The following is a 106,775-nucleotide window of genomic DNA, read 5'->3' on the forward strand; positions in this document are numbered from 1 at the left end:
ATCGTGACGATGCTCTCCTTAAGTCCTAAGCAGGCTCTTAGTCTATAAAGTGGGCATGCCCAAGCTAGCCTTTACCCCGCATCTGCGCCGCCACGCACCGCCCGCTGCCTCGATAGTGGCGGCAGACACGCCGCGTGCCGCGCTGGAATTGATATTCAGGGAGTATCCGCAGCTACGTGGCTATGTGCTGGATGAGCAAGGTAGCTTGCGCAAGCATGTGGCCCTGTTTATTGATGGCGAGCTGCGTCGCGATGCGCTGGACAGCCCCGTGGCGGATGACGCTGAAATCTATGTAATGCAAGCCCTCTCGGGAGGATGAGATGCAGGACACGCTCTTGATAGGCAGCCGCAAAGGCCTGCTGGTTTACCGCAAGGGGACGGACGGCTGGCAGTTGCTGAGCCAGCATTTTCTCGGTACGGCGGTGTCGGCGGTGCTGGCCACAGGCGGGCGCTGGTATGCGGCGCTGCAGGATGGTCACTTTGGCCCCAAGCTGCATGCCAGCGATGATGGTGGCGCCAACTGGACCGAGCTGGAAATGCCAGCCTTTGCTGCGGGGATGGAGGGGGCGCCAACGCTGGAGTTGATCTGGACGCTGGTGGCGGGCCAGGACGGTACGCTATGGGCAGGCGGCATACCGGCGGGTCTGTTCCGTTCTAGCGATGCCGGGCGTAGCTGGAGCTTGGTGGAAAGCCTGTGGCAGCGGCCTGAGCGGGCCAAATGGTTTGGTGGTGGCTATGATCACCCCGGCATCCATTCCATCCTGGTCGACCCACGAGACCCGGCATGGCTGGTGGTGGGCATCTCCTGCGGTGGCGTCTTGCGTAGCCGCGATGCGGGCAGGAGCTGGGAAAACGCCAGCACCGGCTTATGGGCAGCCTATATGCCGCCCGAGTCCAAGGAAGACCCCGATATACAGGACACCCACAGGCTGGCCCAGTGCCAGGCGGTGCCGCAAGCCATCTGGTGCCAGCATCACAACGGCCAGTTTGTCACCCAGGACGATCTGGGCAAGTGGGTGGAGATATGGCCTGCCGAGCCGCTGTCGAATTTCGGCTTTGCTGTGGCGGCCCACCCGCTTGACCCCCTGACTGCCTGGTTTGTGCCGGCGGCAGCCGACGATAGACGGATACCACTGGAAGGCGACTTCTATGTGCTGCGTACCCGCGATGGTGGGCGGCACTACGACAAGCTCAATCTGGGCTTGCCGGCCGCGCCGGCTTTCCATCTGGTCTATCGCCATGGTTTGGCGGTAGATGATCAGGGCCTGCGGCTGGCCATGGCATCCACCACCGGTTCGCTATGGCTGAGCGAGGATGCGGGCGAGAACTGGCTGCGGCTGTCGGCTGAACTGCCGCCCATAGCCTGTGTGAGTTTTGCTTGAGAGCCTGTATGCATTGTTCAAAAAATACAGGGTGAATACCTGCTGCGCAGGCACACGGGGGCCAGGGTGTGGGCCCTTGGCGGTAACTCAGACAGCGGTTCACCCTTGATAGCCCCCAACCTCCTGCATTCGCCCGTAACCGACCTGGGGTAGGGCCGGGGTACAGGCGACTACCTTACCCGATTGCCGCGGAAGCAGCCCAGTGTATAGGGGTACTCCCAGGTGGCGTGGTAGTGGTAGAGGCTGCGCTGCTGGCCGTCCCAGTCCAGGGTGTGGGTGTGACCGTGGCACTCGTCCAGGTCGGCATTGCTGAGCAGTTTGCCACCCTCGCCATAGCGGCCATAGATACCAAAGCCGTCATAGGCATAGCCGACCAGCGGCGAGTGCTCGGCAGGCTCTGCCTTCTCGGCAATGCAGGTGCTGATATTGTGATAGTGGTAGCTGCCATTGCGTTCGGGATGGCCTTGGCAACGATCCTGTACCTCGTGCGCCACCGCATCGCGGTTCTCGGCGTCGAGTCCATTGAAGATCACCACGCCGCTGGTCAGGATGCCGATGGCGCCACCGGGCAGGCAACTGCTGCTTGCTGCCAATTGAGGTAGGGCTGGCAGAGTCAGGCTGACGGTCTGGCCCTTGATGCTATTGGGGTTGCGGTCGTACTGGTAGGCCGGATCACTGTTGGCAATGGGATAGCTGCCCGTGGTGTGGCCGGGCAGCCCATTGCCACTGATGATACGGCTGCTGCCGCTGACGACGGCGCTGAAATTGCCGCTCCAGGGGACAGAGCCGATAACGGACAGCTTGGCGGTCAGGTCATAAGTGCCATCACCGCGTATCCACGGGCCAGTCTGGCTGGCACCGCCCACGCCACCGGTGGTGGTGCAGGCCCAGATGCTGCCTCGGGTGGGCTTGCTGCTGATCTTGCCATCGCCCATGGGCAGGCGGGTGACATCGACTGCGGCAGATAGCCCGGCCGAGCCGGCCGGCGTGACCGTGTGTACCTTGCGCAGGTGGCCGGGGGTATTGTTGAAGGCCGCCACGCTGTTGCCATAGCCCAGATACACCTCCAGGCCAGGCAGGCTAGAGAGGTCCAGGCCTTGACTGATATTGATGGCATTGACCGGGCCGAGTGTGAGGCCGGGTATGGCTACCGGGTAGCTGCCTTCGAAAGCCTGCCAGCCGCCGATGGCGTTACGCAGAAACCACTGTCCGCCATAAAGCGCGCCCAGCCAGACCTGAGTGGTGCTGCCTATCTCGGCCTCGTCCGGCACGATGATGGCGCTCAGATAGGTGTCGGAGACCTGGTTGGTATCAATATTGTGGGCTTGGACGGTCAACCCGGCGCTGATCAGGCAAGCCAGCAGGCGGGGCAGGGGTGTGAGCGGCATAGCAGCGTCCTCCATGATGTCGTCCCAGACTCTGCGCGCTAAATGTGGGGCAACTATGGAGAGTGTGCTGGCAGGCACACCTCACGCGGGGACTACGGGGAGGTTCAGGCGACCTGCTTACGTGCCCTGACCAGCAGGAACAGAAAGAAGGGGGCACCCACCACGCTGAGTACCGCGCCTATGGGCAGTTCGGACGGTACTACCACGGTACGGGCCAGCCAGTCGGCGACCAGCAGGCAGGCGGCACCCAGCAGCGCTGCGCCGGGCAGCAGGTGGCGGTGACCGGGGCCCAGCAGCAGCCGTGCCAGATGGGGGGCGATAAGGCCGACAAAACCCAGGGCGCCGCAGACCGAGACCGTCAGTGCGACGGTCAAGGCGCTCAGTGTCACCAGGCGGCGGCGCAGGCCGGTCAGCTCATAGCCCAGGTGCCAGGCTTCACGCTCGCCCAGCAGCAAGGCATCCAGCGCGCGGTATTCGCGCCACATCAGCGCCAGGCAGATGCCCAGCACCGGCAGCAGCCAGGCCAGCTGTGTCCAGCCTGCGCCGGCCAGGCTGCCCAGTGCCCACAGGGTGCTGCCACGCAGCGCCGTCTCATCGGCCAGATAGGTCAGCAGCGACAGGCCGCCGCCGGCCAGGGCATTGATGGCGACCCCGGCCAGCAGCAGGCGGCCGGCATCCTGCCCCCGGCCGATAGCCCAGGCCAGCCAGGTGGCCAGCAGGCTACCGGCAAAGGCGGCGGGGGCCACGGCCATGCCCGGCAGCATGACACGCGCCAGGGTAGCGGCCAGCGCGGCGCCGCTGGAGGCGCCTATCAGGCCAGGCTCAGCCAGGGGGTTGCGGAACACCGCTTGCAGCACGCAGCCTGCCATGGCGAGGGAGGCGCCTACCGCCAGCGCCAGGGCAATGCGTGGTAGCCGGACATCCAGCAGTACGCTCTGCCAGGTCTGCCGCAGATCGTCGCTGGCGCGGCCCCACAACAGGGCGGGAATCTCACTCACCGGGATGTCGATGGCACCACTGCCAGCAGCCAGCAGGGCCAGCAATGCCAGCGCCAGGGCGCCCAGGACGAGTGCCTTGGGGGCGCGCCGCGAGGGAAGGGGGAGGTAGGACATGGGGTGATGTTACCTGCCCGGCCCAATAACCGTCATGCCGGGTGTGCATCAGGCTGCTGCCCGACGCTGGCGATTGCAGATTTGCCCGTATAATCTGCCCCTTCCGCAACGCAGACAGATTCGCATCATGGAACTCGCCAAGAGCTTCGAACCCGGTGACATTGAGCGCCGCTGGTACCAAACCTGGGAACAGGCCGGCTATTTCAAGCCGAGCATGGACACCTCGGTCCCATCCTTCAGCATCCAGCTGCCGCCGCCCAATATTACCGGCACGCTGCACATGGGCCATGCCTTCAACCAGACCATCATGGATGGCCTGACCCGCTACTACCGCATGCAGGGCCACAACACCCTGTGGCTGCCGGGTACCGACCACGCCGGTATTGCCACCCAGATTGTGGTGGAACGCCAGTTGGCCGAACAGAAGGTCAGCCGCCACGATCTGGGCCGCGAAGCTTTTGTCGGCAAGATATGGGAATGGAAGGAAAAATCCGGCGGCACCATTACCAGCCAGATGCGCCGCATGGGCTGCTCGGTGGATTGGTCACGTGAATACTTCACCATGGACGGTGCGCGTTCCGAAACCGTGACCGAGGTGTTTGTCCGCTTGTTCGAGCAGGGCCTGATCTATCGCGGCAAGCGCCTGGTGAACTGGGACCCGGTGCTGGGCACCTCGGTGTCCGATCTGGAAGTCGAGAACACCGAAGAAGACGGCCATCTGTGGCATATCCGCTACCCCCTGGTGGACGGCAGCGGCCACCTGACCGTGGCGACCACCCGGCCTGAAACCATGCTGGGTGACGTAGCCCTGATGGTGCACCCGGAGGATGAGCGTTATACCGCCCTGGTGGGCAAGCGGGTGCGCCTGCCCCTGTGCGATCGCGAAATCCCGGTGATTGCCGACGAATACGTGGACAAGGAGTTCGGTACCGGCGTGGTGAAGGTGACCCCGGCACACGACCCCAATGACTATCAGGTCGGCAAGCGTCACGGTTTCCCCTTGATCAATGTGATGTCGCTGACCGCCCATATCCTGGACGAGGCGCAGCTGTTCGGCTTTGATGGCAGCGTGCAGGGCAGCATCCCGCTGCCTGCCGGCTATGCCGGCAAGGAGCGCTATGTGGCCCGCAAGGCCATCGTGGCCGACCTGGAAGCCCAGGGCCTGCTGGAGTCGGTGAAGCCGCACAAGCTGATGGTGCCCCGTGGCGACCGTACCGGTTCGGTGCTGGAACCCATGCTGACCGACCAGTGGTTCATGGCCATGACACGGGTGGGCGAGGGTGATCCGACTGGCAAGAGCATCGCCGAGAAGTCCATCGAGGCGGTAGAAAGCGGCCAGGTGCGGTTTATCCCCGAGAACTGGGTCAATACCTACAACCAGTGGATGAAGAATATCCAGGACTGGTGCATCAGCCGCCAGCTGTGGTGGGGGCATCAGATCCCTGCCTGGTATGACGAGCAAGGCAATGTCTATGTGGCCCGCAACGAGGCCGATGCTGTCCGTCAGGCTGGTGGCAAGGTGCTGCGCCGCGACGATGATGTGCTCGACACCTGGTTCAGTTCGGCCCTGGTGCCGTTCAGCACCCTGGGTTGGACCGGAGACGCCGAGCAGGATGCCGCCAACCCGGCGCTGAATGCCTTCGTACCGTCCGGCGTGCTGGTGACCGGTTATGAAATCATCTTCTTCTGGGTTGCCCGGATGATCATGATGAGTACCCATTTCATGGGCCGCGTACCGTTCAAGGATGTCTACATCCACGGCATCGTGCGTGACCATGAAGGAAAGAAGATGTCGAAGTCGGAAGGCAACGTCATCGACCCGGTAGACCTGATAGACGGCATTGCCCTGCCTGAGCTGGTGGGCAAGCGCACCACGGGTCTGCGCCGGCCCGAGAAGGCGCCGCAGATTGCCAAGGCCACCGAGAAGCTGTTCCCTGAGGGCATACCGGCCTATGGCACCGACGCATTGCGTTTCACCATGGCCAGCTATGCCACCCTGGGCCGCAATGTGAACTTCGATTTCAAGCGTGCCGAAGGCTACCGCAACTTCTGCAACAAGCTGTGGAACGCCACCCGCTTCGTGCTGATGAACGTGGAAGGCCAGGACACCGGCCAGGACGAAAGCCTGCCGCTGAGCTATAGCTTCATCGACAAGTGGATCATAGGCGAGCTGCAGAAGACCGAAATGGCGGTGAAGGAGGCGCTGGATACCTATCGCTTCGACCTGGCCGCGCAGGCTATCTACGAGTTTGTCTGGAATGCCTACTGTGACTGGTATCTGGAACTGGCCAAGGTGCAGATACAGCAAGGCGATGAAGCGCAGCAGCGCGCCACACGCCGCACCTTGGTCCGGGTATTGGAAGTGGCCTTGCGCTTGGCTCACCCCATCATCCCCTTTATTACCGAAGAGCTGTGGCAGACCGTGGCACCGTTTGCCAATGCGAAGAAGACCGAGTCGCTGATGCTGGCGGCCTGGCCGCTGGCGCAGGTCGAGAAGATAGACGAGCAGGCCAACAGCCGTATGGCCCAGTTCCAGGCCTTGACCATGGCAGCCCGGACACTGCGCAGCGAGATGAGCCTGTCGCCGTCGCAACGGGTGCCCTTGTTCCTGGAAGGAACGGCAGCCGAGCTGGCCGAATTCGGGCCTTACCTGACCTTGCTGTGTCGGCTCAGCGAGGTGCAGGTGGTGGCGCAGTTGCCGGCTGACGACGCACCGGTACAGGTGGTTGGTGGTACCCGCCTGATGCTCAAGGTCGAGATAGACCGTGAGGCCGAGAGGGCGCGTTTGAGCAAGGAAGTGGCGCGGCTGGATGGCGAAATTGCCAAGGCCAATGCCAAGCTGGCCAACCCGGCCTTTGCCGACAAGGCACCGGCGGCCGTGGTGGACCAGGAGCGCAAGCGCTTGGCCGACTTCAGCGAAACAGTGGAGAAAATGCGGGCGCAGCTGCAAAAGCTGGCCTGAGTTTGACCCCGTAGTGAGAAGCGCGCCCTTAGTGGCGCGCTTTTTTTATGGCAAGCTAGGCTTGGACCGACGCATTGTCGGGACAGCGGTAGCCGCAAATACGATGCAATCACCTATCGGAAGCGCCGCCACATGGGCGCCGCGCGGACGCAAGCAAGCTGTTTCAGCGCTTCCCTAACAAGACCGGATGCGCATCTGGCATGGGCCACGGTGCGCAGAACAGGCTCTGGAGTAAATGTCATGACGATATCCATGCAACAACTGGCCGACCGCATGGGCGGTGTCAGCCAGCGTAGTTATGAAACCCGTACCGAGGACGAGCGTGACTACGCCCGTATCGTCCATTCCGCCGCATTTCGCCGCCTGCAGGGCAAGACCCAGACGCTGGGTGTGGCGGAGAGCGATTTTCCCCGCACCCGGCTGACCCATTCGCTGGAAGTGGCACGCATAGGCAGCGGCATAGTCCAGGCCTTGCGCCGCCGGCTGGCTGGGCATGGCCCGGCTTTGGGCCTGGGTGAGGCGCAACGGGCCGATGTGGCTGCGCTCCTGCCCAGCGACCAGCAGATTCAGTGTATCTGCCTGGCGCATGATATCGGCCACCCGCCGTTTGGCCACGGTGGCGAGATGGCGCTGAATTTCCATATGCGCGAGCATGGCGGTTTCGAGGGCAATGGCCAGACCTTGCGCATACTCGGGCGGCTGGAAAGCTACAGCCAGCAGCACGGCATGAACCTGACCCGCCGTAGCCTGCTGGGGGTGCTCAAGTACCCGGCGCCCTACAGCAAGGTGGTGAATCAGCAGCCCTTGAACCCTGGCGTGGCCCTGACTGAGCTGCGGGCCGGCTTGCTGAAACCGCCCAAGTGCTACCTCGACAGCGAGGCCGACATCGTGGCTTGGTTGCTGTCGCCCTTTGCCGGTGATGATCGCGAGCGGCTGCAGTCCATCGTTGCTGGCGCCGAGGGGGAGCATGCCAAGCCCTGCCACAAGGGTTTCGATACCGCCTTGATGGAGCTGGCGGATGATATCTCCTATGGCGTGCATGATCTGGAGGATGCCACCTCGCTGGATCTGGTGCGGCCGCAGGACTGGGCGGCCAGCATGGCCAGGGCCGACAATCTGCCGGCATGGTTTGACCAGGACAGGCTGGGCAAGCTGTTCTTTGGCGAGCCTTACCAACGCAAGGAGGCCATAGGTGAGATCGTCCATCGCCTGATACTGTCCATCGTGCTGGTGGAGGATGAGGCTTTCCAGCATCCCATGCTGCGCTGGCAGGCCAGCCTGCCGCCGGCCGAGCGCTGTCTGCTGCGCAGCCTGCATGGCATGGTGGTCAGCCGCGTCATTGGTTTGCCTGGCACCCAGATGCTGGAGTTCAAGGGCCAGCGCATCGTCGGCGACCTGTTTTCTGTCTACGCCAGCGACCCCATGCGCTTCCTGCCCGAGACGGCCCGCCGCCAGCATGCCGAAGCGCTGGATGCCGAGGCGGCCATCCGGGTGGTGTGTGATCACGTGGCCAGCCTGACCGACGAGCAGGCGGCGCGGCAGTTCCAGAAACTGTTCATGCCCAAGATGGGGTCGGTGTTTGATGTGATGTGAGGCCCTGGCATAAGCACGCAAGCAGTATAGGGTGTTCGGTGCTGCGCTGACCGCCAGGAAAACCGGGGGCTGAGCATGTGGTGCGTCTCATGCCGCAACAAGCGCTCGATGTGGCACGGGCCCTGGTTTCTCCCGCACCCACAGCTTGCCTGGGTGCTTGTTATACATAGTGAGTGTTGATGTCGTTCAATAAAATCCGTTTGCCCCTGGCTGGACTAGTCAGCGCAGAGACGCTTTCGCTGCTGGGCAATCAGGTGGCTGCTGTTGCCATTCCCCTGCTGGTACTCCAGCAAACCGGTTCCGCCTTGATGACGGGCCTGGCGGGTGCGGTGGCAGTGCTGCCCATCCTGCTGGCTGCCCTGGTAGGCGGCCGTGCCATAGACCGCTTCGGACCTTGGCGCATCAGCCTGCTGGCCGATCTGCTGAGTGGCATATCGGTGCTGGCCCTGCCGCTGGCGTTTGCCTGGTACGGCCAGCTGCCTTTGGCCTGGATACTGCTGCTGGTATTCATGGGCGCCTTGTTCGATCCCAGCGGCTCGGCTGCACGCCAGACCCTGGTGCCCAGCCTGGCGCGGTTGGCGCGGCAGCCGCTGGAGCGGGTCAATGCCTTGCGGGGCGGGCTTGAGAATGGCGCGGATTTCGCCGGTCCCATGCTGGCTGTCGGGCTGGTAGGCTTGCTGGGGGCGGCCGGCGCACTGTATGTCAATGCGGCCAGCTTTTTGCTGTGTGCCTTGCTGGTGGCCTTGCTGGTGCCACGCAAACCGGTGCGGGCACGGCGTGAGCCCGATGAGTCGGCGCTTGCCGGTGTGCGGTTTATCCTGCGCCACCCCAGGCTGCGCCCCCTGGCCTTGCTGAGCATGATGGGCAATTTCGTGCTCTCGCCTTTTCTGGGCCTGTTGCTGCCCCTGCTGGCCGTACAGGTACACCACAACACCACTTTGCTGGGGCTGTGCCTGTCGGCCTTTGGCATCTGTGCCACGCTGGGGGCGTTGGCCTTTGCGCGCCTGAGCCGCTATTTCAGCCGCAGTGCCATCTTCTATGGCGGGCAGCTATGCACGGCGCTGGCCATCGTGCTGTGCGGCCTGGCCCAGGCACCAGCGGGTTTGCTGGCCGCTTCGGCGCTGGCTGGCTTGCTGCTGGGCGCCGGCAACCCCTTGCAGCAGACCCTGCTGCAGGAAGAAACCCCCAAGGCGCTGGCCGGGCAGGTTTTTACCGGCATGGCCGCCATCAGCTTTGGCGCCGGCCCGTTAGGCTTGCTGTTGCTCGGTGTGGCCGCACAGTACCTGGGTGCCGGCACGGCCACCTTGCTGGCTGGCGGCGCCTTGCTGATCAGTGCTCTGCTGGGTTGGCTGCTGGCGCCGTTGCATGGCCGCAGCCCAGTTGGCGTCATGCCGCAACAAGGATAGTGAGGTAGTCCGTGTCCCTGCCCAACAACCGCCGTCTCATGGGCGCCCTGTTGATACTGCTGTCTGCATTGTGCTTCGGGGTGATGCCCTTGTTCGGTCGCCTGGCGTATGCCGAAGGTGCGGATACCCAGGCGGTGTTGTTGCTGCGCTTTGTCATTGCCGGCGTCTTGCTGGCCGTTTTGATGCTGCTGCGCCGCGAGCGCTGGCCGCGCGGCAAGCTGGCGCTGGGCTTGCTGGCCATGGGGGCGGTGGGCTATGCCGGCCAGGCCTTCAGCTATTTCACCGCGCTCAAGTATGCCAGTGCTTCACTGACGGCCCTGTTGCTCTACACCTTTCCGGTTATCGTCACCCTGATCGCTGCGGTCTGGCTGCATGAGCCTTTGACCCGCCGCAAGGTGGCGGCCCTGCTGCTGGCTTCGGTAGGCCTGGCGCTCACGGTGGGCGATGCCTTGTCCGGCTCGCCGGTGGGTATCGCCTTTGGCCTGGGGGCGGCGCTGATCTACTCGGTCTATATCGCTGTGGGCACCAAGCTGACGCCCCAGGCGGGGGCATTGCCCAGCGCGACCGTGGTCATGCTGGGGGGCGCCCTGACTTTCCTGCTGGTGTCACTGTGGCAAGCGCCCGTCATGCCGCACAGCCCTTTGGGCTGGACGGCCATCGCTGCGATCGGGGTCATGTGTAGCGTGATAGCCGCACTGGCCTTCTTTGCTGGGCTGGCACGCGTGGGTGCCTCTGAAGCCGCCATGTTGTCTACTTTCGAGCCGGTAGTGACCGTAGTATTGGCTGCCGGCTTGCTGGGCGAACGACTGTCGGTCTCGCAGTGCTTGGGCGGTGCGGTTATCATCGCTGCCGTCCTGCTGTTGGCGAAGTCACCTGCCAGCGGTACACCACCGGAATAATTCAATGGCCTGGGCATGCGCCCAGGGTCACCTTCGAGGTAATACCCATGTTCTACAACAACGTCGTCCCGCTGGATGCTAGCAAGCATGCTGACCTGAAACTGAGTCTGGCGCAGAACTTCAATTTTGCCGCCAAGGTGCATGCCGTGCCCGTGGTCGGCGCCGAGTTCTCCTCGCTGATGCGCGACTACGCCATCGTGTTTGCTGAAACCGGTGAAAAGACCTACTCCCCTACCGTGATGCTGGGCCTGCGTGCCCAGGAGAACCTGTTTGTCGATGCCGAAGGCAACTGGGATGCGCCCTATATCCCCTTCTTCGTGCGTCGCTTCCCCTTTGTCACCGTCGAAGTCGAGAACGACGATGCCGTGCTGTGCATTGAAGAGAGCGTGGCGCGCACCATGCAGCGCGAAGAAGATGCTGCCATCTTTGTCGACGGCAAGCCCACCGATGCCATGAAGCAGTTTGCACAACTGATGTTCCAGTCGCGCGACGATGGCAAGCGCTCCGGCGACCTGGCCAACGAGCTGGGCAAGGAAGGCCTGCTGCATCAGGTGTCGGCCAGCGCCGAGCTGCCAGGCGGCCCGGTCAGCATGGACGGCATGTGGGTGGTGGACGAAACCAAGCTGCGCAATATCTCGGCCGCCAAGGCTGATGAGTGGCTGAAGAATGGCACCATGTCGCTGATCTACGCCCACCTGTTCTCGCTGGCCAATCTTGATGGCCTGGTCAATCGCCTGCAAAAGCGTACGCCTGCTGCCTGATCAGTCTGCTGAACACATGGCGACGTCCTCGGTCTATGCTGGAAGCCCGGCATGATGAGCGTCGCCATGTTGCGTTTACTGCTGCTGATCCTGGTGTGTTCCCTGCCGCTGCGGGCCGAGGTCGTGGTGCGTGCCTGCGGTGGCGAGGGGGAGTGGATACCCTCCAGCTATTTCAAGCGCGTCAACGGCAGCAAGACTGCCGAGGTGGCCGGGTATTCACCCGATGTATTGCGCGCCGCCCTGCGGGGCAGTGGTTACCGGGTCGAGTTTGCGCTGTTGCCCTGGTTGCGTTGCCAGCGCGAGGTGGAGCAGGGCCAGCGCTTCCAGTTGGCCATGGGCATGCTGCACAGCCCGGAACGGGCGCGGCTTTATCGCTTCAGCGATGCCTATCTGCGGTTTCAGCCGGGCTACTTCTATCTGCACAGGCGCTATCCGCAGGGTTTGCAGATACGCGAGCTGGATGAGCTGAACCGGTACAAGGTGTGTGGCCTGTATGGCTACAACTATGGCTTTACCCGCCTGCAGCCAGGACAGATGGACAACGGTGCGCTGGATTACCCGGCGGCCATGGCCAAGCTGGCCTTCGGGCGCTGCGAGATACTGATCGAAACACTGGAAGTGATGGCAGGCCAGCGTCGGCTTGGGCGCCTGTCCTACGATGCCGACCTGTTGCGTGGCCGACCCCTGCCGGAAACCCCGCCGGTAGTGGCCCATTTTGCCATCAGCCCGCAGATGGCGGATGCCGATGCCTTTCTGCGGATTCTCAATGCCGGACTGGCCCGCTTGCATCGTGAGCGCAAGCTGGAGGCCATACTGCGTATGCATACTTCTCCCTGATGCTGACCCTGCTTGCGGACGAGCCGCGCTTTATCCTGATAGACAAACCTGCTGGCCAGAGCTTTCACCGCGAGGACGGGCAGCGGGGCGTGCTGGAACTGCTGCGTGAGCAGACTGGCCAGGGGGAGTTGCATGCGGTGCACCGGCTGGACCAGCTGACATCGGGGCTGCTGCTGGTGGCCAAGGGTGCCGAGGCGGCGGCGGAGTTTGGCCAATTGTTTGCCCAGCGGCAGATACGCAAGTACTACCTGGCGTTGTCGGATCGTGCGCCCAGCAAGAAGCAGGGCACGCTCAGCGGGGATATGGAAAAAGGCCGCAATGGCAGCTGGCGTCTGTTGCAAAGCCGCCAGGATCCGGCGGTGACCCAGTTCTTCACCGCAGGCGTAGGCAACGGCCAGCGCGCCTTTGTGGTCCGGCCGCTGACAGGCCGCACCCACCAGATACGGGTGGCCCTCAAGGCGCTTGGCAGCCCCATACTGGGGGATGCGCGCTACGGTGGCAGCGAGGCTGATCGCGGCTATCTGCACGCCTATGCCCTGGAATTCAGCCTGGGTGAGACCCACTACCGCTATGCCTGCCCGCCGCGTGAGGGCGAGCACTGGCACAGCCCCGGTGGGCAGCTTGCCTTTGGTCGTTTTGCCGAACCGTGGTGTCTGGCTTGGCCTGGAAGCTGACTAGGGCTATTGTTGTAAACCTCCGGGTTGCCAGGCAGCCGGGGGATCAATACATAAGGAGTATGGAAATGAGTCTGTGGAACAAGCTCACCGCTGAGTTTATCGATATAGTCGAATGGACCGAGGACAGGCCTGAGGTGATGGCCCATCGTTTCGAGCGGCATCAGAATGAACTCAAGATGGGCGCAAAGCTCACGGTGCGCGAAGGCCAACTGGCCGTGGTGGTGAACGAAGGGCAACTGGGCAAGAACCAGGTGGCCGATGTGTTCACGCCCGGCATGTACACCCTTAATACCGAGAACATGCCCATACTGGCCACCCTCAAGGGTTGGAAGTACGGCTTCAATTCGCCCTTCAAGGCCGAGGTGTATTTCTTCAACACCCGCAAGTTCACCGATCTCAAGTGGGGCACGGCAGGCCCGGCCACCATGCGTGATCCGGAGTTCGGTGCGGTGCGGGTTACCGCCTTCGGCCTTTATGTGATTCGTATTGCCGATGCCAAGACCTTCCTGGTCGACATCATGGGCACCAAGGCCGAATTCACCACCGAGGATATCGAGGCCAACCTGCGCGGCAAGGTCGGCACCCGTATCAAGGAAGTGATGCCGGAGATCGGCGTGCCGGTGATAGACCTGGAAGGCAAGGTCACCCTGGTTGGCGAGAAGATACGCGAGCGTATCGCCGGCGATTTCGCCGGCATGGGCCTGGAACTGTGCGAGATACAGGTGCAGGATATCGGCCTGCCGGAAGAGGTCGAGAAAGCCATAGACCAGCAAGGCGCGATGCGTGCCATCGGCAATATGCAGCAGTTTGGTCAGTACCAGGCGGCCCAGGCCATGCGCGATGCCGCGCAGAACCCCGGCATGGCCGGCACCATGATGGGCATAGGGGTGGGTGGCATGCTCAACCAGGGCATGGGCAATCTGTTCCAGCAGCCTGCCCAGGCCGGTGGCGGCATCTCGGGCTCGGCACCCGCGCCGGCGGCACCGGTTCCGCCGCCGATACCGGGTGCGGTCAGCTTCCATGTGGCGGTGAACGGCCAGCAGGCCGGCCCGTTCGATCTGGCGGCACTGCAAGGGCAGCTGCAGGCGGGTAGTTTCAACCGCGACAGCCTGGTCTGGAAGGCCGGCATGGCAGCCTGGGGCAAGGCCGGCGAGCAGCCGGAGCTGGCAGGGCTGTTTGCCCATATGCCACCACCCATACCGCAGTAAAGTGATCTACCCGGCGCCGTGGGCGCCGGGTTTCTTTCACCACCCCGCCATCGCCATGATACGAATGCTCGGCCAGGTCCTGCTGTTGCTCTGTAGCGCGCTGCTGGCAGCTGCACCGCCACCAGCCCTGCCTGTGGTGCGTGTCGCCGCGCCCGAGGGCATGGACGCTACGGTGCAGGTGGGTGAGCTGGTCCTGCGCGAGGCCTACCGGCGCATAGGTTACGAGATGCAGCTGGACAAGCTGCCCAGCCTGCGTTCGCTGGCAGTGGTGGATGCCGGCAAGTATGACGCCGAGCTGGGGCGTATTGCCGGGATGGAGCAGCAGTACAGCAATCTGCGTATGGTCCCGACCTCCCCCCTGTCGCTTACCGTGGCGGCCCTGACACTCAAGCCCGAGATCGTGGTGCGCGATTGGGAAGACCTGCGCGGTTGGCGGGTGGCGGCGCAGCGCGGCGCCAAGGTGGTAGAAGCCAGGACGGCCGGCATGGATGTCAGTTTCGCCACCACACCCGATGCCATGGTGCGCATGCTGCTAGCGGGCAGGGTTGATGTGGTGCTGGGCAGCCCCATCAGCATGCCGGCTGTACTGGCGGGTATGCGTCGCCGTGGCGAGCTGGCGGCGGATACCCGCTTGATGGAGCGGGAGTTCTACAGCATGCCGGTTTACCACTATGTCCATACCCGCAACACCCATCTGATCGTGCCGTTGGAGCAAGCCTTGCTGGCCATGCGTAAGGACGGTTTCATCGACCGTGCGCTGCGGCAAGTCACGGCACAGCAAGTCGATGATGTGCTCGGCAAGCACAAGCCCTAACCTCAACACTTGACCCGACCTAGTCGTCAGCCTACATGACCACCAACCATTATCCTTGCACGGCCTGTGGTGCCAAGCTTGAATTCGCGCCTGGCCAGCACGCTCTCCAGTGTCCTTATTGCGGCGCGCAGAACGCCATCGCTGTAGCGGATGTAGCGGAGCAGGAAACCGCAGTAGCCGAACTCGATTACCAGGCTTATCTGGCTAAGGCAGCAGGCAATGAGCCGCAGATAGAGCGACAGACGGTGAAGTGCCCCGGCTGTGGTGCAGCATCGCAGTTGCCGGCCAATACCACGGCAGATCGCTGCCCGTTTTGCGCCGTGCCGCTGATTGCCAGCAATGCCTATGCCCAGCGCACCATACAGCCCAAGGCGGTAGCACCGTTCGAGATCAAGGAGAACCAGGCCAGGGCCAGCTTCAAGGACTGGATACATGGGCTGTGGTTCGCCCCCAATGCCCTGAAGCAGGCCTACCGCGCTGCCAGTGGCTTGAAGGGCATCTACCTGCCTTACTGGACCTATGATGCCCATACCGACACGCCCTACCGTGGCGAGCGGGGCGACTACTACTATGTGAGCGAGACCTATACCGACAATGGTGTCACCAAGACTCGGCAGGTACGCCGTACCCGCTGGTCTTCGGCTGCGGGCGAGGTGAGCGTGGGCTTTGACGATGTCACCGTGCCGGCAACCCAGTCGCTGCCCACCCAGTACCTGCATGGACTGCAACCCTGGCGCTTGGACAAGTTGCAGCCCTATCGCGAGGACTTCCTCACCGGCTTTACCGTGGAAGCCTACCAACTGGGCCTGCAACCGGGCTTTGCCGAGGCGCAGGGGCTGATGGAGCCCACCATACGGGAGGCCATCCGGCGTGATATCGGTGGTGACGAGCAGCGCATACACAATATGTCGCCGCACTACTACGACATCACTTTCAAGCACATCCTGCTGCCCATCTGGTTGTCCAGCTACCAGTATGGCGGCAAGACCTGGCGCTTTGTCGTCAATGGCCAGACTGGCGAAGTTCAGGGTGAGCGTCCCTGGTCGGCCTGGAAGATCGCCGGGGCCATCCTGCTGGCCTTGCTGCTGCTGTTTGTGGTGATCTACCTGAGTGGGGAATAGCGGTTGCCTGGTGGGTAGCGCCGGCTATCGGATTGATTGCCTGAATCAACTTCACAAGCTGCCGGGGTGGGCGTAGTGTGGTGTGAGAGCTTGTTTGCGATCTTTTCATCACACCGTTCGAGACGGATAAGGTATTGAACGCGGCGGTGAGGCGAAAAGACTTTGAACAGGCTCTAAGGGAGTGTATCGGCGCAGCAATGCTGCGGCTTACCAGGAGATTGCCATGCATGCTCATCCCACCCAGGCACAGGTGCCGGCCCTGCCCACGTTGAATTGCCAGGTATGCCTGGCCGAGATTCCCGCTTCTGAAGCCGCCAGCAGCGAAGCCACCGATTATGTGGCGGCTGTCTGCGGGCTGGAATGCTATGTACAGTGGCAGGCGCAGACGGGCGCCCTGGTGCCAGAATCTCCGGCAGCCGGCGAGGCGGCTGCCCAAGCGTAGCGTCACCCGGTTGTCTCACCCTCTGGAAACCGCCAGTCAGGGCTGGCTTGCGTCCTCTAGCAGGTATCGCAGCTCCTTGGGCAGTGGGTGGTCTGGCCAGCGCTGCTGTAGCAGCCTTGCTTGCCTGCGCGCCTCATCTTCCTTCCCCACCTCCAATAGCTGGCGGATGCTGGTAATCCAGCGTTCCGGCGTGGCGTCCGGTTTGGTCGCCGGTGGCGGCATGCTTTCCAGCATCTTGCGTAGTGCCGGGGCGGTCTGCTCCTGGCTGCGGCCAGCGGCAGGCTTGGCTGCAGCAGGTGCCGGTGCGGGCATCGCCTGCGGTGCAGGTGCCGCTGGCGCCAGGGCGGGCAGACTGCGTTTGTCCTGTCGGGACATCGCGTCGCCTGCTGGCGATTCGGCTTCCCGCGCCGATTCTGGTGCGGCCAAGGCAGCCGGGGCGGCTTGCTCGGCGCTTTCCATCAAACCCGCTTCCATCGCCGGGCGCGTCTCGGCCGGCGCTGCCTGGCGAGGCTGCGCGAGGCGGTGGCGGGCTGCTGGTGCGCTGCTGGTCACCGGCTCTTCCGGTTGTGGTGGGGTGGCTGCGGCAGTGCTTGCCGATTCCAGCTTCATTTCATCCTTGCTGCTGACCGCAGCATCGGCAGACGGGGCCGCGGGCGCCGCCACAGGGGCTGACATCTCTGCGGCCAGCATGGGCTCGTCCAGCCGGGTTTCCTCGCTGTCGCGCAGTTGCAGGCTGATACCCAGGGCCAGCATCACCGTGGCGGCCAATCCCAGGGGGACGCCCCAGTTGCGGCGGGGCCGGGCAGGGAAGGGGATGACCTTGGCACCGTCTTGTACCGCACTGCGGGCCGCAGCCAGGATGGCGCTGTCCAGTGCTGGCGGCGGCAAGGGGTGCTCCAGTGCCGCGTAGGCCTGGCTCAGTGCCTTGTCGTCATCATCGGGTTTCATGGTGTCCATCTCAGCTTACCCCCGCCAGCGTGGCTTTGAGCTTGGCCACGGCGTAGCGTAGCCGGCTCTTGGCCGTTTCCATGGGCACGCCGGTCAGTGCGGCAATGTCCTCCAGGCTCATATCGGCCTGTTCGCGCAGCAGGAATACTTCACGCTGCACGGCAGGCAACGCCCGCAAGGCGGTGTCCAGCGCCTGGCCCGCCTGCTTGCCGGCCAGGCGGCTGGCGGGCTCTTGCCGGCTGTCGGCCGCTACACGGGCCAGCGGGTCCTCGTCGTCCTCATTCAGGAAGTCGCCCAACAGGGCGGGCTCCTTCAACCGTATCCGGTCTATCAGCTTGTTGCGGGCGATGCCGAACAGCCAGGTACGGAAGCTGGCCGTGGGCCGATAATCGTGCCGGGCGTTGACCACCGCCAGCCAGGTTTCCTGAAAGACATCATCCACCCAGGCCGTGCGGGGCGACTGCCGGTGCAGAAAGCCGTACAAGCCGGCCTTGTGCAGCGCATACAGGCGCTCGAACGCCACCGCCTCGCCACCGGCGTAGGCAAGCATCAAGGCGGTATCGTCATGGGCAGGCTGCATGGCAGGCGAGTGTAGCGGAATGCCGGACTCGCCGCCTGCACTGTCCACACTGGGGTGGTAGCCTTCCACTGGCTGATCAGCCCTCTTTGGCGGTGATCTTCAAGCGGGTGTAGTAGATACCGTTGCTGCCCTTGTAACCGGAGTCGGTGCCATACATCACCCACAGTTCGCCCGAGCCATTGGTGGTCAGTGACAGCGGGTTGCTGCTATTGCTCAGCAGCTTGTTGCGATAGGGGCGGTTGACGCAATCGGTGCTGTCAGTGGCGACATTACCCAGTACCCGGGTATCGCGGCCGCTGGTTTCCTGGTTGCCCTTGTCCCAGTTCATCCGCCAGTTCTTGTTGGCATCCACCAGGGCTAGTGGTTCCTGCACGCTGGCCCCCGCCTTGAGGAAGACCGACTCCCCAGGGGCGCCAATTCCGCCGGTGCAGCTTGCGCTGCCGTTGCTGGCGAACTCTGCCTCGAAGGTCAGCTTGTAGGCCTGGTTGGGCTTGAGCTTGTCGATCTTGCGCTTCACATACATCCACAGATCAGTACTGTGGTTGTTGCCGCTCATATATATGCCCCTGACCGTAAACGGCACGGGCAAGGCACGCCAGGACGATGTCAGCTCGTAGTAGGTATCCTGGCCTTGTTCAAAATCGGCAAAGCCGGATACCCAGCCCTGTGCGCTGGTATCCAGGTTGTACTCATAGGTCAGGCTGGTGCCTGGCTGCGTGGGTTCTCCTACGCCGACCTCGGTATTGCAGGCGCTGAGCAATAGCGGCACCAGGGGGAGCCACAGGTAGTTTCTTTGGCGCATGACCATTCTTCCTCTTTCTATCGATTGTTGTTGTGCAGGCCTGCCCTGCAGGCAGCTTGCGGGCTTGCTTTGGTAGCTGTCTCGCCATCTGGTTCCCGGCATGCTGCCGCTGCCAGGAAAAAGCGTAGCCTGCCGGGCTGCCTTTGCCTACGCGCATAGTGGCTGGGTGGGGCGGTGGGCAGCCGAGCCTCACTCCTATTCGGCGACCTGTGGCTGGGCCTGTGTGTCCTGCCCTGCCAGTGTTTCTGCCAGGCTGATCAGGCGCAGGAACTCCCCGCGATAGCCGTAGCGATCCTCCCCCCGTGCGCCAGCGGCCAGTGCCTTGATCTGGCCAAAGTCAAAGTTGCCCAGATGCTTACCACCCTCGGCCAGGCGCTGGCCAAAGGCGGCCACGGCGGCGGCAAAGCGTAGGTCTTCGCTGGGATGCTGGCTGATTGCATCGCGCCGCACTGGGAAGGCCAGCAACTGGCTGTCCTCTCCGTGCGCGGCCTTGTAGCGCAGGCGCAGATAGCCCAGTTCCTGATCCTTGCCGGTCAGCAGCGGTTTGTTGATGCCATAGCGAAGCGGCTCCACCGCACCGCGCTTGCCAGCCAGGGTGATTTCATACAGGGCGGTTACCCGGTGGCCGGCACCGATTTCGCCGGCATCCACCTTGTCGTTGTTGAAATCCTCGCGCTTGAGCGCGCGGTTCTCAAAACCGATCAAGCGATACTCCTGCACGTTCTGCGGGTTGAATTCCAGCTGTATCTTGACGTCGCTTGCGACGGTGGCGAGGGTGGAGGTGAACTCGTCGACCAGCACTTTCTGTGCTTCGTTCAGGGTGTCGATGTAGCTGTAGGCCCCATCGCCGGCATCGGCAATCTGCTCCATTAACTGTTCGTTGTAATTGCCGGTGCCAAAGCCCAACGATGACAGCGATACGCCGGAGCGGCGCTTTTCTTCCACCAGGTTCTTCAGGGTTTCAAAGCGGGTGATGCCGACATTGAAGTCGCCATCGGTGGCCAGCAGGATGCGATTGATGCCGCCTTTCACAAAGCCCTGCTCGGCCATCTGGTAGGCCAGCTGGATACCGGCGGCACCAGCGGTGGCGCCGCCTGCTTGCAGGCCATCGATGGCCGCCATGATCTCGCCACGCCGTGCACCGCTGGTGGGCGGCAATACCACGCGGGTGCCGCTGGCATAGGTCACCAGTGAGACCTGATCCTGCGGCCGCAACTGGCGGGTGAACAGCTTCAGCGCCTCGCGCAGCAGGGGGAGCTTGTCGGCTGAATTCATTGAGCCCGAGACATCGACCAGGAACACCAGATTGGCCGGCGGCAGTGCCTGCTTGGCGGGGTCGGCCGCCTGTATGCCTACCCGCAGCAGCAGGCTGTTCGGGTTCCAGGGCGTGGGGGCCAGTTCGGTGCTGACGGCAAAGGGGGCCTTGCCTTGGGGCAGGGGGTAGTCGTAGGGGAAGTAGTTGACTAGCTCCTCCACCCGCACGGCATCACGCGGGGGCAGTTGGCCACCGTTGAGCAGGCGCCGCACATTGCTGTAACTGCCGGTATCGACATCAATGCTGAAGGTGGAAACAGGCGATTCCGCTGCCAGGGTAATGCCATTGCGTTGCAGTGCCTGGTAACGCTCGCGGTTCTCTGGTGCTGCCGGGACATATTGCCGTACTGCTGGGGCGGCAAGGCTGTTGCCACCCATGGGCATGCGCTTGGACAGCGAGGCTTGCGGCTTGGCCAAGCCGGTGGCCCGAGCACTATCGGTGCTGGCAAGGGGGCTCACGGCAGGCGCTGCGGGGGCTTCTGCGGCTGGCAGGGGCTGCCGTGGTGGCGGTGGGGCGACGGCTTCGGCGACCTGCACGGCGTTGTCGGCCTTCGCAGCCTTGCTCCCCTCGGCCGTGGTGGCGACTTCAGGCTGGTGGGTGGAGCAGGCGGCCAGCCAGATGCTGGCCAGCAGGGCAGTCAGATGCTTGGGTGTCATGGCGATCTCCGCGTGGGTGGAATAATGCTTGAACGGCGCCATGTGCTGAAACGGGTTAAATCCTGGCAAATTATCGGCGGGTCGCCACCGCGCTACTGGTAGCGCTTGAGCAAGGCGGCCATCCTGGCCCGGCCGGGGCCCTCGCAGGCGGCCTTGAGTCTGGCCATGGCAGCCTTATCCTGCATCAGCGGAGATTTATGCGAGATGTAGATAACCACTGGCTGCACATCGATCTCCAGCCAGTGGTAGTCACGGCTTTTTAGCCCAGCCTGCTCCAGTGCGCTGATGGAGCCGGGGCGGGACACAAACGTGGCGTCCAGCCTGTCAGCCTTCAGCATGCGCAGTCCCTGTTCCACCGACTCCAGCGGATACAGGTCGGCGTCCAGCGATTTCAGCCTGTCTAGCGCACGTGTGCCGCGGGGTACGCCTACCACCATGCCGCTCAGGCGCGAGGGGGCCAACTGCTGGTAGCGCTGGTGCTTGTAGAGGACGCCTGAGCGTATCTGCCCTATCTGGCACAACTGCGCGGCAAACTTGTCGCGTTCGGCATCGGGTATCAGCACGGCGGCCACATTCTCGCCGCTTCTCAGGCCATTGATCGCCCTGACATAGGGCAGGGTAGACAGAGTAACGGTGAGGCCTGCGCGGTCAAACAGAAAGCGCAGTATCTCGGGTGAGACACCGCGCTCGGGTTGATCGGGAAAAGTCCAGGGGAAGACCGGCACCGTGTACGCCGTCAAAGGGGCCGCCTGCGCGGGCAGGCATAGCAGCAAGGCCACGACAAGGCCGATGGGCCAGGCCAGCATTGGCCGTTTGCCTGGAGATAAGGCTGAGGTGGTTGGCCGTTGATCTACTGGCAGTCGATGCATGGGGTCTGCGTGCTTTCCTGTGGCACCAGTCATCCTGCGTGGTGCTGCTGTCGTCGGTAAGGCTTGTTTGCCTGGGTGCCAGAGGGCACTGTGTGCCTCTGTATCCCGCTTTCAGCTTAGAAGGAACTTCCAGAAACCTCGCGCTCTCAGTAATGCGAGCGATGCTGTAAAAAATTTCACCTTATATATCAGATACATGCTGCATCCAATTTTTACACGCGCCGGGTCGGACTGAGAAAACAAGACCTCTGTAAGCCCCTTGGAGCCTGTGAGGCGCCTAGCCCACTAACAACACCCTTCTGGCGTTGCTGTGCGAGCTCGCCTCTCCCACGTACTGTCTGCCGCGTGCCTTCGCCCGCACGCCTAGCCAGAACCGCTACGCTGGCGTTACGCCGGGTTTTATTAGCGGCGCTTGGTAACCGAGTAGGGGATGCTAGGGCCTCTCCTTGCTGGCTTCGCCAGCCTGTGCTGGCGGCACGGGCGCAAACCAGCCCACGGCGACCAGCAGCAGACCCACACCGAGGAAGGACACCACCCTGGCCAGGCTGCCTGCGCCGGCGAGATCCACCACGAACAGCTTGAGTACCGTCACCCCCACCAGGCAGGCCCCGGTCACCCATAGCGCGCGCCAGCTGACGCGGGTGGCAGACCACATGGCGGCCAGGGCTACGCTGGTCCATAGCAGCGATAGCGCAGCCTGGTAGCCCTGGTCGGGCCATAGCGATGCCTGGCTGAAGTTCAGCCCGCCCAGATGGTGGAAGCCTCTGGCCAGCAGGCTGTTGAGCCAGGCAAACAGCAGCAGGGCCAAACCGGCCTGGATGACTGGGCGCAGCTCGGCCAGCTTGGCCGCTGGGTAGGGGCTGCGCAGCCAGCGCAGCAGGGCCAGTGCTGCCATCCACCAGCCCAGGTCCAGCGGATTGAGTAGGGGCCACCAGGCCAGTGGCTGGGCGCTGCCGCTGCTGGCCCAGGGGGCGATCAGCAGGGCGCCGGCAGTCAGGGCTGCGATGGGCAGGGGTAAGTGCCACAGGTAGTCGCGCCGATAGCGGCGTGACGGCCAGCGGGCCTGCAGCGGGGCCAGTGTCTGACACAGCAGCGCCAGGCCGAGTGCTGCCAGGCCGCCCAGCCAGATCCAGCCCGACCCACCGCCTATGCGGCTGCTGCCATCGGCCAGCACCCACACCAACCAGGCCGTCAGCAGCCAGCCTCCCATCAGGTGGGCAAGCTGCCTGCCCAGCCTGGGCAAGGTGCGCTCACGGTAGTACAGCAAACCCATGGCCAGCCCATATGCCAGGGGCCAGGCCAGCCAGCCGCCTTGTTGCAGCGGGGTGGCCTGGCGCTGTGCCGCCAGCAGCAACACCACGGCCAATGCAGGCAATAAACCCAGGCTGGGCCAGCGCAACGCCGGCCAGGCCAGCGGGCCGGACAGCAAGGTGGCCAGCAAGGCCAGGCCGGACAAGAGGGCGAGCCAGGCTACGATCAGGTGTTGGTCGGGCATGAATTGCGCCAGGCTGACACCGCCGCCAGCCAGCAATAGCAGCAAACCCCACAGCAGCAAGACCAGGTGCGGTGTGCGGGGGCTGGCGCGATAGCATACGGCGCCAGCCAGCCAGGCGGCGATGCCTACCAGGCTGGTGGCCAGCAGGCGGCCATTCCACCAGTGTACTTCCCGCTCTATCTGCGACAGCTGTGCCAGCACGATGAGGCCTGCGGCGAAAATCAACAGGTAGCCGGTCAGCTGGCTGAGCAGGCGCTGTTGGCGATGGCCCAGCCACAGCAGGCCTGCGCCTTCCAGGGCCCAACTGGCGGCTGTCCAGCGACCGTCTAGCGCCAGCGGTATGGTCAAGGTGGCAAAGCCGGTGGCCAGTATGCAGAACGATTCGGCCAGCAGCCCCATGCCGGGGCGGCTACGCAGGCTTAGCCAGAGCGCGCCGTAGACCAGGGCCATGGTGGCTGCAGACCAGGCATTGCCATGGGCGAAATCGCTGACCAGCATGACCTGCAGGCCAAAGCCGACCAAGGGCACGCCAAACACCAGGGTGGCATCGACGGGGTCGCGCACCAGCTGGCCCAATTTGGCTTCTGCCTGCCTATGCCGGGTAAAGGCGACGGCCAGCGCCACATACAGCAGCCAGAACCCCACCAGGAAAGGCTCTGTGGTGGCGAAGTGCTCATGGGTGTAGCGCAAGGTGCCCCAGCCCGCACCGATGATGAAGGTGAACAGGAAGCCCAACAGGTTCAGTCCACGCCAGGCCCGCAGGCGGGCAACCCAGGCGATGCCGAGATTGAGTACCGCATAGTAGCTGAACAGCATGACATGACTGCCCTGGCCGGTACTGGCCAGGATGGGGGCCAGAAAGCCGCCAGCCAGCCCGATGATGGCCAGTGACTGGGCCGACTGGGTAACCGCCAGTGCAGCGGAGAAGGTGGCAAGGCCCGCCAGCAGTGCGAAGGCAGCGCCTGCGGGCAGCAACTGGTGCAGGTGTAGGGCCGCGAACACGGTCAGGAAGGCAATACCCAGGCCGCCCCCCTGCAGGGCATGGGCGAACACCGGCTTGCGCTCGCGCTGGCGCCAGCCGAAGGTGATGGCAGCCGCCGCGCCGGCCATGACGGCCAGGTAGCGGCTCTCCACCGGAAAACGTACATATTGGGCGGCGTACTTGAGCAGGAAGGCCACACCTATGATCAGCAGCAGCACACCTATCTTGACGGCCGGGTTGCCAGCCATCATCCAGGCCAGCGCGCGATCAACCACGGTGGGGCCGGTCTCTACGACTGCGGCATAAGCCGGCTCGGGGAGGGCGGCGGGTGCGGGCGCCGGTGTGGTTGCCTGGGTGACAGGCTGCACCGCTGCAGGTGCTGTTGGCTGCTCGGGTAGCGCCGGGACAGTATCGATGCGGGTCTCCGGCACCGGGCTGACAACGGTCTCCTGTGGGGCGGGTGCAGACACGGCCGATGGGGACGGCGGCGCCTCTGCTTGCAGTCTGGCCTGCAGTGCCCGTATCTGTGCGCTGTGATCGCGCTCGCGACCGAGTAACCAGCCCAGCAAGCCACCCAGCAGCCAGCCGCTGTCGTGCCATATCACGGCGCCGATGACCAACCCGACGAACAAGCCCAACCATGCCATAGATGCTCCTTGAGGTCTGTTCACCCCAGGCGACGAGGCGAAAAGACATTGAACAGGCTCTTAAGTGTGGCCTTATCTTGGTCGAGCGGAGAGTGGTGTGCAAGCAACATGGCGTCTGGGCGGGCGGCGGCATAGAATCCGCTACCGTCCGTCGCGTTTTTCCATCCCATGTTGATACGCCAGCTTGTTCCTGCCGATCTGGACCTGTTCCGGGCTTTGCGCCTGGCAGGCTTGCGCGAGTGCCCGGCGGCTTTTGCTGCCAGCCTGGAGGAGGAAGCCGAACTGCCACCGGGCCAGATGGGCGAATGGCTGCAGGCCGGCCCACACGGCTGGATACTGGGTGCTTTCGACGGAGATGCGCTGGTCGGCGTGGTAGGTTTGGGCAGGGAGCGCATGCGCAAGCTGCAGCACAAGGCCGTGGTGTGGGGCATGTATGTGGCGGCCAGCCATCGGCGTCGCGGTGTGGCGCTGGCCTTGCTGCAGTCACTCAAGCAGCAGGCTGCCGGGATGGCTGGGCTGCGGCAACTGAACCTTGGGGTGCATACCCGCAATGCGCCAGCGCTGGCGCTGTATGCAGCATTGGGTTTTACCGTTTATGGCACCGAGACCCATTGCATGCAGGTGGATGGCGCATGGCACGACGAATATCTGATGGCTTGCACACTGTGAGCCGCATGGACCAAGCAGGCGACCCCTTATGAAATTGCTATTAGCCGAAGACGATGCCGTATTGGCCGATGCCCTGCTGACCAGCCTGGCACGCCTGGGTTTTGCTGCGGAGCATGTGAGCAACGGCCTGGTGGCCGAGCAAAGGCTGCTGGCTGCCGACTACGATGCCGTGATCCTGGATCTGGGCCTGCCTGGCCAGGGTGGCCTGGCGGTGTTGCGCAAGGTGAGGGCGCAGAAGCCCGGCCTGCCCATCTTGATACTGACGGCGCTGGACGGGCTGGAAGACAGGGTGGCCGGGCTGGATGCCGGTGCAGACGACTACCTGGCCAAGCCCTTTGAGTTTGTTGAACTGGAGGCGCGTTTGCGAGCGCTGCTGCGCCGTAGCAAGGCGGCGGGCAGCCCCCGCGATGAGGCGCGGTTTGGCCGGCTACGGCTGGACCGGGCCGGGCAGCGGGCCTGGGCCGATGATCAGCCGCTGGATCTGTCGGCCCGGGAGTTGGCCGTGCTGGATGTGCTGCTGAGCAATGCCGACCGGGTGGTGACCAAGGAGCAGATTGCCGCCGAACTGAGCGGCGACGAGCTGGGTGCCAATGCCATCGAGGTTTATGTGCACCGCCTGCGCAAGAAGATAGAGCCGGCCGGCGTGGGGGTGAGGGCCGTACGGGGCCTGGGCTATCTGCTGGAAGCACGGCCGCTGTAGGCGGCTTGGTGCCATGAGCAAACCACGCAAGCTCTCGCTGCACCGGCAACTACTGATCTGGCTGCTGGCGCCGCAGTTGCTGCTGTGGCTGGCGGCGGCATTTGTGTCGTACTCGGTGGCGCTGCGCTATGCCGATGAGGTGATAGACCGCAGCTTGGTGCAATCCAGCCGCGCCTTGGCACGTCAGGTGAAACCGCTGGGCGAGGGGCTGTATATCGATTTTCCCCGCGCTGCCCGCGAGATACTGGAAGAAGACCCCAGCGACCGCCTGTATTACATGGTCAGCACGCCGCCCGGTGAATTCATCCTGGGTGAGAAGGATATCCCGCCCACCCCGCGTGAGCTGGCGCGCGAGGTGGGCAAGCCCTATTTTTACGACGGCGTCTTGCGTGGCCGTGTGGTGCGGGTGGCCGCCTTATACCTGCGCATAGGCACCGAGGAGCGGCCCCAGACCATGCTGGTGCAGGTGGCCAAGAGCACGGCGCTGCGTACCCAACTGCAGCGGGATATCCTGATTGATACCGCCCTGCCACTGGCCTTGCTGCTGGTGTTGACCAGTGTGCTGGTGTGGGCCGGTATCAGCCGTGGCCTGTCGCCCTTGCGGCATCTCCGCCGGCTGGTGGAGAAGCATTCACCGCGTGAGCTGAGTGCGCTGGAAGTGGAGAACGCCCCGGCCGAGGTGCGGGCATTGGCGCGGGCCATCAACAGCTTGCTGGAAGAGGTGCACGGCCAGGTGGCGGCGCAGCGGCGGTTTATCGCTGATGCCGCGCATCAGCTGCGTACGCCCCTGGCGGGCTTGAAGTCCCAGTCCGAACTGGTGCGCGGCGAGTTGAACCAGGCCGAGCCTGACCGCGCTGCCCTGTTGCAGCGCCTGGCGCAGATCGAGACCAGCGTGGCTCGCGCCATCCGGCTGGTCAACCAGTTGCTGGCCCTGGCCCGGGCCGAACCCGATGCGGCGTTACCATTGGCGCCGCTGGATCTGGTCCGGCTGGCCCGTGAGGTCACCATGGAGGCCGTACCCAGGGCGCTGGCAAGGCAGATAGACCTGGGGCTGGATGATGCGCCGGCCAAGCTGCTGATCAGTGGTCATGACGGTCTGCTGCGGGAACTCTTGGGCAACCTGATCGACAACGCCATCCAGTATTGCCCAGCAGGCAGCGAAATCGGCGTCAGGGTAGTGGACGAAGGTGCCCATGCCGTTCTGGCGGTTTACGACAATGGGCCCGGGATTGCCGAAGCTGAGCGTGGCCGGGTGTTCGAGCGTTTCTATCGCGGTGCCATGGAAGGGCAGGGCAAGGGCTGCGGTTTGGGCTTGGCCATCGTGCAGGAGATTGCCCGCCGCCATCATGCCCAGGTGCTGCTGCAGGACAATCTGCCCCATGGCCTGCGTGTGGTGGTTCGGTTCCGGCTGACTTAGCGCCTGTTTGGAACTCAGGCTTTTTTGTTGGGTTGTGACGGTGCTAGGCGCGTTTGCCCAGTTTGGCTTTGACGGAGACACCGGTCGGTAGCGGGAAGCGTGCTCGCAGCCAGCGACCCAGCGCGGTTTGCTGGCGTAGCTGTTCCAGCTCGGCCAGCCTGTTGCTGGTAAACGGTGGGCTGTCGGCTGGGCTGCGCAGCTCCAGCAGCCGCAGCTTGCAGCCTTGGGCCAGGGGGCGGCCCAGGGTGGCCGCCATCCACAGCAGTAGCAGATTGCCCAGGAGGGCCAGCCAATGCAAGCCGCTGCCTTGCTCCAGCCAGGGGCGCAGGATGTGGTAAAGCGGGACCGACGCTGCTGGGGCGATCAGCCAACTGGCCTTGCTGCGTTGTGCAGGGGTGGCGCTGGCCTGCAGCTGGCGGCTGTCCAGCTTGATCTGGGTGCCGGGCCAGGCCAGGGTCTTGGTGTCTGGACTGGGCCAGGGCGCTTTGCGCCACTCCAGCAGGGCTATACTGCCCAGCACGATCAGGTAGGCCGCCAGCAGGGCCAGCCAGGTCAGGCCGGCCTGTGCCTGGCCCAAGGCCAGTGTTGCCAGGCAGAAGGAGAGGGGCAGCATGAACAACAGGGCGTGCAGGCTGCTGATGATGGCTGCCCGGCTGCCGAACAGCGACAGATAGCAGACCGCCAGCCCATCCAGCAGGAAGTAAAACCCCAGGACGGCAAAGGCCGCCAAGGCCCAGCGCCAGTCGGCCTGTGCCCATACGGCCAGGCTGGCCGGCACGGCCAGCAGCCAGCCGTGCCAGGCTTTGCCTAGCAGCAGCGGCAGGGATGCCGGCGGGTGGGTCATCGCTTGACGCCGAGCACCGAGGCGGCGGCGTTGCCAGCGGCTTCATCGCCGCCGTAGCGGCTCCAGGCGGCTTGCACGGCGACCCCGGCAACCAGGCTTAGGGCAAACACCGGCCAGCCAAACGGCGTGAGCAGCAGCAGGCCCCGTGCCGCCATCATGCCTACCGCCATGGCAGTACCTGTGCCAGCGGCTACACCCAGCACGTTGCCACTCTGGCTCTTGGCCGAGCGCACGGCGAAGCCACGCCAGTCCACCGCCAGGCCATCGGCCGTGCGGCTGGTGCTGTCGTAAAAATCAAAGGCGGCCGTGGGGCCAAAGGCCAGGACGCCGCCACCCACCTTGCTGCCGGCGGCACGCAGCAGCATGCTGGATTGCGCGCGGGAGTCCGCTACACCATCGGCCAGGGCCTGCAGGCGGCGCATGTCATGGGCGCTGCTGCGCATGCTGGCAAACGACTGGGTGGCGCGCCCGCCAAAGGCCGCCGTGGGGATCTGGTGCAGCACCTGCACCGGCAGGTTGCTGACCTTGACCCGTATCTGGGCGCCGCGCCGCAACTGGCCGTTGGCACCGATGCGGTGGGCGTAGATGGTGATATTGGGGCTGAGCCGTATCGACTGCACGCCACCGGCCCGCAGCCGGGCAAAGCCTTGGGCGGCATGGCGGGCCCAGTAGGCCCGCAGGCTGCTTTCAACCACGCCATGGATATTGCCTGCGATATTTCCCGGCCCGATCAGGGAGTCTTTCAACGGGCCATACCAGGCGTTGAAGCTGGCATTGGCCTGCTCTGGCGTCATCGGCTTGTCGGGCAGGTTCTGGGTGCTGGCGACCAGCAGCACTGCCGTCTCTGGATCAGTCTGCACCAGGGTGGGCAGCAGCGCGGCCAGCACGGGCTTATCGAGGGCGAAGTCGCCGTCATAAGGCATGGCGTACTCATCGAACTGGTAGCGGCTGCAGGAGCGAGAAGCGCTGCCGTAGGCCATGCCGGGTTCGATGACTGCTTGCGGGCGCAGGGCATGTGCCTGCTTGAATACGACGGATTCGGCGTGGGTGCGGGGCTTGGTGATGAAGGGCATCGAATGGCTAAGGATATCGGTTCAGTTATATGTCATAAATTTTACCACTGAGACGCAGCTGACTGCTTGGTACCAATACCAGTGCGTGGTACCGGATTGCGGCTGCGGGCGGTAAGCGGGCTGGGGGGCGACCGATGGTGTAACAAAACTAAGATATTGCCCAGTTGGCTATGGCTAAGTGTATCCCGTACCACAGTCGGCCTTGCCCCGATGCTGTGCTGCGATCGCCTTGAAATGAGGCGCCGGCTTGGGCTTTGCGCTTTTATGGTGCAATGCAATATTGAAACTTACTGAAAACTTACAAAAATCCTTCACAAAGCTTACATGCGTAGTTATATTTCGCTCCAGTCGTGTGCATGACGCAGCCGACCTAATTCAAATAAGGAGTGAGACAGATGCAACCTCGTCGCCTGACCCTGGCATTGGCCGCCGCCTGTGTGCTTTCCCTCCCAGCCTCTGCCGGTACTGTTGAAGTGCTGCATTGGTGGACTTCCGGTGGCGAGGCCAAGTCCGCCGCTGAACTGAAGAAAATGATAGAGGCCAAGGGCCATACCTGGAAGGACTTCGCCGTGGCCGGCGGTGGTGGCGACAATGCCATGACCGTGCTGAAGACCCGCGTAGTATCGGGCAATCCACCCGTGGCTGCCCAGGTAAAGGGCCCTGCCATCCAGGAATGGGCTGCCGAAGGCGTATTGGCCAATCTGGACGGTGTATCGGCGACCGAGAAGTGGGACACCCTGCTGCCGCCCGTGGTGGCCAATGTGATGAAGTACAAGGGCCATTATGTGGCCGTGCCGGTGAACGTGCACCGCGTCAACTGGATGTGGGCCAATCCTGAAGTATTCAAGAAGGCTGGCGTGCAGCCGCCCAAGACCTGGGATGAGTTCCCCGCCGTGGCCGAGAAGCTGCAGAAGGCCGGCTTCATTCCGGTGGCCCATGGTGGCCAACCCTGGCAGGACAATACGGTATTCGAATCCATCGCCCTGGGTGTGGGTGGTGCCGACTACTACAACAAGGCTTTTGTGAAGCTGGACCCGGCGGCCATCAACAGCGCCACCACCATCAAGGCCTTCGATACCCTGCGCATGGTGCGCAAGTATATGGACAAGGACATGCCGGGCCGCGACTGGAATCTGGCGACGTCCATGGTGATCAACGGCAAGGCTGCCATGCAGTTCATGGGTGACTGGGCCAAGGGTGAGTTTGCCGCCGCCGGCAAGAAACCCGGTACCGATTATCTCTGCCTGGCTGCACCGGGTACGGCCAATGCGTTCACCTTCAATATCGACTCGTTCATCGTCTTTGCGCAGAAGAACAAGGATCTCAAGGCGACTTCCGACTTTGCCTCGACGGTGCTGTCCACGCCTTTCCAGGAAGTGTTCAACCAGAACAAGGGCTCGGTCCCGGTGCGCCTGGGGCACGACATGAGCAAGTTTGACGATTGCGCCAAGAAATCGGCGGCCGATTTCGTGGCTTCCAACAAGTCGGGCGGCCTGGTGCCTTCCTTTGCCCATCAAATGGCCCAGCCATCCGCCGCACAAGGTGCTATCCAGGATGTGGTGTCGAGTTTCATGAACTCGAACATGAGCAGCAAGGATGCCGTAACCAAGTTGCTGGCTGCCGCCAAGAAGCGCTAAGCACCGCAACGCTGGGCCTGCTTGGCAGCGCCAATCAGGCCTGGCCAGTGCTGCACCACCCGCAGCGCTGGTGTTGTGCCGGGCTGCCGTGGGCGAGCGTCTCGCTTTGCCCTGCGGCCAGACCTGTGCCTAATAAGTACAACAAGCAGTAAATAACTCGCGCCAGCGAGGAGTGAACGCTCCGGCAGGCCTGTACGGCTGCCGGAGTCCCCTACCCGCTGTCTTTCCAACCTGCACAAGGAGACGCCATGACTGCTTCCCGTCAAGGCGCACCCGGTTTTTCGATAAGCCGGCTCGCCGATGTGATCCTGCCCAAGCTGGTGCTGGCCCCTACGGTGCTGGCCTGTTTGATCGGCTTTTATGTATTCATAGGCTGGACGGCCTGGTTGTCGTTCACCGAATCCCGCCTGCTGCCACGCTATGAATGGGCTGGCTTTGTCCAGTATGTCGAGCTGTTCGGCAATGAGCGTTGGTGGGGCGCCATGCAGAACCTGGGCATCTTTGGTGGCCTGTTCATCTTGGTCAGCCTGGCCCTGGGCCTTTTGATGGCCGTGCTGCTGGATCAGAAGATCCGGTTTGAGGGCGCCATCCGTACGCTCTATCTCTACCCCATGGCGCTGAGCTTCATTGTGACCGGCACCGCCTGGAAATGGATATTGAACCCAGGCCTGGGCCTGGAAAAGATGGCGCATGACTGGGGTTTTACCGGCGTCACCTTCGATTGGATCATCAACCCCGATTTCGCCATCTACACCGTGGTCATTGCCGGTGTATGGCAATCCTCAGGCTTTGTGATGGCCTTGTTCCTGGCGGGCTTGCGTGGGGTGGACGACAGCATCATCAAGGCGGCGCAGATAGATGGTGCCTCCCTGCCAACCATTTACACCCGCATCATCATCCCCAGCCTGCGGCCGGTGTTCCTGAGCGCTTTCATGATACTGGCGCATATCGCGGTCAAGAGCTTTGACCTGGTGATGGCACTGACCGGCGGCGGCCCCGGTTTTGCCACTGATCTGCCATCCATCTTCATGTACCAGCACGGCTTTACCCGGGGCCAGCTTGGCCTGGGTGCCGCCAGCGCCATGATGATGCTGTTCACCGCTTGCGCCGTGGTCATGCCGCTGCTGTATTCCGAACTGAGGAGGGAGCGTCGTGGCTGATTACCCACAATCCCTGCAGGCGAAGCTCATACGCTTCGGCATCTATGCCGTGCTGGTGCTGATGGCTTTATGGTATCTGGCACCGCTGTACGTGATGCTGAGCACCAGCTTCAAGACACTGGATGAAATCCGCGCTGGCAACCTGCTGTCGTTGCCAGGCTCTTTCAGCCTGGATGCCTGGAGCGCTGCCTGGTCCACTGCCTGTACCGGGGTAGAGTGTGGCGGCATGAAGCGCTATTTCGCCAACAGCCTCACGATGATGATACCGGCGGTGCTTATCTCCACCCTGGTGGGGGCCTTCAATGGCTACATCCTGTCGATGTGGCGATTCAAGGGCTCGGACATGTTCTTCATGGCCTTGCTGATCGGCACCTTCCTGCCCTTCCAGGTGGTGATACTGCCCATGGCCCAGGTGCTGGGCTGGCTGGAGCTGGAGAACAGTACCGGTCGGCTGGTGCTGGTGCATGTGATCTATGGCCTGCAGTTCACCACGCTGTTCTTCCGCAACTACTACGTGACGGTGCCGGGCGAGCTGGTCAAGGCGGCGCGCATAGATGGCGCAGGTTTCTTCCGCATCTTCTTCAAGATACTGCTGCCTATCTCGGTGCCCACCATCATGGTGTGCCTGATCTGGCAGACCACGCAGATCTGGAACGACTACCTGTTCGGCGTGGTGTTCAGCTCGGGCGAGGGCCAGCCCATGACGGTGGCGCTCAACAACCTGGTGAACACCAGTACCGGCGTGAAGCAATACAACGTGGACATGGCCGCCGCCATCATCGCGGCCTTGCCTACCCTGCTGGTGTACATGGTGGGCGGCAAATATTTCGTGCGCGGGCTGACTGCCGGCGCGGTAAAGGGCTAACCGAGGACAGGCAGGCGGCGCCGGCACCATGCAGGCGCCTAACCTGACCCGCCTCGCGGAGAATCGACATGGGCGCACTCAGCATACGCAACGTCAAGAAGAGCTATGGCAACACCCACATACTCAAGGGCATAGACCTGGAGATAGAGAAGGGCCAGTTCCTGATCCTGGTCGGCCCCTCTGGCTGTGGCAAATCCACCCTGCTCAATATGATCGCCGGCCTCGACGACATCACCTCCGGCGAGATCGCCATCGGTGACCGGGTGGTCAACAAGCTGTCTCCCAAGGATCGCGACATCGCCATGGTGTTTCAGAGCTATGCGCTGTATCCCAATATGACAGTGCGCAAGAACATCGCCTTTGGCCTGGATATCCGCAAGGTACCCAAGCCCGAGCAGGAGGAAATCATTGCCCGGGTGGCCAAGACCTTGCAGATAGAACATCTGCTGGACCGCAAGCCCCTGCAGCTGTCGGGTGGTCAGCGCCAGCGCGTGGCCATGGGCCGGGCACTGGCCCGCAATCCCACCCTGTTCCTGTTTGATGAACCGCTCTCCAACCTTGATGCCAAGCTGCGGGTGGAGATGCGCTCCGAGATCAAGCTGCTGCACCAGCGCCTGGGCACGACCATTGTGTACGTGACCCACGACCAGATCGAGGCGATGACACTGGGTGATCGCATCGCCGTGATGAAGGATGGCGAAGTGCGCCAGTTCGGCTCGCCCCAGCAAATCTACGACGCCCCGGCCGATCTCTATGTGGCAGGCTTTATTGGTTCGCCATCGATGAACTTCATCCCGGTGCAACTGCGCGAGGAAGATGGTCACGCTGTGGTGGAACTGGACAATGGCCGTGCCGTGCAGGCGGTCAGACTGAGCCCCATCAGCGATAGCCAGCGGGCCTTTGTGGGCAAGCAGGTGATATTGGGTATACGGCCAGAGCAACTGACCGACCCCGAAAGCGCCCACAGCGAGCGCGGCAATCTGCAGACCCTGCAGGCTACCGTAGCCATCACCGAACCCACCGGCCCCGATACCCTGGTGACCGTCACCTTCAACGGCATCAAGACCGTGGCCCGCTGCCATCCCCGCGCAGCCGGCGCGCCCGGCCAGCAGGTGGAACTGACGCTGGACCCCACCAAGGCGCTCCTGTTCGATCCGGCCAGCGAGAAACGCCTGGCCTGATCACTACCGTGTTTTACTTAGGGTCTCACTTCGGGGGCGCATCGCAAGGTGCGCCCGTTTTTTTGGATAACCTCAGGCCTGGTAGGTCAGCAGCGCTTGCTGCGGCAGAACGGTATGCCATGCCATCCTATTCCAAGGCGGCGCCCTGGGCCTTGAGCCCGTCCATGATCTGCTGCTTGGAGCGTGCATAGGAGGTGGATCTTGCTTGGCGCTTCAGCTGTGCGATGCGCTCTGGCCCCAGCCATTTCCCTGCAACGACCAGCCCGGTGAGGGATCGCAGGCTGCTGATATCCAGGCTGGGGTCGGCTTGGACAAGGATCAGGTCAGCCAAGTACCCCTCCTTGATCTGCCCCAGTTGATGGCCCATGCCCAAAACCTCGGCCGGATGCCGGGTAGCGGTTTGGAGGGCCTCAAAGCTGCCCAGGCCGGCGTCCGTCAGCAGTTTCAGCTCCTCAATCAGCGAGATGCCGGGTACGTTGGTAAAGATGCCGGCATCGGTGCCTGCCAGCAGCTTCACGCCTTCTTCATGGAAGATTCTGGTGGCCTGCGAGTAAAAGGCATCGTGCTGCGCCCGCTCTGCTGGAGCAGTCGTGGACCATTGCTTATAGGCAGGCTGTTCCAGCGCCGAGATGAATGGATTCAGCCACGCCACGCCTGGGCGCCGCAAATACCGGCCACGGCTTTGGGCAACCAGTACCAGGTTGCGGTGCGCGATCAGCGTAGGGGTAACCGCGATGTGGCTGGCGGCTATCTCCTTGGCAAGAATGCGAGCCTTGCCCTCATCAAATTCGTCATGCAGCGCGTGCCAGACAATACTTTCCATGTGCTCGATGGAGACCAGGGGGTCTTGGAGCATCTCGCGAAAAGGGATCTGGAATGGCTTGCGATGCGGCATGCCGGGCTCGCGTAAGCCTTCGGGCGTGTGGCCCATGATAGTCATGCCCAGCCGTTGGCTTTCCTCGACTATGGCGCGATAGGCTTCCCTGGACAGGTTGGAGTAGACCTTCAGGTGGCGGTAGCCCTGCTGGTGCTGGGTATGCACTGCTGCCCGGGCTTCGGCCGCCGTGCTGACGATCTGGTGGTTGGGTTGGGTATTCGGTCCCTGTCCATTCAGTATCGGGCCGGTGGTAATCAGGCGTGGCCCTGCCAAGCAGCCGGTATCGATCGCGGTGGCGTAGGCGAGATGGAAAGGCATGCCCGAGGCATTGCGGATGGTGGTGACGCCTGCGGCCAGGTAGGCCGACAGTTCTGGTTTGTCCCAGACGTGGACATGCATGTCTGTCAGTCCAGGTAGCAGGAAGCCGCCCTTGCCATCGATGATGCGAGCGCCTGGCGGAACCGAGATGGCAGTGTCTGGTGCTACGCGGGCTATCCTGCCGGCCTGTATCAGCACCGCATGCTGTTCAAGCACCTCGCGCTTGTCAGCAGTCATGGGCAGCAACTGGATGTTCCGGATCAGCAGTGGGCGCGCCTTCGAGGCCTGGGCGGGACCTGCAGTGCATGCGCCTGCCAAGGTTGGGAGGCTGCTGAGGCTGCCGATCGATAAGACGATGAGCCAGTTGATCATGCGTAACATTGCGTCGGGTTTTCCGTGATGTTGATGCGCAGCTGGTTACCTGTTGAATTTGTTTTTGTGCGCAGATGCGGGGGGAGCTAGTACGCCCGCGCCAGCCTTTGCTCCAGCTTGCGTTGCAGCCGTTCCAGCAGGGCGCTCAAGGCCCAGTAGATGGCGGCGGCGGCCAGGTAAAGCGGCAAGGGCTGGAAGGTGGTGGAGATCAGCTCCTTGGTGGCCAGCATCAGCTCGGTGACGGCGATGACCGAAACCAGCGAGGTGTCCTTGATCAGGCTGATCAGGGTGTTGCCCATGCTGGGCAGGGCCAGCCGCAAGGCTTGGGGAGCAATGATATAGCGCAGGCTTTGGGCCCGGCCGAACCCCAGGCTGCTGGCGGCCAGCCACTGGCCCTGCGGCACACCGTTGATGGCCCCGCGCAGGCTTTCGGCCAGGTAGGCACCCGCATTGAGGCTGAGCGCCAGTACGCCGGCGGTGAGTGGCTCGAACTGTATGCCGACGCTGGGCAGGCCGTAGTAGATGACGAACACCTGCACCAGCAGCGGCGTGCCCCTGAAGGCGCTGACATAGGTATCCAGCAGGTATTGCAGCCAGCGCGGCCCCAGCAGGCGCAGGGTGGCGACGATACTGGCCAGCAGCAGGCCGCCCACCATGGCTGACAGGGCAAAGACCAGGGTCCAGCCGGTGGCCTTGAACAGGATGGGGGCGGCATCCAGCAGTAGGGTGTAAAGCTCAGTCATTGTGGTAGTGGGGTCCATTCAATGGCAGGCGGCCGCCAACCTGTCGGTTGCGGCCGCCGTGCCGTGCCAGCGCTGCTACAGCATAGTATCAACTGGCGCCCAGTGGCCGGCTGACATCGCGCTCAAAGTACTTGATCGATATCTTGCGGAAGGTGCCATCTGCCTTGATATCGGCCAGGGCCTTGTCGAGCGCTGCGCCAAACCGTGGGTTGCCCTTGAGATAGGGGATGGCACTGCCTTCAACCGAGCCGACGCCCGCGCCTCCCTTGAGTGGTAGCTTGGCCTGCTTGACCAGGTAGGGCACCAGCAGGCTGTCGTTCAAGGCGGCGTCCACCCGGCCCAAGGCCAGATCCTGCAGGTATTCGGCGGCGCTGGGGTAGGTCTTGACCTCTACGCCCTCGACAGCCTTGGCCAGGTCGGCATAGTTGCTGCCTTGGCCTACGCCCAGCTTTTTGCCTTTCAGGTCGGCCAGACTCTTGAACTGGCGCTTTTCGTCCTTGCGCACGATCAGCTGGGCGCTGGAAAGCGTGTAGGGCTGGGTGAAATCGAAAATCTCCCGCCGCTTGTCGGTGGCCGATACCTGGTTGACGATCACATCATATTTACCCGCTTGCAGGCCGGCCAGGATGCCGCTCCATTCGCTGGTGATGAACTCAGGCTTGAGCCCCAGCTTCTGCGCCAGCGCGCGGCCGATTTCCACATCGAAGCCGTCCAGCTCGCCCTTGCTGTTCTTGAAGTTGAAGGGCGGATAGGTGCCTTCCAGGGCGATTTTCAGCGTGCCGCGCTGCTTCACGGTATCGAGCAGATCGGCAGCGCCAGCGGTAGCGGCCAGGGCGACCGCCAGCAGGGTGGTAAGGAAAGTGCGCTTGTTCATATGCTGTTCTCTCTAAGAGCCTGTTTACGATTTTTTCGCCCCGTCGTTCCGGGCAGTGCCGGATAGCGGACAAGGCACAAGCCGCGCCGCGGTACGGGTACCGCAAGCGGCTTGTAACGCCGGTCGCTGCCGGTAATGCCCGGAACCCGAAGGGCTGGACTGGAAAAGGGTCATGTACTGCGTTGGACTCCTTGGTAATAACCGGTTATTGCCTGCGTCGCCCGCCTTGTACCTGACCCTTTTCCGGTCCAGCGACGGGGTGAAAAGATCGTGAACAGGCTCTTAGGGTGGCAGTGATATATCAGGGTGTTGGGGGCTTGTGGTATGCGTTGCCTGACTGTGTTGGCCAAGCATAAGGGACATCTTAAACTGTATAAAAAGTTATATAAAATGAATTTTTAATTCATTTTGTGAATATCAAATCTGACCGATGCTAGATCCCAGGTGCTGCATCGGCACCTAGCCAGAACAGCGACGTGAGCGGCCCGGGCACTGTCAGAAAGATTAGCCCAGTTTGCGAGCGCAAGATCACCTACCGCGTCGGGGGGGGGGCGGCATCTCCTCCCGGCCCCGTCACTCCTGGGGGCGGGAGGGGCAGGTGGCCCAGAGCCAGCCTGGGAACCCGGCGTCGCTGGGGATATGGGCCGCATGGCCGGCCAGCCGCAGGTAAAATACGGTTTTCGCCCCGATTGCTGCCTGCCCATGCTGTTTGTCATCTCGCCTGCCAAGACCCTCGATTACGATACCCCTGCCCATATTGCCAAGTTCACCACGCCTGCCTTTACCGAACAGTCGGCCGAGCTGATTGCCTTGCTGCGCCTTAAGACGCCGGCAGAGATTGGCAGCCTGATGGCTATCTCCGAGCCGCTGGCGGCGCTCAATGTCGCGCGCTACCAGGCCTGGCGGCCACGCTATACCGCCCACAACAGCAAGCAGGCGATACTGGCATTCATGGGTGACGTCTACGAGGGCCTGGATGCGGCCAGCCTGGATGCGGCTGACCTCGATTACGCCCAGCGGCATCTGCGCATCCTGTCTGGCTTGTATGGCGTATTGCGGCCACTGGATCGCATGCAGGCCTACCGGCTGGAGATGGGGACGCGGCTGGCCAATCCGGCGGGCAGCAATCTGTACGCCTTCTGGGGCGACCGCATTACCGAAGCCTTGAACAAGGAGCTGGCGCACGACAAGCCAGCCGTGCTGGTCAATCTGGCCAGCGACGAATATTTCAAGTCTGTCCGGCCCCGCCACCTGAAGGCCAGGCTGGTGGAGTGTGTGTTCGAGGACCGCAAGGGCGAGCAGTACAAGATCATCAGTTTCTACGCCAAGCGGGCCCGCGGCCTGATGGCGCGCTATGCGCTGACGCGCCGCATCAGCACGGTGGACGGGCTGCGTGATTTTGATGTGGAAGGCTATCGCTACGAGGCGGCACTAAGTCAGGAAGACCGGCTGGTGTTCCGCCGTGATGCGCCGCCTGCGCGTTGACGCCGTTACCAATGCAGCTCGCCGCTCCCTAGCTCCACCACCCTGCCTCCCACGTAGATGCGCTGGTCGGCTACCTGCAGGCGCAGTACATTGGGGCGTCCCATGGCGGTGCCCTGGCGTATGGTGGCATTCAGCGCTGCGCCGCCCTGGGTAGCCAGCCACCAGCCGCCCAGGTTGGCGGCGGCAGAGCCGGTGCCGGGGTCTTCGCTGATGCCGGTATCGGGCGTCCAGAAAAAGCGCGACTCGAAACCCTCGTCGGTGCGGGCAAACACATAGATCTTGGCTTTGCCGTCGGCATTGGTGCAGTAGCGGCGTATCAGTTCGCTATCGGGCCGGCAGGCCTGTACTGCGGCCACTGAGTTGAGCTGCAACATGGGCTGTTCGTTGCCACAGCTTACCCACAGGCCAGGGCCGGCGATGGCCGATGCCGGCAGGCCCAGCATGGCGGCCAGTTGGGTCGGGCTGGCCTCCAGCGGGCGGTTGACTGGCGGCATGGCTTGCAAGGTCCAGCGATCACCGTCTGCCAGGACCGGGATGATGCCTGCCTGCATCTCCAGCGTGATGGCGTCGCCTGTACCCAGCAAGGCTCTGACCACCTGGGCGCTACCCAGGGTAGGGTGGCCGGCGAAGGGCATCTCATAGCCTGGGGTAAAGATACGCACCCGGGCGGTGGCCTGGGTGGAAGGCAGAATAAAGGTGGTCTCAGACAGGTTGAACTGGCGGGCGACCAGTTGCATTTCGGCATCGGACAGGCTGCTGCCGTCCTCTATCACCGCCAGGGGATTACCGCCAAACGGGGTCTCGGCAAACACGTTCAGCAGGCGATAGCGTATTGCGGGCATCAAACACTCCTTGGCAAGGTGTCCAGGGGACAAAATAGTTCTTCACAGGCGAGAGCACGCTTGGCCGTATAATCGGGCTTCCCGAAGCGCTAACCCTCGAATAACACAATGATTCGCAAACTGATCGGTCGCGTACTTAAGCTCAAGAAGCGTCATGGCGGCGGCCGCGTGGTAATCCCCCTCAAGCGCCACGGCATACGCCGTAACCGCTTGCCTTCCTTTGCCCTCAAGACCACGGACCAGCTGCAGGCAGCCGGCTACGAGGCCTTCATCGTGGGTGGTGCCGTGCGCGATCTCTTGCTGGGCAAAGACCCCAAGGACTTCGATGTGGCCACCAATGCCACGCCGGAGGAGGTCCACAAGGTGTTCCGCCGCTCACGCATCATCGGCCGCCGGTTCCGGCTGGTACATGTACTGTTCGGCGACGAAGTGGTGGAAGTGTCCACTTTCCGGGGCAGTGGCGAATCGTTGACCGACGAAGCTGGCCGCATCATTCGCGACAACACCTGGGGTAGCCAGGAGGATGATGCCAAGCGCCGTGACTTCACCGTGAATGCGCTGTTCTACGACCCGAACCGGGAAGAGATCATCGATTACCACGGCGGCGTGGCCGATATCGAGAAAAAGCGCATGACCATGATAGGCACGCCAGCCGTGCGCTACCGCGAAGACCCGGTGCGCATGCTGCGTGCGGTACGCCTGGCTGCCAAGCTGGGTCTCAGCATTGATGCCGATACCCGCAAGCCCATACGCGAGCTGGCCTCGTTGCTGGAGAACGTGCCGTCCTCGCGGCTGTTCGACGAGATGCTCAAGCTGCTGTTCAGCGGCCAGAGCTGGGCCTGCCTGATGCAACTGCGCGACGAAGGCCTGCATCATGGCTTCTTCCCGCTGCTGGACAAGATGATGAAGGCCCCCCAGGGCGAGGCTTTTTTGCGCAACGCCCTGGAGAATACTGACCGCCGTATCCGCGAGGACAAACCGGTATCGGCAGGCTATGTGTTTGCCGCCTTGCTGTGGTTGGAAGTGCTGGATAACTGGGACAAGCGCAAGCAGGCCGGCGAGAAGGCCATGCTGGCCTTGTTCTCGGCCATTGATGAAGTCGAGGCCGTGCAGGAAGAAAAACTGGCCATTCCGCGCCGCTATGGCACGGCCATGAAGGAAATCTGGACCCTGCAGCCACGCTTTGAGCAGCGTAGCGGAATCAAGCCTTTCCGTTTGCTGGAGAACCCGCGCTTCCGTGCCGGCTATGACTTCCTGTGCCTGCGCGCCTCGGTGGGTGAGGTGGACAAGGAGCTGGCCGATTGGTGGACGACCTTTCAGCAGGCCGATAGCCAGGCCCGCGAGGCCATGCTGGTGCGTCCGCAAGCGGGCGAAGGGGCCAACAAGAAGCGTCGGCGTCGGCGCAGTGGTGGCAAGGGCGAGGCCGCGGCGGATAACGCCCAGTGAGCACGCTTGCCTATATCGGCCTGGGGGCCAACCTGGGCGACGCAGCCGCCACGCTGGAGGCTGCCATGCAGCGCCTGGGCAGCCTGCCCGGCACCCGGCTGCTGCAGCGATCCTCGTTCTACCGCAGTGCCCCGGTGGGCTATCTTGACCAGCCGGACTTCACCAACGCGGTAGCCGCCATCGAGACCGAGTTGGCGCCGCATGCGGTGCTGGATGGCCTGCTGGCCATAGAGCAGCATTTCGGCCGCCAGCGCAGCTTTCGCAACGCACCGCGTACGCTGGACATGGACCTGCTGCTGTATGGCGAGACGGTGTGCCACGACGACAGACTGACCTTGCCGCATCCGCGTATGGCGGCGCGGGGTTTTGTCATGTTGCCCCTGCTGGAGATTGCACCGACCATACAGCTACCCGGACTGGGAGACGGCGCTGCCCTGCTGGCGAAGCTGGATACCTGCGACCTGGAGAGGCTGGCATGAGTGGCAAGCGCAGCCTGATGGGCATGACGCTACTGGTATTCGGGCTCAGCTGGCTATACCCCCTTTGGCCACGTGAGCAGGCCTTGCACAGCAGCCTTACGGTGGTTGGGCTGATACTGCTGTACTGGCATGATAGGCGTGCGGCCATGACGGTCCGGGCCTATGCCTTGGTGTGCCTGTTTATTGCAGCACATTGCCTGGCGGCACGCTGGCTCTATTCGAATGTGCCGTACGACCGCTGGATGGACGCCATGTTCGGCTGGTCGCCAGGCCAGGCTTGGGGCGTGACGCGCAACCATACCGATCGTCTGATCCACCTGCTGTACGGCGTGTGCCTGACGCCCGCCCTGGTGGAGTGGCTGGCCCGGCGCTATGCCATCGCCTGGCGGCAGGCCGCGCAACTGGCGGTGTTGCTGGTGGTGGTCAGCAGCGTGGCCTATGAATGGTTTGAGTGGCTGATTGCCATTACGCTGTCACCGCAGGATGCCGAGGCCTACAACGGGCAGCAGGGTGATATGTGGGATGCACACAAGGATATGTTGCTGGCGACGATAGGGGCGCTGTGCTGGTGGCCCTTCTATCGACACCATGAGGAAACGGGGTATACCCGCAGATTGGCGCCTACAGCAGGCGGTGAGCGGGTACTTGCAGCCAGGTGATACCAGGAGAGCTGGGCATGGGTTTGGAGCGTTACCGTTATATCGTCGTGGAAGGCCCCATAGGCGTAGGCAAAACGACCTTGGCCCGCAAGCTGGCCGAGCGCCTTGAATCCAATCTCCTGCTGGAGGAGCCGGATGCCATTCCCTTCCTGCCCAAGTTCTACCAGGATATGCAGCGCTACGCGCTGCCCACCCAGTTGTCGTTTCTGTTCCAGCGGGTGGAGCAGGTGGAGAGCCTGACCCAGATAGACCTGTTCGGCGGCCAGACCGTGGCGGATTTCCTGTTCGACAAGGATCCGTTGTTCGCCGAGTTGATACTGAGCGACGATGAATTCCGGCTGTATGCCGACATCTACCGCCATCTGCGGGTGAGGGCGGCGACCCCCGATCTGGTGATCTACCTGCAGGCTGACGTCGATACCCTGATCAGCCGGGTACAAAGCCGCTCGCGTGACTACGAGGCCAAGATACCTGATGGCTATCTGCGCCGGTTGACCGAGCGCTACAGTCGTTTCTTCTATGACTATACCGAGGCGCCGGTACTGAGCGTCAATACCGAGAACCTCAACCTGGCCGGCAACAACGACGATTTCCAGCTCCTGCTGGATCGCATTGCCGGCATGCGCAGCGCACGCGAATACTTCAACAAGGCCTAGCTTGCTGTCTGCTTTTCGCCCAGGTAGTGGCGGGAAAGCAGCCATAAATAGCGGCGGGCCGGCAACCGCGCTGGGCCAAGGTTGAGTCTTGCCAGCAGTTTGGGCTATTGTTGCGCCGCATCGAAAGCGTGCGCACCTGGTGGTGTGCCATCAAGCGACCTAAATGCTTGAATCGGCAGGCTGGACAAGATGGCGTTGACAGTCGACACTAGGCAAGCAAGCGCTTGATTGCAACTTGGTGGTGCATGGCAGCAGCCCGAATGGGGTTGCAGGGTGTTGCCCTAAGCCCCTGTTTCCAAGCATGGCCGCCATTGTCATGCGCGAGGCGGCGGGCTTGGTGGAGCAGGCCCGTATGTTGCGCCGCTGCAAACCTAATATATTGCGCCCTGCCGTATCCAGGCGGGGCGAGCAGCCCAAGGACCTAAGCATATGAAGATCACCGTATCCACGCTACAGAAGCTCAAGCAGGAAGGGCAGAAGATCACCATGCTGACCTGCTACGACGCCAGCTTCGCCAGCATGATGGCCGATGCCGCAGTGGAAGTGCTGCTGGTCGGCGATTCGCTGGGCATGGTGATACAGGGCGAAAGCTCGACCCTGCCGGTCAGCCTGGAGCAGATGGCGTACCACACCCGTTGCGTGGCCAAGAATGCCAAGCAGTCGCTGGTGCTGGCTGATCTGCCGTTTGGCGCCTACCAGGCCAGCCCGCAGCAGGCCTTTGAGGCATCGGCCAAACTGATGGCGGCCGGCGCCGAGATGGTCAAGCTGGAAGGCGGCGAGTATATGGCGGAGACGGTGCAGTTTCTGGTGCAGCGGGGTATTCCGGTATGCGCCCATATCGGCCTCACCCCCCAATCGGTACATATGTTTGGCGGCTTCAAGGTGCAAGGCAAGACCGATGCGGGCGCCGAGCAGCTGAAACGCGATGCCAAGGCGCTGGAAGCGGCCGGTGCCGCCATGGTGCTGATGGAGATGGTGCCGGCAACGCTGGCCCGCGAAATCACCGAAAGCCTGCATGTGCCCACCATAGGCATAGGCGCCGGTGTCGACGTCGATGGCCAGGTGCTGGTGGTCTATGACATGCTGGGCGTCTATCCCGGCAAGAAGGCCCGCTTCGTGAAGAACTTCATGCAGGGCGTCACCAGCATCCATGGCGCCATCGAAGCCTATGTGCGCGAGGTCAAGGGCAAGACTTTCCCGGCGCCTGAGCACACGTTCTGATGGTTCCAGGGCTGGCGGCCCACGCTGCCAGCCGCTCGAGCACGCTGCCAGTCAGCTAGCCTGACATGCCCTGCGGGTGCCGGGCCTGCCCTCAACGCACTTTCTACAGTCCACCGAGATCATGCAGATATTCACTACCGTTGCTGAATTCAGGGCCTGGCGCAAAACCGCCGGCCAGGTCGCTTTCGTGCCCACCATGGGCAACCTGCACGAGGGCCATATCTCCCTTTGCCAGGCCGCCAAGGCGCGGGGGGGCAAGGTGGTGGTGTCCATCTTTGTCAACCCGCTGCAGTTTGGCCAGGGCGAAGACTTCAACACCTATCCGCGTACCTTCGAGGCAGACTGCGACAAGCTGGTCGCTGCCGGTGTGGATGCACTGTTCCATCCCACGGTGGATCAGCTCTACCCGCGTACTGAGCAGCAGTACAAGGTGGAACCGCCAGCCATACAGAATGAGCTGTGCGGCCAGTTCCGCCCTGGCCATTTTCGTGGCGTCGCCACCGTGGTGACCAAGCTGTTCAATATCGTCCAGCCCGATGCCGCCATGTTTGGCAAGAAGGACTACCAACAGCTCAAGGTGATAGAGGGCATGGTGGCCGACCTCGACATGCCTATCGAGATCGTACCGGTGGACACCGGCCGCGCCGACGATGGCCTGGCGCTGTCCTCGCGCAATGGCTATCTCACCGCCGAGGAGCGGGCTGAGGCGCCCAGGCTCTATCGCAACCTGATAGCCATCAAGACGGCGCTGGAAGCCGGTGCCACGGATTTCGTGAAGCTGACAGAAGCGGCACGGGCAGACCTGGAGAACCACGGCTGGCGCGTGGATTACGTGGAAATACGCGATCAGCAAAGACTGGAGCACGCCCGCCCCGGCGACCGCGAGATGGTGGTGCTGGGCGCCGCACGCCTGGGCAAGCCCAGGCTGATAGACAACCTCGAAGTGACCCTTGGCTGAGCCTGCCTTCACGTTAAGCCGTCTGGCTGCTGCTGATAGCGCGTGTGTGGCGGCGTTGGCTGCCGTGTTCCTGGCCAGCCGCCGCCAGGCCATGCCCTGGTTGCCGGAGCTGCATAGCGAGGCAGAAACTCAGGCCTATCTGGCCGGGCTGCCGGCGGAGCAGCATGTCTGGCTGGCGCATGATGCGGCGGGCTGCCTGGTAGGCTTTATCAGCTTCGATGCGCAATGGGTGCACCACCTGTATCTGGCACCTGCGGTGCAGGGGCAGGGCTTGGGTGCGCAGTTGTTGGCACAGGCGTTGGCCGATGGGCAAGCGCGCCAGCTTTGGTGCTTTGCAGACAACCAGCGGGCACGGCGGTTTTACCAGGGCCAAGGCTTTGTGCAGATCGATGCGACAGATGGCGCAGGCAACGAGGAGCGTACCCCTGATGTTCTGCTGCAGCACCCCGGAGGCGGGATATAGCGCTGTCGACCGAGCAGGCAGCAGCTTGGTGCGGTAGCCCAGCCCGGCGGTGTAGGGCAGATGGTCCGCAGCCGGTCGGCACGGCAAGCCTGCATACCAGGGACGGCCGGGTTGGCTGGCGGTACTTATTGATAGATGTGGCCCCCATGTGGCCGGATACTGAACAGACACCATGAATACCAGCCCTATCAAAGACTATTTTCTCGATCTGCAACAACGCATCGTGAGTGCCATGGAGGCGGCCGATGGCCAGGCCTTCCTGCGCGATGAGTGGACCCGGCCAGCCGGTGGCGGTGGTATCAGCCGCTTGCTGGAAGGGGGCGAGCTGCTGGAGCGCGGTGGCGTGGGATTCAGCCATGTGATGGGCGACAAGCTGCCGCCGTCTGCCAGCGCACACCGGCCTGAGTTGGCGGGGCGCGCCTGGGAGGCCATGGGCGTGTCGCTGGTGTTCCATCCGCTCAATCCCTATATCCCCACCGTACACATGAATGTGCGGATGTTCCGCGCCTACCAGGCCGGTGAACCCGATGTGTTCTGGTTTGGCGGCGGTATGGACCTGACGCCCTATTACGGCTTCGAGGAAGATGCTGTGCATTTCCATGCCACCTGCCGTGATGCGCTGCAGGCTTCAGGCGACGACAAATACCCGCGCTTCAAACAGTGGTGCGATGAGTATTTCTTTCTCAAGCATCGCAACGAGCCTCGGGGCATAGGCGGGGTGTTTTATGACGACTTTGCTGAGTTGGGCGAAGCGGGCAGCTTTGCCATGACGCGTGCTGTGGGCGACGCTTTCCTGACGGCCTACCTACCTATCGTCGAACGCCGCCGGCAGATGGCCTACGGCCCGCGCGAGCGTGATTGGCAGGCCTACCGGCGCGGCCGCTATGTCGAATTCAATCTGGTCTGGGACAGGGGTACGCTGTTTGGCTTGCAATCGGGGGGGCGTACCGAGTCCATCCTGATGTCGCTGCCGCCGGTGGTGAACTGGCGCTATGACTATCACCCAGAGGCCGGCAGCGCGGAGGCGGCGCTATTGAGCGATTTCCTGATCGGGCGTGACTGGCTGGCATGAGCGCCGCTTTTGAGCTTGCTCAACAAGTCTGGTGATACTGGTCAGTAAAACGACGGTGTTCTGGCTAAGCTGAGTGGAGTACGGCTTTAAGGAGATACGACCATGATGTCGCCAAGACGATGGCTGTGGGCACCCATGCTTTGCCTAGCCCTTTCGATGCTGTGTGCCCAGGCGGCTGATCTACCGCGTGTGGGCTTGGTCATGAAGTCGCTGGCCAACCCATTCTTTGTGGCCATGGCGGAGGGCGCCAAAGCCCATGCGCAGTCGCACGCGGGCAAGTACACCTTGGTGCTGACAGGTATTGAGAATGAAACCGACAAGGCCGGGCAGATACGGCTGGTCGAGAAAATGATCTCCGACAAGGTCAGCGCCATCGTGATCGCCCCTGCCGATTCGCGTGACCTGGTGCCGGTGGTGCGCAAGGCGCTGGCGGCGGGCATTCTGGTGGTCAATATCGATAACAAGTTTGATGACCGCGTGCTGGCTGAGCAGGGCATCAATATTCCGTTTGTGGGTCCGAGCAATCGCCAGGGGGCGCGTGAGGTGGGGGCGTACTTGGCACGCCAGCTGAAACCTGGCGATAAGGTCGCCATCATCGAGGGTATCTCCAGCACCACCAATGCCCAGGCGAGGACGGCGGGTTTTCGCGAGGCCATGGCGAGCGTGGGTGCAGATGTAGTGGCGGTTCGCAGCGGCCTGTGGGAAACCGCGCCAGCCCAAAAGCTGGCGGCTGATTTGCTGAAAGCCCATCCCGACCTGAAGGCCTTGCTTTGCGGTAACGACAGCATGGCGCTAGGCGCGGTTGCCGCCGTGCGTGCCAGCCAACGCCCGGTTGCCGTGGTGGGTTATGACAATATCCCGGCAGCTGCGCCATTGCTGGCTAGTGGCCAGTTGCTGGCAACTGCCGACCAGTACGCTGCCCAGCAAGCGGCATTTGGCATCGACCTTGTGCTGAAAGCCATACAGGAGAAGACCGAGCAGGCCTTGTTGCCGGCCATGGTGCAAACGCCTGTGAAACTGGTGGTCAAGTGACGTGATGCGCGCTGCAACCTATCTGCAGGCGCTATTGGCCCTGACGTGCTGGGGCTTGCTGCAGGCTGCACCGGCTGGTGAGCCGGTCAACGTCATGGTGGAACCCTACCCGCCCTTTGTGATCGAGGGCGGTGCTGTGCCTGCCGGGCCTTATGTCCAGGCCTTTAGGCAGTTGGCCGCAGCCCAAGGCGTGGCCGTGAACATGCAGCTGGTGCCCATACGCCGTGCGCTGCTTACGGCCGAAAAGACGCCGGGACATTGCGTTTTGGCGCTGAACTACGCCGCAGAAACCACCGAGGTGCTGCTCTATCTTGGCCGGGTGGCACCCATGTATGTGTGGGCCTATGCCAAGCAGGGCTGGTCGGGGAGTCTGACCCGTGTGGGCGACCTGAAGCGCTATCGGGTCGGCGCCATCGACATGGCGGAATTGAGATTGTTGCTGGAGCAGCAAGGGGTAGTCTACGAGCCCTTGCAGATCAGCGGTAAAGGGGCCCAGATGCTGGCGGCCGGTAGATTCGATGTATTGCTCAGCGATATCGGCCCCGCCCTGGAGACGGCCAACAGCGTTGCACCGCTGGAGCGGCGCCTGGTGGTGCTGCGGGCGGAGCGCTGGCTGGCCTGCCACCCCAAGACCAGCCCCGTGGTGGTGGCTAAACTCAGGCTTGCGCTGCGTGAAGGCCTGTTCGCCCAGTCGACGGAGGCCATCTGGGCTCGGCATGGTCTGTCTGATTACTATCAACAAGTGCGCCGAGAATGGCCTGGCGCCATCAAACCCTGAGTATTACGTGCTGCTTCGCATCCTTGCCATCATCACCCCGGTACTGCTGATCGTGCTGGTGGGTTACCTCTACGCCCGCCGGCACAAGCCGGATCTGGCGGCCATGAATACCCTTACCATCGAGTTGCTGGCGCCCTTGTTGGTGTTCTCGGGCCTGACCTCGCGCGATTTTGACCTGCTGGCCAACCGCTGGTTGCTGCTGGGGGGTGCGCTGGTGGTGTTTGGCTCGGGGGCCCTGGCCTGGCTGGTGGCCCGCTGGCGGCGTTGGGATGCGCGCACCTTTGTGCCGCCCATGATGTTCGGCAATACCGCCAATATGGGCCTGCCGCTGGCTGTGCTGGCATTTGGGCCGGCGGCCTTGCCACCGGCGGTGGCCCTGTTTGTCATGACCAATATGCTGCACTTCACGGTGGGTACCCGCATGGTCAACCCGGCTGCCTCGCTGGGGGCCATGTTGCGCAGTCCCATGATACTGGCCTCGTTGGCGGGCATAGCCTGCAACCTGGCGGGCCTGCACCTGCCGGAGTGGTTGTCGCTGCCTATCAAGCTGCTGGGTGAGGCGGCCATCCCGCTGATGCTGTTTGCCCTGGGTGCTCGTATGCTCGATATCAGCCTGGCAGGTTGGCGGGTAGGCATAGTCGGGGCGGCGTTGGGGCCGCTGGCCGGCCTGGCCATGGCCTGGCTGGCGGCGCAGTTGCTGCCTTTGCAGGGTATGGCGGTGAGCCAGCTCTATGTGTATGCGGCACTGCCACCGGCCGTCATGAACTTCATGATTGCCGAGCGCTACCAGCAGGAGCCGGACAAGGTCGCCTCCATCGTGCTGCTGGGCAATGTGGCCAGCCTGCTGTTCGTCCCCCTGGGTCTGGCGCTGGCGTTGGCGTAATGGCTAGGGCAACTTGTCCATACATTGCCGTAATCCCGGATTGTGCCCATGTTGTCGCGGCTTGGTCACTACATGAGGGGTGATGTCGCGCTTTCGTAATAATCTGTCGATGTGTTGAAAATATTTGACAGTTATATTGACGTAAGTTGTTGATTAAAAACAATTCGTGCGGCGCACAAAACCATTGCGCCGGCCGCCCTCGCTCCGCTAGAATCGTTCAAGCCTGTCAGAACCACACTTGGTTCGGCAGGCTTTGTTTTCGAAGCGCTTGGACGGCTGTTTCCGCCATCCTCTCCGCAGTTGCCTCCCCATGCCGCGACACCCGCGCGGCACACGCCGCCCGGCAGAGTGACCCTCGCCGGGCCGGCCGCAACGCCACACCAGCGTGTTTCCACGCCGGCCGGAACCAAGCGCCACTCCCCAAAAAAAGGGGCCGCGTCAGCATGTTGCCGCCACAAGCGGCTCGCATGAACGAATGCCGCCCCGCTCGCGTACGGGTAATACGATATGGATGACAGACAGCGCCGCCTTGACGGCACGCTCTACCGACCCAGCTTCGAGCAGGATTCCTGCGGCTTTGGCTTGATCGCCAACATGGACGACAAACCATCGCACTGGCTGGTTTCGACCGCGATTTCCTCGCTGGCCAACCTCACTCATCGTGGCGCGGTCGCGGCGGATGGCAAATCGGGTGATGGCTGTGGCCTGCTGTTCCGCAAGCCTGACAGCTTCCTGCGTACCGTGGCCAAGGAGAAGGGCCTGGAACTGCGTAGCCATTACGCCGCCGGCCTGGTATTCCATAGTGCCGATCTGGAGCTGGGCAAGCAGTCGCTGGCCACCCTGAAGGCGCAGCTGGAAGAGCAGGGCCTGGAAGTGGCCGGCTTCCGTACCGTGCCGACCGATACCCGTGCCTGTGGGGCCTATGCGCTCAAGACCTTGCCGGCCATTGCCCAGGTCTTCGTCAATTGCCCGCCGCATATGGATGCCGCCAGCTTTGAGCGCCGCCTCTATATCGGCCGTCGCCTGGCCGAGAAGGCCAATGGCGGCGACAGCAGCTTCTATGTGCCGACGCTGTCAGCGCACACCATTTCGTACAAGGGCCTGGTGACGCCCGAAAACCTGCCGGTGTTCTTCCCCGATCTGCAGGACGAACGCTTCACCGCCTCGCTGGCGGTGTTCCACCAGCGTTTCAGCACCAATACCTGGCCGCAGTGGAAACTGGCCCAGCCTTTCCGCTATGTGGCACATAACGGCGAGATCAACACCATCTCGGGCAACCGTTCCTGGGCCCGCGCCCGCGAGGCCATCATGGCGTCGCCGCTGATTCCGGATATGGATGCCATCCGCCCCATCGTGCAGACCGATGGCTCGGACTCCATGAGCCTGGACAATATGCTCGAAGGCCTGCTGATGGGGGGCATAGATTTCTTCCGCGCACTGCGTCTGCTGGTACCGCCGGCCTGGCAGAACGTGGACAGCACCGACAAGGAGCTGCGGGCCTTCTACGAATACAACTCCATGCATATGGAGCCTTGGGATGGCCCTGCCGGCATCGTGCTGACCAATGGGCGCTACGCCGGCTGCATGCTGGACCGCAATGGCTTGCGCCCGGCCCGCTATGTGCTGACCCGCGACCGCCATTTCACCATCTCGTCCGAGATCGGGGTGTGGAACTACAAGCCCGAGGATGTGGTGAAGAAGGGCCGTGTGCGGCCCGGCCAGATCATTGCCGTGGATTTGCAGTCCGGCCAGTTGCTGTTGCCGCACGAGATCGACCAGAAGCTGAAGTCTGCCCACCCCTACCGGCGTTGGATCAAGCAATACGCCAACCGGCTGGAACTGAGCATGGACGAGGACAGCGGCCGGCCGGAGCTGTCGCGCGAGCAGCTCAATGTGTTCCAGAAGCAGTTCCAGGTGTCGTTCGAGGAACGCGATGCCGTGATACGGGTGCTGGCCGAGGATGGCCAGGAGGCTGTCGGCTCCATGGGCGACGACACCCCCATGGCGGTGCTGTCGCAACGGGTGCGTTCGCCTTATGATTTTCTGCGCCAGCAGTTTGCCCAGGTGACCAACCCGCCCATCGACCCCATACGTGAAGCGGTGGTGATGTCGCTGAACACGGTGTTCGGCTCCGAGAAGAACATCTTTGAAGAGACGGCCGACCACGCCAAGCGGATCGAAGTCAGCAGCCCGGTGCTCAGCTTCGAGAAGTTCAAGCTGCTCACCGGCCAGACCGACGAGCAGTTCCGCTCGCAGAGCTTTGACCTGAGCTACGACCCGGCCAGCACCAATCTGGCGGATGCCCTGGCTGCCCTGGCCGAGGCGGTGGTGGCGGCCTCGCGCAACGGTATTGCCATTGCCGTACTGAGCGACCGCAACCTCAGCCGTGACCGTCTTGCCATCCATGCCCTGTTTGCCACCGGCGCGGTGCATACCGCCCTGGTCAACGCCGGCCTGCGCTGCAAGACCAACCTGCTGGTGGATACTGCTACGGCGCGTGACCCGCATCATTTTGCCTGCTTGATCGGTTACGGCGCGACGGCGGTGCATCCCTATCTGGCCTATGAGGTGATCGCTGACCTGATCGCCGGAGGCCAGGTAACCGACCGCCAGTCTGAGGCCATGAGCAAGTACCGCAAGGGCATCAACAAGGGCCTGCTCAAGGTGCTGTCCAAGATGGGCATCTCCACTGTGGCGTCCTATCGCGGTGCACAGCTGTTCGAGGCCGTGGGCATCGCCGACGAGATCATTGAGCGCTGCATGCCCTTTACTGTTAGTCGTGTCGGTGGTGCGGGGTTTGCCGATTTCGAGGCCGATATGAAGGCCTTGCACAAGCTGGCGTTCAACCCCATGCGGCCGATTTCGCAAGGGGGGCTGCTCAAGTATGTGTTTGGCGAGGAATATCACGCCTACAACCCCGATGTGGTGATGCAGCTGCAAAAGGCCGTGCAGAACGGCGACTATGCCGAGTACCTGCGCTATGCCGAGCTGGTGAACACCCGGCCGGTAGCCATGCTGCGCGACCTGATGCGGCTGAAGCTGGATGGCGCCACGCCCATTCCCTTGGACGAGGTCGAACCGCTGGAGGCCATACTCAAGCGCTTCGATTCGGCCGGCATGTCGCTGGGTGCTTTGTCGCCCGAGGCGCACGAGGCCTTGGCCGAGGGCATGAACCGCCTGGGTGGGCGTTCCAATAGCGGCGAGGGCGGCGAAGACCCGGCGCGCTATGGCACGGCCAAGATGTCCAAGATCAAGCAGGTGGCGTCTGGCCGCTTTGGCGTCACCCCGCATTACCTGGTGAATGCCGAAGTGCTGCAGATCAAGGTGGCACAGGGCGCCAAGCCTGGTGAGGGTGGACAGTTGCCTGGCGACAAGGTCAGCGGCCTGATTGCCCGCCTGCGCCACGCCAAGGAAGGTATCAGCCTGATCTCGCCGCCACCGCACCACGATATCTACTCCATCGAGGATCTGGCCCAGCTGATTTTTGACCTCAAGCAGGTCAACCCCAGTGCGCTGGTGTCGGTGAAGCTGGTGGCAGAGCCTGGTGTCGGTACCGTGGCGGCCGGTGTGGCCAAGGCCTATGCCGACCTGATTACCATCTCGGGCTATGACGGTGGTACTGGCGCTTCGCCGCTGAGCTCGGTGAAGTATGCCGGGTCGCCCTGGGAGCTGGGCCTGACCGAAGCCCAGCAGGTGCTGCGCGCCAACGGCCTGCGTGGCCGGGTGCGTGTACAGACCGACGGCGGCCTCAAGACCGGCCTGGATGTGATCAAGGCCGCCATCATGGGGGCCGAGAGTTTTGGTTTTGGTACCGGTCCCATGGTGGCGCTGGGTTGCAAGTTCCTGCGTATTTGCCATCTCAACAACTGCGCGACCGGGGTGGCCACGCAGGAGATCAAGCTGCGCTCCAAGTACTTCATCGGCCTGCCCGACATGGTGGTGAACTACTTTACCTTTATCGCCCGCGAGACCCGCGAGTGGATGGCCAAGCTGGGTGTGCGGTCCATGGCAGAACTGATAGGCCGTACCGAGCTGCTGGTGTTGCTGGAGGGGGAAAGCACCCGCCAGGGCCAGTTGCGGCTGGATGTGCTGTTGAGCCAGGGTGGCATACCCGAGGATGAGCCGCGCTATTGCATCAGCGAGGGTAACCCCAGTTTCGACAAAGGCGAGCTGGCCGAGAAGATGGTCAAGGATGCCCTGGCTGCCATCAGCAGCAAGACCCCGGTCCAGCTGGAGTACGCCGTACGCAATATCAACCGCTCCATCGGTGCCCGCCTCAGTGGCGAGATTGCCCGCCAGCATGGCGCCGAGGGTTTGCCTGCGGGTTGCCTGGATATCCAGCTCAAGGGCTCGGCCGGCCAGAGCTTTGGCGTGTGGAATGCCAAGGGCCTGCACCTGACGCTGGAAGGTGATGCCAACGACTATGTGGGCAAGGGCATGAATGGCGGCCGCCTGGTGATCTACCCTCCTGCAGGCGTGATGTATCAGCCGCATGAGGGCACCATCATCGGCAATACCTGCCTGTATGGCGCAACCGGTGGCGAGCTGTTTGCCTCTGGCCTCGCTGGCGAGCGCTTTGCCGTGCGCAATTCCGGCGCACTGGCTGTCGTGGAAGGCCTGGGCGACCATGGCTGCGAATACATGACGGGCGGCTGTGTCATTGCTCTGGGCCAGACCGGGCTGAACTTTGGTGCCGGCATGACGGGCGGCTTTGCCTTCGTCTACGACCGCGACGAGAAGTTTGCCTATCGCTACAACAATGAGCTGATCGATATCCATCTGATCAACGGCGAAGCCATGGGCCAGTACCGTGCCTTCCTCAAGGAGAAGATAGAACAGCACGTTGCCCTGACCGGCTCGGTAATCGGTGCGCAGATCCTGGAGGACTTCGACGACTACGTCGATTACTTCTGGCTGGTCAAGCCCAAGGCGGCCAGGCTCGATAGCCTGCTGAAAGACTAAGTGTGAGGGGCGGGGCCGGCATGGCGGGATGATACACCGCATGCCTACCCCGCTCTGTGCAGATCAAACGATGCGCAAGCGCCTGCGGGCCGACCCCGCCAGCCTTGCCCATCCCACCTCACGAGGCATCACATGGGTGACGTATTCAAGTTCTTGAACCTGCCGCGCGATCCTGGCCAGAAGTTCGAGGCGGCGTTCCGCCGCAGCAAGTTCATCGAGATCTACGCGCCGCTGCAGAAAAGCGACGCCGCCGAACAGGCTGGCCGCTGCCTGAGCTGTGGCAATCCCTATTGCGAGTGGGAATGCCCGGTGCACAACTACATTCCCAACTGGCTCAAGCTGGTAGAGGAAGGCCGCTTGTTCGAGGCGGCCGAGCTGAGCCACAAGACCAACTCCCTGCCCGAGATCTGCGGCCGCGTCTGCCCGCAAGACCGTTTGTGTGAGGGCGCCTGCACCCTGAACCAGGGCGGCTTCGGTGCCGTCACCATAGGCTCGGTCGAGAAGTACATCACCGACGAGGCCTATAAGCAGGGCTGGCGGCCGGACATGTCGCAGGTGATCAAGACCGACAAGCGCGTCGCCATCATCGGCGCTGGCCCAGCAGGACTGGCGGCGGCCGATATGCTGGTGCGCAATGGCGTGGCACCGGTGGTGTACGACCGCTACGAGGAAATCGGCGGCCTGCTGACCTTTGGTATCCCGGAGTTCAAACTGGAGAAGGATATAGTCCGCCGTCGCCGCACCATACTGGAGGACATGGGGGTGGAGTTCCGCCTCAATACCGAGATCGGCACCGACATCGCATTCGAGAGCCTGCTGGCCGACTACGATGCCGTCTTCATGGGCATGGGTGCCTACCAGTACATGAAGGGGGGCTTCCCCGGCGAGAACCTGCTGGGCGTGATCGAGGCGCTGCCTTTTCTGGTCAACAATATCCGCCATCGCATGGCGACCCTGCCGGAGGGCGAAACCCACCTGAGCATGGAAGGCAAGCGAGTCGTGGTGCTGGGGGGCGGCGATACCGCCATGGACTGCAACCGCACCAGCATACGCCAGGGTGCCGCCAAGGTGATCTGCGCCTATCGGCGCGACGAAGCCAATATGCCGGGCTCCAAGCGTGAAGTGGCCAATGCCAAGGAAGAAGGGGTGGAGTTCCTGTGGAACCGCCAACCCGTCGAGATCGTGCGCTTGAATGGCAAGCTCGGTGTAAAGCTGGTCACTACCCAGCTGGGCGAACCCGACGCCAAGGGCCGCCGTGCGCCCGTCATCGTGCCGGGCTCGGAGGAAATCATAGAGTGCGACCATGTCATCGTCGCCTTTGGTTTCCAGGTACAACCCGAGCCCTGGTTTGAGGGTAATGGCATCCAGACTGATGAGCGTGGCCGCACCCTGGCCCGTGAGAAGCAGACCTTCAAGCACCAGACCAGCAATCCCAAGGTGTTTGCCGGCGGCGACCAGGTACGGGGCGCCGACCTGGTGGTGCGCGCGGTGTTTGAAGGCCGGCAGGCGGCGGAAGGCATGCTGGCTTATATGGGCGTGTGGTAGGCTTGATGTCGGTAGGGCAGTTGCCTAGACAACTGCCACCATCGCCTTTGTTATTGCCGACATATCGGCTTGCGATGGGCCCAGGTATGCGATGAAACAGAATCGGCACAGTCAGTATGCTGTGCCGATTCTATTTATTGCCGCAGGGAAACTGCCTGTGGGATGCGCAGGCGTGGTTTAGGGTTTGACCAGTTTTTCCAGATTGACGGCCTTGCTAGCAGGCAAGTGCTTTTGCGCTTCTTCTTCAGTGGTCGATTTGATACTTGCGCAGCGGCTGTTCGGACTCACCAGGAAGTAACTGGACTGGGATGCATTGGCGATGAACTTGAGCGATTCCTCTTTCCAGGTAGGGGAGAATCCGCCAAAGCACTTCACCGCAATGTAGTGTTCACCGGGTGTAACCAGAAATTCGGCATGCTCGCCTGAGCCAATGCCTGCGATATCTTTGCCATTGAACGCAATGGTATAGCCGTTGGCGGCCCCCACCATGGCACTGATTCGGACCACAACAACCTTTGCGGCGTTATTGCGATCAGCGACTGGGGGCAGATCGCCCAGGCGACCCGACATGGTGCCGCAACCTATGAGTGTTGCCAGCAAAGGAGTGAGTAGTAGTAACTTTTTCATCGTGCGTTGTTCTTGAGCTGAATAGGGAATTTGGCGGCGTAGTCTATCCGAAGTGATGTTAGCTACTGGCTACCATCTGTCACATAGCAGGGGGCTTTGCTGACGATGCGTGCGCAGTGCACTTGAGGCTGCATGTATAGCACGCGCGGCATTTAGTGAGGCTACCGGCCAAACCCCGCTACCCGCTGTTTCAGTTGTTCCAGCCCGTCACCGCTGCCGTAGCGCGCCACCAGATAACTATCTAGGACGGCCTGTATCTCGGCTTTGCGGTGTGGCAGCCGGGTCATGGCACGCTGGGCGAAGTCGCGGGGGCCTTCGGCCCTGGCGGGTACTAGGTCGTAGGCAGCCAGCCTGCGGCAGAAGTTGTCCCACTGCTGGCGTGCTGCATCGGGCTTGGGCGGGCGCATGCGCCAGAGTAGCCAGCCGGCGATCAGGGCGATGCATAGGCCTATGCTGCCCAGGAAGACGGCCACGAACTTGCCCGACAGCAGGTCGGTGATGCCCAACCGTTTCAGGACCTGGCGCTGGCGTTCCGGGGTATAGCCTATGACCCACTGGTTCCAGCCGTTGACCATGCTGTCCAGCGCCAGCTGTGCCCGCTTGACCAGATTGTTGTCCAGCCGCAGCAGATAGGGTAGGTCGGATTCGTTCACGGCCGATGCCAGGCCTTCTTCGATACGCGAGGGGGCCACGGCAAAGGTGGGGTCTACCCGCTGCCAGCCCTGGCCTTCGAGCCAGACCTCTGCCCAGGCGTGGGCATCGGCCTGACGGACAATCAGGTAGTCACCGTTTTCCTCGCCGCCCTGATAGCCGCCCACCACCCGGGCCGGTACGCCGGCGGCGCGCATCATGAAGACGAAGGCCCCGGCAAAGTGCTCGCAAAAGCCCTGTTTGCCGCCGTAGACAAAGTCATCAACCGCATCGCTGCCGTAGAGCGGTGGGGCCAGGGTGTATTGCAGACCCTGGCTGGTAAACAGCTGCAGCACGGCATCGACCCGTGCCTGCGCCGGCAGGCTGCGCCAGGCGGCTGCCTGCTGGCGCGCCCTGGGATTGCCTGCATCGGGCAGTACCAGGGCACGGGCCAGCATGGCCTCGTCTTCGTCCACACCGGCGCGGTACTGCAGGTAGGCAGACAGCTCCAGCCGCAAGCGCTTGCTGACCTGGCGGCGACCGACCAGTTGCAACTGGTCGGACATGCGGCCTTCGTCCGGCACCATGGCGGGCATGTCCAGGGCCAGCAGCCAGGGGCGCTGGTGGGGCTCCAGCGTGATGGCATAGCGTAGTGGCGGCTGGGTGCCGCCTTCTATGCGCGGCGAGGTGGTGGCGTTGGGTGGGCTTTGGGTCCAGGTCCTGCCGTCGTAATCGAGGAATACCGGGCCGCGCCAGTACAGCAATTCCTGGGCGGGCCGCTCGCCCTCGAAGCTCACCCGGAAGGCGACCGAGTCGTCCTTGGACATATTCGAGAAGCTGCCGGGCGACATGCTGTCGGCCAGGCCCGAGCGTATGCTGCCGCGATCCTGCGGCAAGCGCCACAGCGGCCCTTCGATACGCGGGAAGAACACGAACAGCAGGGCCATGACGGGCAGGGCCTGCAGCATCAGTACGCCGGCAAAGCGTGCCTGTTTCAATGCCACACGCCATTGGCCGGTCCAGCCACCCAGGGTGTGCCAGCCTATCAGCAGGGTGGTGATGATCAACACCATGGCGCATAGATAGGCGGCCAGTGCCATGGTCTGGTCGAACAGCAGGTTGGTCACCACCAGGAAGTAGCCCAGATAGACCAGGAGCAAGGCATCGCGGCGGCTGCGTGTCTCCAGCAGCTTGGCGCCTATCAGGGCGGCGAACAGGGCTATGCCGCCGGTACGGCCCAGCAGGGTGCGAAATTCGATGAAGACACCGACTATCAGGCCGAAGGTGATGGGCAGCAGCACCCATTTGGGCGGCATGCGCCCCTGGGTGTGGATCAGCCAGATGCGCCAGCCGAACAGGATGGCCAGGGCGCCCAGCAGCCAGCTTGGCAGGCGGCTGGCGTGCGGCAGCAGCAGGCCGGTCAGTACCGCCAGCAGTGCCAGTATCTGGGTACGGTCCAGCCGGTCCGGGTTCATGTGGCCTCCCGTATGCCGTGCAGTGCCAGTGCTGCCAGGCAGGCATCGCGATGGGCCTCACCCTGGTCTGCTGCCAGCACCTCGCCAGGCAGGCGCAAGCCATAGGCCAGGCCGGCGGCATGGGCGGCCAGGACCCAGGCGGTAAGGCGGGAAAGGCGTGCCTCGGTGTCGATCAGGCCGGATGCCGCGTCCCAGTCCAGCCAGAGGGCTTCGGCGGCCTGGCCGTGAAATTCCTTGACCATCAGCGCATCGTCACGTGCTGCAACCTTCCAGGCCACATGGCGTGGCGAGTCGCCACGCTGGAACGGTCGTAGACCGGCAAAGTCGTCCTGGCCGCGTGGGGTCAACGTGCCTTCGCCGTCTCCGGCGGCAGCAATGGGCAGGGGAGGCGGGTCGTTCTCCGGCGTCGGGTAGACCAGGGCGCGTTGGCTGAAGAAGGCATAGGACCAGGCCTGGAATACACCCAGCGGCCAGTGGGTTTCTATCCGTAGCCTGGGTGCCACCAGCCAGCCACGCTTGCTGGCCGGCAGTGGCAGCCAGACCCTCGCAGTATCACCGGGGGCGACATCGCTGGCTTCGAGCGGGCCGTCGAAGCGCAGGCCCAGGTTGTGCCGGGGTAGGCGGCTGTCGTTTTCCAGTATCACCTCAAAGCGTGCAGCCTCGCCGGCAAAACAGGGTTCAGCCCGGCCGGGCAGGAGGCTCAGGCCCAGCAGGTTGCGGAAGGTATGGAATACCGAGGCCAGTGCCATCGAGGCCAGCAGGAAGACCAGCAAATAGGCCAGCGCCAGATCGTAGTTGACGGCGCCGCCCAGCATGGCCACCAGCATGATGCAGAACACCAGGCCGCTACGGCTGAGAAAGATGTAAACGCGGTTTTGGGTCAGCCGCTGCGCCACCATGCCGTGTGGATGGCGCCGTTGCAGCCAGCGGTTCCAGCGCTGCTGCAAGGGGGCGAGCAGGCCAGCCAACCAGCTGCGGCGGGGGGTAGGGGCCGGGCGCATGGCTGGGTTCAGGGGATGGCGACAGCGGCTTGCAGCTTGGCCACCAGTTCTGGTTGCGGGCGGTTGCTGGCCCGCGCCAGCAGCCGGTGGGTGGCGACGGCGGCAAACACGGCCTGTACGTCCTCGGGTATCACCATGTCACGTCCGGCCAGCAAGGCCCAGGCGCGGGCGGCGGCCAACAGGCCCAGGGCTGCGCGGGGCGACAGGCCATTGTGGAAATCCGGGGCCTCGCGGGTGGCACGGCATAGGGCCTGTACATAGTCGACCAGGGCCGGTGCCACATGTACCCGCCGTACCGCGTGCTGGCTGTCGGCCAGCTCGGCCAGGCTGATTACCGGCTTGGCGTCGCGCAGCATCTCGCGACGGTCTTCGCCCAGCAGCATGGCGCGCTCGGCCGCCGCATCGGGGTAGCCCAGGGTGATGCGCATCAGGAAGCGATCAAGCTGGGATTCCGGCAGCGGGAAGGTACCTATCTGGCTGGACGGGTTCTGGGTGGCGATGACGAAGAAGGGGTCGGGCAGCTCGCGGGTTTCGCCGTCCAGGGTGACCTGCCGTTCCTCCATGGCCTCCAGCAGCGCCGATTGGGTCTTGGGCGTGGCCCGGTTGATCTCGTCTGCCAACACCACCTGGCTGAATACCGGGCCAGCGTGAAAGCGGAAGGCGTGGCTGTCGCGGTCGTAGATCGAGACCCCGATCAGGTCGGCCGGCAGCATGTCGCTGGTGAACTGCACGCGCTGGAAGGCCAGGCCCAGCGTCGCGGCCAGGGCATGGGCCAGTGTAGTCTTGCCGACGCCCGGCACGTCCTCAATCAGCAGGTGGCCCCGTGCCAGCAGGCAGGCCAGGGCCAGGCGGGTTTCACGTGGCTTGCCCAGGATGAAGTCATCCAGCTGTGCCAGTACGGCATGCAGCGGAGCGAGTGAGATACGGCTGGGGGTGGCGGCATTCATGATATGGATTTCCCTGGAATCGGGCTTGGACGCGTAAATGGCTTATTGGTTTATATCATCACCAGCCGTAAACTGTTACGTACGGTACGGGTTCGATTGCCGGACTGGCGGCCTGTCTGCGTCCATCCCTGCCCAGAGAGACGCCTAGCGTCCACGGGAGACATATCTTGCTCAGTTGGTTGGCCAGAAAGATGGCGGGGGATGCCCCCACCGCCTATATCACCCACCCCGAGTGTGTGCTGCACAATATGGGCAGCCACCACCCTGAATCGCCCGACCGGCTTGCAGCCATACAGGACAGGCTGATCAGCGCCGGCCTGTGGGACCATCTGCTGCATGTGGCGGCGCCGCTGGTGACCCATGAGCAACTGGCGCTGGTGCACCCGCCCCGCTATGTCGAGGCGCTGGAGCAGGTGTCGCCCCAGCATGGCATAGTCCATGTCGATCCCGATACGGCCATGAGCCCGCATACCTTGCAGGCAGCCTTCCGCGCCGCCGGGGCCGTGGTGAAGGCGACAGAGATGGTGCTGGCAGGCGAGGCCGCCAATGCCTTCTGTGCAGTCAGGCCGCCGGGCCACCATGCCGAGTCTCGGCGGGCCATGGGCTTCTGTTTCTTCAACAACCTGGGCGTGGGCGTGGCGCATGCGTTGTCGCGCGGTATGGAGCGCATCGCCGTGGCCGATTTCGACGTGCACCACGGCAATGGCACGGAGGAGCTGTTCCACGACAATCCCCGCGTCATGATGGTCTCCATCTTCCAGTCGCCGTTCTATCCCTACTGCGGCGAGCAGCCCAGCGGCCCCAATATGCACAATGTGCCGCTCAAGGCCGGCAGCAAGGGCGAAGACCTGCGGCAGGCGGTGGAGCAACAGTGGTTGCCGGCCCTGCATGCCTTCCAGCCGCAGATGTTGTTTATCTCGGCCGGCTTCGATGCACATCGCGAGGACGAGATGGCCAGCCTGGGCCTGTTGGAGCAGGACTACGCCTGGGTGACCGAACAGTTGATGGCGGTGGCCGACCGATACGCCGAGGGGCGTATCGTCTCGGTACTGGAGGGAGGCTATGATCTCTCGGCGCTGGGCCGTAGCGTGGCGGCTCACGTGAAGGCGCTGGCCAGGCTGTGACGCCACCCAGGCCCACTACGCCCTGGTTGGCCTATGCGCTGCTGACGCTGACCAGCCTGTTCTGGTCGGGCAATTTCGTGGTGGCGCGGGCGACCCATGCCGCCATCCCACCCATGACGCTCAGTTTTGGCCGCTGGCTGATTGCCCTGTTGATACTGTTGCCGTTTGCCTATCAGCGCGTCTGGGCTGACCGCGCCCGCTATGCCGAGAACTGGCGCCGCATCGTCCTGCTGGGTGCCATTGGCGTGGCCGGCTTCAATTCGCTGGCCTATGCCGGCCTGCAGTACACCAGCGCTACCAATGCGGTCTTGACCAATAGCTTCATCCCCATCCTGATCCTGCCGCTGGGGGCATTGTTCTTGGGTGAGCCCTTCAGCCGCCGGCAGGTACTGGGGGTGCTGGTCAGCTTTGTGGGCGTGATGGTGATTTTCAGCCATGGGCAGCTTGACCGCTTGCTGGCGCTGGAACTGAACCAGGGGGATGTGATCCTGCTGCTGGCCGCACTGGACTGGGCGGTCTATACCCTGCTGCTGCGCGGGCTGGACCCGCGCCTCGACCGCCTGGGGCTGTTGCTGCTACTGGTGGTGGTAGGGTTGCTCTGTATCACCCCGCTCTACGCCTGGGAGTTGCAGCAGGGCCGCACGGTGGCGATGACGGCTGGCAACCTGGCCACCTTTGTCTACGTGGGGGTGTTTCCCTCGGTGCTGGCGTATTTGTTCTACAACTACGGGGTTCAGCAGGTGGGGCCGGGCAAGGCGGGTAGCTTTATCCACCTTATGCCGGTGTTTGGCACCCTGCTGGCCATCGCCTTTCTGGGCGAGCGCTTCGAGTGGTTTCACGCTGTGGGTATAGCGGGGATAGCCGCCGGCTTGTGGCTGTCCAGCCGGCGTGGCTAGTGCGCCTGCCGCGACGACTGCATGGGCCGAATGGCTTAAGTGGATAACACACTCTAGAATCGCTCGCAGATTGCGACATAACGACGAGGAAGCACTGTGCGCCTGACCTACCCTGCCTACCTGCTCCAGCTTTGCAGCTTGATGCTGCTGTCGCTCTTGTCTGCCTGTGGTGGCGGCGCGCCGGATTCTGCCGGCCCGGTGACGCCGCAACCTGTCCCGCCGGTTTATCAGGTTCAGCTCTATGCCGATGCCACGGCGCTGGGCTCGGCCGGCCAGACCGAGGTACTGCTGACGGCCGTGGTGAAGGACAGCGCCAACAAGGTGGTCGCGGGCCAGACCGTGAGCTTCAGCAGCGATTCCGGCACACTCAAGAATATCGAGCCATTGAGCGATGATGACGGCACGGCCACGGCTGTACTTAGCACCGCCGGCAATCCGGCCAACCGCACCATTACGGTAACGGCCACCCTGGGCAACAACAGCGACCGGGTAGCGCTGGCGGTGCAGGGCACGACACTGGATGTGGGCGGCAATCTGGGGGTGGCACTCAACCAGAGCACCACGCTGGATCTGGTGCTGACCGATTCGGCCGGGCAGGGGCTGGCCAATCGGGCGGTGACCATCAGCAGCCTCAAGGGCAACACCGTGCCGGCCAGCGTGACCACGAATACCAGTGGTCGGGCCAGCGTGACCGTGATCGGCCGGGTAATCGGCAGCGATACCCTGAGCTTCAGTGCCTTGGGGGCCAGCACCACGGCTACCTTGCTCACCAGCAGCACCCAGCAGTTCAGCTTTGGCCTCAACACCAGCCAGGTGGTGGTAGGCAGCGAGGCCTTGTTGACGGCCGTCTACAGCCGTGACGGCATCGCCCAGGCCAATGTGCCGGTCAGCTTCTCGGTCTCGCGTGGGGCCATTACCGCGACAGCAACCACCAACGCGCTGGGCGAGGCGGTGGCGTTCTTCAATTCGCTGGATGCCGGCCCGGTGACGGTAACGGCGGAAGCGCCCGGCTTTAGTGGCCAGTTCAGCTTTGATGTGATTGCCACCTTGCCATCCAGGGTAACGCTGCAATCGAGCCGCAGCACACTGGCCTTTGGCGAGCAGGCCGACTTGGTGGCGACCCTGCGCGATGCGCGTGGCAACCTGGTGGCCGGCAAGGATGTGGAGTTCACCCTGACCCAGGACACCACTGGCGGTACCTTGTCGGCTGCCGTCGTCAAGGCCAACGCAGTAGGGCAGGCGACCGTGCGCTATACCGCTGGCCGGGTTGCCTCGGGCCAGAATGGCGTGACGGTGACCGCCAGGGTGAAGGAGACCCCCAGCGTCAGCGGCAGCACCTTGCTGACGGTGGCGCAGAGTGGCCTGGCCGTGGCGCTGGTGCAGGACAATCTGCTAGGGCGCGATACCGACAACAACAATATGTACCGCAAGCAGCTGACCGCCATCGTGAGCGATGCTGCGGGGAATCCGGTCGGCAACCAGGTGGTGGAGTTCCGGGTCAGACCGGTGGCGTACTACAAGGGTTCGATGGTAGTCGGGACGCAGACCTGGGTGCCCAGCTACAGCCTGACCAGTGGCGATCCCGGCACGACAGGGCTGGATACGTTCGCCTGTAACAACGAGGATCTGGATCTCGACGGTTTCCTGGATGCAGGCGAGGATGTGAACGGCAACGGCCGGCTTGACCCGATACCCGGTGAGATAGTGACCCGTACCGTGGTGACCGATGCCAATGGCCAGGCCCAGGTTTACCTCAGCTATGCTCGGGAGCGTAGCCTGTGGATGGATGTGCAGGTAGATGCCTATGTCGGCGCCGTGGGCACCGACGGGCCGCGCGCCAGCCGGGTGTTGCCCTTGATTGTGCTGGTTGACGATGTCAGTGACCTGACCATTCGCGCCCCCAATGCGGTCAGCCCGTTTGGTGTGGGGACCAGCTGTACAAGCGCCAATTGATAGGCGGCCGCGGCTGATGGTCGCGGCCATATTACCCACCGCAGACAGGAGCCAACGTGAACGACACCATACACCCCGAAGCACAGCCTTTCATGCCCAAGCAGGCCTTCAGCCGGCGCGAGTTCGTGACGACGACGCTGGCCACCGGTTTTGCCCTGGCAGTGCTGCCCGATGCCCATGCTGAGGTGATCAGCACGCCGCTGGATGGCCTGGTTGCCGGTGAGGTCAAGATACCGGTTGCGGGCGGGGACATGCCTGCTTATAGGGCCATGCCTGAAGGTGCGGGGCCTTTCCCCACCGTGCTGGTGGTGCAGGAGATATTCGGTGTGCACGAGCACATACGCGATGTGTGCCGCCGTTTTGCCAAGGCCGGCTACTTTGCAGTAGCGCCTGAGCTGTATGCCCGCCAGGGGGATGTGTCCAAGTTGCCTGATGTGAAGTCCATCGTGGATACCGTGGTGTCCAAGGTGCCGGATGCCCAGGTGATGGATGATCTGGACAAGACGGTGGCCTGGGCCAAGGGCACGGGCAAGGCGGCGACCGACAAGCTGGGCGTGACCGGCTTTTGCTGGGGTGGCCGCATCACCTGGCTGTATGCAGCCCACAACCCCAAACTCAAGGCCGGTGTGGCCTGGTATGGCCGGCTGGTGGGCGAGGCCAAGCCACCCATCTACCCCCGGCATCCGCTGGATGTGGTGGCCGAGCTAAAGGCACCGGTACTGGGGTTGTATGGCGGTGCAGACAACGGCATACCGAACGACACGGTGGAGCAGATGCGTGCCGCCCTGAAGACCGCCGGCAAGCCCAGCGAGATCGTGCTCTACCCGGATATGCCCCATGGCTTCCATGCCGACTATCGGCCTACCTACCGCAAGGAGGCGGCGGATGATGGCTGGAAGCGGCTGTTGGCGTGGTTCAAGCAGCACGGCGTGAACTGACCGGGCTGGCTTACGATAAGCGCACTGCCTGACAGTGCGCTTTTTTATTGGCCTAGGCTGAGAGCCTGTTCACGATCTTTTTGCCTCGGCGTTCCGGGCAGTGCCCGGAACCCGTTCGGGAACCCGTACGGGAACCCGAAGGGCTGGGCCGGAAAAGGGTCAGGTACAAGGCGGGCGACGCAGGCAATAACCGGTAATTACCAAGGAGTCCAACGCAGTACATGACCCTTTTCCGGTCCAGCGCCGAGGCGAAAAGATCGTGAACAGGCTCTGAGGCGATTGGTACTGCTGCGGTCGGCGTTCGTCGCATGCGTGTCGTCGTTGATCCCTGCGGCATTGCCGGGCGGGATGCCTGGCCCTAGAGTGGCATCCAGCAACCACACTGGAGTAAGCCACCGATGAACCAGCCCGCCCTGCAACTGAGCAACCTGACCAAGCGATTTGGTGAGCGTACTGCTGTCGATAACCTCAATCTCAATATCGAGGCGGGGTGCTTCTATGCCCTGCTGGGGCATAACGGTGCCGGCAAATCCACCACCTTGCGGATGATAGCGGGCCTGACCCGGCCGGATTTCGGCAATGTGCGCATCCTGGGCCAGGACATGGCCATCCATCCCGAAGCCGCCAAGCAACCCCTGGCGTTTCTGCCCGATGAGCCGCTGCTCTACGGCAAGCTACGGCCGCTGGAATATCTGGAATACGTGGCAGGCCTGTGGGCCATCCCGGCACTGCAGGCGGAAGGACGAGCCCGCGAGCTGCTGGAATGGACGGATTTATGGAAGCACCGTGGCGAATACTGCGAGGGCTTCTCGCGCGGCATGCAGCAGAAGCTGGCACTGTGCGGTGCGCTGATACACGAGCCCAAGTTGCTGCTGCTGGATGAGCCCCTGACCGGCCTGGATGTGGCCGCTGCACGCCAGGTAAAGGATTTGCTGCAGGCCAAGGTGCGCGAGGGCTGCACGGTGATACTGACCACGCATATCCTGGAAGTGGCGGAAAAACTGGCTGAGGTCATAGGCGTGATTGCCCAGGGTCGGCTGATTGCCGAGGGCACGTTGACCGAGCTGCGGGAGCGCATAGGTCGTGGCGATGCCAGCCTGGAGGATATCTTCCTGCACCTGCATGACGAGGTGGCAGCATGAATCTGCATGCCAAGCCCGGTTCGGTAGCCTGGTTGCTGAAATGGGATCTGATCCAGCTGTGGAACTGGCTGGGCACCACCAGCGAGCGGCGCATCGGCAAGCGCTATGCCTGGCTGTCCCGGCTGGTGCTCCTGCTGCTGCTGCATATGCCGGCGCTGCTGATACTGCTGTTGCCTGCGCCAGAGCGGCGCTCGGACGATGTCAAGCTGGCGATCGATATCGCCATGACCTTTCTGGCCTGCATGCTGTTTCTGTCGATGACCTTCATGGCCATCTATACCGCCGTGACGGCGCTGGGTGAGCGTAAATACACCGAGCTGGTGCTGACCAGCCCCTTGCCCGAGCGCACCCTGGGGCGCTGGTTTATTGCCAGCAACGCAATGGGTACGCTGGTGGGTTTTCCGCTGTTTGTGCTGCCCTTCGTGAATGTGCTGGTCTGCTTTGGCAAGCCCCAGGCCTTGCTGGTCTACCTGAGTATTGCCGGTTATGCCCTGACTGCCGCCAGCATAGGGGTACTGGTGGCTTTTGGCCTGCAACGCCTGCTGGGGCCGGCCCGGGCCAAGCGCTATGTGGGTTTGATCGGGATCATGCTGCTGTTGACCAGTGGTGTGGTTATCAGCCTGGGTATGAAGATGCTCAAGGCCGCCCAGCTGACGCCGCAGCCCTGGCACAAGTTTGTTGCCGGCACGGTAGCAGGCGAGTGGCTGCCCACGCTGGTGGTGGTGGTGCTGGGGCTGGCGCTCTGGCTCGGCATGGCGCGGTTTGCGGCCCGTGGCGTCAAGGTAGCGGCCGAGACCCAGGTGGTGGCTGCCGCACCGGTGAATGATAAGCCAATGCGCTTCGAGGTATCGCCCGTGCGGGCGCTGCTGAACAAGGAATGGCGCCTGATGCTGCGTTACCCCATGCTGGCCATGAATCTGGCCAACCCGGTGATGATGCTGATTTTCCCCCTCATGCATGCGCTGGAAGGCAAGGGCGCCTGGCACGAGGCGCTGGACATGACCGTGGCGTTCTCGGGCGGTATGGCGGCCATGACTGCACATTCGCTGTGCTGGGCCGCCAGTGCGCTGGATGAGTCACCCGCCCTGCTGTGGTCGGCCCCCATGCAGCGGGAGCGCTGGCGCCGCTGGCAGTTGCTGGCGGGCTTGCTGCCTACCTGGCTGGCCATGCTGCCGGTGCTGGCCATCGTGGCCTGGGTGGCGCCACTCAAGGCGGTGGGCCTGGCGGTAGTGGCTGTCGCGGCCGGTATCGGTGGCGGCCTGCTGGCGCAAAGCTTTTATCGCCCGGTGGCCAAGCATGAACGCAATATGCAATACGGCATGCGTACCCCCCAGGTGATCATCATGATGCTGTATGGTGCCGCTTGGGGGGGCGTATCGACTGCGCTGAACGGCTTTGCGCTGGGCCTGGTCCTGCTCCCCTTTGTGCTGGGCCTGCCCGCCTGGTTGCTGATGCGTATGGAAGACCGCGAATACCTGTATGACTGATACCACTTTTTTCTGGCACGACTACGAGACCTTTGGCATTGACCCCAAGCTGGACAGGCCAGCCCAGTTTGCCGGGGTCCGTACCGACCTGGAGTTGAACCCCATAGGCGAGCCGGTCGAGCTGTTCTGCCAGCCCAGCGACGACTTTCTGCCCGATCCGGTTTCGGTGCTGATTACCGGCATCACCCCGCAGCAGGCGCGCGAGCGCGGGGTGGGCGAGCCGGAGTTTGTCGGCCGTATCCATGCCGAGCTGGCGCGACCGGGCACCTGTGGGCTGGGCTACAACACCCTGCGTTTCGACGACGAGCTGACCCGCCATCTGTTCTGGCGCAATCTCTACGACCCCTATGGCCGCGAATGGCAGAACGGCGGCTCGCGCTGGGATTTGCTGGATTGTGTGCGCGCCGCCTTTGCCTTCAGGCCGGAGGGCATACACTGGCCACGCCATGAGGATGGCCGGGTATCGTTCAAGCTGGAGCAACTGACCCAGGCCAATGGTTTGGCGCACGCGGCAGCGCACGATGCACTCAGCGACGTTTACGCCACCATCGCCTTCGCCCGGCTGGTCAAGACCCAGCAACCCCGCCTGTTCGACTTCTGCTTCAAGCTGCGCAAGAAGGATGCGGTGGCGGCCGAGATCGGCCTGCTCGATGGCCATGCCTTCCTGCATGTCTCGGGCATGTATCCCACCGCCCAGGGCTGCCTGGCACCGGTGGCTGCGCTGGGATGGCACCCCAGCAACAAGAACGAACTGGCGGTGTGGGACCTGCAATACGACCCGACCGAACTGTTCGATCTCGACGCCGAGCAGATACGGACACGCATGTTCACCCGCAGTGCCGATCTGGCCGAGGGCGTAACGCGCTTGCCGGTCAAGACCATACACCTGAACAAATCGCCCGTCGTGGTGGGCAATACCCGCACCCTGACGGCCGAGCGGGCAGAGCAGCTACAGCTGGACATGAACCTGGCACAGCAGCATGCCGCTACGCTGGCGACCTTGCTGCAGCAGCATGGCAAACGCCTGGGCAATACCTTCAAGCAGGTCTACAGCCGCGATACACCGCTGGCCCGGCGCGATATCGATGCCGCACTGTATGAAGGCTTTATCGGCGATGGCGACCGGCGCCGGCTGGATAAGGCACGTCAGGCCAGCCCGCAGGATCTGGCGGGCATGGCGCTCAGTTTTGACGACGAGCGCCTCGGTGAATTGCTGTTCCGCTATCGTGCCCGCAACTGGCCCGATAGCCTGAGTGAGAACGAGCGGGCACGCTGGCAGGCACACCGCTCAGAGCGTTTGCTGGACGGTGCCCATGGCGGGCTCAGCCTGGCCGGCCTGGACGCCAAGCTGAGCGCCCTGCGGCTGGAACGGGCCGACGAGCCTGCGGCACTGGCCCTGCTGGATGCCGTGGCGGCGTTTGCCAGGGAGCAAGGGGCAGGGTTGCGGGCCTGAAGACCCGACTCCGCCCCATCGCTGCAGAGACCGCTGAGGCAGCAAGCCGCTGGTTATGTTGTGGCGACGAGGGCATCGAATAGCGCCAAGCCATGCTGGGCTGCATTGCTGCCAGCACTCGCTTGGTTGATGTGGCTCTGCCGGGCTCGGCAACGGCTTCCGCTTGGCCTTGGGCGCGCTATCATGGCGGCATCTCTTTCTGTCGAGTCCTCCATGCACAACATCCTGCTTACTGGCGTCAATGGCCAGGTTGGTTTTGAGCTCAAGCGCAGCCTGCAAGGGCTGGGTACCGTCCATGCGCCGGGGCGGGAGGGCCTGGATCTGACCCGGCCCGATGCCATCCGTGAGTTGGTGCGGGCGCTCAAGCCGACGTTGATCATCAACCCGGCGGCCTATACGGCGGTGGACAAGGCCGAGAGCGAGGCTGAGCTGGCCTATGCCATCAATGCCACCGCAGCCGGTGTGCTGGCGGAGGAGGCCAAGCGCCTGGGTGTGCCGCTGATCCATTACTCCACCGACTATGTCTACTCGGGCGAGGGCAGCCAGCCCTGGCGGGAGGATGATGCGGTAGCGCCACCCAATGTCTATGGCGCCAGCAAGCTGGCCGGCGAGGAGGCCATACGGGCCAGTGGCTGTGATCACCTGATTCTGCGCACCAGTTGGGTGTATGGGGCAAGGGGCAAGAACTTTCTGCTGACCATGCTCAAGTTCGGGCGCGAGCGTGACAGCATGAATATCGTGGCGGACCAGATTGGTGCGCCGACCTGGAGCCGCAGCATTGCCGATATCAGCGCCCATATCGTGGCGGGCCGGCCTGACTGGCAGGGTGTCAGCGGGGTGTACCACCTGGTCAATGCTGGTGTAACCAGCTGGCATGGCTTTGCCGAGGCTATCTTCAAGCTGGCGGCGCAGCGGGGCGACAAGGTGCCGACTACGCTGGCGGCCATCGCCACCGAGGCTTACCCCACGCCGGCCAAGCGACCCAAGAATTCGCGGCTGCAACTGGATAAGCTGCGTGACACGTTTGGCCTGGTGCCACCCAGTTGGGACGAGGCACTCAAGCTCTGCTTTGACACCGTAGCCTGAGCCCACGGGCGTGCTACTGACACCGGGAGTGGATATGGGCAAGCTAATTCGCCACGGCCTGTTATTGGCCCTGCTGTGCCTGGCTGGCGTGCAGGCAGCAGAGCTGGGTGCCGAGAAGCGCCAGGCCATACAGACCTTGATTGATACGCTCAACCTCAAGGCCATGGGGCCGCAGATGATGCAGCAGCTGGCCGGGCAGGGCGAGGCCATCATGCGGCAGACGGCGCTGGGGGTGATTGATGCCAATGCCGAGTTGAGCGAGGCACAGCGGGCTGAGGCCCGCCAGATGCTGGAGCGTGAGCTGCCTGGACTGGCCATGGAACTGAATGTCAGCCTGGCCAAGCTGGATCTGAGCCCCATCGTCAACGAGGTGATATTCAGCGTTTACGGCAAGCATTTCGAGACGGCTGAGATACGCGACATGACGGCTTTTTATCGCTCGCCCACCGGCCGCAAGGTGCTGCGCCTGTTGCCGCAGGTGACACAGGAGTCCATGCAGCTGAGCATGGAGCGTATCGCGCCGCTGGCAGAGGAAGCTGCTCGCAAGACTGTGCTCCGTTGGCAGGAGGGCCGCAAGGGGGCCGGGCGGATTTGACCGGCGGGGCAAGTTGGGGCAGCCCCGATAGGGGCGCTTAAAACCGCCAGCGCAAGGCCAGGCTAAGGCTACGCTCGGTTTGGCGGCTGGGGGTAGACAGCTGTTGCCGGGCAGGCCGTTCGCTGCGCAGCAGCATGCCTTCTGCCATCACACTCAGGCCATCGCGCCAGGGCCAGCTGTAGGCCAGGGCCAGCGCCTGGCCGCGCTCGTCGTTGGGGTCTTCCGGTAGCCGGTCGCGCTCGCGGCTGCTGAAATAGTCGTAGCGCACGGCCAGCTTGCCGCTGCCCAGGGGATGAGCAGCCAGCACATAGGCGGAACGATAGGCCACATTGACAGCATTGCGTCCCATCACGGTACTGCCGGCCAGCCACTGGCTGAGGATTTCCCACTCCTGATCGGGGCGCCAGCGCAGGGCCAGTTGCTGGAAGCGGGTCGTCCAGGCGTATTGGCCCCGGTTTACCACCAAGGGGTCGGCACGGTTGTCGTAGTGCAAGGCAGATAGTTCTACGCGGCCACCATAGCCGTAGTGCAGGCCAGCGTGATAGCCCCAGCGGCCGTCCAGTTCGCGGAAGTTGTCTACCCTGGCGTCCTGCCTGGCAATGCGGCCATCGTCGCGGTAGATGGGCAAGTCGGGCAGGGGCAGCTTCTCTGCCAGCCCGGTGATGCGGTCGCCCACCCCCCAGCCGCGCCAGGCGATCAGCGTCCCAGCCGGGTCATTGCCTTTGAAGGCGGCCAGGCTGAGGCTGATATCGTGGGGCGAGCCGGCAAAGCGGCCGGGGCGGGCGAGGGTGTATTCCAGACCTATGGTGCGTAGCTCTTCGCCTATCCAGCTGTTGATGGCGGAGGCTGAGAGCGTGCGGGTTGTGGTCCAACCCAGTCCATCGTGCTCCAGGCTGATGGCGGGGAAGAAGGCGCCTAGCTTGGCACTGTGGCGCCAGGGGCCGGTAGGCAGGGGTTTCCAGCGTAGCCAGGCTTCGCTGACATCAACTGCCCCGGCGCGGTCGTCGGCCAGGTTGATGACGGCCTGGGCGCTGACGGTGTCGGCCAGCTCGCCGCGCAGCAATAGCATGGCCTGGCCCAGGCGCAAGCCATCGTGGCGGGCATCATGGCGCTGCTTGCCCAGGCCGCCTTCCAGCCAGCCTTGCGGGCTGTTGCTGTAGACCAGTCTTTGGTCCAGCAAGCCCTCGGCTTCCAGGGCGTAGGCTGGGGCGAGCAGGGTAAGGCAGGCAAGCGTTCTGGCCAGTGCGGGCGACACCTGCATCCTCCTGTGGTTTATTGGCGCTTGGTCGATCCAGACTGGCCGCCATGACGGTATGTAGGGATCATAGACCAGGCTACCCGTGTAGCACCGCCACAGGGTATTGCCAGCAATCCTGCTTTCGTCGCTATGCAAGCTGGGCATGTAGAAGCGCTAGCGCCTACATGGCCTTGGCGATGATCTCCTTCATGATCTCGCTGGAGCCGGCATAGATGCGTGCCACCCTGGCAGACGCCCATAGGCGGCCTATGGGGTACTCGGCCATATAGCCATAGCCGCCAAACAACTGCAGGCTGCGGTCGGCCACCCGGCCCAGCAGCTCCGATGTCCACAGCTTGGCCTCGGCAGCATCTACCGCATCCAGCGCACCCAGGTTGTATTCAGTGACCAGTCTATCCAGGTAGACCTGACCTACGTCCAGCTCGGTCTTCATGGCGGCCAGCTCGAAACGGGTGTTCTGGAAGTCGATCAGGCGCTGACCAAAGGCCCGGCGCTCCTTGACGTAGTCCAGTGCCAGGTTCAGTGCGGCCTGGGCGGCAGCATGGGCGCCGATGGCGCATGTCAGCCGTTCGGGCGCCAGCATGCGCATCAGCAGCTTGAAGCCCTGGTGGGCTTCGCCCAATAGGGCATCCTTGGGTAGCTTGACGTCGCGAAAGAACAGCTCTGCCGTGTCCTGGCTGTGCTGGCCGATTTTCTCCAGCTTGCGGCCCACCTCAAACCCGGCCCAGCCTTTTTCGACCAGGAACAGCGACAACCCGCGTTTCTCGGTGGGGTGGGTGCGGGCAGCGACGATGACCAGATCGCTATGCACGCCGTTGGAGATAAAGGTCTTGCTGCCGTTGAGCAGCCAGTGCTCGGCATGCTCCACGGCCTGGGTCTGGATGCCGGCCAGGTCGCTGCCGGTATTGGGCTCGGTCATGGCAACGGCCAGCACGCACTCGCCTGATACTACCCCTGGCAGATAGCGCTGCTTCTGCGCCTCGGTACCGAATTCATCGATATAGGGTGCCACCAGCGAGGAGTGCAGGCCCATGGCAAGACCCCATTCGTTGGCGTAGCCTAGCTCCTCGGCCACGATCTGGTCGTAGCGGTAGTCGCGGCAGCCTGCGCCACCGTAGGCCTCGTCGACAAAGGTGGCCAGAAAGCCCAGCTCGCCAGCGCGGCGCCAGATGGCGCGGGGCACCATGCCGGCGGTTTCCCAGGCGCGCTGGTGGGGTAGGACTTCTTCGGCCAGCCAGCGGCGGAAATTGTCGCGGAACAGATCATGTTCGGGTTCGAAATGGCGGCGTGGCAGCATGTTGTCTCTTTGTCTCCATGGTTTGCAGCGCGCGGGGCAGATACGCACCACGGTGCGCGTGATTTTTGGCTGGATGCTACAACGTTTAGAGTTTATGCGCTAACCTAGCGCTTGCTTGATATTTATCGAATCAGATTGCTCAAGGACAGACACATGACTGATGCGTTGATCTATGACGCCCTGCGTACCCCGCGTGGCAAGGGCAAGGCCGATGGCAGCCTGCACGAGGTCAAGCCGATCTCTCTGCTGACCGGCCTGATGCACGCGCTGGAGGCGCGTACCGGGCTGGCCACCGCTGAGGTGGACGACGTGGTGCTGGGTTGCGTTACCCCGGTGGGTGATCAGGGCGGTGATATCGCCAAGACGGCGGCACTGGCGGCGGGATGGGACTGGAAGGCTGCCGGCGTGCAGGTCAATCGCTTCTGTGGCTCGGGCCTGGAGGCAGTCAACCTGGCGGCGCAGAAAGTGCGCTCAGGTTGGGAGGATATCGTGGTGGCCGGTGGGGTGGAGTCCATGTCGCGCGTGCCCATGGGCTCGGATGGCTGGGCCATGGCGACCGACCCGCAGACGGCCAAGGCGCTGGGTTTTGTGCCACAGGGCATAGGCGCCGACCTGATCGCTACGCTGGAGGGCTATGGCCGGGCTGAGGTGGATGCCTTTGCCGTGGAAAGCCAGCGGCGCGCTGCGCAGGCACGCAGCGAGGGGCGTTTTGCCCGCAGCATCGTGCCGGTACGCGATATCAATGGCATTGCCATCCTGGCCGAGGACGAATTCATCAAGGCCGGTACCACACTGGAAGGCCTGGCCAAGCTCAAGCCCAGCTTCGAACAGATGGGGGCCATGGGCTATGACGCCGTGGCGCTCAAGCGCTATCCCTGGGTGGAGCGGATTGCCCATGTACACCATGCCGGCAACGCCTCGGGCATAGTCGACGGCGCCGCACTGGTGCTGGTGGCCAACGAGGCCGCCGGCCGCCGCTATGGCTGGACGCCGCGCGCTCGCATCGTGGCCACCGCGCTGACTGGAACCGACCCGACCATCATGCTGACCGGCCCGGCGCCCGCCGCCCATAAAGCCCTGGCCAAGGCCGGGCTGACGGCGGATGACATCGATCTGTTCGAGGTCAACGAGGCCTTTGCGGCCGTGGTGATGCGCTTTGCCCGCGAGATGGGGGTGGGGATGGACAGGATCAACGTGAACGGCGGCGCCATTGCCATGGGCCACCCCCTGGGGGCGACCGGCGCCATGATACTGGGCACGCTGGTGGACGAGCTGGAACGGCAGCAGAAGCGCTATGGCCTGGCCACGCTCTGCATAGGCGGCGGCATGGGCATTGCCACCATCGTGGAAAGAATCTGAGGGCAGAGCATGAGCATACGTTACGACATCGACGCGGACCGCATCGTCACCCTGACCCTGGATGCGGCCGACGACAAGACCAACACCATGAACGCGGCTTTCCGTGCTGCCTTGCACGCCGTGGCCAACCGGCTGGAAGCGGAGCGCGGGCAGATAACCGGGGTGATCGTGACCTCGGCCAAGCGCAGTTTCTTTTCGGGCGGTGATCTGAAGGAGCTGGTCGCCATCCCGGCCGATGGTGCCGAGGCGTTCTTCCTGATGGTGGAAAAGCTGAAGGCCGATATGCGCCGTATCGAGACCTTGGGTGTGCCGGTAGTGGCGGCCATTAATGGCAGCGCGCTGGGCGGTGGGTTCGAGATCACCCTGGCGTGCCATCATCGCATAGCCCTGGATGATGCCAGCCTGCGGCTGGGCCTGCCCGAAGTGACACTGGGCCTGTTGCCCGGCGCCGGTGGCGTGACCCGCATGGTGCGCTTGCTGGGACTGCAGGAGGCTTTCGAGTATCTGGTGGAAGGCAAGCAGTTTGGCGCACAGGCTGGCCACAAGGCTGGGCTGGTGCATGCACTGGCGGGTTCGACAGAGGACATGCTGGCCCAGGCGCGAGCCTGGATCAAGGCCAACCCCCACGCCAAACAACCCTGGGATGCCGAAGGCTACAAGCTGCCCGGTGGCGTGCCCAGCCAGCCCAAGGTCGCCCAGATGCTGGCGGTGGCGCCGGCCATGCTGTACGAGAAGACCCGTGGCAACTACCCCGCGCCAGAGGCGGTACTGGCCGCCATGGTGGAAGGTGCGCAGGTGGATTTCACCAATGCCTGCCGGATAGAGACCCGTTACTTCACCCGCCTGGCAACCGGCCAGGTGGCCAAGAACATGATTGCGACGCTGTTCTTTGCCATGAATGAAATCAAGGCGGGTGCCAGCCGGCCTGCGGGCATCGCCGTGCGCCAGGTGGCGCGGGTGGGCGTGCTGGGGGCGGGCATGATGGGGGCAGGCATAGCCTGGGCCTGCGCCAGCAAGGGTGTGCAGGTAGTACTCAAGGATGTGAGCCTGGCCGCCGCCGAGAAGGGCAAGGCCTATAGCGCCAAGCTGCTGGAGAAGCGGATAGCCAAGGGCCGCTGCAGCGAGGCAGAGGCGGCAGCCATCCTGGCGCGCATACAGCCCACCGAGGCTGTGGCGGATCTGGCCGGATGCGAGCTGGTGATCGAGGCGGTATTCGAGAGCCGCGAACTGAAGGCCAGGGTGACCCAGGAAACCGAAGCCGTGCTGCCTGCCGACGCGGTGTTTGCCTCCAATACCTCGACCCTGCCCATCAGCGGCCTGGCCCAGGCATCGCGAGCGCCGGCCCGTTTCATCGGCCTGCATTTCTTCAGCCCGGTGGACAAGATGCAACTGGTGGAGATCATCAAGGGCCGCGATACCGACGCGGCCACGGTGGCGCTGGCCTATGACTTTGTGCAACAGATAGGCAAGACCCCTATTGTGGTCAATGATGGCCGTGGTTTCTTTACCAGCCGGGTGTTCGGTTGCTACATCAACGAAGGCATGGCCATGCTGGCCGAGGGCGTGCCGCCCGCCATGGTGGAGCAGGCGGGCTTGCAGGCCGGCATGCCGGTCGGCCCGTTGGCGGTGACCGACGAGGTTAGCCTTACCCTGTGCGAGCACATCAGCAAGCAGGCGCGCGAGGACTTGGGCGACGCCTATATCGCCCACCCGGCCGAGGCGGTGGTCAACCGCATGATCCACGCATTGGGCCGTAGCGGGCGGGCGGCTGGCGGCGGCTTCTACGACTACCCCGAGGGCGGTAAGAAACAGCTCTGGACTGGCCTGGCGGCCTTTGCCCAGCCGGACAGGCCGCTGCCCGACATGCAACTGCTGATAGACCGCTTGCTGTTTGCCCAGGCGCTGGAAACCGCTCGTTGTTTTGATGAAGGTGTGCTGGAGAGTGAGCGGGATGCCAATGTCGGCGCCATCCTGGGCATAGGATTCCCGGTCTGGAGTGGCGGCGCCATGCAGTTCCTGCATCAGCATGCTGATGCATTGGGCCGTGCCGCCGAGCTGGCTGTGGCCTACGGGGATCGCTTTGCGGCACCGGCAGGATTGGCTGCACGCCTGGGCCGATAAGCCGGTAAGGTCGTCCCGGCCTGCAGCCAGGCCCATGCCATTGCTACGGCGGTAATGGCATGGGCTACACTGCCCGCACAAGGAGACCGGCCATGACCGAACCGCACGACCGCCTGACCCAGTTGAGCGAGCTGGCGGCACGCTGGCAGAAGCTGATGCAGGACAAGCTGCAGCAGCAAGCCAGCGGCGCCCCCCAAGTGCAGATACCCGATCCGCAGAGTGTGCAGCATGCCTTCGAGGCGCTCTGGCGTGTGGTGCTGGAAAAGCCCGAGCCTATACTGCGGGCGCAGATGCAGTTCTGGATGGACTATGCCGAGATGGCACAGGCGGCCATGCGCCAGTTCTGGCTGGGCGAGCCTGCCCAGCCCGCTGCCCAGCCGGACAAGCGCTTCAAGGATGAGCTGTGGGTCAACAACCAGGTATTTGGCTTCGTCAAACAGGCCTATCTGCTGGCTTCGCGCCATATCCAGGACAGCGTGGCCGGGGTAGACGGCCTGGATGAGCATACGGCCCAGCGGGTGCAGTTCTATACCCGCCAGTTTGTCGATGCCATGGCCCCCACCAATTTCCTGGCGACCAATCCGGTGGCGCTCAAGGCCACGCTGGAAAGCGGGGGCGAGAACCTGATCAAGGGCTTTGGCCACCTGCTGGAAGACCTGGAACGCAATGGCGGCCGCATGATGCCGCGCATGACCGATCTGGATGCCTTTACGCTGGGCGAAAATGTGGCCATGACGCCGGGCAAGGTGGTGTTCCAGAACGAGCTGATGCAGCTGATCCAATATGCACCGCTGACCGATAAGGTCCACAAAACGCCATTGCTGGTGGTGCCGCCCTGGATCAACAAGTTCTATATCCTCGACCTCAAGCCCAAGAACTCCTTGATACGCTGGCTAGTGGAGCAGGGGCATAGCGTGTTCGTCATCTCCTGGGTCAACCCCGATGGCCGCCACCGCGACAAGGGCTTTGAGCACTATATGACCGAGGGCACCCTGGCCGCGCTGGATGCCATACAGGCAGCTACCGGCGAGAAGCAGATCAATGCCGCCGCCTATTGCATAGGTGGCACCCTGCTATCGGCCACCCTGGCCTGGATGGCGGCGGCCAAGGACAAACGCTATCCACCCAGCCGCATCAAATCGGCGGCCTTTTTCACCACCATGATCGATTTCAGCGAGCCGGGCGAGCTTGGGGTATTTATCGACGAGGAGCAGTTGGGCAGCCTGGATGCCTATATGGAGGAAAAGGGCTATCTGGAAGGGCACCAGATGGCCGGGGTGTTCAACCTGTTGCGCGAGAATGATCTGATCTGGAGCTTCGTGATCAACAACTACTTGCTGGGCCGCGAGCCCATGCCGTTCGACCTGCTGTACTGGAACTGCGACTCCACCCGCATGCCAGCCGCCATGCATCGCTTCTACCTGCGCAAGATGTACCTGGAGAACGTGCTGAAGGACCCCGGCGGGGTGACGCTGGCAGGCGTGCCCATCGATATGCGCGCCATCAAGACGCCGGCCTATTTCATCTCCGCCCGCGAGGATCATATCGCCCCCTGGCAATCGACCTATGCCGGCGCCCGTCTGCTGCAGGGGCCGGTCCGCTTTGTGCTCGGCGGCTCCGGCCATATCGCCGGCATCGTCAATCCGCCTTCGGCCAACAAATACGGCTATGCCACCAATGCGGCGTTGCCGGAGACGCCGCAACAATGGTTGGCAGGCAGCAGCGCACATGAGGGCTCGTGGTGGCTGGACTGGGCCCTATGGGTGCAGCCATACCAGGGCAAGCCGGTTGCTGCGCGGCAACCCGGCGCGGGCGAGCTGCCCGCCATCGAGGATGCGCCAGGCAGCTATGTGAAGGCCAAGTTGTAGCGGGATTGCTGTCGCGGAAACCGCGCTTGGTTGTATGCGATGAATTTGCTTGGGACGCTCCGTCACTGACCCTTTGCTTGGCCCTGGCGTCATCGATATGCAAGCGATGGGCTGGGTAGCGCTGCCTACCAGGCTTGCGGTCGATATGTCCTGCAGCCAAGGGGGGCTTCGGCTCTGCTCGGTTAATGATATGGGGGTGAAATCAGCCCACTCAGGCGCTAAGCTGAGCCCACGGCCGAATGGCGGCCGCAGCCAGAACCTGGCGTGTCTCGGTGTACCACTGGCGCGCACAGGTTCGCCTGGAGGAAAAAAATGGATATTGATTTCGCACACTGGCAGGATCTGTTGCTGGGCTACGCCACCACCCTGGGGGTCAAGCTACTGGCGGCGATCGCCTTCTGGGTCATAGGCCGCTGGCTGATAGGCATAGCCGAACGGGCGGTGCGCAGCTCGCTGGAGCGGCAGAAGGTGGACCCCACCGTGATGCGCTACATAGGCGGGGTGCTGACGGTTACGCTCAATATCCTGCTGGTGATAGGCATACTCGGCTACTTCGGGGTGCAGACCACTACCTTTGCGGCGCTGATTGCGGCTGCGGGTGTGGCCATAGGCATGGCCTGGTCGGGCTTGCTGGCCAATTTTGCGGCTGGTGCCTTCATGATTGTGCTACGGCCTTTCAAGGTGGGCGATTTTGTCTCGGTGGCCGGCATTACCGGCACGGTGAAGGAGATCAGCCTGTTCACCACCACCATCAATACGCCTGACAATGTGCTGACCATCGTGGGCAATAACAAGATATTCGGCGATACCATACAGAATTTCAGCGCCAATCCTTACCGGCGGGTGGAACTCAAGGCGCAACTGGCTGGCAGCGCGGATCACCGTGCTGCAATTGCCTTGTTGCAGGGTAAGCTGGCCGGCATTGCCAATGTGGTGGTCGACCCGGAACCCGAGGTATCGATACTGGAATTCAATCTGGTGGGGCCGGTGCTGGCGGTACGGCCGTTCTGTCATAACGACCACTACTGGCAGGTGTATTTCGATACCCAGGCCCTGATACGTGAGGCCCTGGCCGAGGCGGGCTTTCCGGCACCCATGCCGGCACAGACCGTGGTGGTGCACAACGCGGGTTGACCCGCGTCATGCCCTGGCTGCGACGTTGAACAGGCTCTTACATCCCTGCAGTAGCCCTGCGTTGCCGCCGGCAATGCAGGGCATGCCTGACATGCAGGCGCCAGCCCAGTTGGACTGCGCCATAGCCAGCCAAGGCCAGCAGCAGAGCCAGCACCACGATGCCTATGGCCAGCGGCGTGCCCAGTGTCACCATCCAGTCCAGCCAGGCTTGTACGGTGCCTGCCAGATTGGCCCAGTCGGTTTCCGGCGCCGGCGGGATATGGGCGGGGCCACCGTTGGCGCCGGTGATCAGCCGACCCAGCCCGAATGCGGCCAGGTAGAGCGGGACGATGGTAAAGGGGTTACTGAAGAAGGTGCCGAAGATGGCCACCGGCAGGTTGACCCGGAACAGAATGGACAGCACGGTGGCTGTCAGCATCTGCAGTGGCCCCGGTATCATGCCGCAGGCCAGCCCTACGGCCAGACCACCCGAGACTGAATGCCGGTTGAGGTGCCAGAGGTTGTGGTGGGTCAGGAAGGGGGCGCAACGCCGCAAGAAGGCGTTGCGATTGAGCGTGTCACGGTCAGGCAACCAGCGGCGTAGTAGTTTTCGAGGCATGGGCAGCTGCGGCGGGAAGTTGATCGGTGGACTGCCGCCGGGACAAAAAGTGCCTTCCCGTTCCCGCCTTGCACACGGCTATTGAGCGCTATCGGGCTTGGCGGGCATGTGCAGTTTGGCAAATGCCTGCAGGCCATTTTGTACCAGCTCCCAGGTCTTGTCGATATTGCTGGCGATCTGGTCCTTGAGTACGCCCAGGCTGTCCAGTATCTCGCGCGCCTCGGCAAAACCCTGTGCCACGCCCTTGCCTATGGTCTGCATGAAATTGTCCAGCACGCTGGCTTCGTCTTCATCCGGGCGCTGCTGTTTGAACAGCTCGTAAAAACCGGTGGAAAGATCGACGATACGCTTGGCGGTCGCTTCCGGGCTGACATCGAGCGGGTCGTACTCGGCCGGTTCTGGTAGTGCCTCGCCTTCGGGCAGGGCGATGCGGGCACGGACGCTGATGGCTTCGTAACTGGTCTGCAGTACCAGCTTGAGATGGTTGTTGCCCTCGCTGAAGGAGGCACTGAAGCTGTAGCTGGACTGGGTATGGCTGATCTCCAGGCCCAACTTGGCCTTGTCGGCTGCTTTGCCGGTGGCGGCATGGGGCGCGTGGGCCTGGGCCTGCTGCCCGGCGTCTAGCGATGCGAGTTTCATGGTGGTGCTCCTGTCATTGCCTTGCCCGTTTGTATGAGTTCGCCGGGCTATGCCACCTTATCGGCAGCAAACCGGTTTTATATAGGGCAGCCGACCAGCGGTGGATAGAAAAAACCGCTTGGCCACAACTGGCAACCTTGGGAGTGCTGCCTGCCGTTGGTCGGCTTGGTAGCGTCATGCCCCCCGGTACCAGGGATGGTGTCACCATCCAGCCACGACTTGCATGGGCGACAGGGGCTCAGGCTGCCCGCAAGGCATCGACGATTTGCATGCGGGCCGCCCGCACGGCAGGCAGAAAGCCGCCCAACAAGCCCATGAAGAGGGCAAACAGCAGGGATTTGACCACAATGGCCGGGGTGAGCGTAAAGCTGAATGCCAGCTCGGAGAAGGTTTGCCAGTTCATGGTGGAGACGGCAAAGAACTGCATGAAGGACGCCAGTACCACACCCATGACCCCGCCCAGCAAGGCCAGCAGCAGTGATTCGGCCAGAAAGGCGGCCATCACGCTGCTGCGCCGGTAGCCCAGTGCCCTGAGCGTACCGATTTCGCCGGTGCGATTGGCGACGGCGGCATACATGGTGATCATGGCGCCGATGACGGCGCCTATGGAGAAAATGACCGAGAGTACGGTGCCGAGTATGGAGATAAATGTGGCCATGGTCTGGGCCTGGTCGGCATAGAAGCGGGTTTCGCGCTTGTATTCGGTAGTCAGGCGCTGGTCGGCCTCCAGGGCCTGGCGGCTTGCCTCGTAGCCATTGCTGTCCGCCAGCTGGAACACCAGGGCGGAATAGTTGATGCGGCGAAAAGCCTGCATCATCTGTTCGGCGTCGCCCCAGATCTCGGAGTTGAAACCCGTCTTGCCAGCGTCGAAAATGCCCACCACCAACCAGTCGCGGCGGGCAAAGCGCAGGCTGGTGCCCAGCTGTACGCCATCGAAACCATCGGCAATGGCACGCCCGACGATGATCTCGGAGCTGCCGGGACGGAACTGGCGGCCGGCCAATAGCTGAACCTGGGGCCGCAATGCCAGCCCTTGCTCGCCAGCCCCCCGCACCACCACATTGGCCGGCTTGCCGCTGCCCTGTTTCTTCAGCGAGATCAGTACCACGCTCTCGCGGCTGCTGAGCAGGCGGCCGGCGCCATCGAGCGCGATATTGGGCTGGCTTTCGATGATGGCGGCCTCGCTACGGGACACGCCGCTCTGGACTTCGGTCTGCGAGCCCTTGCGTATGACCACCACATTCTGGGGCAGGCCGGTTGCGGTCAGTGTCTGCTTGAGGCCGGCTTCCAGCATCAGCACGGTGGCAAAGACAAACACCACCAGGGCCATGCCGCCCGCCGTGAGGCCGGTGGTGAGCTTGCGGGTCAGCAGGTTACGCCAGACATAGCTGAGTGGGACGCGGGTCAGGTTCATGCAATGGCCCTCAGGCCGTCAACAATGCGTATGCGCATGGATTGCCAGGCGGGTACGGCGGCAGACACCAGTGCGACAACCAGGGCAGCACCGGCCTGTAGCCAGAGTGTCTGGCTGGCGATATGAAAGACCGGGAACAGATTGTCCAGGGCGTGGCCTACCAGTTTAACGGCGGGGAAGCTGAGCAGGATGCCCAGGCCCGCCCCCAGGGCGCATAGCAGGACGCTCTCCAGCAGGATCAGCCAGCCTACCACTGGTGGGCCAAAGCCCAGCGCTTTGAGCGTAGCGTACTCGGCCGTGCGTTCGCGTGCCGCCATGGCCATGGTATTGGCCATGACGGCCATGATGATGAGTATGACCACATAGCTGACCACCTGGATGGCCAGCACGATGCTGTCAGTCATGGCGACAAACGACAGTTGGAAGGATTTTTCGGTCTCGGTCAGGGTCTCGGCCAGCGAGTTGCGGAACTGATTGTCCACCCGCTCGCTGATCAGTGCCGCTTCGCTGCCCTCGCGTATGCCCACCACGAACACGCCCGTGGCATTGCCCCGCTTGGGATAGCGCTGCAACACCCATTCGTTCAAGTAGTCCCAGTGGAAGAAAAACTGGTTCTCATCGGTGGTGGCATCGCGCCCCTCGTAGATGCCGCGTACCACAAAGGACCAGGTGCCGGGGTAGATGGTGCCCTTGAGCGGGATGGTATCTCCTACCTTCCAGCCAAAGCGCTGGGCCAGCTTGCGACCCACCAGGCAACCCCGGCGGTCACGGAAGAAGGCGGCGCGTTCTGCCTCATCCACCTGAAACTCGGGATACAGCCGCAGGTAGCTGGGTGGGTCCACGGCGAACTGGGGGAAGAAATTCTTGGGCTCGATATAGATACCGCCAAACCAGTTGGCCCAGGAGATGCCGGTTACGCCTTCCACGCTGCGTATCTTCTCGCCGTAGCTCATGGGCAGTGGGAACACCAGCGAGATGGCGCTGCGGCTGATCAGGCGCTTGTCGGAGGCGGCATCTGCCCCGGCATACCAGGCGGTGACCACGGTGCTGAGCAGGCCGAACGACAGAATCGCGACGGCCAGGCCGGCCAAAGTGAGTGCCGCACGCAGGCGATGGCGCAGGGCGTTCTTGAGTGACATGCGCAGCAGGAACAGCATCATGGCAGCATGCCCCCGTACCGGTTTGGCGGCAGGGTCGGCGCCAGGGGGCGGAAGATGAAATAGTCCATAGCAGGTTCTACAGTAAGGACGTTAGGTTTCGGCGTGGAAAGGCCGACATGCTTGATGCCCGCACGCTGGCTATTGCCCTGGTAGTCACCACCTTGCTGTCTGCGCTGATGCTGCAACTGGCCAGCTATGGCCGCATGCATCTGCCCGGTGGGCGCCACTGGGTGGTGGGCTTGCTGCTGCTGGCGGTGACCTGGGGCTTGATGGCCTTGCGCGGGGTGGTGCCCGATGTGCTGAGCGTATTGCTGGCCAACCTGCTGATATTCACCGCCGCCGTGCTGCTGTATGCCGCCATGGCCGAGGTGGTGGGCCTGCCGCCCTATCCGGCCAATCTGCGCTGGACCGCCATAGCCGGTGCTGGATCGCTGAGTCTGGCCTTCTTCTGCGGCGCCATACCCATGCTCATGATCTTTATCGTGTCGCTGGCGCTGACCTTGTTGCTGGTGATGTCGGTGCGCATGCTGCTGCGCGGGGCTACTCGCATGGACGCCCCGGCCCGCTATGCCATGGGGCTCTGGTTGGGCTTGTGTGCCCTGATCTTGCTGGTGCGTACCATAGGTGCGCTGGTGCATCCGCCGGCTTCCATGCAGATGACTGGGCCGCTGCACACCCTCTCCATGCTGGCAGCCCAGGTTATCGTGCTGGGTTGCTCGCTCGGCTTTGCCCTGATGGCGCGGGAGACCATGGTGATGGAGCTGGCGCAGCGGGCCACCCACGATGCCCTCACCGGCGCTTTCAACCGCTATGCCTTTGATCCGGTAGGCCAGGCTGCCCTGACCCGGCTGGCACGCGAGCCGGGCGAGTTGTCGGTGCTGATGCTGGACATCGATCATTTCAAGCAGATCAACGACGAGGTCGGACACCTGGCCGGCGATGAGGTGTTGTGTGAGGTGGCACGACGCATCGAGTCGCTGTTGCGGGGTGGCGATATGCTGGCCCGCTATGGCGGGGAGGAGTTCTGCATCCTGCTGCCGGCGACCGGCCCGTCCGAGGCCCTGCAGGTGGCCGAGCGCCTGCGTCTGGCTATCGCCGAGGAGCACTTCATGCTGAAGGGCCGCAGCATCAAGGTTACCGCCAGCATAGGGGTGGCCACCGTGGCCGAAGCCATGGAACTCAAGCAGCTTATCGGCCTGGCGGACAGTGCCCTCTATGGCGCCAAGCAGGCTGGCCGCAACCGTAGCTGCGGGCCAGACCGCTGCTAGCGCAGTGGCGCTGTCCGGTAAGGGTTCAGGTAGGGGAGGGGGCGGCACGCGGATTGATCTCCAGGCTGGACAGCTCGCCTTTCTCCAGGTGGCGTATGGCGTGGGCGCGCTCGGCTGCACGGGCATCGTGGGTCACCATGATGATGGTCTTGCCCAGCTCGGTATTGAGCCTGTCCAGCAGGTCCAGTATCTCGCCGGCTGATTTTCTGTCCAGGTCGCCGGTGGGTTCGTCCGCCACGATCAGGGTGGGGTCGGTGACCAGGGCGCGGGCAATCGCCACCCTTTGCTGCTGGCCGCCCGAGAGCTCATTCGGGTAATGCTGCATGCGGTCGGCCAGGCCGACCATCTCCAGTGCCAGCGCGGCATGCTCGCGCCGCTCCCGTCGGCTCAACCGGGTCAGCATCAGGGGCAGCTCCACATTCTCCAGGCCAGTCAGCACCGGCATCAGGTTGTAGAACTGAAAAATGAAGCCTACGTTGCTGGCACGCCAGTCGGCCAGGTCGGCCTCGTCCAGTGTGGCGATATCCGTGCCACCCACCAGTATCTGGCCGCCGCTGGGTTTGTCTATGCCGGCAATCAGGTTCAAGAGGGTGGATTTGCCGGAGCCGGACGGCCCCATCAGGGCCAGGAAGTCGCCTGACCGGATATCGAAATCGATATCGGTCAGTACCTCCACCGCCTGCCCGCCACGGGTATAGGATTTGCTGACATGGCGCAGTGCGACTGCGACTTCGGCACTGGCTGTCAAGGTTTCGCCTCCACGATGCGGGCACCGTCCTTGAGGTCGCCAGGTTCCAGTACCACTACCTCGTCCAGCTTGATGCCAGCACGCACCTCCTGCATGTCGCCCAGCTGGCCACCCAGTTGCACTGCAGTGCGGTGGGCTATGCCGTCGCGTACGACAAACACCGCGCCCTGGCTGAGCGCCTTGGGGTTGATCGCCAGGCGGGGCTTGCGTTCGTCGGCCTGGAGCGGACGGCTGAGGAAGCTCACCTTGGCGCTCATCTCGGGCAGGATGCGGGGGTCTTTCTCGATAAAGCCGATCTTGAAGGTGACCGTGGCCTTGCTGCGATCCACCGAGGGCACGATGCTGCTGACACGGCCCAGCAGGCGCAGGTCAGGCAGCGCATCCAGCTGTATCTCGCAGGGCTGCTCCGGCTTGGCCTTGAACAGGCTGGCTTCGGATACGTCTGCCTCTACTTCCAGGGTTGTCATGTCGGCCATGCTTACCACGGCGCCTTTGGAGTCGGCACTAGCATTGAAGGGCGAGATCACATCACCGACATTGGCGGTCTTGGTCAGCACCACACCGGAGAACGGCGCACGGATATAGGCGTTCTCCAGACCCACACGCGCCTGTGTCAGTGCGGCTTCGGCCTGTCTCACTGCTGCCGCCTGGGCGCCGACCAGGGCTGCGGCCTGCTTGGTGCGCGAGATGGCATTGTCGTGGGAGGCGCCGGCGATAAAGCCCTGCGCCAGCAGCTCCTGGCTACGGCGGAAAGCCCGTTCGGCTTCCAAGGCCTCGGCCTCGGTCTGCTTGAGCCGGGCGCGGGCCGCTTCCACATTGGCCACGGCCTGGGCTACCTGGGCTTGCAGATCGGCGCTCTCCAGCCGGGCGATGACTTCGCCTTCCTTGACCTGGCTACCTTCGCGCACACCCAGCCATTCCAGCCTGCCCGTGCCTTTGGAGGCGATGGCGGCTTTTTTCTGCGCGACCACATAACCGGTGGCAGTGAGGTCCGACAAGGCCGACGAGGGCCATGCCTGGGTGACCTTGGCGGTCTGCACTGCAACCGGCCTGCCGCGCTGGCTGAAGACCAGGGCGGCGCCTGCCAGTACCATCAACACCAGTGCGATACGCCATTTGCCCCAGCGCTTGCGGCGCTTGTTCGGCTGAGCGGTGCGATCAATGGCGAGTTGCTTGAGGGTGTCGGTCATGGCGGGAGGTCCGTTTAGGATTCCCGCATTCTAGGGCCGGCGGTGGGTGAGCGGCGTGTACCACGCATAAATTTGCTATCCAGTTGCGATGGCGCAAATATTCCAGCTATGGATGCTGCGGTTGATGAGGCCCGGTACGAGTTGATCCAGGGGGCAGGCCCGGTGATTGGACAATCAAGCGGCGCCGCTTGCAGAATGCAGCGGGCTTGCTCGCGGTTCCATAAAATGGGAGGTCTCACGATGTCGCTGGTGCTCTACGGTCATGCTTTCTCCTCCTATACACAGAAAGTGCTGGTGGCGCTGTATGAGAACGCCACGCCTTTCGACTTCCGCAGCATAGGGCCGGATACCCCGCAGCATACGGCCGAGTGGCTACGGCGCTGGCCCCTGCGCAAGTTTCCGCTGCTGGTGGATGGCGAGCGCAGCATCGCCGAGACCAGCATCATCATCGAGTACCTGCAGCATGCCTATCCTGGGCCGGTGCGCCTGCTACCCGCTGACCCGGTCGCAGCGCTGGATGTGCGCTTTCTTGACCGCTTCTTCGACCTGCATGTCATGAACGCGGCACAACACGCCGTGGATGGTGCCTTGACGGGCGACCCGGTGAAGCGACGGGAAGGCATGGCGCAGGCTGTCGGCAAGCTGGAACTGGCCTATGCCTGGCTTGAAGGGCAATTGGCCGGCAGGACCTGGGCTGCCGGTGAGGATTTCACACTGGCAGACTGCGCCGCCGCGCCGTCGTTGTTCTATGCGGACTGGACACATCGGATAGCCGAGACGTTTCCCGTACTGCGCGCCTACCGTGCACGGCTGCTTGCCCGCCCTTCCTTCGCCCGTGCGGTGGACGAGGCGCGATGGTTCAGGCCGAATTTTCCCTTGGGCGCGCCGGACAGGGATTGAGGTTTGCCACCGGCCATGGCCGAAAAGCTGGGGCGCCGGGCGATTAGGACTGTATCGAGGTGGGCAGTGCTGATCGCGGGTAGCCGCAATATCAAAGCTGCCCTAGCAAGGTTGCCAGTGAGGCCCGCGTATCGGTGGTTCCGCGACGAACGGCCGCGCCAAATTGTCCATACGGGTCTAGAGTTGGGTCTCAAGCGGTGTGTATTCTGCACTGCGCCAAGGAAAGGAGGCTGGATGCGCGAACAGTCCTTTATCGACACGCTAGGCTACCGAGGCCCGGAACGTCGCTTGCAAGATCGTCGCACCCCGATACACCCTGAAGACCGCGACTGGCGTATTTACAACCTCGCGCTGGAAAGCAGTGAACAGCGCGGTTCCCTAGGCCGACGTGATAGCGATTATGCATTTCTCGCGGGCTTGCAGCACTAGGCCCGCCATAGGGCGGCGCGCGTAAGCGCCGCTGCTGGCCCAAGCCGGCAAATAAAAGGCGACCGTGGTTTCGGTCGCCTTTGCATTTGTGCGCCACCACCATGAGGCTGGGCATAGGGCAGGCATTCCCGCTATGCTTGCTCCCCGTCGCAGCCGTAAGGGCTGCATTGCTCATGGGTTGTCATGGATTTTCTCTATATCGGCGGCTGGTTGCTGGCCGTACTGCTGATGCTGGCCGGTTTTGCCGGCAATTTGCTGCCCTTGCTGCCATCTGCGCCGCTGTTGTTTGCGGGTTGCCTGCTGGGTGCCTGGCTGGACGATTTCAAACGCCTGGGCTGGGGTTGGCTGGGCGTGTTGCTGGTGCTGGCCATCATTCTGCAGGTCGTTGATTTCGTGTCTGGCGCCTGGGGCGCCAAGAAGGCGGGGGCCAGCCGTCAGGCGGTCATTGGGGCCACGCTGGGCGCCATCGTGGGCATCTTCGCCGGCATACCCGGCCTGATACTGGGCCCGTTTGTCGGTGCCGCTGTGGGCGAGTGGATGGCCAGCGGCGATACCCTGAAGGCGGGCAAGGTGGGGGCGGCAACCTGGCTGGGATTGCTGATAGGTACGGTGGCCAAGGTGGGCCTGAGCCTGTTTATGCTGGGCTTGTTTGTACTGGCCTATTTTCTGGGGGCGCCTTCGGTGCCTTGAGCAATCCCCTGTAGGAAGCTTCGCAAGGCGGCATCATAGGCCGGGGCGGATGACAGGTCGCCATGGCCCGTGTTGGGTAGTTCCACCCAGATCTTGCTGCCGCGCCAGGCATCGTGCAGGCGCTGGGCGTGGGCCTTGGGTATCAGCTGGTCTTCGCCTGCCACCAGAAACAAGGCTGGCTCTTGTCGTTGCGGTGCCTGCGCGGCTGAATCGAAACGGTGGCGCAGCAGCCAGCGTACCGGCACCCAGCGATAGTGCCGCTGGGCTACGGCGGTGAGGCTATCGTAGGGGGTGATCAGCACCAGTCCACTGAGCTTGCGCTCGGCCGCCAAGGCCACCGCGACCCCGCTGCCCATGCTGCGGCCCATGGCGACAATGCGGCCGGCTTGCACATCGCTACGGCGGCTCAGGTGGTCGTAGAGCAGCAAGGCATCGGCACGCAAGGCGGCTTCACCGGCCTCGCCCTGGCTATCGCCAAAACCACGGTAGTTGAGGGTGGCGATGGCCCAGCCGGGCCAGGCGGACTGCTCGGCCAGGATGTGGCTGACTTCTTCGGCATTGCCACCAAAATACAGCAGCAAGGGCCAGGGGCCGGTTTGCGCAGGTTTGCGTAGCCAGCCCCGCAGCGTGTGGCCTTCGGGGCTGACCAGGCTCAGCGTCTCGGTGCCGGGAAGGCTGCCGGTGGCGGTTCGCTGCGCATCATCCAAGGGCTGGGGCTGGAACAGCAGGCGCTCCTGCAGCAGGTAGAGCAGCAGCCACAACAGTACGATTGCACCGCTTGCGCCCAGCGCGATGCGCAGCAAGGTGCTGGCCAACCCTGCCGCCGTCATCGGCGTTCCTGCCACCAGAGCAGGAACAGCGCCAGTATCAGGAACAAGGTGGAAGGCAGGATGGCGGCCAGAAGCGGCGGCCAGTCATACAGCAGGCCGAAGTGCCCGACCAGTTTGTTGACGAAGTAAAAGCCCAGGCCCAGCATGATGCCGATGAACAGCTTCATGCCTACCCCGCCGGCTCGACGCTGGGTCTGGGCAAAGGGCAGGGCGATGATCAGCATGGCAAGACAGGCAAAGGGGTAGACCAGCTTGCTCCACAAGGCGATTTCGTAGCGACTGGTTTTCTGCTGGTTGCGGGCCAGGTGGTCGATATAGTCGAGTAGGGTCAGCACCGACATCTGCTCGGGCTTCACCAGCAATACCTGCAGGGTGTCGGGTGTCAGTACCGAGCGCCAGAGGTACTCGGGCATGTGCTGGACATCCACCTTGTCGCCGTGGAAGTTGGTGAGGATGATTTCCCGCAGCTTCCAGGCCTGCTCGGATTTCTGCCAATCGCCAAAGCGGGCATAGCCATAGGCTGTCATCTGCCGCTTGTCATCGAACAAATAGACATGCACATGGCGCAGGGTCTGGTCGGGCAGGACTTCGCGCACATTCACAAAGCTGCTGTCGTCCTTGAGCCAAAAGCCGGAGCGGTTGTTCTGGGCGACCAACTGTCCCTTGGCCGCCAGCCGCAACTGGGTGGCGGTGCGTTCAGCTGTGGGGGCCAGGTACTCGCCTGCCGCCATGGTGATCAGGGCGAAGAACAAGCCCGCAATGCCCAGTATGCCCAGCAGGCGCCAGACCGACAGGCCACCCACCCGCATGACGGTCAGCTCGGAGTGCTGGTTGAGCATGGAGAGACCGATCATGCCGCCTATCAGCACGGCGATGGGCATCAGTTCATAGGCGTGGCCAGGTATCAGCAGCAGCACATAGGCCAGCAGCTTGCTGAAGGTGTAGCTGCCTTGGCCCATGTCGCGCAGTTCGCCTATCAGGTCGAAGAACAGGAACAGGCCCAGCAGCCCGGCCAGCACGAACAGGCTGCTGCGGGTGACTTCGGCAATAAGGTAGCGGGAGAGCGATTTCATGATCGGGGTTTGGCCCGCCAGCGGAACAGGCCCCAGGCAATGGCGGCCATGGCCAGATGCACCGGCCAGATGCCTATCAGGCTGGGGAGTTTGCCCGCCGCGATCCAGCTCTGGGCGATGTTGACCAGATTGAGGTAGATGGAAAACAGCAGGACGGCGACGATAAGGTTGAAACCCCGGCCGACACGTGGATTGACATAGGCCAGCGGGATGGCCAGCAGAGCCAGCAGCAGCGTACTGATGGGGCTGGCAATGCGGCGTGCCAGTTCACCCTTGTCTTCGGGGTTGTCGCTATGCCAGAGCGCCAGGGTGGATTGCGTCTCGCTGGTGGTGGTGGCTTCCCGCCGGTCGGGTTCCTGTACCCGTATGCGGGCTTCATTGAATTCCACGATGCGGTAATTGGGCTGGCCCAGCATGCCCTCATAGCGGCGGCCGTTCTGCATGACCAGTATGCGCTCGCCATCGGGCAGGCTGCGCAGATAGCCCTGGGCTGCTACGGTAACGCTATGGGTGCCATCCCTGGCGGTGGACTGCACGAAGATATTGCGGGCTGCACCCGCAACGCCGGAGAAATTCTCGATGAAATAGACCCGGTCGCTGAGAGAGGATTCCTTGAACAGGCCCGGCGCCAGCGCTGACATATCGTCTCGGGTAGCCAACTGTTCGCGGTATTCACGGCTTTTTTGCTTGGCCCAGGGGCTGAGGCCCAGGCTGAGCATGGCCACCACCAGCGCCAGTGGAATGGCAAAGGTCAGTACCGGCCTGATCCAGGCGGTAAGTGGTTGGCCGGCCGCAAACCAGATGGCCATCTCGTGGTCGCGCCAGGCGCGGGTTAGCGACCAGAGTACGGTGATGAAGACCGTCATGGACAGCAGCCATGGCACCAGGCCGAGCAGCGTGAAACCCAGCAAGGCGGCCACGGCTTCGGATACGATGCCGCCACTGGCCGCAAGGCCGAGCAACTTGGCACCGCTGGTTACGATCATAATGCTGAGCAGAACGACGAACACGCCCGCGCTCATGACACCGAATTCGCGCAGCATGGCACGTTCGAACAGGCGCTCTGAAGGTAGGCAGGAACGTAGCAGGGAAGGGGAGGCTGAATGGGCTGGCACGGGTTGCGCTTTGACTTTTGCCGGTCTAGTTCGGAAAATCGGGAGAATTTTCCTGATTCTCGCTACGGCCATAAGCCGCAGTGCGTTTCAAAAACCTAGCGGGGTGCGCTGCCTATACCTGGCAGCGGCCGAGCCGCGATCTTACAGGAGTCCACCGTGGAAATCATTGCAAAGGCCGTGAGCCCCGAAAAACACAAGGCGGCCGTATTGGCGCTGTCGGTCACCGAGGGCAAGCTCGGGGCGGCTGCGCAACTGGTGGACAAGGCGGCCGGTGGTCACCTCAGCGCCATATTGAAGCTGGGCGACCTGGATGCCAAGTCAGGCAGCAGTGTACTGCTGCACAAGGTGGCCGGCGTAGCGGCCGAGCGTGTACTGCTGGTCAGCACCGGCAAGACCGACAAGGAGTTCCGCGATGCCGCACGCGCAGCCGTGCGTGCTGCGACGGCTGCTGGTGGCGAGCTGGCATTGGCTTTTGAAGGCCGCGATGCGGCTTGGGCTGCCGAGGAAATCGCCGTGGCGGCATTTGATGCCAGCTACAAGTTCGATGCCACCAAGTCCAAGAAGGACGACAAGCCTGGCCTCAAGAAAGTGACCGTGCTGGTGGCCAAGGCCGATGAAGCCGCTGCGGCCGTCGGTGTGGCTGCCGGTGTGGCACTGGGAAGCGCCATCAACCTGGGAAAGGACCTGGGCAACCTGCCACCCAATTTCTGCACTCCCACCCATCTTGCCAACACCGCCAAGGATATTGCCAAGCAGTTCGGCATGAAGGTGGAAGTGCTGGAACGTGCCGATGTCGAGAAGCTGGGCATGGGCTCGTTTGTCTCGGTGGCCAAGGGCAGCACCGAGCCGCTCAAGTTCATCGTGCTCAAGCACGAAGGCGGCAAGAAGGGCGACAAGCCCGTCGTGCTGGTGGGCAAGGGCATCACCTTCGATTCGGGCGGCATCAGCCTGAAGCCGGGCGAAGGCATGGATGAAATGAAGTACGACATGATGGGCGCGGGCTCGGTGATTGCCACCATGCACGCCGTGGGCGCCATGAAGCTGCCGCTGAATGTCTACGCCGTGGTCGCCAGTTGCGAGAACATGCCTGCCGGCAATGCCAGCAAGCCAGGTGATGTCGTGACCACCATGAATGGCCTGACTGTCGAAATCCTGAATACCGATGCCGAAGGCCGTTTGATTCTGTGTGACGCGCTGACCTATGCAGAACGCTTCGAGCCTGCCGCCGTGGTGGATGTGGCAACCCTGACCGGTGCCTGCGTGATTGCCCTGGGCCATCATGTGACCGGCCTGTACGCCAACAAGGAAGAGCTGGGTCGTGAGCTGGTGGCGGCCGGCGAAACCGCTGGCGACCGTGCCTGGCAGATGCCGATGTTCGACGAATACCAGGAACAACTGAAGTCCAACTTCGCGGACTTGGCCAATATCGGCGGTCGTCCTGGTGGTTCGGTCACCGCGGCCTGCTTCCTGTCGCGCTTTGCCAAGAAGTATGACTGGGCTCACCTGGATATCGCCGGTACGGCCTGGAAGTCGGGCGCGGCCAAGGGTGCGACTGGTCGCCCTGTGCCGCTGCTGACGCAGTTCCTGCGTGCCCGTGCCGCAGCGGTGGCAGGCAGCAAGCCTGCAGCCAAGGCCGCACCGGCCAAGGCGGCCGCCAAGCCCGCGACCAAGGCAGTGGCCAAGCCCGCCGCCAAGGCTGCAGTCAAGCCTGCTGCCAAGGTTGAAACCAAGGCTGCAGCGAAGCCTGCCGCAAGGCCTGCGGCGAAGCCCGCTGCCAAGCCGGCTGGCAAGAAGAAGTGATATGAAACCGTTGGCAAGCTTCTATTTCAATGTGTCCAACCGCGAGCAGGCGCTATGCCAGCTTGTGGGCAAGGCTGTGAAGCGCAAGCTTGCCACCGGTATCGTCACCGATTCGGAGACTGCCAGTCGCGTCATCGATCGCCTGCTGTGGGAGGTGCCGCCTACGGGCTTTGTCCCCCACTGCCTGGGCGATGATGCACTGGCCTCCCAGACGCCTGCACTGATAGACCACCGCCTCGAGCTGCTGCTGCCGCGCGAGGTGGTGTTCAACTGGACGGCGCATGTCGTCCCCACAGATCGCGGCATAGCGCGTATCGTAGAAATCGTGCCGCGCGACGACATGGATTTGCGCGAGGTTGCCCGGCAACGTCTGGCCCTCTATAAACGGGCTGGATACGAGGTCGAGTTCACCGATATGGACAAGCAAGGTCGTGCAAATGGCTGATTTTCCCTCGCTGGGCCCCGATACCGAGCCGCCAGCTGTCGTAGGCAAGATGGATGCCTTGATCGCACGCCATCGCGGCAGTGGCCTCAATCCCAATGTGCCGGTGCTGACCGACCTGGATGCCGGGGATCTCAGTGATGCGATTCCGGTGCTGACCCAGGTGGAGCCGGTGGTGGGCGATGAACTGATGTTCACCCCCGAAGAGATACGTGGCGAGTTGCCCTCGTCGCTGGATAGCCTGGGTGCACTGCCGACACGCGCTGCCGCACCTGCGCCGGTGGCCGCACCCGTGGCGGCCGCGCCGGTGGCGCCGTCCCCCAGGCCTGCATCGCCTGCACCGCAGGTTGCGGCACCCGTGGCCCCCCCGCCTGCGGTTCCCGCTTCGCCCGTGCAGGCGGCAAGGTCTGCGCCACCCACGCCCAGTTTTGAATTCCCCGAGCTGACCATCCCTAGTCTGGACGCACCACTCCCCAAGGAGCAGGCCAAGCCCGCTGCGCCGCAGCCGCACTCACCCTTGGCGGATGGGCCGCTGATGCCTGAGTTGTCGCTCAACTTCGATTTTGCCCCGCCGCCGGAAGAGCCCAGGGCCGCCCCGGTTGCCGCACCCCTACCCACGGTTGCACCGGCAGCGCCCTTGGTGGTGGCGCCTGTTGCGCCGCCAGCCCCAGCACCCGTGGTGGCTGCTACGCCGCAGCCTGTCCCGGCACCCGCACCCGCACCCGCACCCGCACCCGCACCCGCACCCGCACCCGCACCCGCACCCGCACCGGTAACGCCTGCCGTTGCTGCGACCAAGCCGGTGCCAGCGCCCGTGCCGGTGGCACCAGTCGTGCCGTCCCCTGCGCCAGTAGTCGCCCCCGCCGCTCCGGTTGCGACGGCACCTGCCCCGGCGATATCACCAGCCTCGCCGTCGCCGCGCAGCGGTGTCACCGTGCTGGTGTCGGACGAACTGCCTGAGCTGAGCCTGGAGCTGGACGAGGATCATGCGGAGCCGGCGCCTGCGCCCGTATTGGATGTGGCTGCCCTGGCGCAGGAGCTGGTCGCCGGCCTCAAGCCTGAGCTGGAGCGCATGGTGCGCATAGAGCTGGGCAAGCAGCTGGCCATTGTGCACACCGAATCGCTGAAACGAACCCTGGGTGCCCTGCAGCCACAACTGGACAAGTTGATACGCAGCCGCATAGAAGACGCGCTAAAGAAGCGCTGAAAAACGGCAGAAAAGGTACAAAACAGCCGGTCCTGCAACAGGGCCGGTATTTGTTTCTGCATTCAAACGGAATATTCGGCAGAACCTACGGTAAAATCGCGTTCTTTCAAACGATTACCGTCGAGCTACCGTCTGATGCGCACCTCGCAATTCTTCCTCTCTACCCTCAAAGAAGCCCCCAATGAGGCCGAACTGCCCAGCCACAAGCTGATGCTGCGTGCCGGTCTGATCAAGAAGCTCGGCTCTGGCCTTTATACCTGGATGCCGCTGGGCCTGCGTGTACTGCGCAAGGTGGAGGCCATCGTGCGCGAGGAGATGAACAAGGCCGGTGCGCTGGAACTGACCATGCCGGCGATACAGCCGGCTGAATTGTGGCAGGAGAGCGGCCGCTGGGCGGTGTTCGGCCCCCAGATGCTGAAGATGAAGGACAGGCATGATCGCGACTTCTGCTTTGGGCCAACGCACGAAGAGGTGATTACCGATATCGCCCGCACCGAGATCAAAAGCTACAAGCAGCTGCCGCTGAATTTCTACCAGGTGCAGACCAAGTTCCGCGACGAGATACGCCCCCGTTTTGGCGTGATACGGGCGCGTGAGTTTGTCATGAAGGATGCCTATTCGTTTGATGCCGATGTGGCGGGCATGGCCGAGAGCTATCGCAAGATGCATCAGGCCTATACCCAGGTATTCACCCGCCTGGGTTTGCAGTTCCGGGCGGTGAAGGCCGATTCGGGTGCCATTGGTGGCGATGCTTCGCAGGAGTTCCATGTGCTGGCCGAGTCAGGCGAGGACGCCCTGGCCTACTGCCCGGATTCGGACTTTGCCGCCAATGTGGAGGCCGCCGAAGCCATGGCGCCGACCGCGCCGCGCGCCGCTGCCGCCGAAGCCATGCGTGATGTGGATACGCCCAAGCAGACCACCTGCGAAGCCGTGGCTGAGTTGCTGGGCATGCCACTGCAGCGTACCGTCAAGCTGATCGCCCTGATGGCCAATGAGCAGTTGCATATCCTGCTGCTGCGCGGTGATCACTCGCTCAATGAGGTGAAGGTAGGCAAGCTCGATGGCCTGGCCGATTTCCGTTTTGCCAGCGAGGAAGAAATACGGGCCTTCTTCAACTGCCCACCCGGCTTCCTGGGACCCGTCGGTATTGATCGTAGCAAGGTGAAGCTGATTGCCGACCGCACAGTCGCCGCCATGAGCGACTTTGTGGTGGGTGCCAACAAGCCCAAGTTCCACACCGCCGGTGTGAACTGGGGCCGCGATCTGCCGGAAGCGGATCTGGTGGCTGATATCCGCAACGTGGTGGCCGGCGATCCCTCGCCCGATGGTCGCGGCGTGCTGGAAATCTGCCGTGGCATCGAAGTGGGGCACATCTTTCAGCTGGGCACCAAATACTCTACCGCCCTGGGCTGCAACTACCTCGATAGCGAAGGCCAGCTCAAGCCCATGGAAATGGGCTGCTATGGCATAGGCGTGTCCCGCATCGTCGGTGCCGCCATCGAGCAGAGCTACGACGACAAGGGCATACGCTTCAGCACGGCCATGGCGCCGTTCGCCGTGGTCATTGTGCCGGTGGGCTACCAGCGTTCCGAGGCTGTCAAGGCGGCCGCAGATGCGCTGTATGCCGAGCTGGCAGGCCGTGGCGTGGAAGTCCTGATGGACGACCGCAACGAGCGTCCCGGCGTGATGTTTGCCGATATGGAGCTGATAGGTATACCCCACCGCATCACCATCGGCGACAAATCGCTGGCGGAGGGCAAGGTAGAGTACGTGTCGCGCCAGGCTGGCACCACGGAACTGGTGGCACAGGCCGATGTCACAGGCTTCCTGCTTGGCAAGCTTTCAAAGTAAGGATTATGGTTCGTAGTATGTTGCGTTCAGTACTTGTCTCTACATTGCTTTTTGCGACGCTGCCGGCCCTGGCCGGCGCCCAGCGGGAAGAAGACCTGTCGTTCTCGGTGGCCACTGCCATGCAGCGTTCCATCAACGACAGCGCCTCGCCACGGCTGGTGTTTGCCAATCCCAATGAGGGACAGGCCTGGATGACCGAGATGTCGGCGCGGCTGAAAAAGCGCATCCCCGATGACTTCATGCGTGAGAAGCTGTTGACTGCCATCCACTACGAAGCCACCCGCGCCGGGCTGGATCCGCAGATGGTGATGGGCTTGATCCATGTCGAGAGTGGTTTTCGCCGTTATGCCATCTCATCGGTGGGTGCGCGTGGCCTGATGCAGGTGATGCCGTTCTGGCAACGCGCTATCGGCAAGGGCGACCACAACCTGTTCGACATGTACACCAACCTGCGCTTTGGCTGCACCATCATGCGGCACTACCTGAATGTCGAGAAGGGCGATCTTTATCGTGCCCTGGGTCGTTACAACGGGAGTACCGGCAGGCCGGAATACCCCAATGCCGTCCTGGCAGCCTGGCGTACCCACTGGGATTGGCAACCAGGCCAGGTCAGGGTGCAGACGGTGTCCTACCCGACCAACAAGTAAACAGAACCCCGCTACGGCGGGGTTTTGCTTTCCGGCACGGCTGTTTATTGCGCGCTGCGCGCCATGCAGTGCCGAGACCGTTGGTATGGGCGGCCGGCCGCAGCTGGCGCCCTGTTCCCGTACAAAGCCAGAAGCGTACTCCGCTTGGTTCGGTGGCCGTTTTGACTCACGCAGGATCGCCCCTGGCTGTTTCCCGGCATGTCCGCCGCCTGTGCGGCATAGAATGGCAAGGTTCACCTGGGAGTGTCGCCATGCGCCGTTTTCTTGCCATCCTTTGCCTGTTGAGCTTGCCTGCCCTGGGGGCGCAGCCTGCCAAGCTGGCCTGCTACAGCGATACCTTCCCACCCTATGTCATGCAAGATGGCGACAAGGTCGTCGGTGTGGATGTGGACGCCGTACGCGAGGCGGCGGCTTCCATAGGCGTGCAATTGGAAATACGCTTGCTGCCATGGAAGCGGCTGGAGGCGGAACTGAGCAAGGGGGCGGCCAGCACGGTGCAGTGCGCTTTTTCTTTCAGCCGTACGCCAGAGCGGGACGCCTATCTGCTGTTTGGGCAGGAACCCTTGCACGTGACGGCCTATACCTTGTTTGTCCATGCGGAGCATCAGGCCAGGTTGGCTGCATTTCCCCGGGGCGGTAGCGCCATCGTCGGTGTGCGGCGTGGTTTCAAGCTCCCGGCGACTTTGGAAAGCGCCCGGCAGGAAGGGCGGGCCTTCATAGAGGAGGTCGACGTGGAGCAATCCAATTTCCTCAAGCTGGCGCGCTTGCGCCTGGATTTTGCGCTGAGCAATCTGGATGTGGGGCGCTACACCATACGGCAGCTCAAACTGACCCATATCGTTCCGCAATCCGAGCCATTGAGCATGCTGCCTACCTACCTGGTATTCAGCCGTGGGCATGGGCTGGATCAACTGATGCCGCAGCTGGACCAGGCGCTGGGAAAACTGCGGCAGAGCGGGCGTTATCAAGCCATTTACGACCACTATATGTAGCGCGCTTGTCGCTTGTTTATTACTCCACATCCAGCCGGGACAAGCCTGTGCACGGCCTGTGGGCAAGCGGGGTAAGTCACTGAGGGAAGGAGTCTTTCCCGGCTTGCCTAAAAAACAGGCAGTCAGCGCATTCGACTGCCTGGTACGCTATATGGCGGCAAAACCAGCCCGCCAGCGGGGCTGCGGCCGGTGCACTGGGGATAAAACCCAGGTGTTTCCACACAGCTGCGGGACAAGCCTGTGTGTGGCCTGTGGGCAAGCGGGATAAGTGACTGAGGGAATGCAGCTTTCCTTGCCTGCCTAAAAAACAGGCAGATGGCGCATTTGGCCGCCCGGTGCGCCATCAGGCGGCAAAACCAGCCCGCCAGCGAGGCTGCGGCCGGTGCGCTGGGGATAATGCCTCGGTGTTTCCACACCGACGCGGGACAAGCCTGTGTGTGGCCTGTGGGCAAATAGGCTAAGTGCCTGAAGGTAGAAGGCTTTCTGGTAATGCCTAAAAAATAGGCAAGGCGTGGCTTGTCCTAGCCGCCGTATGAGCGCTGGTGCAAACCTCGACTGCCAGCAGGGCTGCGGTATTCAGGCCGGTGCTAAGGCCGGTTGTTTCCACAGTATGGCGGGACAAGCCTGTGTGGCAACTGTGGACAAATTGGGCAAGTGGCTGACGCCGCAGGTGTTTTCTGTGCTGCTTAAAAATCAGGCAGCTGGGCCGGGTGTGTGTGCGCCTGCCTGCGCACTTATGCTAGGCTCCCGCGCCATGATTCCAGTGATTGCCTACCAAGCCGACCTGCACGACGCGGGTATCGTGGCGCTGTTTGCGGCCTGCGCCGCAGTGGATGCCGATGTCAATGTACTGAGCATGGCCCGCTGGCAGCACTTTGCCCGCAATCCCAGCCGCCTGGCTGGCAGGGACTTCCTGGTGGTGGAGTTGGATGGGCAAGTCGCCGGCATGGCCTATAGCGGCCTGGAGGAGGGCGCGCAGGGGATGGTGCGCTATGGCCGCATCATGGTGCATCCGGCCTTTCGGCGGCGTGGCGTGGCCCGGGCCATCATGGCGGGGCTGTTGGCGATGGATGGCGGGCGGCTGCCCCTGGAGTGCGCCTTGCCGGCCCGCTGGTTGGGTGGGCTGGCCTTTGCCCAGCAGCAGGGTTTTGCGGTGCAGATGGAAGAGGCCGAGTTGCGCCGTGCCCTACCCGCTGAATATCCACCATCGCTGGGCGTGGCCATACGCCCCTTGCGCCAGGGAGATGCCGACGATATGGCAGCCTGGTGTGACTTATCGAACGCCGCCTATGCCGGCCATGTGCCGCCAGTGACGCCGGCAACGGTAGCGGAGCTGGCACACCGGGCCAGCCTGCCGGGTTGCTCACTGGGCTTTGTCGAGATCGATGGCCGGCCACAGGGACTGGTGCAGTGGGAGGCGGACAGCGACAGCCAGGTCTACCTCAATAGTCTGCTGGTGCATCCTGTTAGACAGGGGCAGGGCCTGGGCCGGCATTTGCTGCGCTGGGCCTTGCTGCGGATGGCCGAGCAGGGGGCGCAGACGGTGGAGTTGACCGTATCGACGGCTAACATAGCGGCCTTGCAGCTGTATCTGGCCCATGGCTTCGAGCAATACGGCACCACCTGCTACCTGCGCCGCCCCGCTCCAATTTGACCCACACCCTGCTGGGACAAGCCTGTGGGTGGCCTGTGGGCAAGTAAGCCAAGTGCTTGAGCGCTTGGCGGGAATTGCCGCTGCCTAAAATTCAGGCAGTCCAGCCCAGCGCCCGGCAGACAGCGGCAAAATCCTCCGCCAGCGGGGCGTCCACCGTGATGCGCGCACCGCCTTCCGGGTGGCTGAAGGCCAGCCGGGTGCAGGCCAGCAGCAATCGTGTATTGCCATAGAGTTCGGTGAACAGGCGATTGTGCCTGCCCTTGCCATAGGTGGCATCGCCGATGATGGGGTGGGACAGATGCTTGAGGTGTCGGCGCAGCTGGTGCTTGCGACCGGTCAGTGGGTCCAGTTCCAGCAGCGCATAGCGGCTTTGCGGATAGCGATCGACGCTATGGGGCAGCTCCACCGTGGCCAACCGGCGGTAGCGCGTGATGGCTTCCTGTGGCGGCGCCACCTGGTCGGGCATGCGCTCGTAGCTGTCGTACTGGCGGCTGAGCGGGTGGTTGATTTCGCCGGCTTCGTCCGGCCAGCCTCGGACTATGGCCAGATAGCGCTTTTCGACGGTGCCGGCTTCGAACTGTTGCGATACCGCGCGGGCAGCGTCGGCATCCAGACCAAACAGCAGGATGCCCGAGGTGCCTTTGTCCAACCGGTGTATGGCATGCACGCGCTGGCCCAGTTGATCGCGCACTTCCTGCAGGGCAAAGCGGGTCTCGTGCCGGTCTATCTCACTGCGGTGTACCAGCAGGCCCGAGGGTTTGTGGATGGCGACCAGGCGCTCGTCGCGATAGAGGATGGGGTGGTGGTAGTTCATGCGCGCGGGGCCAGGATGATGACAGTGGCACCGGCCAGTACCAAGCCGACGCCGGCCCAATCCCAAACGGTGGGGTGCAGGCCATCGACCAGCCATAGCCAGGCCAGCGCGGTTGCCACGTAAACCCCACCATACGCTGCATAGACGCGGCCGCTGGCGGCCGGGTGCAGGCTGAGCAGCCAGACGAACAGGGCCAGGCAGGCCGCTGCCGGCAACAGCAACCAGGCCGGGCCGCGCTTGTGCAACCACAGCATGGGCAGAAAGCAGCCCAGTATCTCGGCCACGGCAGTGAGCAGGTAGAGGCCCAGGGTCTGCAGCATGCTAGTCGCCCAGCTGCTGCAGCAGGTAGAGCCGCTGGTAGATGCCGCCTTCATGGGCCATCAGGGTCTCGTGCTGGCCTTGCTCGGCAATGCGGCCGTGATTCAGCACCACAATGGTGTCCGCGTCACGTATGGTGGAAAGCCGGTGGGCGATGGCAATGACGGTGACCTTGCCACGCAGCTCGGTCAGGGCTTGCTGCACCACTTGTTCGGTTTCGCTGTCGATATGGGCGGTGGCTTCATCCAGGAACAAGATGCGTGGCTTGCCTGCAAGTGCCCTGGCAATGGCAATCAACTGCTTCTGCCCGGTAGATAGGCGGGCACCGCCCTCACCCAGGGAGGTGTCGTAGCCTTGCTCCAAGGCCAGGATAAAGTCGTGGCAACGGGCGGCGCGGGCGGCGGTTTCGATTTCTGCGTTGCTGAGCGGCCTGCCCATGGCGATGTTCTCGCGTGCACTGGCGGCCAGCAGGAAGGGGTCTTGCGGCACCAGGCCCACGTCTGCACGGAAATCATCGTCGCTGAATTGCTGCAGCTCGATACCGTCTATGGTGATCTGGCCCTGTTGCTGGGTGTAAAACCGCAGCAGCAGCGAGAGCAGAGTGGATTTGCCGCTGCCGGTGTGGCCGACTATGCCAACAAACTGGCCTGCCGCTATGTGCAGGCTGAGATCGTGTATCACCGGGTTGTCACTACTGTAGCCGAAGCCCAGTGCGCTGATGTTTACCTCGCCGTGGCTGATGCGGGCGTGCCCACCCTGGGGCATGGGTTTTTGCTCCTGCAGCAGGGTGTTGACCCTGGATGCGGCCACGACCGCTTGCTGCAGCTGGCTGAACTGCAAGGTAATCTGGATCAGCGGATCTACCACCCGGCCGATATAGCTGACAAAGGCATACAGGATACCTACCTCCAGTCCGCCCAGCGCCCGCTGGCTGAAGCTATGAATCACCACTACCAGCAGGATGACGTTGAGCAGGTCCAGCATGGGCCGCAGCAGCCAGGCATTGGCACGCAGCTCAGCCATGCGGGCGCGGAAATGCTGCCGGTTGGTCTCGCCGAAGCGCAGGCCAAATCGGCTTTCGGCATTGCTGGCCTGCAGTACCGCCATGCCGGCGATGCTCTCTGCCACCTGGGCATTGATATCGCTGCGCAGCTCGCGGGCCCGGCTGACGGCCGGTGCGCTGAAGCGCTGGTAGAACCAGACGATGATGACCACGGCAGGCAGCAGCACGATGACGATCAGCATCAGGCGCCAATCCAGCCAGGCCATGGCAACCAGTGCACCCAGCACCACGATGCTGCTGTCCAGCATGACGAACAGCACCTGTACGTAGAGGTTCTTGACCTGTTCGGTGTCATTGGTGACGCGGCTGACCAACTGGCCGGTGATGGCCTTGTCGAAAAAGGCCATGGGTAGCCGTAACACATGGCCGTAGACCTGCTCGCGCAGCCGTTTGACCGAGCGCATGGCTACGCCAGCCAGCCGGGTGAGCTGCAGGTAGCGCAGCACGCTGGCTACCCAGCCGGTCAGCAGGATGCTGATCAGCAGGCCGCTGATGGCAGGCCAGTCCAGCACCCTGGGCAGCAGGTACTGGTCGATGAAATACTTGCCCAGCAAGGGCCCCAGGGCTTCCAGGCCGGCGGCAACAATCAGCCAGAAGCAGCCCCACCAGAGGTGGCGATGCTCGGGCGCTGCGGCCTGCCGCAGCAAGGCAACGGCCTGCCGGGTATTGGTGGCGGAGAGCGGGTTAGAGGGCGTCAAGACTGGCCTCCAGTTGCTGATAGCGCCATTGGCTGGCGTACCAGCCATCCTGCAGCAGCAGGTCGGCGTGGTGGCCGGTTTCGGTAATCCGGCCATGCTTGAGCACCAGTATCTGGTCGGCATCCATCACGGCACTGAGCCTATGGCTGACAATGATGACGGTGCGGTTCAGGCGCTGGTCGCGCAAGTGGCCCAGGATGTCGGTTTCGGTCTGGGTATCGACGGCAGACAGGGCGTCGTCCAGCAGCAGCAGGGGGGCATCGGCCAGCAGGGCGCGAGCGATGGCCACACGCTGGCGCTGGCCGCCCGAGAGGGTGACGCCACGCTCGCCCACAGGGGTGTCATAGCCCTGCGGAAAGCGCAGTATGTCTTCGTGCACCGAGGCCAGCCGGGCAACCTGCTCGATCTCGGCGCGGCTGGCATCAGGCTTGGCCAAGGCGATGTTGTCGGCCACGCTGGCAGAAAACAGAAAGGGTTCCTGCGGCACCCAGGCTATGGCGCCATGCAGGGCTTCCAGCTGGTAGTCGGCCAGGGCATGGCCGCCCCAGAACAGGCTGCCGTTGCGCTGGGCGTACTGGCGCAGTATCAGTCGCACGATGCTGGATTTGCCCGCCCCGGTGGGGCCGACCAGGCCCAGGGTCTGGCCAGGCAACAGGCAGAAACTGATGTCGTTGAGCGCTTCGGCCTGCTGGCCTGGGTAACGCAATTGCACGCCATCGAGCCGCAGCGGGCCAGGCTCGACTTGGGCCACCTTGCCGGTGTCGGTAATGGTGAGCGGGGCATCCAGTATCGGTTGCAGTCTGCTCCAGGCTGCGCGGCCGCGCTCTATCAGCGACATGACCCAGCCGGCGGCAAACATGGGCCATATCAGTTGGCCCAGATACATGCTGAAGGCAGTCAGCAGGCCCACGGTCAGCTCGCCTTGCCAGACCAGATAGCCGCCCACGCCCAGCGTCAGCCCGACGGCGGCAACCAGGGTCAGGCCCACGGCGGGCTCATAGGCGGCTTCCCAGCGTTGCGCCCGCAGGCTGGCCTCGGCGGCGTGCTCGGCCAGCTCGCTGAACTGCTGTGCGCTACGTGCCTCCAGGCCCAGGGCGCGCAAGGTCCGCACCCCCGCCAGGGTTTCCTGTACGTGGTCGTTCAGGTCGGAGAAGCGGGTAAGCGAGTCATGGCTGGCGCGATGTATCTGGTTGGAGATATACCAGAAAGCCAGCGCCATCAACGGGAAGGGAGCCAGTGCGGCAGCGGCCAGGTGCCAGTCCACACCGACTGTCATCATGGCCAGTACCATCAGCAGGGTAAGGGTGCCGTCGAACCCGGCCAGCATGGCTTCGCCGGCCGCCATTTCCACGGCATCGACATCGTTGGTCGCCAGGGCCATCAGATCGCCGGTACGCTGTTGCTGGTAGAAGCTGGGGCCTTGCAGGCTAAGCCGCTGGTAGAGCTGGGTGCGCAGTTGCACACCCAGCTGGTAGCTGGCGGCAAACAGCTGCAAGCGCCAGCCTACCCGCAGAAAGTAAATACCCATGCCGGCCAGCAGCAGGCTGCCCAGTTGCCAGAGCAGGGCATTGCCATGCAATTGGCCTGCCACCAGGCCGTCGACGATGGCCCCAACCTGGCGGGGGATGAAGACGGTCAATAGGCCTACGCCGATCAGCATCAGGGCCGACAGCACATAGGGGCGCCAATGCTGGCGTATAAACTGGGCGATCAGCCGCGATAATGGCATGCCGGGAATACCGTGGTGGCTCGGGAAGGGTGGTCGATTCTAACGGGGACAGCGCGAGAAGGCATGCACGGTGGCGACAAAATGCCCGCAGCTGTCTATTCGGCGCACCCTCGATGGCATCCTGGTCTGCCAGGGCATAGTGGTGCCTGGGGGGGCGGACGCCTGCCAAAAGCACAACGGCACCCCTGGGGGTGCCGTTGGCGTGACCATCTAACTGGCGGTTTAGCGCCGGTTGAACTGGCCAGGACGGCGTTGACCACCGCCGCCACCTGCGCGCTCATCCTTGTGGCGGAAGCTGACGCGGGCCTTGGTCAGGTCGTAGGGCGACAGTTCTACGGTCACCTTGTCGCCTTCGAGGATGCGGATGCGGTGCATGCGCATCTTGCCCGAAACGTAGGCGATCAGCTCCATGCCGTTTTCCAGTTTCACGCGAAAGCGGGTATCCGGCAGGACTTCCGATACCGTACCTTCCATTTCAATCAGTTCTTCCTTGGCCATGCATTACTCCAGTGCCGAGGCAAGCCGCCTCGGTGGGGGATAGGGTACTGTAGGGCACTCCGGTAACCTCGATTCGCCCTACCCTCAAGGGGTAGGCCGAGATGGGCGGGCACCTGACGGTGACGACCATTTCGTTCCGAGGCGGCGTTACTCGTGAAAACCATTTCTGCGCATAGCAAGCCTATGCAGCATTGAAAATAGTCATTCGCGCCTCGCCTCGCGTAGAAACCGAGCTTGCTGGAAGAACCCTGTAAAGCGGACTAAATCAGCCCGTGTGCGCGGCACAGCGCGGTGTTGCGGCGTACGGCGCAACACTGCCTAAACGGAGCACAGTCCGACACTATACAGGTTTATCCGGCAAGGGCCGTAGCTGCTGGCTGAACGGCATGTCGGCAAGCCTGCAGAATGCGGCGGACCAAGCGCGTGCCCGGCTTAGGTGTTAGAGCCTGTTCAAAGTCTTTTCGCCGCGCGCCGGACGCGGCGAAAAGACTTTGAACAGGCTCTTAGCCC

92 protein-coding genes are annotated in these 106,775 nt (G+C 63.1%); 58 read left to right on the forward strand and 34 right to left on the reverse strand.

Annotated elements, in window-relative coordinates:
• The first annotated feature begins 55 nt into the window (after window positions 1-55).
• Together V7714_RS13460 and V7714_RS13465 are read left to right on the forward strand one after the other, a co-directional pair.
• Window positions 56-319, forward strand: coding sequence for a MoaD/ThiS family protein (locus tag V7714_RS13460; RefSeq protein ID WP_335710196.1), 264 nt, complete (start codon window positions 56-58; stop codon window positions 317-319).
• Between the two features lies 1 nt (window position 320).
• Complete coding sequence (locus tag V7714_RS13465; RefSeq protein ID WP_335710197.1) at window positions 321-1,382, forward strand: sialidase family protein; 1,062 nt, start codon at window positions 321-323, stop codon at window positions 1,380-1,382.
• Between the two features lie 170 nt (window positions 1,383-1,552).
• On the opposite strand, the gene V7714_RS13470 is transcribed toward V7714_RS13465, so the two are convergent.
• Together V7714_RS13470 and V7714_RS13475 are read right to left on the reverse strand one after the other, a co-directional pair.
• Entirely contained in the window at window positions 1,553-2,785 is a 1,233-nt protein-coding gene (locus V7714_RS13470) for a YHYH protein (RefSeq protein WP_335710198.1), read from the reverse strand.
• A gap of 89 nt (window positions 2,786-2,874) precedes the next feature.
• Window positions 2,875-3,882, reverse strand: a complete 1,008-nt coding sequence (locus tag V7714_RS13475) for a FecCD family ABC transporter permease (RefSeq protein ID WP_335710199.1) — start codon at window positions 3,880-3,882, stop codon at window positions 2,875-2,877.
• Between the two features lie 127 nt (window positions 3,883-4,009).
• On the opposite strand from V7714_RS13475, the gene V7714_RS13480 reads away from it, so the two are divergent.
• From V7714_RS13480 to V7714_RS13530, 11 genes are all read left to right on the forward strand, one after another.
• Window positions 4,010-6,844: a valine--tRNA ligase gene (locus V7714_RS13480; RefSeq protein WP_335710200.1), complete on the forward strand. Its 2,835-nt coding sequence runs from the start codon at window positions 4,010-4,012 to the stop codon at window positions 6,842-6,844.
• 240 nt (window positions 6,845-7,084) lie between these two features.
• Window positions 7,085-8,437 carry an anti-phage deoxyguanosine triphosphatase gene (locus tag V7714_RS13485; RefSeq protein WP_335710201.1) on the forward strand — a complete coding sequence of 451 codons (1,353 nt, stop codon included), beginning with the start codon at window positions 7,085-7,087 and terminating at the stop codon, window positions 8,435-8,437.
• Between the two features lie 179 nt (window positions 8,438-8,616).
• The gene (locus tag V7714_RS13490; protein ID WP_335710202.1) at window positions 8,617-9,843 is read left to right on the forward strand and encodes an MFS transporter; all 1,227 of its coding nucleotides are present in this window, start codon (window positions 8,617-8,619) and stop codon (window positions 9,841-9,843) included.
• 11 nt (window positions 9,844-9,854) lie between these two features.
• Complete coding sequence (locus V7714_RS13495; RefSeq protein ID WP_335710203.1) at window positions 9,855-10,742, forward strand: DMT family transporter; 888 nt, start codon at window positions 9,855-9,857, stop codon at window positions 10,740-10,742.
• 47 nt (window positions 10,743-10,789) lie between these two features.
• A complete protein-coding gene (locus V7714_RS13500; RefSeq protein ID WP_335710204.1) occupies window positions 10,790-11,503 on the forward strand; it encodes a SapC family protein in 714 nt (237 codons plus the stop codon).
• Window positions 11,504-11,569: 66 nt separating this feature from the next.
• On the forward strand, window positions 11,570-12,340 hold the full coding sequence (locus V7714_RS13505) for a substrate-binding periplasmic protein (RefSeq protein WP_335710205.1): 771 nt from the start codon (window positions 11,570-11,572) through the stop codon (window positions 12,338-12,340).
• The gene (locus V7714_RS13510) at window positions 12,340-13,014 is read left to right on the forward strand and encodes a TIGR01621 family pseudouridine synthase (protein ID WP_335710206.1); all 675 of its coding nucleotides are present in this window, start codon (window positions 12,340-12,342) and stop codon (window positions 13,012-13,014) included. Before V7714_RS13505 ends, V7714_RS13510 begins: the two co-directional genes overlap by 1 nt.
• A 68-nt stretch (window positions 13,015-13,082) precedes the next feature.
• Window positions 13,083-14,225 carry an SPFH domain-containing protein gene (locus V7714_RS13515; protein WP_335710207.1) on the forward strand — a complete coding sequence of 381 codons (1,143 nt, stop codon included), beginning with the start codon at window positions 13,083-13,085 and terminating at the stop codon, window positions 14,223-14,225.
• 55 nt (window positions 14,226-14,280) lie between these two features.
• Complete coding sequence (locus V7714_RS13520) at window positions 14,281-15,039, forward strand: substrate-binding periplasmic protein (RefSeq protein WP_335710208.1); 759 nt, start codon at window positions 14,281-14,283, stop codon at window positions 15,037-15,039.
• 35 nt (window positions 15,040-15,074) lie between these two features.
• A complete protein-coding gene (locus V7714_RS13525) occupies window positions 15,075-16,160 on the forward strand; it encodes a hypothetical protein (protein WP_335710209.1) in 1,086 nt (361 codons plus the stop codon).
• Between the two features lie 223 nt (window positions 16,161-16,383).
• A complete protein-coding gene (locus V7714_RS13530) occupies window positions 16,384-16,602 on the forward strand; it encodes a DUF3330 domain-containing protein (protein WP_335710210.1) in 219 nt (72 codons plus the stop codon).
• A 36-nt stretch (window positions 16,603-16,638) separates the two neighbouring features.
• Here the strand turns inward: V7714_RS13530 and V7714_RS13535 are convergent, their stop codons facing one another.
• The 6 genes from V7714_RS13535 to V7714_RS13560 all read right to left on the reverse strand — a co-directional run bounded on the left by V7714_RS13535 (window position 16,639) and on the right by V7714_RS13560 (window position 24,896).
• Entirely contained in the window at window positions 16,639-17,550 is a 912-nt protein-coding gene (locus V7714_RS13535; RefSeq protein ID WP_335710211.1) for a hypothetical protein, read from the reverse strand.
• Between the two features lie 10 nt (window positions 17,551-17,560).
• Window positions 17,561-18,199, reverse strand: a complete 639-nt coding sequence (locus V7714_RS13540; RefSeq protein ID WP_335710212.1) for an RNA polymerase sigma factor — start codon at window positions 18,197-18,199, stop codon at window positions 17,561-17,563.
• 7 nt (window positions 18,200-18,206) lie between these two features.
• Entirely contained in the window at window positions 18,207-18,932 is a 726-nt protein-coding gene (locus tag V7714_RS13545) for a hypothetical protein (RefSeq protein ID WP_335710213.1), read from the reverse strand.
• 195 nt (window positions 18,933-19,127) lie between these two features.
• Window positions 19,128-20,903: a vWA domain-containing protein gene (locus V7714_RS13550; RefSeq protein ID WP_335710214.1), complete on the reverse strand. Its 1,776-nt coding sequence runs from the start codon at window positions 20,901-20,903 to the stop codon at window positions 19,128-19,130.
• Between the two features lie 92 nt (window positions 20,904-20,995).
• Complete coding sequence (locus V7714_RS13555; protein ID WP_335710215.1) at window positions 20,996-21,709, reverse strand: substrate-binding periplasmic protein; 714 nt, start codon at window positions 21,707-21,709, stop codon at window positions 20,996-20,998.
• Between the two features lie 496 nt (window positions 21,710-22,205).
• Entirely contained in the window at window positions 22,206-24,896 is a 2,691-nt protein-coding gene (locus tag V7714_RS13560) for a DUF2339 domain-containing protein (RefSeq protein ID WP_335710216.1), read from the reverse strand.
• A 168-nt stretch (window positions 24,897-25,064) separates the two neighbouring features.
• On the opposite strand from V7714_RS13560, the gene V7714_RS13565 reads away from it, so the two are divergent.
• The 3 genes from V7714_RS13565 to V7714_RS13575 are packed head-to-tail and all read left to right on the forward strand — an operon-like array spanning window position 25,065 to window position 27,682.
• Window positions 25,065-25,565 carry a GNAT family N-acetyltransferase gene (locus V7714_RS13565; protein WP_335710217.1) on the forward strand — a complete coding sequence of 167 codons (501 nt, stop codon included), beginning with the start codon at window positions 25,065-25,067 and terminating at the stop codon, window positions 25,563-25,565.
• A 28-nt stretch (window positions 25,566-25,593) separates the two neighbouring features.
• The gene (locus V7714_RS13570; RefSeq protein ID WP_284198228.1) at window positions 25,594-26,265 is read left to right on the forward strand and encodes a response regulator transcription factor; all 672 of its coding nucleotides are present in this window, start codon (window positions 25,594-25,596) and stop codon (window positions 26,263-26,265) included.
• 13 nt (window positions 26,266-26,278) lie between these two features.
• Window positions 26,279-27,682 carry a sensor histidine kinase gene (locus tag V7714_RS13575; protein ID WP_335710218.1) on the forward strand — a complete coding sequence of 468 codons (1,404 nt, stop codon included), beginning with the start codon at window positions 26,279-26,281 and terminating at the stop codon, window positions 27,680-27,682.
• A gap of 43 nt (window positions 27,683-27,725) precedes the next feature.
• On the opposite strand, the gene V7714_RS13580 is transcribed toward V7714_RS13575, so the two are convergent.
• Together V7714_RS13580 and V7714_RS13585 are read right to left on the reverse strand one after the other, a co-directional pair.
• Complete coding sequence (locus V7714_RS13580) at window positions 27,726-28,526, reverse strand: hypothetical protein (protein ID WP_335710219.1); 801 nt, start codon at window positions 28,524-28,526, stop codon at window positions 27,726-27,728.
• Entirely contained in the window at window positions 28,523-29,599 is a 1,077-nt protein-coding gene (locus V7714_RS13585; RefSeq protein ID WP_335710220.1) for a hypothetical protein, read from the reverse strand. The genes V7714_RS13580 and V7714_RS13585 overlap by 4 nt, the downstream gene beginning before the upstream one ends.
• A 395-nt stretch (window positions 29,600-29,994) precedes the next feature.
• Here V7714_RS13585 and V7714_RS13590 point away from each other — a divergent pair, with 395 nt between their 5' ends.
• The 4 genes from V7714_RS13590 to V7714_RS13605 all read left to right on the forward strand — a co-directional run bounded on the left by V7714_RS13590 (window position 29,995) and on the right by V7714_RS13605 (window position 34,442).
• Entirely contained in the window at window positions 29,995-31,236 is a 1,242-nt protein-coding gene (locus tag V7714_RS13590; RefSeq protein WP_335710221.1) for an ABC transporter substrate-binding protein, read from the forward strand.
• A gap of 248 nt (window positions 31,237-31,484) precedes the next feature.
• Window positions 31,485-32,396, forward strand: a complete 912-nt coding sequence (locus tag V7714_RS13595) for a carbohydrate ABC transporter permease (RefSeq protein WP_335710222.1) — start codon at window positions 31,485-31,487, stop codon at window positions 32,394-32,396.
• A complete protein-coding gene (locus tag V7714_RS13600; RefSeq protein WP_335710223.1) occupies window positions 32,389-33,261 on the forward strand; it encodes a carbohydrate ABC transporter permease in 873 nt (290 codons plus the stop codon). The genes V7714_RS13595 and V7714_RS13600 overlap by 8 nt, the downstream gene beginning before the upstream one ends.
• Before the next feature lie 68 nt (window positions 33,262-33,329).
• Window positions 33,330-34,442 (forward strand): ABC transporter ATP-binding protein, encoded by a 1,113-nt coding sequence (locus V7714_RS13605; RefSeq protein WP_335710224.1) that lies wholly within the window; start codon window positions 33,330-33,332, stop codon window positions 34,440-34,442.
• Window positions 34,443-34,569: 127 nt separating this feature from the next.
• On the opposite strand, the gene V7714_RS13610 is transcribed toward V7714_RS13605, so the two are convergent.
• The 3 genes from V7714_RS13610 to V7714_RS13620 form a co-directional block, all read right to left on the reverse strand.
• Window positions 34,570-35,874, reverse strand: coding sequence for an amidohydrolase family protein (locus V7714_RS13610; protein ID WP_335710225.1), 1,305 nt, complete (start codon window positions 35,872-35,874; stop codon window positions 34,570-34,572).
• A gap of 221 nt (window positions 35,875-36,095) precedes the next feature.
• Window positions 36,096-36,752 (reverse strand): amino acid ABC transporter permease, encoded by a 657-nt coding sequence (locus V7714_RS13615; protein WP_335710226.1) that lies wholly within the window; start codon window positions 36,750-36,752, stop codon window positions 36,096-36,098.
• A gap of 88 nt (window positions 36,753-36,840) precedes the next feature.
• Complete coding sequence (locus V7714_RS13620) at window positions 36,841-37,626, reverse strand: transporter substrate-binding domain-containing protein (protein ID WP_335710227.1); 786 nt, start codon at window positions 37,624-37,626, stop codon at window positions 36,841-36,843.
• A 648-nt stretch (window positions 37,627-38,274) separates the two neighbouring features.
• On the opposite strand from V7714_RS13620, the gene yaaA reads away from it, so the two are divergent.
• Window positions 38,275-39,111 (forward strand): peroxide stress protein YaaA, encoded by an 837-nt coding sequence (gene yaaA, locus V7714_RS13625; RefSeq protein ID WP_442891166.1) that lies wholly within the window; start codon window positions 38,275-38,277, stop codon window positions 39,109-39,111.
• A 5-nt stretch (window positions 39,112-39,116) separates the two neighbouring features.
• On the opposite strand, the gene V7714_RS13630 is transcribed toward yaaA, so the two are convergent.
• Window positions 39,117-39,953, reverse strand: coding sequence for a PhzF family phenazine biosynthesis protein (locus V7714_RS13630; protein WP_335710228.1), 837 nt, complete (start codon window positions 39,951-39,953; stop codon window positions 39,117-39,119).
• Between the two features lie 108 nt (window positions 39,954-40,061).
• Between V7714_RS13630 and pcnB the strand changes: the two genes are divergently transcribed.
• The 13 genes from pcnB (at window position 40,062) to V7714_RS13695 (ending at window position 56,107) form a co-directional block, all read left to right on the forward strand.
• On the forward strand, window positions 40,062-41,399 hold the full coding sequence (gene pcnB, locus V7714_RS13635) for a polynucleotide adenylyltransferase PcnB (protein WP_335710229.1): 1,338 nt from the start codon (window positions 40,062-40,064) through the stop codon (window positions 41,397-41,399).
• Window positions 41,396-41,878, forward strand: a complete 483-nt coding sequence (gene folK, locus V7714_RS13640; RefSeq protein WP_335710230.1) for a 2-amino-4-hydroxy-6-hydroxymethyldihydropteridine diphosphokinase — start codon at window positions 41,396-41,398, stop codon at window positions 41,876-41,878. Before pcnB ends, folK begins: the two co-directional genes overlap by 4 nt.
• Window positions 41,875-42,537: a DUF2238 domain-containing protein gene (locus V7714_RS13645; RefSeq protein WP_335710231.1), complete on the forward strand. Its 663-nt coding sequence runs from the start codon at window positions 41,875-41,877 to the stop codon at window positions 42,535-42,537. Before folK ends, V7714_RS13645 begins: the two co-directional genes overlap by 4 nt.
• Before the next feature lie 17 nt (window positions 42,538-42,554).
• The gene (locus V7714_RS13650; RefSeq protein ID WP_335710232.1) at window positions 42,555-43,193 is read left to right on the forward strand and encodes a deoxynucleoside kinase; all 639 of its coding nucleotides are present in this window, start codon (window positions 42,555-42,557) and stop codon (window positions 43,191-43,193) included.
• 429 nt (window positions 43,194-43,622) lie between these two features.
• Window positions 43,623-44,414, forward strand: a complete 792-nt coding sequence (gene panB / locus V7714_RS13655; protein WP_335710233.1) for a 3-methyl-2-oxobutanoate hydroxymethyltransferase — start codon at window positions 43,623-43,625, stop codon at window positions 44,412-44,414.
• A 121-nt stretch (window positions 44,415-44,535) separates the two neighbouring features.
• Window positions 44,536-45,372, forward strand: a complete 837-nt coding sequence (gene panC, locus V7714_RS13660; protein WP_335710234.1) for a pantoate--beta-alanine ligase — start codon at window positions 44,536-44,538, stop codon at window positions 45,370-45,372.
• Window positions 45,365-45,835 (forward strand): GNAT family N-acetyltransferase, encoded by a 471-nt coding sequence (locus tag V7714_RS13665; protein WP_335710235.1) that lies wholly within the window; start codon window positions 45,365-45,367, stop codon window positions 45,833-45,835. Before panC ends, V7714_RS13665 begins: the two co-directional genes overlap by 8 nt.
• 172 nt (window positions 45,836-46,007) lie before the next feature.
• On the forward strand, window positions 46,008-46,907 hold the full coding sequence (gene hemF, locus V7714_RS13670) for an oxygen-dependent coproporphyrinogen oxidase (RefSeq protein WP_335710236.1): 900 nt from the start codon (window positions 46,008-46,010) through the stop codon (window positions 46,905-46,907).
• Between the two features lie 135 nt (window positions 46,908-47,042).
• Window positions 47,043-47,939 (forward strand): substrate-binding domain-containing protein, encoded by an 897-nt coding sequence (locus tag V7714_RS13675; RefSeq protein WP_335710237.1) that lies wholly within the window; start codon window positions 47,043-47,045, stop codon window positions 47,937-47,939.
• Window positions 47,940-47,943: 4 nt separating this feature from the next.
• Window positions 47,944-48,717, forward strand: coding sequence for a hypothetical protein (locus V7714_RS13680; RefSeq protein WP_335710238.1), 774 nt, complete (start codon window positions 47,944-47,946; stop codon window positions 48,715-48,717).
• Between the two features lie 7 nt (window positions 48,718-48,724).
• Entirely contained in the window at window positions 48,725-49,600 is an 876-nt protein-coding gene (locus V7714_RS13685; RefSeq protein WP_335710239.1) for an AEC family transporter, read from the forward strand.
• A gap of 507 nt (window positions 49,601-50,107) precedes the next feature.
• Window positions 50,108-54,562, forward strand: a complete 4,455-nt coding sequence (gene gltB / locus V7714_RS13690) for a glutamate synthase large subunit (protein WP_335710240.1) — start codon at window positions 50,108-50,110, stop codon at window positions 54,560-54,562.
• Window positions 54,563-54,694: 132 nt separating this feature from the next.
• Entirely contained in the window at window positions 54,695-56,107 is a 1,413-nt protein-coding gene (locus V7714_RS13695) for an FAD-dependent oxidoreductase (protein ID WP_335710241.1), read from the forward strand.
• A gap of 177 nt (window positions 56,108-56,284) precedes the next feature.
• Here the strand turns inward: V7714_RS13695 and V7714_RS13700 are convergent, their stop codons facing one another.
• The 4 genes from V7714_RS13700 to V7714_RS13715 all read right to left on the reverse strand — a co-directional run bounded on the left by V7714_RS13700 (window position 56,285) and on the right by V7714_RS13715 (window position 60,787).
• The gene (locus V7714_RS13700; protein WP_335710242.1) at window positions 56,285-56,734 is read right to left on the reverse strand and encodes a hypothetical protein; all 450 of its coding nucleotides are present in this window, start codon (window positions 56,732-56,734) and stop codon (window positions 56,285-56,287) included.
• A 161-nt stretch (window positions 56,735-56,895) separates the two neighbouring features.
• Window positions 56,896-58,839 carry a transglutaminase TgpA family protein gene (locus V7714_RS13705; protein ID WP_335710243.1) on the reverse strand — a complete coding sequence of 648 codons (1,944 nt, stop codon included), beginning with the start codon at window positions 58,837-58,839 and terminating at the stop codon, window positions 56,896-56,898.
• On the reverse strand, window positions 58,836-59,840 hold the full coding sequence (locus V7714_RS13710) for a DUF58 domain-containing protein (protein ID WP_335710244.1): 1,005 nt from the start codon (window positions 59,838-59,840) through the stop codon (window positions 58,836-58,838). Before V7714_RS13710 ends, V7714_RS13705 begins: the two co-directional genes overlap by 4 nt.
• Window positions 59,841-59,848: 8 nt before the next feature.
• Window positions 59,849-60,787, reverse strand: a complete 939-nt coding sequence (locus tag V7714_RS13715; protein WP_335710245.1) for an AAA family ATPase — start codon at window positions 60,785-60,787, stop codon at window positions 59,849-59,851.
• Window positions 60,788-60,954: 167 nt separating this feature from the next.
• Here V7714_RS13715 and V7714_RS13720 point away from each other — a divergent pair, with 167 nt between their 5' ends.
• The 9 genes from V7714_RS13720 to V7714_RS13760 all read left to right on the forward strand — a co-directional run bounded on the left by V7714_RS13720 (window position 60,955) and on the right by V7714_RS13760 (window position 71,461).
• Window positions 60,955-61,911, forward strand: coding sequence for a histone deacetylase family protein (locus tag V7714_RS13720; protein ID WP_335710246.1), 957 nt, complete (start codon window positions 60,955-60,957; stop codon window positions 61,909-61,911).
• Window positions 61,908-62,807: a DMT family transporter gene (locus V7714_RS13725; protein ID WP_335710247.1), complete on the forward strand. Its 900-nt coding sequence runs from the start codon at window positions 61,908-61,910 to the stop codon at window positions 62,805-62,807. Before V7714_RS13720 ends, V7714_RS13725 begins: the two co-directional genes overlap by 4 nt.
• Window positions 62,808-62,903: 96 nt before the next feature.
• Window positions 62,904-64,760 (forward strand): Ig-like domain-containing protein, encoded by a 1,857-nt coding sequence (locus tag V7714_RS13730; RefSeq protein WP_335710248.1) that lies wholly within the window; start codon window positions 62,904-62,906, stop codon window positions 64,758-64,760.
• 56 nt (window positions 64,761-64,816) lie between these two features.
• Window positions 64,817-65,698: a dienelactone hydrolase family protein gene (locus V7714_RS13735; RefSeq protein WP_335710249.1), complete on the forward strand. Its 882-nt coding sequence runs from the start codon at window positions 64,817-64,819 to the stop codon at window positions 65,696-65,698.
• Between the two features lie 398 nt (window positions 65,699-66,096).
• A complete protein-coding gene (locus V7714_RS13740) occupies window positions 66,097-66,840 on the forward strand; it encodes an ABC transporter ATP-binding protein (protein ID WP_335710250.1) in 744 nt (247 codons plus the stop codon).
• Window positions 66,837-68,327 carry a hypothetical protein gene (locus V7714_RS13745; protein WP_335710251.1) on the forward strand — a complete coding sequence of 497 codons (1,491 nt, stop codon included), beginning with the start codon at window positions 66,837-66,839 and terminating at the stop codon, window positions 68,325-68,327. The genes V7714_RS13740 and V7714_RS13745 overlap by 4 nt, the downstream gene beginning before the upstream one ends.
• Window positions 68,320-69,780, forward strand: a complete 1,461-nt coding sequence (gene sbcB, locus V7714_RS13750) for an exodeoxyribonuclease I (protein ID WP_335710252.1) — start codon at window positions 68,320-68,322, stop codon at window positions 69,778-69,780. The genes V7714_RS13745 and sbcB overlap by 8 nt, the downstream gene beginning before the upstream one ends.
• Before the next feature lie 213 nt (window positions 69,781-69,993).
• Complete coding sequence (gene rfbD, locus V7714_RS13755) at window positions 69,994-70,866, forward strand: dTDP-4-dehydrorhamnose reductase (protein WP_335710253.1); 873 nt, start codon at window positions 69,994-69,996, stop codon at window positions 70,864-70,866.
• A gap of 34 nt (window positions 70,867-70,900) precedes the next feature.
• On the forward strand, window positions 70,901-71,461 hold the full coding sequence (locus tag V7714_RS13760; protein WP_335710254.1) for a DUF2059 domain-containing protein: 561 nt from the start codon (window positions 70,901-70,903) through the stop codon (window positions 71,459-71,461).
• A gap of 37 nt (window positions 71,462-71,498) precedes the next feature.
• Here V7714_RS13760 and V7714_RS13765 read toward each other — a convergent pair whose 3' ends face one another.
• Together V7714_RS13765 and V7714_RS13770 are read right to left on the reverse strand one after the other, a co-directional pair.
• A complete protein-coding gene (locus tag V7714_RS13765) occupies window positions 71,499-72,716 on the reverse strand; it encodes a hypothetical protein (RefSeq protein ID WP_335710255.1) in 1,218 nt (405 codons plus the stop codon).
• Window positions 72,717-72,879: 163 nt separating this feature from the next.
• Entirely contained in the window at window positions 72,880-74,016 is a 1,137-nt protein-coding gene (locus V7714_RS13770) for an acyl-CoA dehydrogenase family protein (protein WP_335710256.1), read from the reverse strand.
• Between the two features lie 153 nt (window positions 74,017-74,169).
• Between V7714_RS13770 and V7714_RS13775 the strand changes: the two genes are divergently transcribed.
• The 4 genes from V7714_RS13775 (at window position 74,170) to V7714_RS13790 (ending at window position 80,498) form a co-directional block, all read left to right on the forward strand.
• Window positions 74,170-75,375, forward strand: a complete 1,206-nt coding sequence (locus tag V7714_RS13775; protein WP_335710257.1) for an acetyl-CoA C-acetyltransferase — start codon at window positions 74,170-74,172, stop codon at window positions 75,373-75,375.
• A 9-nt stretch (window positions 75,376-75,384) separates the two neighbouring features.
• Window positions 75,385-77,496 carry a 3-hydroxyacyl-CoA dehydrogenase NAD-binding domain-containing protein gene (locus V7714_RS13780; protein WP_335710258.1) on the forward strand — a complete coding sequence of 704 codons (2,112 nt, stop codon included), beginning with the start codon at window positions 75,385-75,387 and terminating at the stop codon, window positions 77,494-77,496.
• A 92-nt stretch (window positions 77,497-77,588) separates the two neighbouring features.
• On the forward strand, window positions 77,589-79,364 hold the full coding sequence (phaC, locus tag V7714_RS13785; protein ID WP_335710259.1) for a class I poly(R)-hydroxyalkanoic acid synthase: 1,776 nt from the start codon (window positions 77,589-77,591) through the stop codon (window positions 79,362-79,364).
• A gap of 312 nt (window positions 79,365-79,676) precedes the next feature.
• Window positions 79,677-80,498: a mechanosensitive ion channel family protein gene (locus tag V7714_RS13790; protein WP_335710260.1), complete on the forward strand. Its 822-nt coding sequence runs from the start codon at window positions 79,677-79,679 to the stop codon at window positions 80,496-80,498.
• Window positions 80,499-80,535: 37 nt separating this feature from the next.
• Here the strand turns inward: V7714_RS13790 and V7714_RS13795 are convergent, their stop codons facing one another.
• The 4 genes from V7714_RS13795 to V7714_RS13810 form a co-directional block, all read right to left on the reverse strand.
• Window positions 80,536-81,096, reverse strand: a complete 561-nt coding sequence (locus V7714_RS13795; RefSeq protein WP_335710261.1) for a DUF2062 domain-containing protein — start codon at window positions 81,094-81,096, stop codon at window positions 80,536-80,538.
• 78 nt (window positions 81,097-81,174) lie between these two features.
• Complete coding sequence (locus V7714_RS13800; RefSeq protein WP_335710262.1) at window positions 81,175-81,735, reverse strand: DUF5610 domain-containing protein; 561 nt, start codon at window positions 81,733-81,735, stop codon at window positions 81,175-81,177.
• A 238-nt stretch (window positions 81,736-81,973) separates the two neighbouring features.
• Window positions 81,974-83,149 (reverse strand): ABC transporter permease, encoded by a 1,176-nt coding sequence (locus V7714_RS13805; protein ID WP_335710263.1) that lies wholly within the window; start codon window positions 83,147-83,149, stop codon window positions 81,974-81,976.
• Window positions 83,146-84,309, reverse strand: a complete 1,164-nt coding sequence (locus V7714_RS13810; protein ID WP_335710264.1) for an ABC transporter permease — start codon at window positions 84,307-84,309, stop codon at window positions 83,146-83,148. Before V7714_RS13810 ends, V7714_RS13805 begins: the two co-directional genes overlap by 4 nt.
• A gap of 116 nt (window positions 84,310-84,425) precedes the next feature.
• On the opposite strand from V7714_RS13810, the gene V7714_RS13815 reads away from it, so the two are divergent.
• A complete protein-coding gene (locus tag V7714_RS13815) occupies window positions 84,426-85,577 on the forward strand; it encodes a GGDEF domain-containing protein (RefSeq protein WP_335710265.1) in 1,152 nt (383 codons plus the stop codon).
• A 25-nt stretch (window positions 85,578-85,602) separates the two neighbouring features.
• Here V7714_RS13815 and V7714_RS13820 read toward each other — a convergent pair whose 3' ends face one another.
• Together V7714_RS13820 and V7714_RS13825 are read right to left on the reverse strand one after the other, a co-directional pair.
• Complete coding sequence (locus tag V7714_RS13820; RefSeq protein ID WP_335710266.1) at window positions 85,603-86,325, reverse strand: ABC transporter ATP-binding protein; 723 nt, start codon at window positions 86,323-86,325, stop codon at window positions 85,603-85,605.
• Entirely contained in the window at window positions 86,322-87,515 is a 1,194-nt protein-coding gene (locus tag V7714_RS13825) for an efflux RND transporter periplasmic adaptor subunit (protein WP_335710267.1), read from the reverse strand. The genes V7714_RS13820 and V7714_RS13825 overlap by 4 nt, the downstream gene beginning before the upstream one ends.
• Before the next feature lie 240 nt (window positions 87,516-87,755).
• On the opposite strand from V7714_RS13825, the gene V7714_RS13830 reads away from it, so the two are divergent.
• The 3 genes from V7714_RS13830 (at window position 87,756) to V7714_RS13840 (ending at window position 89,534) form a co-directional block, all read left to right on the forward strand.
• Complete coding sequence (locus tag V7714_RS13830; protein ID WP_335710268.1) at window positions 87,756-88,415, forward strand: glutathione S-transferase family protein; 660 nt, start codon at window positions 87,756-87,758, stop codon at window positions 88,413-88,415.
• Window positions 88,416-88,649: 234 nt separating this feature from the next.
• Entirely contained in the window at window positions 88,650-88,844 is a 195-nt protein-coding gene (locus V7714_RS13835) for a hypothetical protein (RefSeq protein WP_284198276.1), read from the forward strand.
• A 183-nt stretch (window positions 88,845-89,027) separates the two neighbouring features.
• Window positions 89,028-89,534, forward strand: coding sequence for a DUF456 domain-containing protein (locus tag V7714_RS13840; RefSeq protein WP_335710269.1), 507 nt, complete (start codon window positions 89,028-89,030; stop codon window positions 89,532-89,534).
• Here V7714_RS13840 and V7714_RS13845 read toward each other — a convergent pair.
• The 3 genes from V7714_RS13845 to lptF are packed head-to-tail and all read right to left on the reverse strand — an operon-like array spanning window position 89,504 to window position 92,624.
• Complete coding sequence (locus tag V7714_RS13845) at window positions 89,504-90,364, reverse strand: alpha/beta hydrolase (protein WP_335710270.1); 861 nt, start codon at window positions 90,362-90,364, stop codon at window positions 89,504-89,506. The genes V7714_RS13840 and V7714_RS13845 overlap by 31 nt on opposite strands.
• Window positions 90,361-91,437: an LPS export ABC transporter permease LptG gene (gene lptG / locus V7714_RS13850; RefSeq protein WP_290333084.1), complete on the reverse strand. Its 1,077-nt coding sequence runs from the start codon at window positions 91,435-91,437 to the stop codon at window positions 90,361-90,363. The genes V7714_RS13845 and lptG overlap by 4 nt, the downstream gene beginning before the upstream one ends.
• Window positions 91,434-92,624, reverse strand: a complete 1,191-nt coding sequence (gene lptF / locus V7714_RS13855; protein WP_335710271.1) for an LPS export ABC transporter permease LptF — start codon at window positions 92,622-92,624, stop codon at window positions 91,434-91,436. The genes lptG and lptF overlap by 4 nt, the downstream gene beginning before the upstream one ends.
• An 84-nt stretch (window positions 92,625-92,708) precedes the next feature.
• Between lptF and V7714_RS13860 the strand changes: the two genes are divergently transcribed.
• From V7714_RS13860 to V7714_RS13890, 7 genes are all read left to right on the forward strand, one after another.
• The gene (locus V7714_RS13860; RefSeq protein ID WP_335710272.1) at window positions 92,709-94,352 is read left to right on the forward strand and encodes a leucyl aminopeptidase; all 1,644 of its coding nucleotides are present in this window, start codon (window positions 92,709-92,711) and stop codon (window positions 94,350-94,352) included.
• A 1-nt stretch (window position 94,353) separates the two neighbouring features.
• Entirely contained in the window at window positions 94,354-94,797 is a 444-nt protein-coding gene (locus tag V7714_RS13865) for a DNA polymerase III subunit chi (RefSeq protein ID WP_335710273.1), read from the forward strand.
• Entirely contained in the window at window positions 94,790-96,001 is a 1,212-nt protein-coding gene (locus V7714_RS13870) for a hypothetical protein (RefSeq protein ID WP_335710274.1), read from the forward strand. Before V7714_RS13865 ends, V7714_RS13870 begins: the two co-directional genes overlap by 8 nt.
• A gap of 135 nt (window positions 96,002-96,136) precedes the next feature.
• Window positions 96,137-97,852, forward strand: a complete 1,716-nt coding sequence (locus tag V7714_RS13875; protein WP_335710275.1) for a proline--tRNA ligase — start codon at window positions 96,137-96,139, stop codon at window positions 97,850-97,852.
• 17 nt (window positions 97,853-97,869) lie between these two features.
• Window positions 97,870-98,499, forward strand: a complete 630-nt coding sequence (locus tag V7714_RS13880; RefSeq protein ID WP_290333089.1) for a lytic transglycosylase domain-containing protein — start codon at window positions 97,870-97,872, stop codon at window positions 98,497-98,499.
• A 251-nt stretch (window positions 98,500-98,750) separates the two neighbouring features.
• The gene (locus V7714_RS13885; protein ID WP_335710276.1) at window positions 98,751-99,491 is read left to right on the forward strand and encodes a substrate-binding periplasmic protein; all 741 of its coding nucleotides are present in this window, start codon (window positions 98,751-98,753) and stop codon (window positions 99,489-99,491) included.
• A 754-nt stretch (window positions 99,492-100,245) separates the two neighbouring features.
• Complete coding sequence (locus tag V7714_RS13890; RefSeq protein WP_335710277.1) at window positions 100,246-101,145, forward strand: GNAT family N-acetyltransferase; 900 nt, start codon at window positions 100,246-100,248, stop codon at window positions 101,143-101,145.
• A gap of 91 nt (window positions 101,146-101,236) precedes the next feature.
• On the opposite strand, the gene V7714_RS13895 is transcribed toward V7714_RS13890, so the two are convergent.
• The 5 genes from V7714_RS13895 to infA form a co-directional block, all read right to left on the reverse strand.
• Window positions 101,237-101,959 (reverse strand): pseudouridine synthase, encoded by a 723-nt coding sequence (locus V7714_RS13895; RefSeq protein ID WP_335710278.1) that lies wholly within the window; start codon window positions 101,957-101,959, stop codon window positions 101,237-101,239.
• Window positions 101,956-102,279, reverse strand: coding sequence for a YnfA family protein (locus V7714_RS13900; RefSeq protein WP_335710279.1), 324 nt, complete (start codon window positions 102,277-102,279; stop codon window positions 101,956-101,958). The genes V7714_RS13895 and V7714_RS13900 overlap by 4 nt, the downstream gene beginning before the upstream one ends.
• Before the next feature lies 1 nt (window position 102,280).
• Window positions 102,281-104,038: an ABC transporter ATP-binding protein gene (locus tag V7714_RS13905; RefSeq protein WP_335710280.1), complete on the reverse strand. Its 1,758-nt coding sequence runs from the start codon at window positions 104,036-104,038 to the stop codon at window positions 102,281-102,283.
• Window positions 104,025-105,767: an ABC transporter transmembrane domain-containing protein gene (locus V7714_RS13910; RefSeq protein WP_335710281.1), complete on the reverse strand. Its 1,743-nt coding sequence runs from the start codon at window positions 105,765-105,767 to the stop codon at window positions 104,025-104,027. Before V7714_RS13910 ends, V7714_RS13905 begins: the two co-directional genes overlap by 14 nt.
• A gap of 222 nt (window positions 105,768-105,989) precedes the next feature.
• Window positions 105,990-106,265 carry a translation initiation factor IF-1 gene (gene infA, locus V7714_RS13915; RefSeq protein ID WP_284198290.1) on the reverse strand — a complete coding sequence of 92 codons (276 nt, stop codon included), beginning with the start codon at window positions 106,263-106,265 and terminating at the stop codon, window positions 105,990-105,992.
• Window positions 106,266-106,775 lie beyond the last annotated feature (510 nt).

Source organism: Chitinimonas sp. JJ19, assembly GCF_036961565.1.
GTDB lineage: Bacteria > Pseudomonadota > Gammaproteobacteria > Burkholderiales > Chitinimonadaceae > Chitinimonas.

Excerpts from the sequence above, each read along its gene's own strand:
- V7714_RS13460 (WP_335710196.1), top strand. The coding sequence starts at position 56 with ATGCCCAAGCTAGCCTTTACCCCGCATCTGCGCCGCCACGCACCGCCC.
- V7714_RS13465 (WP_335710197.1), top strand. The coding sequence starts at position 321 with ATGCAGGACACGCTCTTGATAGGCAGCCGCAAAGGCCTGCTGGTTTAC.
- V7714_RS13470 (WP_335710198.1), bottom strand. The coding sequence starts at position 2,785 with ATGGAGGACGCTGCTATGCCGCTCACACCCCTGCCCCGCCTGCTGGCT.
- V7714_RS13475 (WP_335710199.1), bottom strand. The coding sequence starts at position 3,882 with ATGTCCTACCTCCCCCTTCCCTCGCGGCGCGCCCCCAAGGCACTCGTC.
- V7714_RS13480 (WP_335710200.1), top strand. The coding sequence starts at position 4,010 with ATGGAACTCGCCAAGAGCTTCGAACCCGGTGACATTGAGCGCCGCTGG.
- V7714_RS13485 (WP_335710201.1), top strand. The coding sequence starts at position 7,085 with ATGACGATATCCATGCAACAACTGGCCGACCGCATGGGCGGTGTCAGC.
- V7714_RS13490 (WP_335710202.1), top strand. The coding sequence starts at position 8,617 with ATGTCGTTCAATAAAATCCGTTTGCCCCTGGCTGGACTAGTCAGCGCA.
- V7714_RS13500 (WP_335710204.1), top strand. The coding sequence starts at position 10,790 with ATGTTCTACAACAACGTCGTCCCGCTGGATGCTAGCAAGCATGCTGAC.
- V7714_RS13505 (WP_335710205.1), top strand. The coding sequence starts at position 11,570 with ATGTTGCGTTTACTGCTGCTGATCCTGGTGTGTTCCCTGCCGCTGCGG.
- V7714_RS13510 (WP_335710206.1), top strand. The coding sequence starts at position 12,340 with ATGCTGACCCTGCTTGCGGACGAGCCGCGCTTTATCCTGATAGACAAA.
- V7714_RS13515 (WP_335710207.1), top strand. The coding sequence starts at position 13,083 with ATGAGTCTGTGGAACAAGCTCACCGCTGAGTTTATCGATATAGTCGAA.
- V7714_RS13520 (WP_335710208.1), top strand. The coding sequence starts at position 14,281 with ATGATACGAATGCTCGGCCAGGTCCTGCTGTTGCTCTGTAGCGCGCTG.
- V7714_RS13525 (WP_335710209.1), top strand. The coding sequence starts at position 15,075 with ATGACCACCAACCATTATCCTTGCACGGCCTGTGGTGCCAAGCTTGAA.
- V7714_RS13530 (WP_335710210.1), top strand. The coding sequence starts at position 16,384 with ATGCATGCTCATCCCACCCAGGCACAGGTGCCGGCCCTGCCCACGTTG.
- V7714_RS13535 (WP_335710211.1), bottom strand. The coding sequence starts at position 17,550 with ATGAAACCCGATGATGACGACAAGGCACTGAGCCAGGCCTACGCGGCA.
- V7714_RS13545 (WP_335710213.1), bottom strand. The coding sequence starts at position 18,932 with ATGCGCCAAAGAAACTACCTGTGGCTCCCCCTGGTGCCGCTATTGCTC.
- V7714_RS13550 (WP_335710214.1), bottom strand. The coding sequence starts at position 20,903 with ATGACACCCAAGCATCTGACTGCCCTGCTGGCCAGCATCTGGCTGGCC.
- V7714_RS13555 (WP_335710215.1), bottom strand. The coding sequence starts at position 21,709 with ATGCTGGCCTGGCCCATCGGCCTTGTCGTGGCCTTGCTGCTATGCCTG.
- V7714_RS13560 (WP_335710216.1), bottom strand. The coding sequence starts at position 24,896 with ATGGCATGGTTGGGCTTGTTCGTCGGGTTGGTCATCGGCGCCGTGATA.
- V7714_RS13565 (WP_335710217.1), top strand. The coding sequence starts at position 25,065 with ATGTTGATACGCCAGCTTGTTCCTGCCGATCTGGACCTGTTCCGGGCT.
- V7714_RS13570 (WP_284198228.1), top strand. The coding sequence starts at position 25,594 with ATGAAATTGCTATTAGCCGAAGACGATGCCGTATTGGCCGATGCCCTG.
- V7714_RS13575 (WP_335710218.1), top strand. The coding sequence starts at position 26,279 with ATGAGCAAACCACGCAAGCTCTCGCTGCACCGGCAACTACTGATCTGG.
- V7714_RS13580 (WP_335710219.1), bottom strand. The coding sequence starts at position 28,526 with ATGACCCACCCGCCGGCATCCCTGCCGCTGCTGCTAGGCAAAGCCTGG.
- V7714_RS13585 (WP_335710220.1), bottom strand. The coding sequence starts at position 29,599 with ATGCCCTTCATCACCAAGCCCCGCACCCACGCCGAATCCGTCGTATTC.
- V7714_RS13590 (WP_335710221.1), top strand. The coding sequence starts at position 29,995 with ATGCAACCTCGTCGCCTGACCCTGGCATTGGCCGCCGCCTGTGTGCTT.
- V7714_RS13595 (WP_335710222.1), top strand. The coding sequence starts at position 31,485 with ATGACTGCTTCCCGTCAAGGCGCACCCGGTTTTTCGATAAGCCGGCTC.
- V7714_RS13605 (WP_335710224.1), top strand. The coding sequence starts at position 33,330 with ATGGGCGCACTCAGCATACGCAACGTCAAGAAGAGCTATGGCAACACC.
- V7714_RS13610 (WP_335710225.1), bottom strand. The coding sequence starts at position 35,874 with ATGACTGCTGACAAGCGCGAGGTGCTTGAACAGCATGCGGTGCTGATA.
- V7714_RS13615 (WP_335710226.1), bottom strand. The coding sequence starts at position 36,752 with ATGACTGAGCTTTACACCCTACTGCTGGATGCCGCCCCCATCCTGTTC.
- V7714_RS13620 (WP_335710227.1), bottom strand. The coding sequence starts at position 37,626 with ATGAACAAGCGCACTTTCCTTACCACCCTGCTGGCGGTCGCCCTGGCC.
- yaaA (WP_442891166.1), top strand. The coding sequence starts at position 38,275 with ATGGCCGGCCAGCCGCAGGTAAAATACGGTTTTCGCCCCGATTGCTGC.
- V7714_RS13630 (WP_335710228.1), bottom strand. The coding sequence starts at position 39,953 with ATGCCCGCAATACGCTATCGCCTGCTGAACGTGTTTGCCGAGACCCCG.
- pcnB (WP_335710229.1), top strand. The coding sequence starts at position 40,062 with ATGATTCGCAAACTGATCGGTCGCGTACTTAAGCTCAAGAAGCGTCAT.
- V7714_RS13645 (WP_335710231.1), top strand. The coding sequence starts at position 41,875 with ATGAGTGGCAAGCGCAGCCTGATGGGCATGACGCTACTGGTATTCGGG.
- V7714_RS13650 (WP_335710232.1), top strand. The coding sequence starts at position 42,555 with ATGGGTTTGGAGCGTTACCGTTATATCGTCGTGGAAGGCCCCATAGGC.
- panB (WP_335710233.1), top strand. The coding sequence starts at position 43,623 with ATGAAGATCACCGTATCCACGCTACAGAAGCTCAAGCAGGAAGGGCAG.
- panC (WP_335710234.1), top strand. The coding sequence starts at position 44,536 with ATGCAGATATTCACTACCGTTGCTGAATTCAGGGCCTGGCGCAAAACC.
- hemF (WP_335710236.1), top strand. The coding sequence starts at position 46,008 with ATGAATACCAGCCCTATCAAAGACTATTTTCTCGATCTGCAACAACGC.
- V7714_RS13675 (WP_335710237.1), top strand. The coding sequence starts at position 47,043 with ATGCTTTGCCTAGCCCTTTCGATGCTGTGTGCCCAGGCGGCTGATCTA.
- V7714_RS13680 (WP_335710238.1), top strand. The coding sequence starts at position 47,944 with ATGCGCGCTGCAACCTATCTGCAGGCGCTATTGGCCCTGACGTGCTGG.
- gltB (WP_335710240.1), top strand. The coding sequence starts at position 50,108 with ATGGATGACAGACAGCGCCGCCTTGACGGCACGCTCTACCGACCCAGC.
- V7714_RS13695 (WP_335710241.1), top strand. The coding sequence starts at position 54,695 with ATGGGTGACGTATTCAAGTTCTTGAACCTGCCGCGCGATCCTGGCCAG.
- V7714_RS13700 (WP_335710242.1), bottom strand. The coding sequence starts at position 56,734 with ATGAAAAAGTTACTACTACTCACTCCTTTGCTGGCAACACTCATAGGT.
- V7714_RS13705 (WP_335710243.1), bottom strand. The coding sequence starts at position 58,839 with ATGAACCCGGACCGGCTGGACCGTACCCAGATACTGGCACTGCTGGCG.
- V7714_RS13710 (WP_335710244.1), bottom strand. The coding sequence starts at position 59,840 with ATGCGCCCGGCCCCTACCCCCCGCCGCAGCTGGTTGGCTGGCCTGCTC.
- V7714_RS13715 (WP_335710245.1), bottom strand. The coding sequence starts at position 60,787 with ATGAATGCCGCCACCCCCAGCCGTATCTCACTCGCTCCGCTGCATGCC.
- V7714_RS13740 (WP_335710250.1), top strand. The coding sequence starts at position 66,097 with ATGAACCAGCCCGCCCTGCAACTGAGCAACCTGACCAAGCGATTTGGT.
- V7714_RS13745 (WP_335710251.1), top strand. The coding sequence starts at position 66,837 with ATGAATCTGCATGCCAAGCCCGGTTCGGTAGCCTGGTTGCTGAAATGG.
- sbcB (WP_335710252.1), top strand. The coding sequence starts at position 68,320 with ATGACTGATACCACTTTTTTCTGGCACGACTACGAGACCTTTGGCATT.
- rfbD (WP_335710253.1), top strand. The coding sequence starts at position 69,994 with ATGCACAACATCCTGCTTACTGGCGTCAATGGCCAGGTTGGTTTTGAG.
- V7714_RS13760 (WP_335710254.1), top strand. The coding sequence starts at position 70,901 with ATGGGCAAGCTAATTCGCCACGGCCTGTTATTGGCCCTGCTGTGCCTG.
- V7714_RS13770 (WP_335710256.1), bottom strand. The coding sequence starts at position 74,016 with ATGCTGCCACGCCGCCATTTCGAACCCGAACATGATCTGTTCCGCGAC.
- V7714_RS13775 (WP_335710257.1), top strand. The coding sequence starts at position 74,170 with ATGACTGATGCGTTGATCTATGACGCCCTGCGTACCCCGCGTGGCAAG.
- V7714_RS13780 (WP_335710258.1), top strand. The coding sequence starts at position 75,385 with ATGAGCATACGTTACGACATCGACGCGGACCGCATCGTCACCCTGACC.
- phaC (WP_335710259.1), top strand. The coding sequence starts at position 77,589 with ATGACCGAACCGCACGACCGCCTGACCCAGTTGAGCGAGCTGGCGGCA.
- V7714_RS13790 (WP_335710260.1), top strand. The coding sequence starts at position 79,677 with ATGGATATTGATTTCGCACACTGGCAGGATCTGTTGCTGGGCTACGCC.
- V7714_RS13795 (WP_335710261.1), bottom strand. The coding sequence starts at position 81,096 with ATGCCTCGAAAACTACTACGCCGCTGGTTGCCTGACCGTGACACGCTC.
- V7714_RS13800 (WP_335710262.1), bottom strand. The coding sequence starts at position 81,735 with ATGAAACTCGCATCGCTAGACGCCGGGCAGCAGGCCCAGGCCCACGCG.
- V7714_RS13805 (WP_335710263.1), bottom strand. The coding sequence starts at position 83,149 with ATGAACCTGACCCGCGTCCCACTCAGCTATGTCTGGCGTAACCTGCTG.
- V7714_RS13810 (WP_335710264.1), bottom strand. The coding sequence starts at position 84,309 with ATGATGCTGTTCCTGCTGCGCATGTCACTCAAGAACGCCCTGCGCCAT.
- V7714_RS13815 (WP_335710265.1), top strand. The coding sequence starts at position 84,426 with ATGCTTGATGCCCGCACGCTGGCTATTGCCCTGGTAGTCACCACCTTG.
- V7714_RS13825 (WP_335710267.1), bottom strand. The coding sequence starts at position 87,515 with ATGACCGACACCCTCAAGCAACTCGCCATTGATCGCACCGCTCAGCCG.
- V7714_RS13830 (WP_335710268.1), top strand. The coding sequence starts at position 87,756 with ATGTCGCTGGTGCTCTACGGTCATGCTTTCTCCTCCTATACACAGAAA.
- V7714_RS13835 (WP_284198276.1), top strand. The coding sequence starts at position 88,650 with ATGCGCGAACAGTCCTTTATCGACACGCTAGGCTACCGAGGCCCGGAA.
- V7714_RS13840 (WP_335710269.1), top strand. The coding sequence starts at position 89,028 with ATGGATTTTCTCTATATCGGCGGCTGGTTGCTGGCCGTACTGCTGATG.
- V7714_RS13845 (WP_335710270.1), bottom strand. The coding sequence starts at position 90,364 with ATGACGGCGGCAGGGTTGGCCAGCACCTTGCTGCGCATCGCGCTGGGC.
- lptG (WP_290333084.1), bottom strand. The coding sequence starts at position 91,437 with ATGAAATCGCTCTCCCGCTACCTTATTGCCGAAGTCACCCGCAGCAGC.
- lptF (WP_335710271.1), bottom strand. The coding sequence starts at position 92,624 with ATGGCCGTAGCGAGAATCAGGAAAATTCTCCCGATTTTCCGAACTAGA.
- V7714_RS13865 (WP_335710273.1), top strand. The coding sequence starts at position 94,354 with ATGAAACCGTTGGCAAGCTTCTATTTCAATGTGTCCAACCGCGAGCAG.
- V7714_RS13870 (WP_335710274.1), top strand. The coding sequence starts at position 94,790 with ATGGCTGATTTTCCCTCGCTGGGCCCCGATACCGAGCCGCCAGCTGTC.
- V7714_RS13875 (WP_335710275.1), top strand. The coding sequence starts at position 96,137 with ATGCGCACCTCGCAATTCTTCCTCTCTACCCTCAAAGAAGCCCCCAAT.
- V7714_RS13880 (WP_290333089.1), top strand. The coding sequence starts at position 97,870 with ATGTTGCGTTCAGTACTTGTCTCTACATTGCTTTTTGCGACGCTGCCG.
- V7714_RS13885 (WP_335710276.1), top strand. The coding sequence starts at position 98,751 with ATGCGCCGTTTTCTTGCCATCCTTTGCCTGTTGAGCTTGCCTGCCCTG.
- V7714_RS13890 (WP_335710277.1), top strand. The coding sequence starts at position 100,246 with ATGATTCCAGTGATTGCCTACCAAGCCGACCTGCACGACGCGGGTATC.
- V7714_RS13895 (WP_335710278.1), bottom strand. The coding sequence starts at position 101,959 with ATGAACTACCACCACCCCATCCTCTATCGCGACGAGCGCCTGGTCGCC.
- V7714_RS13900 (WP_335710279.1), bottom strand. The coding sequence starts at position 102,279 with ATGCTGCAGACCCTGGGCCTCTACCTGCTCACTGCCGTGGCCGAGATA.
- V7714_RS13910 (WP_335710281.1), bottom strand. The coding sequence starts at position 105,767 with ATGCCATTATCGCGGCTGATCGCCCAGTTTATACGCCAGCATTGGCGC.
- infA (WP_284198290.1), bottom strand. The coding sequence starts at position 106,265 with ATGGCCAAGGAAGAACTGATTGAAATGGAAGGTACGGTATCGGAAGTC.